The following is a 115,343-nucleotide window of genomic DNA, read 5'->3' on the forward strand; positions in this document are numbered from 1 at the left end:
CGCGCCATCGGCGGCTTGCGTTCTGAGTGCGGATGGATAGGGGCGCAGGGGTGATTGACCGTACGGACCAAGCCGATGCTGCCCAGTCGCCACAGGGCGCGTCCCTGCTGGCGCGGGTTGCCGATAGACTGAAACGGGGCAGGCGGGCGGCGGGGGACCGGCGGGCGGGTTTCCTGGCCGGTCCATGGCTGTTGCCGCTGGCGATCCTGATCCTGTGGATCCCGCTCGCCATTTGGGGCGGGGCGCGGTTGCTTGAGCAATATGCGATTGCCGATCGGCAGGCAGCCGACAGGGCCAGTCGCCCGGCAATGCTGTCCCGTGCCGTTGAGCGGGCCGAGCATCGCACCATGGCGGCACTGATCGCGCGCCCGGGGGTGGCCGCGATGGTCGAACAGCTCGCACGGGTGCTGCCCGCCGATGATCGGATCGTGTCGGCAGCGATGGCTGCGGACGGGGGGCTGACCATCGAGATCATGTCGCTGGACCCCGCACGGCTGAGGGCGGCATTGCGGACGTCGCCCCGTACCGAGGCATTGCGGACGCGGGCGGAACGGCGGGAGGATGGCGCCATTCGGGTCACGTTGTCGGGGCGCGCGCCATGATCCGCCGGGAACTGACCATCGCGGCGGTGGCGTTGACGGGCGCTGCCCTGCTTGCCTGGCCGGCGATGGACGCATGGTTCGATCTGGGCGATGCCCGCACGGCCCGTGCGGCGGCGGCGACAGCGGGCCAGCGGGCGCGGAAACCCGTCCCGTTGCTGCGCGATGACGCCATGATGCGGGCGGGCGATGCCATGGCCGCCCGCCGGGCAATGGCCGGGGCAGTGATCGGGCGGGGTCGTGCGGGCGGCCTGTTGATCGAACGTGTTGTGCCCGCACGCGGCACGCCACGGCTGGCGGCGGTGATCGTGGAGCTTTCAGGGCCGGAGGCGGGCGTCATCGCACTGGTCGATCATGTCGAACGCCAGCGCCCGGTGATGCGATTTGCCCGGTGGCGGATGGAAGCGGCACCGGGCGGTGCTGTCCGGTTCAGCGGCGTGCTGGTGGCGCCATGGCGGCCATGAGGCGGCATCTGCCCGTTCTGGTCGCGGTGACGGCCGGCCTGATCGTGCCGCCGTTGGTGCTTGCCATGGCCGATGGCGACGCGCCCGTTGCCGATGCCGCGCGGGTGGAGCCGATCGACCCGCCGGCCGTGCCCGACTTGTCCGTCATCTATGGCCGGGCCCTGTTCGGCGCCCCTGCGGCCGATGCCGGACCGGCGATGGACGGACCGGACCTGGTCGGCATCTTTGGCCGGATCGGCAGCGACGCGGTGGCCATCGTGCGGCTGGGCGATGGCACCACCCGGACGCTTGGCCTTGGCGACAGTGTCGATGGCTGGCGTCTGGAGGCACTGTCCGCCGATGCCGCCGCATTCCGTCGCGGCAACCGGCAGGCACGCGTGCCGGTGCCGGGATCAGCCGAACCCCTGACCGATCAGTAGATCCCGTCCAGTTCCAGCGACAGGCGGGGCGGGGGGCGGTCGATCAGCAGGCTTTTGTACTTGCCGAGCCGTTCCTCTTCCTGCCGCAACCGGTCCATCTTTTCGCGGGTCAGCGCGGCCGCATCGGCAGTGTCGCGGATGATCGTCGGCTTCAGAAAGATGAACAGCGTCCGTTTCTGCTGCGTCTCCCGGCGGCTGCGGAACAATTCGCCCAGTACCGGAATGTCGCCCAGCACCGGCACTTTCTGCCGCGTTTCCGACCGGTCGTCGGTGATCAGTCCGCCCAGCACGATCACCTCGCCATCATCGGCCAGCACCGTCGTCGAAATCTGACGCCGATTGGTGATGAGATCGGCGGCCGACGCCGGAATGCCGCTGGGCAGGGACGATGCCTCCTGCACGATTTCAAGCCGCACCGTTTCACCCGCATTGACGCGGGGCAGGACGCGCAGCGTGATGCCGACATCCTTGCGTTCGATGGTCGTGAACGGGTTGGCGGTGCCGTTGCCGGTCAGGATCGATCCGGTAATGAAGGGCACTTCCTGCCCGGCGATGAACTCCGCCGGGCTGTTGTCCAGAACGGTCACCTGCGGTTTCGACAGCAGATTCGCGCGGGTCGATTGGCCCAGCGCCTGCACAAGGATGGAAAACGTGTCACCGATCGACACATTGCCATTAAACCCGCCCAGTGACCCGAACAGGGCGGCCGCCGGCACGTCCAGCGCGCTGAGGATCTGGCCAAGCGATGGCCCGGCGGTGTTGAACGATGTGCCCGCGCCCTCCACCTGATTGAGGACGGCGGCACTGGTGCCAAGCTGCACGCCCAGCGCCTCTGCATCGTCGCCCGTGATCTCGGCAATCGCGGCCTCGATCATCACCTGTGGCCGGCGGACATCCAGTTCGCGGATCACGGTTTCGATGGATGCGATCATCGTCGGGGTGGCGCGCACGACCAGGGCGTTGATTTCCGGCGCAGGCTGGACGGTGATGTCCGGCGTCGAAAAGCCCTGCGGCGTCTCCGCGCGGCCGCCGGTCGTTTCCGATGGCAGCTGCAGCGGCGTTCCCGACTGGCCAGAGCCGCCACTGGCCTGAGCCTGTTGGTTGGCGGCGATCAGGCCGGCGACAGCGGCGGACGGGCTAGTGCTGCTGGCACCGGCACGGCTGCGCGACTGAAGGCTGCGGGCCACGGGATTGGTCGCGCCCGCCTCGATCCCCAGCGTGCCGCGCAGCACTTCGGTCACGGATTCGGCGTCGGCATAATTCAGGCGGAACACGCGGGTCTGCGGCGTGGCCCCGCCCGGTGCGTCCAGCGCGACCACCATCCGGCGCGCCTCGTCCACTGCCGATGGCGTGCCCCGCACGATGACGGTGTTGCTGCGCGCATCGGCGGCGACACGGGTGGTGCCAGCGCCCTGACCCTCGCCCATCACGCGCTGGATGGATTCGGCCACCGCCTCCGCGCTGGAGTTGCGCAGCGGGATCGCGGCAAAGGTCTGGCCGCCGCCGCCGTCCAGCGACCGCACGATCTGTTCCACCCGGCGGACATTGTCGGCATAGTCCGTGACGACGATCGCATTGGGGCTGTCCAGCGGTTCGACCGATCCGAACACGGCGATCAACGGTCGGACGATGCGCGCTGCCTCTGCCGCCGGCACGTTGGACAGGCGGACCATGCGGGTCACCAGCTGCTCCCCGCTGGCAGAACGGGTGGGCACGCCGCCGTCGCGCACGGCGTTGGCGGCGGGCACCACGCGCCAGCCCCGGCCAGAGCGGACCGCCGCAAAGCCGTTGGCGCGCAGCACGGACAGAAACAGGTCCCACACCCCTGCCGGCGACAGGGGACTGGCGGAGGTGACCGTCACATTGCCCTTGACCTGCGGGTCAAGGATCAGCGTGCGGCCCGTGATCCGCGATACCTGATCGGCGACGGTGGTGATGTCCACATCGCGCATATTGACGACGACATCCGCCGTCTCGGCCGATTGGGCCAGGATCGGCTGGACCGTGAATGCCGTCATCGCCGTGGCAAGCAGCAGGGTTCGGATCGGATGGCGCACTGGCAACACTCTATTGAAGGGGGACGGTGACGGTAACGGTCTGCCCGTCACGCTGGATTTCGACATCGGCGCTGCCCCGCTGCAGGGCGGACGCCATGGCTTCGCGGGCGGCACCGGCATCGCCCAGGGGGCGGCGATTGATGCTGCGGATCACGTCGCCGGGCTTCAGGCCGGGCAGGCCGGGCGCCCCGACGGCATAGCCGCCCTGCACCGGGCTGGCCTGCAGTTTCGACAGGATCGCCTGCACGCGCGCGGCATCGGGCGCACCGGCGGTCGCTGCCGGTGACGGGGTGCCCATGGGCGATTGACCGGCGGGCGGCGGAGCGGAAGCGGCGGGGGCCGCCGAACCGGGCGACGGCGCAAAGGGATCGGGCAGGGCCAGATACTCGGCCCGGCCGCCATTGTTCAGGATCGCCCGGTCGCGCAGGATCGCCGTGATCTGCGCCCCCGCAATCGACTGACCCACGGCATATTCGCGGGGCTTTTCCTCGCCGACCTGAATGATGACGCGGGACATCGATTCCGGGCGGGCAAAAAATACGCCCTTCAGCGTGGCTGCGATCTGCGTCGGCTGTGCTGCGTCGGCTGGGTTCGCCTGACCGAACGGAGCCAGCGCCAGGGCAGGGGCAATGTCCACCGCCGGGGTGGCGGGGCGGGGACCGCCGCCGGGGACTGTGATCGCGCCGGTTGCGGCATGGCCCGCGATGCGCCAGGTCAGCCCGGCCAGCGCGACAGCGACCGACAGGATCACGGCAGCCGTCAGGATGTCGAGCAGGGTCCGTTTGCGCGCGTCGGATAGGGGCGGAAAAAGCGTCATGGCGCAGCCTTCATGACGAAGCCGTCCAGCGATGCAAGCGATCCGCGCTCACCCGCGGGGGAAACTGCGATCCGCACCTTGTCCAGTGCAGGATCGCTGGTCGGCGTGCGGGTGGCGTCGACGGTCCATTGCTGCCCCAGCAGCTCGACCGGCGCATCGCCGGCGGGCGCCACGCCCAGCGACAGTTCGGCCAGCCGGTTTTCCGCCACCCACATCGCTGCCGACCGGCGCTCCATCGCCCGGGTCGAATCGATATGGGTTTCCACCGTCCGCACCATGCCGACCGTGGCAATGGCCAGCACGGCCAGCGCGACCAGCGCCTCGATCAGGGAAAATCCCTGTTGCTGCGGGCCAATGGTCATGTTGCCGGGGCCGCATTGTCGGGCAATGCCACGGCGATCAGGCCGTCATAGACGATCCGCCACCGCTGATCCCCGCTGGTGACGATGGCCGTCACCGGCTTGCCCATGGTGCTGCCGTTGAGGACGATGGGCGGCGCGGTGTCCAGTTCGATCGCCATGCCGCCCGGCACGCGGTGAAAGGCAAGCGCGTCGTCGGTCCGCTCTTTCCACGCCGCCCCCTCCAGCGTCGAAAACGCATAGCCGTCGTCGCGGATGGTCAGCGCGACGATCCGGTCGCCCAGCATCGCGTCGTCAGACGCCGCCTGAATGCGCCCGGCCAGCCGCCGTGCCTCCGTCTCCACATTGGGCGTTCGGCTGGCCGCGCCGATGCCGAACGTCACGGCCCCCGCTGCCACCGCGATGATGGCCAGCACGATCAGCATTTCGATCAGCGTCATGCCCGTTTCGCCCGGCGATGGCCGGTTGCCCGGTTGGGCGCTGGTTTCGGCGCTGGCGCAAAAGGATGTCCCCCCGGTCATCCGATCAGTTGCGCTTGCCGCCGATGTCCGCGTCCAGCCCCTCGCCACCCGGCTTGCCGTCGCGGCCCAGCGATTTCAGCTCATATCCGCTGCCATCCGCCTGATAGACATAGGGATTGCCCCACGGATCGACCGGCGTCTGCGACAGGTAACCCCCTTCAGGATAATTGGTCGCCAGCGGCGGCGCGCTTGGCCGTTCGACCAGCGCCTTCAGCCCCTGGGCCGAAGTGGGGTATCCGCCATTATCCAGCCGGTACAGTTTCAGGGCGCCGGATATGCTGGCGATATCGGTCGTGGCGGTCGTCACCCGCGCCTGATCCGGACGACCGATGACATTGGGCACGATCAGCGCCGCGACCAGCGCGATGATCGCCAGCACCACGATCATTTCAACCAGCGTCAGGCCGGTTTCGCCGGGTGCCGGTTGCCGGTTCGGCTTGCGGGCGATGCGCCGCTTTGCCACGCTGTCATGGAACTGTTTCAAAACTATGTGCATCCCCGCTCCATGCGTTCGATCCGTGAAAGCAATGTTACAGCCATGGCCGCTGACCCTCTGACTTCCACTCCGGCCTCCGGACCGACGCAAAAGCGTGCGGATGGCGTGTGGCGGCTGGCTGCCGATGGCGCGATCATAGCCGTTTGCGATGGCCCTGCAACGCTGCTGGTGCCGACCGAATCGGTCCGGGTCCTTGCCGTCGAACTGCCGCTCAAGTCCGCGGCAAAGCGGTTGGAGGCGTTGCCCTATGCCGTGGAGGACCGGATTGCGGACCCGCTGGACGCGGTTCACCTCGCCCTCGGCCCCTCTGTCGGGCCCGATCTGTACCGGGTGGGAATCGTCCGGACGGCGGTGATGGCCGATTGGGTGGCACGCGCCGAGGCGGCCGGGCTTGGCCATGCGCCGATGGTCCCCGACGCGCTTGCCTTGCCCGAGCCGCCGGACCGGCAATGGGTCGTCGGGATCGACGGCAGCCGCGCATTGGTGCGCGATGGCATCGGCGGCGGTTTTGCCATGCCGCTGGCGGCGCTGCCCGCCGCGTGGCAGGCGGCCGGGCGGCCTGCCCTGCTGGCCGATGGTGACGGATTGCTGCCGGAACTGGCAGCGGTGGCGACGCCGGTGCAGCCGTTCGACGCTGCGGCCAGCCTGGCCGTGCCCGCGCTCGACCTGCGTCAGGGGGCGTGGCAGCGCCAATCGTCCGGCGATCCGCTGCTCCGGCGGCTGGCCTGGATCGTGGGGCTGGGGATCGCTGCCCATGTCGGCATTGCCGCGGCCGATATGGCGATGACCGGCGTGATTGCGGATCGGCGTGCCAATGACACGCGCGCGCTGGTTCAGCAGTTCGCGCCCGGCACGCCGATGGACGGTGATCTGGCGGATCGGGTGACGGCGATGCTGCCCGCCGCTGGAATGGGCGGGGCGACCGACCGGTTCCTGCCGCGTTTGACCCGTGTGGCGGGGGTTATTCAGCCGCTGGTGCCCGCCGGAACCGTGCGGTCGGTGCGGTTCGATGGGGACCGGATGATCCTGACGATCGATGGCGATGCGGCGCTGGCCGGGCGGCTCCAGTCGGCGCTGGCCGGTGCGGGTGTACCCGGGACGGCGACCGGCGATGCCTCCGGCGTCGTCACTGTGACGGCGGGGGCGTGATGCGACAGGTGATCGCCCGGCAGATGCCGACGCTGGACCGCGGCCTTGCGGCATTCGACCGATGGTGGGACCGCCTTTCCATCCGTGAGCGGCGTATGATTTCGGCGCTGGTCCTTATGTTGGCGCTGATCGCGCTGGTCTTTCTGGTCGTGCGCCCGCTTCAGGCAGCGCGGGCAGAGGCGCTGGCCGATATCCGCCTGCATGAAACATTGAATGCCCGCATCCTGGCGGCCGGGCGGCTGGATGCAGCGCAGGCGGCGCCCGCCGGTTCGCCGGACCAGCTTGTCCAGCAGGCGGCGGGTCAAATGGGCGCGGCATTGACGGTGCAGGACAACGGATATCTCCTGACGCTGACCGATGCGGATTACGCGTTGGTGGTCGGACAGCTGGGACAGGTGACGCGCGGTGCGGGCCTTGCCGTCGCGCGCGCCGATCTGGTGCGGGGCAATGCCCCCGGCCGGGTCAGCGGAACGGTGGAGCTGGCACGATGAACGACATGGCCGCCGCCCCCGCCATTCCGCCCCGCCGGGTGGGGTCCGCCATGATCCCCTATGGCTTTGCCCGGCGCAACGGGGTGATCCTGCGCATGGGCGAACAGGGCGCGGAATGCCTGTACCGGGCCAGTGCACCGTTGGACGCGCTGATCGAGGCGCAGCGGATTGCGCCGGGCGTCGCCATGCAGCCACTGGACGATCCGGCGTTCGACGCCGCGCTGAGTGCGACGTTCGGCGAGGGAAGCGCGGCAACCGCCGCCGATCTGGACATGGACGGCATGGACCTGGCTGCCCTGGCCGACAGCGTGGCGGCGGTCGACGACCTGCTGGATACGCGCGACGATTCCCCGGTCATCCGTCTGATCAACGCCATCCTGCTGGAAGCGGTAAAGGAAGGCGCGTCCGACGTTCATGTCGAAACGCAGGAAAAGCGGCTGTTCGTCCGGTTCCGCATCGACGGCGTGCTGCGCGACGTGGTGGAGCCGCAGCGCGCGCTCGCACCCCTGCTGGTCAGCCGGATCAAGGTGATGGCGCGGCTCGACATCGCCGAAAAGCGGGTGCCGCAGGACGGCCGCGTCACGCTGCGCATCGGCGGGCACGATGTCGATGCGCGTGTGTCCACCATTCCAACCCAGCATGGCGAACGGGTGGTCATGCGATTGCTGGAAAAGGGCAATTTGCGGCTCGACATGGCGGCGCTGGGGATGAGCGAGCGGGACCGGGCGGTGTTCGAGCGGCTGCTGGAAAAGCCCAATGGCATGGTGCTGGTGACCGGCCCGACCGGATCGGGCAAGACGACGACGCTCTATTCCGCGCTCAACCGCCTGAACGACCGCAAGCGCAACATCATGACGGTGGAAGATCCCATCGAATATGAATTGCCCGGCATCGGCCAGACGCAGGTGAACCCGCGCACGGACCTGACCTTTGCCCGCGGCCTGCGCGCGATCCTGCGTCAGGACCCCGATGTCATCATGGTCGGCGAAATCCGGGATCAGGAAACCGCCAGCGTTGCAGTGCGATCCGCGATGACGGGGCATTTCGTGCTGTCCACGCTGCACACCAATTCGGCGATCGGTTCTGTCACCCGGTTGATCGACATGGGCGTGGAACGCTATCTGTTGGCCCCGATGCTCGTCGGGCTGGTCGCGCAGCGGCTGGTGCGGCGGCTGTGCCCGGATTGCCGGCAGGAAGACCGGGCGACGGACGCCGATGCCGCCCTGCTCGGCGGGATGCTGAAGGCGGGGAAGAAGGTCTGGCGGCCGGTCGGCTGCCCGGCCTGTCATGGCGAGGGCTATCGGGGCCGCGCCGGCCTGTACGAAGTCATTGCTGTTGACGATCAGTTCCAGGCGCTGGTGCATGAAGGCGCGTCGGAGGCGCAGCTGGAGCGGGTGGCCCGTAAATATGGCCCCAGCCTGTTGGAGGATGGGGCGCGCAAGGTACGCGACGGCCTGACCACCGTCGAGGAAGTCGCCCGCGTGGTGCGGGACGAGGCCTGATCCATGCCTGCCTTTGCCTATCGCGCGGCTGACCGGGCGGGAGCAACCCGAAAGGGGGTGGTGGAGGCATCCAGCCCCGCCGCCGCCCGCGCCCAGCTGCGCGATCAGGGCCTGTTGCCGCTGGCCGTCGATCTGGCGGCGGACCGGGGTGGCAGGACCGGAACCGGGTTCCGGCTGCCGTCGCTGCGCCGGCGCGGGGTTTCCGCGCGCCAGCTGGCCACCATGACGCGCCAGATCGCGACGCTGGTCGGATCGGACATCCCGGTGGAAGAAGCCGTGCGGCTGGTCGCTCAGCAGTCCGAGGCGCCGGCGGCGAGCGCCGTGCTGCTCGATGTGCGGGCCGCGATCCTGGACGGACGGGGCTTTGCCAGCGCGCTGGGGCGGCATCCGCGCGTCTTTCCCGAATTCTACCGCGCATCGGTTGCGGCGGGCGAACAGTCGGGCACGCTGTCGCAGGTGCTGGCCCATTTGGCCGAATTCGTCGAACGCCGCCATGCCAATGGCCAGAAGATCCAGCTCGCGCTGCTCTATCCCGCACTGCTCGCCGCCGTGTCGTTCGGCATGATGGTGCTGCTGATGGTCTATGTCGTGCCCGACATTGTGCGGGTGTTCGTCAGTCGCGGGGCCGAACTGCCGTTCCTGACCCGCGCGCTGATTGCGATCAGTGCGTTTCTGCAGGGATATGGCCTGTATCTGCTGATTGGCGCGGCTGTCGTAGCGCTGGGCTATGCGCGATGGGCGCGGGTGCCGGAAAACCGGCTGCGCGTGCACCGGGCGTTCAACCGGCGGCCGCCCTTTGCCCGGTTCAGCCGGCAGTTCAACGCCGCCCGCTTTGCCGGGTCACTGGCGACGCTGGTGGAAAGCGCGGTCCCGCTGTTGGAGGCGCTGCAGGCGGCGGCCGCAGTCACGCCCAATCTGTACGTCCGTCAGGCCGCGCTGGGCGTCGCGGCGCGGGTGCGCGAGGGGGCCAGCCTGCGCGCCGCGATGCAGGAGGCCGGGGTCTTTCCGTCCATGCTAATCGCGATCGTCGCATCGGGCGAAACCAGCGGCAAGCTTGGCCCGGCCCTTGGGCGGGCGGCGGATGAACTGGACCGCGAACTGGATGCGCTGACCGCGACGCTGGTGTCGCTGGTCGAGCCGCTGGTGCTGCTGGTGATGGGCGGGCTGGTGCTGCTGATGGTGCTTGCCATCCTGTTGCCGATCATCAACCTGAACAATCTGGTCGCGCTATAATTGCTTCTGGATCGTCACCCCGGCAGGAATGCCCAGAAAGGGGAGGTCGGCGGCGCCATCGGGCGTCATGGTGATGGCCAGGCGGCCATCCCCGGCGAGCTTCGCCTCGATCAGCGTGCGGCGCTGCTGCGCCTGCGGGGCAACGAGGATCACGCTTTGCCCGCCGACCTGTTCGGCCGTGATGCGCAGCGCCGGGACGGCCGTGCTCGCGCCCGGTGTCGCCTTGGCCCAGCACTGGCCAGGTTCAGTGACGATCAGGCCGCTGGCCGCCGCCGAACCGCCCGTGGACAACCGGTCCCAATCGATGCGTATGACCATGTCACACTGAAAGGGCAGGGCCTGCATCGCCGCCGCGATCAGGCCGAACCGTGCCGTGCCGCTGACCTGATCGACCGTCCATCCGCCAGCCGAGAGCAGCGCCCGACCGCCCAGATCGGTGTCGGTCCCGCTTGCCCGCCAGTCCGCCGCAAAGCCCAGATTGGCCAGCGACCGCAGCGGCGCCCAATGCCATGCCGCGCGGGTGCCCCCGGCAATGCCCACTTCGCCGTTCCAGATCGTGCCCGCGATGCCGGTGCGCCACGGCCGGTTTTTCAGGACAACGCTGGCCGGCACCGTCGCGACCATGGCAACGACGTAGCAGGCTGTTCCCCAAAGGGCGAACCGGATAAGGGTGCGCCGCGCCACCATGCGCGGTGCGGAAGGAGTCGAGCGTGAATCGCCGTCAGTTGCTGCACCTGTCATCGGGACTGATGCTGTCGTCACTGCCATGGCTGGTCGATCCCCTGTTGGCCCAAAAGGCAAAGGCAAAGGGGGACAAGCGCCCCATCGCCCTGTTGCTGCCACTGACCGGCGAAAATGCCGCACTGGGCACTAGCATGAAGCAGGCGGCGATGCTCGCCCAAATCAATCAGCAGGCGGATGCCGCTGCGCTGATCACGCTGGATACCGGCAGCACGGGCAAGGGCGCGAGTGAGCAGACAACGGCCGCCATCCGGCGCGGCGTAGCCATGCTGATCGGCCCGCTGACCGCGGCAGAGACGGGCGCAGCCGGAGCCGCCAATGCGGGGCGCGTGCCGATGATCGCGCTGACCAACGATCCGGCCTGCCGGGCTGCGGGGACACAGATATTCGGGATCACGCCGGGCCAGTTGACCAGCGCGGTGCTACGCTATGCCCGCCAGCGCGGCGTTCGCCGGGTGCTGGTGATCGGCGATGGCGGCGCATGGTCCGTGGCATCGGCGGCGTCGGCCACTGCGCTGCGTGCCGAACTGGGCATCGAATTGAGCGCCATCGACGTCATGGCCGGCCAGCCGCTGCCCGCCGCGGGGGAAATGCCCGATGCGGTGTTGCTGCCCAGCAGCGATGACCGGGCGCTGGCCGCTGCCCGCCAGTTACAGGCAAGCGGCGTGCAATTGCTGACCACGATGCAGGGGCTGGATTACCGGCCAGAGGCACTGGCCGCGCTGAAGGGTGCATGGCTGGCTAGCATCGACCCGGAAACGTTCAGCGGCTTTGCCAGCGCCTATGAGGCACGCAATGGCGGCAATCCCGGCGCGCTGGCCGCGCTGACCTATGACGCCACGACCATCGCCCTTCGCCTGCGGGCGACTGGCCCGATCGGTGCCAGCGCGTTGTTCGATCCCACCGGGTTCGATTGCATCACCGGTCCGGTCCGGTTCCGTACCGATGGCAGCTGCGCGCGCCAGTTCGCGATCCTGGTCGGCACGGGCGATGGCTATGACAAGGCGGCGGTGAGCCAGGGAACATGATCGCCCCGCGGCCGTCCGAACATGGATTTACCCTGATCGAGCTGATGATTTCTCTTGGCCTGTTCGCACTGATTGCGGTCGCCGGGCTGGCGATGGTGGACGGCATTCTGGGTGTTCAGGCACGGACCGAGGTCCGGCTGGACCGGTTGTCCGATCTGCAACGGGCAATGCTGGTGATCGACGGCGATCTGGATGCGGTGGCCAATGGGGATGTGAACGGCACGGCCGACGCCCTGTCCTTTGTGCGCAGCGCGCCCGGCATGGGCGGCCCGGCGCTGCCGATCCGCTATTCGCTGACCGATGGCGTCCTGATGCGGATGGCGGGGCCGCAGCCGCAGATGCTGCTGCGCGGGGTTACCGCCGTCCGCTTTCGCTATCTGGGCGAGGGATGGACCGACCGCTGGCCGGTCGAGGCGGGACAGGCGCCGCCCTGGCCGCGGGCGGTGGAGGTGGTGATGACACTGGCCCCCGGTTCCGGCCCTCAGGGAAGCCTGCGCCGGCTGGTCGAGCTGCCGGAACGGCCGCCAGTGACCGAGACGAGGCAGCCATGACGCCATCATCGCCGCCCCCCGCCGAACAGGGCATGATCCTGGTCAACGTCCTGATGTTCGTGGCGATCGCGTCCGGACTGGTCCTGCTGATGATCAACCGTGAGGAACTGGCGCTGGACCGGGCACTTCGGGTGAGCGAGGCGGCGCGGGCAATGGCCGTGGTGCGCGGCGGGGAGGGGTCGGCGATTTCGGCGCTGCAACGCGATCTGGCGGCGGGGCCGGACGTCGATCATCGCGGCGAACCCTGGGCGGCGATTGCCGAAACCGGCGTATCGATCGACGGCGGGACGTTCGATCTGGCGGTCGCCGATGCGGAGGGGCGCTTCAACCTCAACAACCTGATGTCCGGCGATGTGATCGAAACGATCCGGTTTCAGGATATCGGCAAGGCAGCGGGCCTGACCGAGGATCAGATCGTGCAAGCGATCGGGCTGGTCCGCACATACGGCCCCATCACCGATGTCCGCCCGTTGCGACAGGCGCAGATCGACCCGGCGACGCTGACCCGGCTGGAGGCGATGGTGACGGCGCTGCCCGGCCGGACGACGATCAACGCCAATGCAGTGTCCCCGGAATTGCTGAGCGTGCTGCTGAACAATCCCGACATTGCTGCGCGGATGATTGCCCTTCGCGAACGGGACGACCAGTTGTCGGTCGACGATGTAGCGGCCGCCGGCGCATCGCTGCCAACGGGCGTCGGCCTCAATTCCTCGACCTTCTGGGTGCGCACGCGCGTCCGGATCGGGGATACGATGCAACAGGGCGCGACCCTGCTGAAACGCCGGCGTGACGGGCCGGAACAAACGCCCGTCGTCCGCGCCGTGGCGCGCTGGCGCGGGGCCAGCCTGCCGCCCGGCGTGCCGGACTTTCCCCCGCCGCGCTGATCCGGCGGCTTGCCGGTTTCCCCCGTGCGGCGCACCGGCTAAACTGGGGCATGATCGAAGAACCCATGACCTATGGGCGCTATCTCGCCCTTGATGCCATCCTGTCGGCCCAGCATCCGCTGTCCGACCGGCATGACGAGCTGTTGTTCGTCATCATCCATCAGACCAAGGAATTGTGGCTGAAGCAGATCATTGCCGAACTGACCGCCGCCATTCCGTTGATCGATCAGGACCAGTTGACCCAGGCGTATAAGTCGCTGGCCCGCATCTCGCGCATTCAGGCCGTGATGACGCTGAGCTGGGATGTGCTGGCGACCATGACGCCCAGCGATTATTCCCGGTTCCGGCACGTCCTGGGCGGCAGTTCCGGGTTTCAGTCGGATCAGTTCCGCACGGTGGAAGTCATGCTGGGCATCCGCGACGGCGTTCGGCATGGCCCGATGACGGCAGAGGCGGCGATCCGGCCCAGCGTGTGGGATGCGGCCAATGCCGCGCTGGGCCGGGCCGGGTTCGACATGCCGCCACCCCGTGCCGACTGGTCGGCGGCCTATCGCCCCGATCCGCTGGTCGAGGCAGGCTGGGCCGCGGTCTATCGGGATCCGGAACGGTACTGGAATCTCTATCAGCTCGCGGAAAAGCTGGTCGATGTCGACGATGCCATGGCAAGCTGGCGGCACAAGCATGTGATGACCGTCAGCCGGGTGATCGGCGGCAAGCGCGGGACGGGCGGCACGGCGGGGGTCCCCTATCTGGAATCCACGCTGACCAAACGTGCCTTTCCCGAACTCTGGACGCTGAGGACCGGCCTGTGACCGATTACAAACGACTGTTCCAGCGCAGCATCGCGGCCGCCCCGGACCGGCTGCATTTCGCCGCGCACAGTCATCATCTGTGGCCGGATGCCAGTTATGTGGGACAGCTTGCCTGTTGGCAGGACGCTGCACGGTTGGCCGATCGCAAATGGGGCAGGGTGATGGACGAGCTGTGGCCCGCCGCGCAGCGCCATGTGGCGGATGAATTGCACTTGCCCGACCCGTCTACGGTGATGTTTGCCGGCAACACGCATGATTTCCTGATCCGCATCCGCTCGGCGTTGCCGGCTCGGCCGCTGCGCATCCTGACGACTGAAGGGGAATTTCACAGCTTTCGCCGCCAGGCGGCACGCTGGGCGGAATCGGGCGATGTCACGCTGCACCGCGAACCCGTCGGCCCCGATCTGATCGATCGGCTGATCGCCCGCGCCCGCGCCGAACCGTTCGATCTCATCTGGGTCAGCCAGGTGATGTTCGGCACCGGTTTCGTGGTGCCCGGGTGGGAAAGGCTGGCCGACATTGCTGACCCGGACGGGCCATGGGTGGTGATCGACGGGTATCATGGCTTCATGGCGATGCCGACCGATCTGTCCGGCGTGGCCGACCGCCTGTTCTACCTGTCGGGCGGGTACAAATATGCGATGTCGGGCGAGGGTGTGGCCCTGATGCACGCCCCCCACGGCTTTGGCGCGCGCCCGGTGCTGACGGGATGGTATGCGGAGTTCGAGGATCTCAGCCTGCCGCCGGGCAGTATCGGCTATGCCCCGGATGCGCGGCGGTTCATGGGGGCGACGTTCGATCCGTCGGGCATTTACCGGTTTGTGGCGGTGCGCGACATGCTGAGGGACGCGGCGCTCGATACCGCGGCGATTTCCGCCCATGCGGCGGGGTTGCGCGATGCGTTTCTGACCGGGCGGGACCGGACTGTGCTGGCCGATGCCGAATTGCTCAATCCGCCGTCGGCTGGCGCGTCGGCCCGGTTCCTTGCCCTTCGCACGGCCAATGCCGCCCGGATCCAGGCCGGTCTGGCCGAACGGGATGTGATTACCGACGTTCGCGGTGACGTGCTGCGCATCGGATTTGGCCTGTACCAGTCCGATCGCGATGTCGGATCGGTGCTGGATCACCTCGCCGCCTGAGCCGTCATGGCATCGCCCCATCATCTTTTGGATTGCATCAACCATTTTGTCTGATTTATGGGCTGACCCAACCAAAAAGAGCGGAGACGACATGACGGATACACCAGCAGCGGGGCCGCGACGGCTGCGTTCACGCGCATGGTTCGACGATCCCGACAATGTCGACATGACCGCGCTGTATCTCGAGCGGTACATGAATTTCGGGCTGTCGCTGGAAGAGCTTCAGTCCGGCCGTCCGATCATCGGCATCGCCCAGACGGGCAGCGACCTGTCGCCGTGTAACCGCCACCACCTCGTCCTGGCCGAACGGGTGCGGGAAGGGGTGCGTGAGGCAGGCGGGATCGTGATCGAATTTCCTGTCCATCCCATTCAGGAAACCGGCAAGCGGCCCACGGCGGGCTTGGACCGCAATCTGGCCTATCTCGGGCTGGTCGAGGTGCTGTTCGGCTATCCCATCGACGGCGTGGTGCTGACCACCGGCTGCGACAAGACGACGCCCGCGCTGCTGATGGCGGCCGCGACGGTGAACATCCCGGCCATCGCCCTGCCCGTCGGCCCGATGCTGAACGGCTGGCACAAGGGCGAACGGACGGGATCGGGCACCATCGTGTGGAAGGCGCGGCAGATGCTGGCGGCTGGCGAGATCGACCGCACGGGCTTTATCAAGCTGGTTGCCAGCTCCGCTCCCTCGACCGGCTGGTGCAACACCATGGGCACCGCCACGACGATGAACTCGCTGGCAGAGGCGCTGGGCATGACCCTGCCCGGTGCGGCGGCGATCCCCGCGCCCTATCGTGACCGGCAGGAATGTGCCTATCGCACCGGCATCCAGATCGTCGAGATGGTGCACGCCGATCGCAAGCCGTCCGACATCCTGACCAAGGCCGCGTTCCTGAACGCCATCCGCGTCAATTCGGCCATCGGCGGATCGACCAATGCGCCCATTCATATCAATGCCATCGCCCGGCATATCGGCGTCGAACTGGGCATCGACGAATGGCAGAGCGAGGGGCGCGACGTGCCGCTGCTGGTCAACCTGCAACCGGCGGGCGAATTTCTGGGCGAGGATTATTACCGGGCCGGGGGCGTTCCGGCGGTCATTGGCGAACTGATGCGGCATGGCCTGATCGAAACGGATGCGCTGACCGCCAATGGCAAGTCGATGGGCGAGAATTGCCGGGAAGCCGTGATCGAAGACGATCGCGTCATCCGGACGATGGATCAGGCGCTCAATCCCAAGGGCGGGTTCGTCGTGCTGCGCGGCAACCTGTTCGACAGCGCGATCATGAAGCTGTCGGTGATCTCCGACGATTTCCGCAAGCGGTACCTGTCCAATCCGGACGATCCCGACGCGTTCGAGGGGCCGGTAGTCGTGTTCGACGGGCCGGAGGATTACCACCACCGCATCGACGATCCGTCGCTGGGCATTACGGAGGAAACGCTGCTCGTCATTCGGGGCACCGGGCCGATCGGCTACCCGGGCGCGGCAGAGGTGGTGAACATGCGGCCGCCGGCTGACCTGATCAAGCGCGGCATTCAGGCGCTGCCGTGCATCGGCGATGGTCGCCAGTCGGGGACCAGCGGCAGCCCGTCGATCCTGAACGCATCGCCCGAGGCGGCGGCGGGCGGGGGCCTTGCCCTGCTGCGTACCGGCGACCGGGTGCGGGTCGATATCGGCCGGGGCACCGCCGATATGCTGATTTCTGCGGAGGAACTGGCCGAGCGTCGGGCGGCATTCGATGCAGCGGGCGGATACCAATATCCGCCGCATCAGACGCCCTGGCAACAGATTCAGCGCGCCCTTGTCGGTCAGATGGAGACGGGCGCGGTGCTGGAGTCGGCCGTCGATTATCAGAAGCTGGCCCAGACGATCGGCGTGCCGCGTCACAACCACTGATCGGTTCTGCACTGGATCGGCCTGCCCGGACGGTTTCCCGCCCGGGCAGGACCGGCGATCATTCGACGGCGACGACCGCAACCGCCTTTGCCGGCAATTCGAACACCAGCTTGCCGCCTTCCGTCTTGCCCGAGTAGGGCGCGGGCTTCAGCGTGTCCGGCTTGTCGAACGTATTGTGGGTGTCCATCGCCGGTGCGGTCAGGATGCGGCCCGTCGCCCGGCCGGTCAGGGCGGTGCGAACCTTTACCGGGCGGTTCGGGTCAAGGTTGACCAGCGAGACATAGAGCTTGCCATCCGTGCCGCGCGCCACCGAACTGTCCACCATCGGCAGATCGATGCTGCCCAGCACATAGCGGGGACCATCCACCTTTGCCTCGATCGGCGTCGCGCCCTGGAACGGCTTGTACAGGTCAAAGGCATGATAGGTCGGGGTCAGGAGCATCTTCTCCTTGTCCGTCAGGATCATTGCCTGAAGCACGTTCACCATCTGCGCGATCGCGGCCAGCTTTACGCGGCGCGTGTGCCGGTGAAAGATGTTGAGCGTGAGCGCCGCGACGTGGACGTCGCGCAGTGAGTTCTGCTGATACAGAAAGCCCGGATTGGTGCCGGGTTCCGGATCGTACCATGTGCCCCATTCATCGGGGTACAGCGCCACGCGACCCTTCGGATCATGTTTGTCCATGATGGCGGTATGCCGGGTCAAAATATCGTCCATGTGCATCGCGTTGCGCAGCGTCGATGCCCATTCGCTTTCCGGGAACCCCGTCGCCTGACCCTTTTTGGTCCAGTTGCCGGTGGGCAGGGTGTAATAATGGATGCTCAGCGCCTGAACCTCGTTCGTCGCGTCGCGCATCAGCGCCTCGGTGAACTTTTCATCATCGCCGTTCGCGCCGGTTGCGACTTCGATCGTCGGTTCAACGCCGGGCGGTGACTTGACGAAAGTCTGATACCGGCGGTGGAGCACGGCGGACTGTTCGCCGGTCATGCTGCCGCCACAGCCCCAGCTTTCGTTGCCGATGCCGAAATACTTGACCTTCCACGGCTTGTCCCGGCCATTGGCCTTGCGCTGCTCGACCAGCGTCGAGGGCACGCTGCCGGTCATATATTCCATCCACCGGGCCATCTCGATCGGCGGCATCGACCCCATGTTGCCGGCGACATAGGCTTCGGACCCGATCATCTCGGCAAAGTTCAGAAATTCGTGGGTGCCGAAACTATTGTCTTCGGTGACCCAGCCCCAATGGGTGTTGATCCGCTTTGGCCGCTTGTCGCGCGGCCCGATCCCGTCCTTCCAGTCATATTCGTCGGCGAAACAGCCGCCTGGCCAGCGCACGACGGGAACTTTCAGTGCCTTCAGCGCGGCAAGGACGTCGTTGCGATATCCGTGGGTGTTGGGGATGGGGCTGTTTTCCCCAACCCAGATCCCTTCATAGACGCTGCGCCCCAAATGCTCGGCAAACTGGCCCTGAATGGCCGGTTCGATGCGTGGCCCCTGTTTGGCCATATCGATGGTCAGCACGGCTTCCGCCATTCGCTGAGCCTGAGCCGGTGCGGCGATTGCCAGGCTGGCAACCCCCGCCAACGCGATGCGGGTTGTCCATTTCATGCAAGCTCTCCCTGTTTATCGTTACAGCGCGCTGACGGTTACGCTCACGGCATCCGCAACGGTCATCGTGTTGCGAAGGGGCAGCGTGAACGGCGCCGCCTCGATCTCGAACTGATCGCCGGGCTGGACGGCAAAGCCATCGGAAAAGCTGAGCGTGGCCGTGCCGAAAAAATGGACATGGACATCGCCGGGCCGCCGGAACTGCGCATATTTGAAGTGGTGATGTTCCAGATTGGCGATCGAATGGGACATGTTCGCCTCTCCCGACAGGAACGGTTTTTCCCAGACAGTTTGTCCGTGGCGGACGATGCGGCTGCTGCCCCGAACATCGGCGGGCAATGGGCCGGTCAGTAACTCCGCCCCAAGCGCTGCGTGCCGCAGCTTGGAATGGGCGAGCCACAGGTAATTGCCCCGCTCCGTCACATGATCCGAAAACTCGTTCGCAAGGCAAAAGCCCAGCCGATGCGGCGTGCCGTCCGGGCCGATCAGATAGATGCCGGCAATCTCCGGCTCCTCACCGCCATCCAGCGCGAATGCGGGGGAGGGGATGGGCTGGCCCGTCGGCACGATGGAATCGCCATCGCCCTTGTAGAACCATTCCGGCTGAACGCCGACATCGCCCGCCGCCGGCTTTCCGCCATCCACGCCCATCAGGAACATGCGCATCGAATCGGTCAGGTCGCCGCTCGCCGCCGCCTTGTGCATCTTGTCGCGCCCCTCTGCCGAGCCGAGATGGGTGAGGCCGGTGCCGGTCAGGTGGCAATGCGCGGGATCGGCATGGTCGATCGGAGCGAGCAGCCGTCCGTCCGCCGAAAGCCGATCCAGGTCCGCGTCCGCGCCCATCCGCTGACTGGCCAGATCGGCGAGCGAACGGCCCGCCGCAATGGCATCGCTGGCCAGCGCGTACACCGACGATGTGCCGGTCAGCCAGTTTGCCCCACCGTTCGACACGGCGATCACGCCCCGTGTCCCGTCATCGCCCACAGCCTGAATCAGTCGCATGAAACTCTCCCTTGCAACCTATTAGTCAGACATAAGGACGGTTCGCAAATGGTAATCGTGCGATTGCCAGCGTTCGCGCCAATGGGTCGAACGCTGCGATCTGGGATCTCGGACGAAATAGTCTTGCCGGCTTCCGCGCCGACCGTTCAGCCGGGCGGCAGGACGGATGTCGTGTCAAGAAACGCCAGGTCGACCAGTTCGGTCATCGCCTGATGCGCCTGTGCCGCATCGCCCGCGGCGACCGCATCGAACACCGCCCAGTGTTCGGGCATCGGATCGCGGCGCAGGGGTGTCTTGCGCTGCTTGTAAACGGTGGTCCACGCCACGGCGGCACCTACGCCGCTGGTCAGGGTGATCAGGAACGGATTGGCCGATGCGTTCAGCAATGCAGCGTGAAACCGCTGATCGGCCAGGCGGCCTTCCGGCGACGTCAGGCTGTGGCGCGCCATATCCTCCAGCGCCGTTTTCATTTCCCGGATCTGGTCGGGCGTGCGGCGCTTCGCGGCCAGCGATGCAGCCTCCGGCTCGACTATCCGGCGCAGTTCGAACAGGCTGACCAGCAGCGATTCGTCCGGCTCCTCGGCAAAGATCCATGACAGGATATCGGGGTCCAGCATCTGCCAGCGTTGCCGGTCGCTGACCCGCGTGCCTGTTTTCGGACGCGATTCGACCAGACCCTTGGCTGCCAGCATGCGCAATGCTTCGCGATAGGCGGTGCGGGAGACGTTGAGCTGGTCACTGGCCACCACCTCGCCGCTCAGCACATCGCCGGGCGCATAGCCGCCATTGACGATCTTCATGCCCAGATCGCGGGCGATCGTGCCGTGAATGCGCAGCGCGCGATGATCCGGATCGACCTTGGCCATGCCGCTCTGTGTAGCGCGAAACAACGGGGCCGCAACAATCTGCGGCAACGGAAAAATCGCGATGTTAGGAAATTGGTCGGGGAAAGAGGATTCGAACCTCCGGCCCCTGCCTCCCGAAGGCAGTGCTCTACCAGGCTGAGCTATTCCCCGACCATGGGGTCCGCCGGGGCCAGCCCCGGTGGAGAGCGGCGCATATATCAGCGCGCGTGAGGGATTCAAGCGCTAGTTGTTGGCGTTGTTCCGGTCCTGCTCATTCCAGGGTGTCCATTTCGACGCAGGCGGTGACTTTTCCGGCGTCGCACAGCGGCTTCAGCTTCGCGCGCTTCGCGTCAATCTCCGCCTTTCGCTCTGCTGCGGCCGCGGCAGCGACACGCTTGTCGGCCGCCGCCCGGGCGTTGCGATCGGCGACATCGACGAACTTCGTCGCAGCGGCGCTGAAATTGCCGTTCAGGCTCAACCGGTAATTGTCCGTGCCCGAAATCACGCCCGAAAATTCGCTGCTGGTGCACTTGCCCTCAAACACCACCGCTCCGCGCGCATCGGCCAGCCGGCAAACGCCGTTTGCGATCAGACCCGACAGGTTGTGCTGCGCAATTCCGCCCGTTCCGTTGACCTGAGCAGTCACCGACTGGCCGTCAAAGGTCGCCTTGATAGTCAGCGCGCCTTGATACTCCGTGCCTTTTGGCGTCGCGGGGGCCGACATGGCCGCATTGAGCAGCGAGTTCAAGTTCAGCCGATTGGGCACGCGGGTCGCACGAGCGGGGCGCGGCTTGGGGCCTTCGACAAACCGATAGGTACCGGCATAGGTGATTTCGGCCTGGGCCGGGATCCCGGTGGAGGCGGGCGTTGCCGCCGGTTCGGCCGCGACCGAACGCCAGGTTCCGTCGGAATTCCGGCACATCCGCGCCGAAGATCCGTCCGGCATGGCCACGGCGCGGCATGGGTCACCAGTCTGGGCATCCGCGATGCCAGCCATGCCGCCCAAGGTCAGGATGGCAATCAAGCGCGTCCAGTCCATCCATCGTCCTTTCATCAGCACACCTGCCCGAAACAGCCATACAAACCGCCCCATCCGCCAATCGGGGTCACCGGCGGTGGCGGGGGCGGGGGTGGCGCGGAATAGCTGCCACGCAGCTCGAAGTCGTCGGGATAGTCGTTGCGCCCACCCCCGTAACTGCCGCTGTCATAGCCAGAGGCCGCATATCGAACCGGCGGGCGATCCAGCATGTCCCTGCTATCGCATCCCGGTTGATGGCCCATGGTACAGGCCCGGACATAATATGCCCTTGCCTTCACCCGGCTCTTTTCGACGCCAATGCCATCAAGATGGCTTGTCCCCAGGTTGACGCATGCAACAGGCTCTTTCAGGTCGCAGGCGAGACGATAATAGGCGACGGCCCGCGTCGGGTTGGCGGCAACATCCTGTCCATTCTCGTACATGACGCCCAGGTTGTTGCAGGATGCAGCGTCCTTGCGCGCGCAATTTTCGACATAGAGTTTCCGCGCAACCGGATAGTTGACCGGCAGCCCGTCTCCGTTCTGGTACATGTATCCCAGCTGGTAGCAGGCGTCCTTGCTGTTGCGATCGCAGAACATGGCAAAGATGCGTGCGGCCGATTTTTTCTCGCCCATGTCGAACAGGATGCTGCCGGCATTGTAACAGGCGGCCATCAATCCCCTGTCACATGCGTTGGCGTACAGGGCGGCGGCACGTTTTCGGTCCTGACGCACGCCTTCGCCCTTGTCGTACATCTGGGCGAGGTCAGCGCAGGAATCGCGTGATCCCGCCTCGCACGCTGCGGCCAACGTCATCGCGTCCCTTGGCGGCGTGCCGCCAATCGAAAGCGCAAGCACCACCATGAGAATCACAAGGCACCCCATTTCAGCCCGAAAGCGATCCTGCCGATAAGGTTGCGTTGGCGAAATAGAATTCTTGTGCGGGACAACTCCGGCAACACCGCCTTTTGTCCCGCTTCCCCGGCGGGCGGGTCCCTGCTATCGCGCGCTTGTTATGGCTACTGACCTGTCCAAAATCCGCAATTTCTCGATCATCGCGCACATCGATCACGGCAAGTCCACGCTTGCCGACCGGCTTATCCAACGGACCGGCGGCCTGACGGAGCGCGAGATGAGCGCGCAGGTGCTCGACAATATGGAGATCGAGAAGGAACGCGGCATCACCATCAAGGCGCAGACCGTGCGCCTCGAATGGAAGGGCCATGTCCTGAACCTGATGGACACGCCGGGCCATGTCGATTTCGCCTATGAGGTGAGCCGCAGCCTGGCGGCATGCGAGGGCGCGTTGCTGGTCGTCGATGCGGCGCAGGGCGTCGAGGCGCAGACGCTGGCCAATGTCTATCAGTCGATCGAGCATGACCATGAGATCGTGCCTGTCATCAACAAGATCGATCTGCCCGCCGCCGAGCCGGACAAGGTCAAGGCGGAGATCGAGGATATCATCGGCCTTGATGCCTCCAACGCGATCCTGGCCAGCGCGAAGTCGGGCATTGGCATCGACGAGATCCTGGATGCGATCGTCGAGCGGATTCCGGCACCGAAGGGCGACCCCGATGCGCCGCTGAAGGCGATGCTGGTCGACAGCTGGTATGACCCCTATTTGGGCGTCGTTATCTTGGTCCGCGTGATGCAGGGCACGCTGAAAAAGGGTCAGCAGGTCAAGTTCATGCAGGCCGGGACAACGCACCTGATCGACCGGGTCGGCTGTTTCCGGCCCAAGATCGAGCAGCTGACGGACCTTGGCCCCGGCGAGATCGGCTTCATCACCGCACAGATCAAGGAAGTGGCGCAGACCATGGTCGGCGACACGATCACCGATGCCAAGAAGCCCGCTGCCGAGGCGCTGCCTGGGTTCAAGGAAGTCCAGTCGGTCGTGTTCTGCGGCCTGTTCCCGGTCGATGCCAACGACTTTGAAAAGCTGCGCGAAAGCATCTCGAAACTGCGCCTGAATGACGCCAGCTTTACGTTCGAGATGGAAACGAGCGCCGCGCTGGGCTTCGGCTATCGCTGCGGCTTCCTGGGGCTGCTGCATCTTGAGATCATTCAGGAGCGGCTGACCCGCGAATATGACCTGGACCTCATCACCACCGCGCCGTCGGTGGTCTACAAGCTGACGCTGACCCATGGCGGCGGCGAGATCGAGCTGCACAATCCCGCCGACATGCCCGATCCCAACAAGATCGAGGAAATCAGCGAGCCGTGGATCAACGCGGTCATCTATGTCCCCGACGAATATCTGGGCAGCGTTCTGAAGCTGTGTCAGGATCGGCGCGGCATTCAGAAGAACCTGACCTATGTCGGCGGCCGGGCGCAGATGACCTATGAACTGCCGCTCAACGAGGTGGTGTTCGATTTCTATGACCGGCTGAAATCGATCAGCCGCGGCTATGCCAGCTTCGACTATGAACAGATCGGGCACCGGCCGGGCGATCTCGTCAAGATGAATATCCTGGTGAACAACGAGCCGGTCGATGCGCTGAGCATGATCGTTCACCGCGATGCCGCGGAATCGCGCGGGCGGCATATGTGCGAGCGGCTGAAGGACCTGATCCCGCGCCACATGTTCAAGATTCCGATTCAGGCGGCGATCGGCGGCAAGGTGATCGCGCGCGAGACGATCGCCGCGCTGCGCAAGGACGTGACCGCCAAATGCTATGGCGGCGACGCGACACGAAAGCGGAAACTTCTGGAAAAGCAGAAGGAAGGCAAGAAGCGGATGCGCGAATATGGTTCGGTCAGCATCCCGCAAGAGGCTTTCATCGCTGCCCTGCGCATGGGCGACGACAAGTAAGCCGGTGCCCCTCCCCGAAGGGGGAGGGGCAAGCCCAAATCAGAACTCGACGCTGGCCGATGCCTTGACCGTGCGCGGCTGACCCTGAAGCAGCTGCGGGGCAAAGCTGTCAAAGGCGGATGCCCAATAGCGTTCGTTGGCGACGTTATCGACCTGAACCCGCAGGGTCAGCGCCTGCTGTCCCACCCGCGCGACATATCGCGCGCCAAGGTCGAACCGAGTCCAGTCCGGCAGCTCAAGCGTGTTGGCGACATTCACCGCCTGGGGTCCGGTATGCACCACCCGCCCGGTCAGGGTCAGCGCGGGCAGGAACGGCACGTCCCATTCGACATTGGCATTGGCGGTATAGTCGGGCACGCCCGCCGCCTTGTTCCCCTCGTTCACACCGCCCTGGGTTTCGCGAAGGACCGCATCGGTGATGGCAACGCCCGAAATGATCCGCAGACCCGGCGTCACTTCCCCGTCCAGCGACAGTTCGATGCCCCGGTTGCGCTGCGTTCCGTACACGCCAAAGCGGTTCAGGCCCGAACCCTGCGGGTCGGGAATCGCATAGGCGCTGGGCAATTCGATCTGATACAGCGCGGCGCTGGCATTGACCGGGCCGAGCGACAGTTTCGCGCCCACCTCATACTGGGTCGATACGAACGGCGCGAACACCTCGCCCGAATTGACCAGCGTCACGTCGATGGGCGCGGTCGGCCCCTGACGCAGCCCCTCGATCCGGTTGGCATAGAGAGACAATCCCTCGACCGGCTTGAGGACCAGGCCGACGACCGGCGTCACTGCATCCTCGGAATAGGTGCCCGCCGGTGAGCCGTCGGCATAGCTGTAGCTCTTGACCGTGATCGACTGGAGCCGCAGCCCGCCGGTCAGCAGCACGCGGCCGTCGAACAGGCCGATCGTGTCGCTGGCAAAGGCGCTGCCCTGCCGGACGCGCGTGATCGGATAGGGATTGTTGAGGTCGCCGCCGACAAAGCCGGTGCCGGGCAGGGCGACGTCCTGCGGCGCGTACAGGTTGGTCGCAAACCCTGCAAAGCCGCCCAGGAAATCGAACGCATTGCGGTTCACCTGCCACAGATGGTCGCCGCCGACGTTGATCTCGTGCGTTACCGTCTCGCCCAGCCGGACGCGAAGGCCGGCCTGCACGGCCTCGTTATTGTCGGTGCGCGGAATGAAGCTGGCCCCGCCCAGCGCCGCGCCGGTCGTGGCATCGGTCAGGGTGATCGAATTGTAGATGCCGGTTTCCGAACCATCGCGTGCCCCGAAACGGGCATAAAGCATCGCATTGTCCGACAGGTCATATTCCAGCTTGGCGATGCCGAACACGTCCTCCAGCGTCGTGGTCGCCCAATCCTGCGCATAATTGGCATCGGCGCGCGGCACGGCGGGCAGGCGGGTCAGCCCGGCGCCCAGCTGAACCTTGGGACGCAGGCGGTCCACCTGAACCCGCTGATAGGCAAGGTCCAGCGAGGCGCGAAATGCGCCGGTGTCCACATCGAATGCAGCGCCGATCACGCGGGTATCGCGGTCCTCGCCATTCACGGCCAGCTCGCCCGATCGCCACGCCCCGTTGATCCGGACGCCGAAGGTGCCGTTGGAAAAGCGGCGGGCGGCATCGAATGCGCCGCCGAAATGGCCGGATTCGGTATAGTTGGCCGTGACGCGGAAGAGGTCGCCGCTCGCCCGCTTGGGCAGCACGTTGACACTGCCGCCGATGCCGGAACCGCCGGGCGCCGCCCCGTTCAGGAACGCGCTGGCGCCGTTCAGGACCTGTACCTGGTCATATAGCTCGGGCGCGACGATCTGGCGCGGGGCGATGCCATACAGGCCGTCAATGCCCACATCGTCGCCGAACAGCGGGAAACCGCGAATGACAAACAGCTCGGCCGCGTTGCCAAAGGCATAGGTGGTGCGCACCGCCGGATCGTTTTCCAGCACCTGACCCAGCGACTGGGGCTGCTGATTGCGGATCAGCGCCTCGTTATAGCTGCGGATGCTGAAGGGCACGTCCTCGGCAGGCTTGTCGCCCAGCACGCCCAGGCTGCCGCTGCGGCTGACCTGTGTTTCATTCGCCTTTTGCGCGGTGACGACAATGTCCTCGCCCTCCGCTTCCTGAGCGATGGCGGTGCCCGCGCTGACAAGGGCAAGGGTTGATACGGCAAGGCGAACAGCGGCCCGAACGGCGGTCATGACAGGAACTCCCACGGAATGATGGTGTCGTTGTGAAAAAATCAGCGTTGGCGGCTGCGCACGGCCATGGCGGCGGCGGCAACCGGCGTGGCAAGCGCCGCCGCGGCAATCAGGTCCGACACGCCGTCCCCGGCCAGCGCCAGCACCAGCCCGCCCAGGCTCAGCACGCCGATCAGGACGGGCAGGGCAAAGGTGGAGCGGATCATTCCGCCGGCTCCGGCATCATGGCCGTGGCCGGGACGATCCCGCCCGTCTCCACCTCTCGCACCGGCGCATCGGCTCCGCGCCGACGCCCAAGCCAGAGATACAGGCCCGAACCCAGCACCACGATCGTGAACACGTCCAGAATGGCCCACAGGATCTTGAGCGGCAGACCGCCATAATCCCCGAAATGCAGCGGCTGCGAATAGAGCAGCGCCTGCACATACCAGGGCAGCGGGCGCGCATCGGTCAGCGTGCCGGTTTCGCCGTCGATCAGGGCGGGGGTTAGCAACCGCTGGGTCAGCGGGCTGTTCCCCTGCATGAACACCGCCATGTGATGCGCCGAACTGTACGACCCGCCGGGAAAGGCAATGAATTGTGGATTGGTGCCCGGCAATGCGGCGCGCGCGGCGGCCATCGCCTTGTCGATCGATCCATATCGCGCGGGAGGCAGCGGCGCTCGCCCAGCATAGGCGGCGGTCATGTCAGCAAGCTCGCTTTGCTGCCAACCCTGAATGATCGGCGTGGCAAGCGTGTGGATGATGCCCGTGACGCCGACGACGCTGGCCCATACCAGCGCCGTGATGCCGAGCAGGTTGTGGGTATCCAGCCACTTGACCCGGCGGCTGCGCCGGGTGCGAAGCGTGCCGAAATCCAGCTTTCGCATGAAGGGCGCGTACAGGACTACGCCGGAAACCAGCGCGATGACGAACAACAGGCCCATGGCGCCTAGGAACAGCATCCCGGGCAGGCCAAGGAACATGTCGGTATGCAGCTGCAGGATGAAGTGCATTACGCCATCCTCGCCGGCCGCCCCGGCTGGCTCGCCGGTCGTGCGGTTGAACAGCAGGACGGTCATGTCGCTGGCTGGCGAATCCGGGCGCGGTGCCGTGGTGACGGTCAGCACCGGGCTGGCATTGTCGAACGCCACGAAAACCGGAACTTCGCCGGGGCGCTGCGCCAACCCCTTTGCAAGCATGTCGTCCAGCGATCGCTGGCCCGGCGCGTCGCTGGATGACGGCACGCCCTGCATCGCCGAAATGGGGTCATGGCCCGTCAGCGCATCGATTTCGTCGTGAAAGATCAGGGGCAGGCCGGTGACGCACAGCATCAGCAAAAATGCCGTGCAGATGATGCTCGACCATTTGTGGACGAGAAACCAGACCCGGATCGACTCGCGCGTCATTCCGCCTGCCCGAAGGTACTAATGCAAACCATTATCATTCGCGCCTAGCGAATGGTTCGCAGCTAGGCAATAGGCTGAAGCGATCTGTTCAACGGACGGAATGTGGGAAAAGGCGGACGTCACGAAAGCTGGGCTTTGGACAAGGAGAATGGGCGGGATCGGAGGAGGGGATGCCGATCTGCGCCCGGATGCTTCCGTAACGTCCTGTACTCTAGGTACCGGAATATGTGGATAGCGCCGATACGGTCCTTCGCCTGTACCGCCTTACAGCCCTGCTTCGACCGCCACCCGGATCATGTCCGCCGTCGTCGGCGTGCCCAACCGGTCCATCAGGATCGCGCGGTGCATCTTCACGGTTTTCTCGGAAAGACCGAGGACATTGGCGATCTGTTTGTTGAGCAGTCCATCCGATGCCAGCTTGAGCACCTGGCGCTGTCGTTCGGACAGGCGCTTCACCCGCTCCGCCGCATAAATGCGCCGGGCCGTTGACGGGCCACGGCTGTCGTCCGGCAATTCGACCTGCGACCCCAGAAAATAGGCTAGCGCACCATCATCGTCATAAATGGGCGCGACCAGCACTGCGTTGCGGAACGGAGTGCCGTCCCGCTTGTAGTTCAGGATCTCGACCAGCACCGGCCGCCGCTCGCGCACGCCCTCGCGAATCGATTCGGACAGCCAGGGTTCGGTGCCGGGGCCTGACAGAAAGCGGCAGTTGCGGCCGACCACCATCTCCTCCGGATACAGGGTCAGCTCGCAAAAAGCGCGGTTACACGCCACGATCGGGTTGTCGGGCATCCGTGGGTTGCTGATGACGGACGCGACCGGGCTGTCGGCAATCAGCCCCAGCATCTTCGGATCAATCGGTAAAAGTGTCTCGATCACTTGACGGTCCATCATGTCAAGCAAGCTATAACGCTGTGCAAACAATATCCAGCAAAAGCGTGGATGGCGGTTCCAAAACACGATGAGGGGTCAGACTTCAATGCACCGACTCGCAACCGGGAAGCGCCCCGTGACGGTCCGGGACCGCTCAGGCGCATCCTGTCGGCCGCGGCGAGGATGCGCCCTTGCCTTTTCGCGGCGATGCGCCAACCTTAGCGGGGCGGGCAGGGGACGTGACCGATGGAGAATAGGTGAAGCCTGACCGAGCCTATTTGAACGCCATCGCCACTGCGACGCCGGATCACGATATTCATGCGGCCTTTGTTCGCTGGGCATCCGGCCGGCTGGAGGGTCGGGACCGAAAGCTGTTCGACCGGATGGCCGCGCGATCGGGCATCGATCATCGCTGGTCCGTCCTTCCCGCAACGCGGCCGCAGGACGGATCGCCGATCGACCCCGATGGCTTTTATGCGCATGGCCACATGCCCGGCACCGGCGACCGCATGACCATTTATGCCGAGGCCGCACCGGCGCTGGCATTGAGCGCCATACGCCGCCTGCCGGTCGCGGTGGACACGGCAACGCATATTGTTGTGGCAAGCTGTACCGGGTTCGTCGCGCCGGGCATCGATCAGATCCTAGCTCGCCGCCTGGGCCTCTCGCCGCGGGTGGAGCGCACGCTGATCGGGTTCATGGGCTGTTATGCCGCGGTGGTCGCCCTTCGCACAGCGCGCCAGATCGTCCGGTCGGAACCGGAGGCGCGCGTGCTGGTGGTGACGGTCGAGCTGTCGACCCTGCATCTGCAACCGGATAGCGAGATCGAGCCGCTGCTGGCCATGCTGCAGTTCGGTGATGGAGCAGCCGCCGCCTGGGTGACGGGCGAGCCAGCAGGATTGAGCCTTGGCGCGCCGTTTGCCCTGACGCTGCCGGACAGCGAGCATCTGATCCAGTGGCATGTCGGGGATACCGGATTTGCCATGCACCTGTCGGGAGAAGTGCCGGGCCGCATCGCCGCGGCGCTGGCGGACCCGGCCGTGCGGGCCGATATCCTGGGCAATGATGCTGCCGATGCCCTGGTCTGGGCCGTTCATGCAGGCGGCCGATCCATTCTGGACGGCGTTGTCGCTGGACTTGAGCTGCCAGAGGATGCGCTCGACCGGTCACGTGCGGTCCTTGCCCGGTCCGGCAACATGTCGTCCGCCACGCTGATGTTCGTGCTGGCCGATGTGCTGGCGGCGCGGGAACAGCGTCCGGGCATTGCCATTGCCTTTGGCCCCGGTCTTGCGGCCGAGGGGTTTCGGTTCGGACCCGCGGCATGACCCTGGCGAAGCGAAGCCTTGCCGCCGAGCAGATGGACGATCCGGCCATGCCGCCGGAACTGTTCAAGGCGGTGCTGACCGATCTGGCCCGGATCAATCGCTGGACGATGACCGTGCGGCCGATCCTCGCGTTCCTGAACCGGCATATTCCGCCCGGTCAGCCATTTTCGCTTCTGGACGTCGGCTATGGGCACGGCGATGCCCTGCGCGTCATCGCCGCCTGGGCGGATAAGCGCGGCAGCGCGGCGCGGCTGACGGGCATCGACCTTGATCCGCGCAGCGATCCCGTTGCCCGCGCAGCGACACCCGACGGCACCGCCATCGACTATCGCACCGGCGATGCAGCAGCGGTGGCCGAACCGCACGACTTCTGGATCGCGTCACAGGTGACGCACCATATGACCGATCCAGAGGTGGTTACGTTCCTTCAGCTGTGCGAGCGGCGGGCCACCCGTGGGTGGATGATCGGAGACCTGCATCGCCATGCCGTCGCCTATCGCGGATATCCCCTGCTGGCCCGGCTGCTGCGCGTCCATCCCGTGGTGCGGCAGGACGGGACGCTTTCCATCGCCCGGTCATTTCGGCCGGACGAGTGGCGCATCCTGCTGAACGATGCGGGGATCCCTTCAGAAGGCGCGAAGATCCGTTGGTATCTTCCGTTCCGGCTATGCGTCGAACGGGCGCGCTGATCCTGGGGGGCGGGCCGGCCGGATGCGCGGCCGCGATCCGGCTGGGGACGGCTGGCCATGCCGTCACGGTCGTCGAGCGACGCCGGATGATGGATGAGGGGGTGTGTGGCGGCTTTCTGGGGCCGGACGGCATGGCCGCGCTCGCAGAGCTGGGCATTGCACCGGCGGCTATCGATGCACGTCCGATCCGGGCGGTGCGCGTGTCGGATGGCCGCCACAGCCGGGCCATCGCGCTGCCCTTCACCGCGCACGGGATTTCGCGGGCGGTGATGGACACCGTCCTGATGGACCGGGCACAGCTCGCCGGGGCGGATGTCAGGACAGGTGTTGTCCGCTCACTGGATGCGTCGGGCGCACGGCTGGCCAGTGGTGAGCAACTGGCCGCCGATGCGATCATGCTGGCCACCGGCAAGCATGGCCTGCGCGGATCGCCCCGGCGGGCGGATGCAACGGGCAGGGGTGCGGTCGGGCTTCGCTGGACGATCCGGCCGGACCGCACCCTTCTGGACGCGCTGGATGGCATGGTCGACCTGATCCCGTTTCGCCATGGCTATGCCGGGGTGCTGCTGCGCGGCGACGGTACGGCGAATGTCTGTCTGTCCGTGGCCCAGGACCGGCTGCGCGATGCCGGCGGGACGGACGCGCTGCTGAGCGAACTGGCATCGGAACAGCCCGGCTTTGCGGCACTGCTTGACCGGGAACGGCTGGGGCCGGTGAACAGCGTGGCCGACGTGCCCTATGGTTGGCGTGCCCGCCGCCCGGCGCATGGGGCCTATCGTCTGGGCGATCAGGCCGCGGTGATCGCATCGATTGTGGGCGACGGCATGGCGATTGCCCTCAACAGCGGGGTGATGGCCGCCAATGCGCTGATTGGGGGCGGGGATAGCGCGACATTCCAGTCCGGCTTTGCCCGAACGGCGCAGCGTCCGCTGGCCATCGCCCAGGCCCTGCGCTGGGGGACGGAGCGGCCCATGGCCCGGCGCGCCCTGTTCGCGCTGGCCGGGATTGCGCCCGGATGGGTTGCGCGTGCGGCCGCAGCAACGCGGATCGTTGCCACACCGGGTTCGAACGACTAGGCTGCGCGTCGTGGCAAGCATGAGCGACCCTGACGATGCGCGGAGCGCCCTTGCCATGGCATTGTCGCGCGTGGGGGCGGGGGACCGTGCTGCGCTGCGCGAAGTCTATGACCGGACCGTTTCGAAACTATTCGGCATCTGCCTGCGTATCTGCGGAGAGCGGGAAGCGGCCGAGGATGTTGTGCAGGACGTTTTTGTAAAGGTGTGGCACTCGGCCGGGCGGTTCGATCCGTCGCGGGCAAGCCCGATTACCTGGCTGGCGACCATCGCCCGCAACACGGCGATCGATCGGGTCCGCTCGACGCGCACGCGCGTCCTGTTGCCCGAAACAGCCGCAGCGAACATTGCCGATGCCGCACCGCTTGCCCCCGACCGGATTGTCGAGGCGCAGATGTCGAGCCGCATTCATGCCTGTCTGGACGAACTGGACGAACGATCGCGCGACCTGATCCGCACGGCCTATTTCGATGGTGTCACCTATGCCGCGTTGGCTGAACGGACCGATACACCGCTGGGCACCGTCAAAAGCCTGGTCCGACGCGGGCTGATGCGGCTGAGGGGCTGTGTCGGCGATGACTGAGGAACTGGACCTGCTGGCCGGGGAACTGGCGCTCGGTGTCTTGGACGGGGCAGAGCGGGCCGAGGCGCAGCGCCTGCGCCTGTCCGACCCCGCATTTGCGTCGGCCGTGGAACGCTGGGAGGCTCTGCTGGCGCCGCTGAGCGAAGGGGCGAGTGCCGTCGATCCGGCCGATCTGTGGCAACGGGTCGAACCGCGCCTGACCGACCGCAGCGCATCGGCAACGGTCAGCGACCTGTCGCTGCGTCGGTCCGTTGCGCGCTGGCGGGCGGGTACGGTTGCAGCGGCCAGCGTCGCTGCCGCCCTTGCCCTGGTCATGGTTACGCGGCCTGCGCCGGCGCCGGTCGGGCCGCCTCAGGTTGCGACCGAAACCGCTCGTGCCATTGCCGTGGCCCAGTTGAGCGGCGAGGAAGAAGGGCCAGTGCTGACCGTCCGCTATGAACCCGGCGACGGTGCGCTGGCTATCCGTGCCGAAAATGTTCAGGCGGGCGCCGCGCTTGCACCGGAACTCTGGGTCATCCCGGATGGCGGGGCGCCGCAGTCGCTGGGCCAGATTGCGGCCGACGGCACGTCGCGGATCGTCGTTCCCATCGACTTGCGGCGCCTGATGCAGGATGGGGCCGTGCTGGCCATCACGATCGAAAAACAATCGGCGACCCCGCATCCGGCACCCAGCAGCAGCCCCGTCGCGGTTGGGCGAATGGCAACCATCTGATTTTCGGTCCTGAACGCCGAAAAAATTCTGCATCCGTTTCGACGGTCGTTTCGTAGCTGGTCCGCACCCAAATTCCCCCCACTTTATCGGGTGCGTTTCAGGAAGGATGACCAATGCCGAATGCACGTATGCGTTTGATGCTTCCCGTTGCCGCCACGCTGATGGCGGTTGCCGGAACGGCTGCCGTGGCCAACCATCACCAGTCGAACCCGACCGTCGGCGGCGCCGCCATGTACGCCACCAAGACGATTGCGGAAAATGCCTCGGCCGCGCCGAACCTGACCACCCTGGTTGCCGCCGTGAAGGCCGCCGGTCTGGTCGAAACGCTCGCCAGCCCTGGCCCGTTCACCGTGTTCGCGCCGACCAACGACGCCTTTGCCAAGCTGCCCGCCGGCACCGTCGAAACGCTGGTGAAGCCGGAGAACAAGGGCACGCTGACCACTGTCCTGACCTATCATGTGGTGCCGGGCACCTATACCGCTGACAAGATCGTTGCGGCGATCAAGGCTGGCGGTGGCAAGGCCGAGCTGACCACCGTTCAGGGTGGCAAGCTGACCGCGTCGCTCAAGGGCAAGTCGGTCATCCTGACCGATGCCAAGGGTGGAACGTCGACTGTGACGACCGCCGACGTGCTTCAGTCGAACGGCGTTGTGCACGTCATCGACACGGTTGTGATGCCGTAATCCGTTCAGGCCGGGCGTCGTCCATCCCATTGCCTGACGCCCGGTCGGCACGCCTGCCGGCTTTATCCCCCCTCTTGGCCGGCAGGCGTGTTCGGCAGCGGGCTCAGAATCGCCGCTGGCCTGCGCTCCAGTTGCCGATATCACACTGGCCTTCAAAATTGGTGATCGCCTGAATGGTGATGCGGCCGCTGCGCCGATCAACCGTCAGGCGGGGTTTGTTCATGCCGTTCAGCCTGTAGCTGGCGCTGATCCGGTCGCCGCTGACCACCAGATTATCGAGATCCCACCAGCCATTGGCACCGCCCGAATGGATCGGCGGGACCAGATTGGGACCAAGATGGATGCGGCCGTGATCGCCATACAGTTCGATCTGAACGTCGGATCCGAACCCTTGCGTCGTCCCGACGACATCGTTGCTCCATTCCCATTTGTGCTTGCTGCTGTTCCACGAATAGCGTGGCTGGGTGGTGACACTGGGTTTCGTTCCCGCACCATAACAAACCAGGACCAGGGATCCGGCATCCGATCTGGGTTCAGGATAGGTTGGCCGCGCCACCTGGCTTTGCGCTGGTGAAGCATCACAGTTGCCCGGCGGAATACGCTGGATCGACGCATAGCGCCCATCGACCGTCGAGACAGACACGCATTCCTGCTTGCGATCGTTCCACCAGAAGGTGAAGCGCTGATCCCGCACGGTGTTGCCGCCAGTGACGCGGTATCCGCGTGCCTCCATCTGGGTTTCGCCGCCAGCGGCGCGCGCGCCGACAAGGTCGCTGAGATCGGAAACTTGCTGGGCCAGCACGACGCCGCCGCACACCGAGCCTCCCAGCGCGGTCAGTAAAATCCTATGAGCCGAATACATGATGATTCTCCCGCGAATTATTGGCTCGGTCTGCAAGGCTATCATGAAAAGCACCAAGCGCGAATGATGGATGGCATGTTATCCCTTTTTTCTGGAATAGATTGAGCTTTGGGTCAGAACCTGCTGTTCTTGGCCTGTGGTCTTTCTTCAATTCCTGAAGTCGCTCGACGACCTGCTTTATGAATTGATGAGCTGGCTTGTGTTTTACCCGGTCACGCTGTGGCGGGCGATGACCCGTCCGTTGGGCACCATGGCCTATGCCGACCGGGAGCTGGGCGAGACCGTCGAGCGGCAGTATAATGACGCGCTCAGCCCGCCGCAGTTCCTGCTGGTCACGCTGCTGATTTCCCATTCGATCGAACTGATGGTCGTGGGGCAGAGCGATATCGTGACGCGCACGACGGGGCTTGCCGGACTGGTGAGCGACAACACGACGCTGTTGCTGCTGCGCCTGCTGCTGTTCAGCCTGTGTCCCCTGATCCTCGCGGTCCATGCCATCAATCGGCAGCACATCCGGCTGACGCGCGACACGTTGCGCGTTCCCTTTTACGCCCAATGCTATCCGGCGGGCCTGCTGGCGCTTGGCCTTGGCGTTGGCACCCTCTTGCCGGATGCACCGGGCCGGCCATGGCTGGCCGCGCTGGGCTATGCTCTGATCTGCGCGACCTTGCTGTGGTTCGCGGCGGTGCAGTGGCGCTGGTATCGCCAGCGATTGAAGATCGGCCCTGTTCGGGCGGCGCTGGTCACCATGGTGGGCCTGCTTGGCTGCCTGATCGCGATCACCGTCGTCGCTGTTCTGCTCTCTGGCATCTGAAGCACAAAAAAACCGCCGCCCGGATCGCTCCGGACGGCGGCATTTCCTGATCCGTTATCGGGATCAATCGTTCAGATAGTCACCGGCATCCGCATCGGTGCCATGGCCGCTGGCCACGACCGCTGCCAGCGGATCGTCACCGGTGCCGGCCGAGTCCCGCGGGCTGCGGGCCAGTTCCGCGGCGTGCTCTTCGGCGGCCGATGCCGGCGCGATCAGCGATGCTTCCTGCATTCGCCGCTGCGCCACGCGCAGTGCCGCGTCACGCGACGTGGCTGCGATGCGCATCCGGTTCATGCCCGCACCGGTACCCGCCGGGATCAGACGGCCGACGATGACGTTTTCCTTCAGGCCGATCAGCGTGTCCTGCTTACCCTGAACCGCCGCTTCCGTCAGAACGCGGGTGGTTTCCTGGAACGAGGCGGCCGAGATGAAGCTGCGGGTCTGCAGCGACGCCTTGGTGATGCCCAGCAGGATCGGCTTGCCCTGAGCGGGCTGCTGACCCGGTTCGAGCTTGGCGTTGATCGCGTCCATCTCGTCCCGGTCGACCTGTTCGCCGGCCAGCAGCGTGGTGTCGCCGCCATCGGTGATCTCAACCTTCTGCAGCATCTGGCGAACGATCACCTCGATGTGCTTGTCGTTGATCTTCACGCCCTGCAAGCGATACACTTCCTGGATTTCGCTGACCAGATATTCGGCCAGCGGCTCGATGCCGAGCACTTCCAGAATGTCGTGCGGATCGGGGCTGCCGCCGATCAGGTTGTCGCCACGCTTGACGTAGTCGCCTTCCTGAACGTCGATCACCTTCGACTTCGGCACCAGATATTCCACGACCTCGCCGCCATCCTCGGGCTGAATGCCGATCTTGCGCTTGGCCTTGTAATCCTTGCCGAACACGACACGGCCCGACACCTTTGCGATGATCGCGTTTTCCTTGGGCTTGCGTGCTTCGAACAGCTCGGCGACGCGCGGCAGACCGCCGGTGATGTCGCGGGTCTTGGCCGATTCACGGCTGGCACGGGCCAGAACGTCACCGCCCTGAACCTGAGCACCATCCTCCACCGACAGCACCGTACCCGGTGCCAGCATGTAGCGGCCGGCTTCACCCGAGGCATCGTCGTGCAGCGTCAGGCGCGGGCGAAGGTCTTCCTTGGACCGCGAAGCGGCGCGATATTCGATCACCACGCGCTGCGCGATGCCAGTCGCTTCGTCCACCTGTTCGGTCAGCGTCTTGCCGTCGATCAGGTCCTGATACTTCACGATACCCGGGTTTTCCGTGATCACCGGCATGGTGAACGGATCCCATTCGGCCAGTCGGTCGCCCTTGCTGACGATAGCGCCGTCGTCATGCATGACATAGGCACCATAGGGGATGCGGTGGACCGCCAGATCGCGGCCTTCCATGTCCACGATCGCCAGTTCGCCCGACCGCGACAGGACGACGCGGCGGCCGCGCTGATCGGTGATCAGACGCAGGTCGCGATGCTGGATCGTGCCGTCAACCGGCGCTTCCAGGTTCGACTGTTCGTTCAGCTGGGCCGCGCCGCCGATGTGGAACGTTCGCATCGTCAGCTGGGTACCCGGCTCACCGATCGACTGGGCGGCGATAACGCCAACCGCTTCACCGATGTTTACCGGCGTACCACGGGCCAGATCACGGCCATAGCACTTGGCGCAGACACCGATCTTGGCTTCGCAGACCAGCGGCGAGCGGATCTTCATCCCCTGAATGCCGATGGCTTCGATCTGCGCGATCATGGCCTCGTCCAGCAGCGTGCCGGTCGGGATCACGACTTCGCCCGTCTTGGCATCCACGACGTCCTCGGCCGTGGTGCGGCCCAGGATACGCTCGCCCAGCGATGCGATGACGCTGCCGCCCTGAACGATCGCCCGCATTTCCAGCGCGCGCTCGGTGCCGCAGTCGATCTCCATCACGACGCAATCCTGCGACACGTCGACCAGACGGCGGGTCAGGTAACCCGAGTTCGCCGTCTTGAGCGCGGTGTCGGCCAGACCCTTGCGGGCGCCGTGGGTGGAGTTGAAGTATTCAAGAACGGTCAGACCTTCCTTGAAGTTCGAGATGATCGGCGTTTCGATGATCTCGCCCGACGGCTTGGCCATCAGGCCGCGCATCCCGGCAAGCTGCTTGATCTGCGCCTGCGAACCGCGAGCACCGGAATGGGCCATCATGTAGATCGAGTTGATCGGCAGTTCGCGGCCCGTTTCCGGGTCCTTCTTCACCGCCTTGATCTCGTCCATCATGGCCGCCGCCACCTGATCGCCGCAACGGCTCCAGGCATCGATCACCTTGTTGTACTTTTCCTGCTGCGTGATCAGGCCGTCCTGATACTGCTGCTCGAAATCCTTCACCAGGGCGCGGGTCTCATCGACCAGGGCGACCTTGGAATCCGGAATGATCATGTCGTCCTTGCCGAACGAGATGCCGGCCTTGAACGCGTGGCGGAAGCCCAGCGTCATGATGCCGTCGGCGAACAGCACCGTCTCCTTCTGGCCGGTGTGGCGATAGACGGTGTCGATGACGTCACCGACTTCCTTCTTGGTCAGCAGCCGGTTGATCGTTTCGAACGGCACGCGATGCGACTGGGGCAGCTTTTCACCAATCAGCAGGCGACCCGGCGTCGTTTCGACGCGCTTCATGTAGACATTGCCGTCTTCATCGGTCTGCGCCACGCGGGTGATGATCTTGGTGTGCAGCGTGACTGCGCCGGTATCCAGCGCGTGATGCACCTCGGCCATGTCGGACAGCATCATGCCTTCGCCCGGCTCGGCTTCCTTCATCATCGACAGATAATAAAGGCCCAGCACCATGTCCTGCGACGGAACGATGATCGGCTTGCCGTTGGCGGGCGACAGGATGTTGTTGGTCGACATCATCAGGACGCGCGCTTCCAGCTGCGCCTCAAGGCTCAGCGGGACGTGCACGGCCATCTGGTCGCCGTCGAAGTCGGCGTTGAACGCAGAGCAGACCAGCGGGTGCAGCTGGATCGCCTTGCCCTCGATCAGCACCGGCTCGAACGCCTGGATGCCCAGACGGTGGAGCGTCGGCGCGCGGTTCAGCAGCACGGGATGCTCGCGGATCACCTCGTCCAGGATGTCCCAGACTTCCTTGCGCTCCTTCTCGACCCACTTCTTCGCCTGCTTCAGGGTCATCGACAGACCCTTGGCGTCGAGGCGCGCGTAGATGAACGGCTTGAACAGCTCGAGCGCCATCTTCTTCGGCAGGCCGCACTGGTGCAGCTTCAGCTCCGGCCCGGTCACGATGACCGAACGGCCCGAATAGTCGACACGCTTGCCCAGCAGGTTCTGACGGAACCGGCCCTGCTTGCCCTTCAGCATGTCGGACAGCGACTTCAGCGGACGCTTGTTGGCGCCCGTGATCGTGCGGCCGCGGCGGCCATTGTCGAACAGGGCGTCGACGGCTTCCTGCAACATGCGCTTTTCGTTGCGCACGATGATGTCCGGCGCGCGCAGTTCCATCAGCCGCTTCAGGCGGTTGTTGCGGTTGATGACGCGGCGATACAGGTCGTTGAGGTCCGACGTCGCAAAGCGGCCGCCGTCCAGCGGCACCAGCGGGCGCAGTTCCGGCGGAATGACCGGCACGACGTCCAGGATCATCCATTCCGGGCGGTTGCCGGAATCGATGAAGCTTTCGACGACCTTCAGCCGCTTGATGATCTTCTTGGGCTTCAGCTCGGACTTGGTGACGGCCAGTTCCTCGAGCAGGTCGCGGCGCTCGCCCTCAAGGTCCAGGTCCATCAGCATCTGCTTGACCGCCTCGGCGCCGATGCCGGCAGAGAACGCATCCTCGCCATACTGGTCCTGCGCGTCGAGCAGTTCGTCCTCGGTCAGCAGCTGATACTTGTCGAGCGGGGTCAGGCCCGGCTCGATCACGATATAGCTTTCGAAATAAAGGACGCGCTCAAGCTGCTTGAGCTGCATGTCGAGGAGAAGGCCGATCCGGCTCGGCAGCGACTTCAGGAACCAGATATGGGCAACCGGCGCGGCCAGTTCGATATGGCCCATGCGCTCACGGCGGACCTTGGAAACGGTCACTTCCACGCCGCACTTTTCGCAGACGATGCCCTTGTACTTCATGCGCTTGTACTTGCCGCACAGGCACTCGTAATCCTTGATCGGGCCAAAGATGCGCGCGCAGAACAGGCCGTCACGCTCCGGCTTGAACGTGCGATAGTTGATCGTTTCCGGCTTCTTGATCTCGCCGAACGACCACGACCGGATGCGGTCGGGTGATGCGATGCCGATCTGGATCTGGTCGAAAGTCTCCGGCTTGGCCACCGGGTTCGCGAAGTTGGTCAGTTCGTTCATTTTTCAGTCCCTCAGGAGGGTCAAATTCTTCGGTCGGCAGGGGAGGAAGGGGACCACGACCGATGTGCCGTGGTCCCTTCGATTACTCCGCCGCTTCGGCCAGTCCGCCATCCTCTGCGTCCAGCTCGTTCTTGAGCTCGACGTTGAGGCCCAGCGACCGCATTTCCTTGACGAGCACGTTGAAGCTCTCGGGAATGCCGGCCTCGAACGTGTCGTCGCCCTTGACGATCGCCTCATAGACCTTGGTGCGGCCGACCACGTCGTCGGACTTCACCGTCAGCATTTCCTGCAGCGTATAGGCAGCGCCATACGCCTGCAGTGCCCAGACCTCCATTTCCCCGAAACGCTGGCCGCCGAACTGCGCCTTGCCGCCCAGCGGCTGCTGGGTGACGAGCGAGTAGGGGCCGATCGACCGGGCGTGGATCTTGTCATCGACCAGGTGGTGCAGCTTGAGCATGTAGATGATGCCCACCGTCACCTTGCGGTCGAACGCCTCGCCGGTGCGACCGTCGAACAGCGTCGACTGACCCGAAGCGTCCAGTCCGGCCAGGTCGAGCATCGCGGACACGTCCGCCTCGACCGCGCCGTCGAACACCGGGGTTGCCATCGGCACGCCCGACTTCAGGTTGCCGGCCAGCTCGATGATCTGGTCCGGCGTCCGCGCCTCGATCTCGTCGAGATAATGCTCGCCATAGACTTCCTTCAGCCGATCCTTGACCGCTTCCGGCATCGCGCCGCCCTTGGCGTCGGGATTGGCTTCGCGCCATTCCTCCAGCTTGTGGGCGATGCTCTGTCCCAGGCCGCGCGCGGCCCAGCCCAGATGCGTCTCAAAGATCTGACCGACGTTCATGCGCGACGGCACGCCCAGCGGGTTGAGCACCAGGTCGACCGGCGTCCCGTCCTCCAGGAACGGCATGTCTTCCTGCGGCAGGATGCGGCTGATGACGCCCTTGTTGCCGTGACGGCCGGCCATCTTGTCGCCCGGCTGCAGCTTGCGCTTCACCGCGACGAACACCTTGACCATCTTCAGCACGCCCGGCGGCAGCTCGTCACCGCGCTCCAGCTTTTCGCGGCGGTCGTCGAACTTGTCCTTGATGCGCTTTACGGCCTCATCATACTGCGTCTTGACCGCTTCCAGGTTCGACTGGACGGCATCGTCCGCAACCGCGAACTTCCACCATTCGTGCTTTTCGACTTCCTCGAGCACCGCTTCGGTGATCTCGACGCCCTTCTTCAGGCCCTTGGGTACCGACGTGGCAGTCTGGCCGACCAGCATTTCGCGCAGGCGCGACCAGGTGGCACGGTTCAGGATGCTGCGCTCGTCGTCCGAGTCCTTCTTCAGGCGCTCGATCTCCTCGCGCTCGATCGCCATCGCGCGCTCGTCCTTGTCGATGCCGTGGCGGTTGAACACGCGCACATCGACGATCGTGCCCGACACGCCCGGCGGCAGGCGGAGCGAGGTGTCGCGCACGTCGCTTGCCTTTTCGCCAAAGATGGCGCGCAGCAGCTTTTCTTCCGGCGTCATCGGGCTTTCGCCCTTGGGCGTGATCTTGCCGACCAGGATGTCGCCCGGCTCGACCTCTGCACCGATATAGACGATGCCCGCTTCGTCGAGGTTGCGCAGCGCTTCCTCACCGACATTCGGAATGTCGCGGGTGATGTCTTCCGGCCCCAGCTTGGTATCGCGGGCCATCACTTCGAACTCGTCGATATGGATCGACGTGAACACGTCGTCCTTCACGATCCGCTCGGAGATCAGGATCGAATCCTCGTAGTTATAGCCGTTCCAGGGCATGAACGCGACAAGCGCGTTGCGGCCCAGCGCCAGTTCGCCAAACTCGGTCGACGGGCCGTCGGCGATGATGTCACCGGCCTTCACCACATCGCCCACCTTCACCAGCGGACGCTGGTTGATGCAGGTCGACTGGTTCGAACGCTGGAACTTCATCAGGGTATAGATGTCGACGCCGCTTTCCGTGGCATCCACATCGCCCGTAGCGCGCACGACGATACGGGTCGCGTCAACCTGATCGACGATGCCGTCGCGCTTGGCGCCGATGGCTGCGCCGGAATCCCGGGCAACCGTCTCTTCCATGCCGGTGCCGACGAACGGCGCCTCGGCCCGCACGAGCGGCACGGCCTGACGCTGCATGTTCGAACCCATCAGTGCGCGGTTGGCGTCGTCGTTTTCCAGGAACGGAATGAGCGAGGCGGCAACCGACACCAGCTGCTTCGGAGACACGTCCATCAGCGTGATCTGATCGCGCAGCGCCATCAGGAACTCGCCGCCCTGACGCGCGGAAACCAGTTCTTCGGCAAAGCTGCCATCGGGGTTCAGCTCGGCCGAGGCCTGCGCGACGGTATGCTTCTGCTCCTCCATGGCCGACAGATAGACGACCTCGTTGGTCACCTTGCCGTCGATGATCTTGCGGTACGGCGTTTCGATAAAGCCATATTTGTTCACGCGGCTGAACGTCGCCAGCGAGTTGATCAGACCGATGTTCGGGCCTTCCGGCGTTTCAATCGGGCAGATACGGCCATAATGGGTCGGGTGAACGTCGCGGACTTCGAACCCGGCGCGCTCACGCGTCAGACCGCCCGGCCCAAGTGCCGACACGCGGCGCTTGTGCGTCACTTCCGACAGCGGGTTGGTCTGGTCCATGAACTGCGACAGCTGCGACGAGCCGAAGAACTCGCGGACGGCCGCAACGGCGGGCTTGGCGTTGATCAGGTCGTTCGGCATCACCGTCGACACATCGACCGAGCTCATCCGCTCCTTCACGGCGCGCTCCATGCGGAGCAGGCCGACGCGATACTGGTTTTCCAGCAGCTCGCCCACCGAACGGACGCGGCGGTTGCCCAGGTTGTCGATATCGTCAACCTCGCCCTTGCCGTCCTTGAGGTTCACCAGCGTCTTGACGACTTCCAGGATATCCTCGGTGCGCAGCGTGGTCACCGTGTCCGGGCAGTCGAGATCGAGGCGCATGTTCAGCTTGACGCGGCCGACCGCCGACAGGTCGTAGCGGTCCGGATCGAAGAACAGGCCGGCGAACAGCGATTCCGCCGTCTCCAGCGTCGGCGGCTCGCCAGGGCGCATCACGCGATAAATGTCGGACAGCGCCTGCTCGCGCTCTTCAGCCTTGTCGGCCTTCAGCGTGTTGCGGATCCACGCACCCGTCGACACATGGTCGATGTCGAGCAGCTCGATCCGGTCAATGCCGGCCTTGTCCAGCTTTTCCAGATTCTCGGCGCCGATCTCGTCGCCCGCCTCGACATAGATTTCGCCCGACGTTTCGTTGATCAGGTCGAACGCCGAATAGCGGCCATAGATTTCTTCGGTCGGGATCAGCAGCGTCTCAAGCCCGTCCTTCGCCGCCTTGTTGGCTGCGCGGGGGCTGATCTTCTGACCCGCCGGGAAGATGACTTCACCCGACTTGGCATCGATGATGTCGAACATCGGCTTCTGGCCGCGCCAGTTTTCGGCCGCGAACGGGATCTGCCAGCCACCCTGGCCGCGCACAAAGGTCACGCGGTTGTAGAAGTGGTTGAGGATTTCCTCGCTGTTCAGTCCCAGCGCATAGAGCAGGCTGGTGACCGGCAGCTTGCGCTTGCGGTCGATGCGGACGTTGACGATGTCCTTGGCGTCGAATTCGAAATCCAGCCACGACCCGCGATAGGGGATGACGCGGGCGGCGAACAGATACTTGCCCGACGCGTGCGTCTTGCCGCGGTCATGGTCGAACAGCACGCCCGGCGAACGGTGCATCTGGCTGACGATCACGCGCTCGGTGCCGTTGACGATGAACGTGCCGTTCTCCGTCATCAGCGGCATGTCGCCCATGTAAACGTCCTGCTCCTTGATATCGAGCACGGAGCGGGCTTCGGTATCCGGATCCACTTCGAACACGATGAGGCGCAGGGTGACGCGCATCGGCGCGGCATAGGTGATGCCCCGCTGGCGGCATTCTTCCTGATCGAACTTGGGCGGCTCCAGCTCGTAGTTCACGAAGTCGAGTTCGGCCGTCCCGGCAAAGTCGCGGATCGGGAACACGCTGCGCAGCGTCTTTTCCAGGCCCGAAACATAGCCGATGGACGGATCGGACCGCAGGAACTGTTCGTAGGATTCGCGCTGAACCTCGATCAGGTTCGGCATCTGCACCACTTCATGGATGTCGCCGAACACCTTGCGGATGCGGCGCTTCATCGTGCCGCTCTCGATCGCCTTGGTTGCCATAGCTGAGGATTGCCCTTGTTCTATCAAAAGGTAGTTCAATCAGAATTCGTACCCGGTGACCCACCGGATCGGGCACGCAAAAGACGCCAAAAAAGCCGCGCGTCCATCGCCCTGTGGCGAGGATGGCGGCTTTGCGGCGTCATGAGCCCGGCTGATCCATTCATTGGCACGCTGCGCGACGGCGAACCTTTCCCGATCGGACGGTGATTGCGATATAGGCGCGGCACCGGGTCATGTCAAACGGCATGGCGGAGCCCCCGAGGATGGCCGCCGCCACATGAACGCGGGATAAATGCCTGATGAACCTCACCTAAACGGCATCGTCCCGTCGTCCTGCGCTGTCATCCCGTCGCTGATTCCGGGTTCGCAATGAAACCGGATGGGCGGGTAGGAGCGTTTGCGTCCTGCTATGAAGAAAAATCGCCTCATCGCTCGCACGGCCACCTTGGCGCTGATTGCCACGCTGGCTGCCCCCGCAATCGCTCAGGACATCGCACCAGTGCCCGCGCCGGTCCAGGCCCCGTCCGCACCGACGGCGACCCCGCCGGTCATCGTTCGTCAGGCCGCGCCCGCGCCGACCCAGACGACTGTCGCCCCGTCCATTCCCGCCGCGACCCCCCAATCCGCGCCGAACGCCACGGTCGCGCCGGAAGCACTCGCTCAGGTCGAACAGGAACAGGCAGCAACGCGTGAGGCTGCACAGCGCAACCGGGAGGCTCAGGTCCGCCGGTCTGCGGCAAACACCGCATCGCGCGCCGAGCCTGCACGGACAGAAGCGGCTCCGGCAGCCGAGGTTGCCCCGCCAGCCGCGGTCAATGAGACCCCGGCTGCCGATCCCACCATCCAGTCGTCCCCGCCCGTGGCGGCAACGCCTGCACCAGACGCTGCACCGCCCGCCGATAGCGGCTTCGATGCGGCGGCAACGGCGGGGGGTTCCACCGACTGGACACCGTGGGTTGTCGGCGTGGCTGGAATTGGTGCCGCCTTTGCGCTGCTTGCATGGGCCGCGACCCGTCGCCGCCGCGCTGCTCCGGATCCGGTCGTGGCCAATCGGGAGGTCAATCGCCCGCTCGAACCGAAGCCGCGCCCGATCGAGTCCCGCCCGATGACGGTCGCCACGCCGCAGGCTGCAACGGTCGAGCCGGTTCAGCACGCGCCGGCGATGGCGGCGACCGCCGCTCCGCTGGTCGCGCACGGCGCTTCGACTGCCGTGCATCATGAGCGTTCGGCGGCGCTGGAGCCGGGTCATGAGGGCATGGGTCGCCACGAGCGCGCTGCACTTGCCGGTCCTACGGCGGACAATCCGTTCCTGACGCGTCGGGCCCGGCTGAAGCGCGCGCGCTTCTATGACGAGCGTGAGCGGATGGGCCTGGTGGATGCGGCGGTGGCTGCGCCTGCCCGGACCCCGGTTGCCCCGGCAGCTCAGCCGGTCGGTGCCGCGCCGCGACAGGAGGTCGAACGGCCGCGGACGATCAAGCAGGTCGGCTGGCCCGGCAGCTTCAAGCCGGCCTTTGGTCAGAGCTGATCCGACCGACCGGTAAACGAAAAAAAGGCGGCGTTCCCGATGGGGAGCGCCGCCCTTTTTCTTGCACGTGCAAGGGTCGGGAACCGGCCGAACCGGTTCCCGCGCCGATTACTTGACCTCGACGGTCGCGCCAGCTTCTTCGAGCTGCTTCTTGATCTTCTCGGCCTCGTCCTTGTTGACGCCTTCCTTGACCGGCTTCGGAGCGCCTTCGACCAGCGCCTTGGCTTCGGTCAGGCCCAGGCCGGTGATGGCGCGGACTTCCTTGATGACGTTGATCTTCTTGCCACCGTCGCCGGTCAGGATCACGTCGAATTCGGTCTTTTCTTCAACCGCAGCAGCGGCAGCGCCACCGCCGGCGGGGCCAGCAGCAACGGCGACGGCAGCGGCGGCCGAAACGCCCCACTTTTCTTCGAGCAGCTTCGACAGCTCAGCCGCTTCCAGGACGGTCAGTTCGGACAGCTGGTCAACCAGCGCGTTCAGGTCAGCCATGATAAACTCCAATCAATCGGGTTAAAGTCGGTATATTCCGGTATCGAAGGCCGCGTGGATTACGCGGCTTCCTTCTCGCTATAGGCCTTGAAGACACGGGCGAGCTGCCCGGCCGGCGCCTGGGTGATGCTTGCGAGCTTCTGTGCCGGGGCCTGGATCAGGCCGATCAGCTTGGCGCGCAGTTCATCCAGCGACGGCATCGAGGCAAGCGCCTTGATGCCTTCCGCGTCGAGCACCGTGCTGCCCATCGCGCCGCCGACGATCTCGAGCTTGTCGTTCGTCTTGGCGAAATCCACGGCCACCTTGGCGGCGGCAACGGGATCGGTCGATGTGGCCAGCGCGGTCGGGCCGGTGAGCAGGTCGGCAATGCCGGCATACTCGGTGCCCTCGAGCGCGATCTTGGCGAGACGGTTCTTCGAGACCTTGTAGCTCGCGCCGGCGTCGCGCATCTTGTTGCGAAGGTTCGTCGACTGCGCGACGGTCATGCCCAGATTGCGGGTGACCACCACGACGCCGACCTCCGAAAAGGTGCGGTTCAGCTCGGCAACGGCATCGGCCTTCTGCGAACGATCCATGCCATTCTCCTCAAAACTGCGCCATGGCAACGGGGCCATGACGCGGGGAAATCCCGGTTCCGCACAGCGGGCCGGGGGTGTTCGTCCAAAGGGGGCAGGGGGTTCGCGGCCAGCACAACCGACTGGCTGCACCCGACGCGCCGCATTGGCGGGCCGAGCGGTAATGTCTGTCCCCGTCTTGGCGGGAGATTAAGGTGGGCAAATCCCACCACCCGCTGTCTCGGACGGTTTCCGGTCCGGGCAAGCCCGTGCCGGAGCGTCAGGCCCATAGCGAAACCGGACGATCTGTCAAGCAAGCATGGCCGGACATCCCGTGTCCGAACGCGGCTGCCTGGTCCCGTTAACCCTGTTCATCGTTAACGCCGCGGCTTTTGTCCCGGCGCGGAACACGCCGAAATCCGGGCTTTTCCTGATGGCCAAAGCGTAAGATATAGCGCCCATGGCACAGCAACTGATCACCCGCATTAACCAATTGCCCCGGGGCACATTCGTGCGTTGGCTCCTGCTGGCGCTCAGTGTCGCGCTGCTGACCGCACCCGTGCTGGCCCGGGCCAGCGAGCCTGTGTCGCTGGTGATGGAGCTGGACGCCCCGCTCAATCCGGGTGAGTTCGCGTGGGACGAAACCGGCGCGGATGCCGCTGCCGCCCGCTGGGTCGTGGTCGATATCTCGGCCCAGATGCTGTATGTCTATCAGGGCGGGGTCGAAATCGGCCGCTCGACCCTGGTTTATGGCTCGGATGAAAAGCCGACCCCGCTGGGCACGTTTCCCGTGCTGGCAAAGGTCGCGAACAAGCATTCGATCAAATATGACGCGCCGATGCCCTGGTCGCTGCAGCTGACGCGCAGCTGGGTTGCGATCCACAGCAGCGATGTCGATCCGCGCTATGCGACCCATGGTTGCATCGGCGTGCCGGACGAGTTCGCCCAGACGCTGTTCAACAAGATGCGCGTGGGCGACCGGGTAACGGTGACGCGCAACTGGATGCGGCAGGTTTATGCCGCGCAGGAACATGGCGCCGACCTGCCGCCGCCGCCCAGCGACGAAACGCTGACCATTGACAGGTCGGACGTCGCCGCCCTGACACGCTGATCCTTATTTGGTGGCGCGCAGAATCGACCGCGCCATGCCGGAGCAATCGACCGCGCCGGTCCCGTTGACCACCGGGCCTTCCTTCTTGCGCAGGCCAAGCGCACCGCCGATCGACCCCACGACCGCGCCGATCACGTCGCCCGTGTTCGGCGGATTGTTGAACCCCGCCACGCTGACCGACGGCCGGCTCATGGTGCCGTTGATCCGGATCGGCTCCATGATGCGCAGCCCGCCCTTGCGCTTTGATGCGCCGCCGATGGTCAACGCGATCCGCTCGCTATCCAGGTCGATGATGCCGACGCCGCGACTGCGACTGATGTCGGTGTCGATGACAAAGGGCGTGGCGGTCAGGCGGCCCTTGTCCGCCTCGAACCCCACCGCGATACAGCGCAGCGGCACCTGTGCATCCGGGTCGCTGACCGCCGCCTTGACCGTCCGGCCCAGATCCTGGCCAAGCACAGCGGCGACGACCCGGTCCACCTTGCCGTTGACCGCGACGATCCCGGCATGGCCATCGGCACGGGACAGCGCCTCGCGGATGGTATCGCCGCGCCCGCCCAGCACGATCCGCGCGCGATAGGGCGCATCGAACCGGTCGGCGGCATTGACCAGCGGCCCCAGCCGGCCGCCCTGAACCATCAGGTCGATGTTCAGCATCGGCTTTGCCCCGGTTCGATGATCGACGGTCATCCGCCCGGTCATCACCCCCTGCACCAGTTCCGACCGGATATCGCTGATCGTCAGCTTCTTGCCCTCCAGCGTGATGGTACCTGCAAGGGTCCGGAACGTGGTGGTCTGACCGAACAGCAGCCGCTGCGCCTTGACGCGCAGCGTGCCGTCGGTGGGGCCGATCTTGGCAAGGTTGATCCGGGTGTCGGGCAGGACGCGCTCGCCGATCACCGCCTCGCGCGCGGCGGCACGCGCCTTGCCCTTGGCATCGGACAGGTCGTCGAAATCGAACTGCGAAAACTGCATGTCGCCATCGATCTTGGTCCGGCCATCGCGCTTCAGCACGTCCATCCGCCCGACCAGCTGCGACCGGCCGATCGAACCGGACATCCGCTCGATAAACCAGTCGCGGCCATCGCGGCGCACTTCTGCCTTCAGGTCGATGGGCGCTGTCCCGAACAGGCCTGCCTGGATAAGGTCATCCAGCCGGGCAAGCGACGGAGCCTTGGCCGCCATTGCCAGCCGCATGTCCCGCACGTTCAGCGCCCCGCGCATCGCGCCCTTTGCCGTCATGGTCAGCAGCGGCGAGGCAAAATCAAGCGTGAAGGGGTAGGGCGCGTCGCCGCCCGTGCTGGTCACCGGCGCGCCGTTCAGCTGCAGCCGGGCAGGCGATCCGTCGAACGTCCCCGTGCCGCCGATCCGCACCCCCTGGCGCGCATCAGCCGACATCGCACCGGCCAGCACCAGCTTGCGCTTGGCTTCCTTCAGCGTGAAGCGGCTATCCTCGATCGTCAGCCCGGCAATGCCCATCCCGCGATCATTGTCCTGCCCCTCGTCCGGCGCCTTGGTTTCGCGGCGCCAGTTCCACCGGCCCTCGGCTGTCCGCACCAGATTGGCGGTCATGCCGCGGATCACGATGCCGCCCGGCTCGATCGATTGCCGGAAGATTGCGGGCAGAACCGGCACCCGCATCCGCACCTCGCGCACGGTCAGCAGATCGCCGGGCCCGGCCCAGTCCGGCTGAGCCATGCGCAGGTCACGCAGCACGATGGTGGGGGAGTATGAAAAGACCTCCACCCGCTCCACGCTGCCAAGGTTCACGGGCGCGCCGACGCGCTCGCTCAGTGCAGCCTCGATCCGCTCGCGCGCCCAGCTGACCGGCATCATCGCCGCAGCCACAGCCAGCATGGCGAGCAGGACGATCAGCACAGCCGCAAGGATGACGGCAATGCGCAGCGCCCGTCCCGGCCGCCGAACGGCGGGGACGGTGGCGGTGGAAGTATCGGCGTTCATGTCCCTTGAACGTTGCGCTGCCGTTCCGGTTCCTGAATGGCAGCGAGGATGGCGTTACTGATCCTTGGGCTCGGCATCGTCGACGACCGGCGGTTCTCCCTCGCCCGCGGGCGGCGCGGACCGGTCGATCCGGCTGGTCATCCCCGTCGCCTCGGCATCTTCCTGCACCTGCTGGGAATCGCGGAAATCCGATTCCGGCGCAACGGGCGGTGGCGCTGGCTCGGCCGTCGGTGCCGGCGCAGGCGCCTCAACCGGCGGCGGTGCAGGCTCGTTGATCAATTCCATGTCATAGTCATTGGCCGGTTCCGGCGGCGGCGGCTCATCCCCGCCGGAGCAGCCGACGATCAGCGCCAGCGGTGCGACCAGCGCAAGCATCCGGCTGCGCATCATCATTGCCTTCATGTCCCTCATCCCCGCTCAACGCGCTGCAAACTGGGCCTTGTCGGCCCGTGTCTCGATCTTTTCCGCCAGCTGCTTGTCCCAGCCATAGGGATCTCCGCGAAAGCTGACACTGCCGTCGCTCGACGCAAAAGCGGTCCAGTACAGCAGATAGACCGCCACCGGCTCGGGCAGGGCGGCGCGCACCGTCTTGCCGCTGGCCAGCGTTTCGTCGATCTTTTCCTGCGTCCATTCCGGGCTGGTGGCCAGCAACAGGTCGGCCAGCTCGCGCGGTTTGGCCAACCGGACGCAGCCATGGCTGGCCAGCCGGTCAAACCGGGTAAAGGTCGACTGGCTGGGCGTATCGTGCAGATACACCGCATATTGATTGTCGAAATCGAACTTAAACCGGCCAAGCGCGCTTTGCGGACCCGCGGCCTGTTGCAGCCGCTTGCCGCCGCCTTCCGTCTCGATCACCCTGAACCCGTTGCGCCGCAGATAGCCAGGGCTGGACCGTTCCTTGGGCCATAATTCGCCGTTCGCGATGCTGGACGGCACGTTCCATGGCGGATTGAGCACGATCGAATGTATGGTCGATGACAACATCGGCGTCGCCGTGGTCGGCGCGCCCGTGACGACCTTCATAGACGCGACGGGGCTGTCCCCTTCGAACACGGTCAGCTGAGCCGTCGCCACATTCACCTGAATGCGCTTGGGCGGCAGCTGTGCGGGCAGCCAGCGCCACCGCTCCATGTTCGCCATGATCTGGCGGATGCGCTCGCGCACGGGCACGTTCAGCGCCGCCAGCGTCTGCGTCGACACCAGCCCGCTCTGGTTCAAGCCATAGCGTTTCTGCGCCCGCTTGACCGCGACCTCCAGCTCTGCGTCGAACTTGTTGCCCTCCAGCTTGACCAGCATGTCCTCTGCCGCCAGCCGCTTGCGAAGCGCCACGACGCGCGGACCGCTGGCACCGATGCCCATGTCCGGTCCCGCCGCCAGCGTGGCCCAGCCGCCCAGCGCCTCGATCTGCCGATATTTTTCCAATCCCTCGCGCAGGGATTCATACCCCGTCCATGGCGGCGGCAGCGTCGCGATCCACGCGCTCAGGCGATTGTCGGCTACCGCCTTCTTGAACGCGGGGAAGGGGTCATAGGCCGGGGGCCGCATCCCCCAGTCGCCGGCGAAATCCTCTTCCGCCAGCCGGCCATTGTTCACCGCACGGGCGTAATCCAGCGCGGCACGCACCAGCCCGTCATTGTCCGTAGGCAGCGGCATTTCGCTGTCGATACGGCGAAGGCCCTGTGCCGACGATGCCTGACGCAGCAACTGGCCCAACTGCTTTTTCTGCGCATCGGACAGCACAGGCAACGGCTCGTTGATCTGACCGGGCAATGGCTGCACGACGGGCGCGGGCACTGGTGTGGTGCGGACAACGGGTGGGGGCGTTACCTGCGCCATGGCGGGCGCGGCAATGCCGGTCGCGGCAATGCAGAAGATCAGTCGTTCAATCGAGGTCATGCCAATACGCTTCACCAGCTTCCACCCTTCCAAGCCGCAGTTATAACGGCGCAATGCCTGCCGCTAAAGAGGCAGACGCCGTGTATCCGCAATTAACGCACAGGCAAGGGTAGTGCTCCGGGAATAATCCGGATCACGCGTTTATATCTGGAGGGTGCAGCGGGTCAGCGGGCGACTGTTGTCCCGCCGATCCGGTCGATCAACGCCTTCGCCTTTGGCTGTTCGGGCGTGACATAGGCGCCGTTCGCCACGGGTTGCAGCATCAGCCGCGCGGCATCGCCCTGACCCCGGTTGGCCAGCGCCTCGCCCAGCATCAGCTTGATTTCCGGCGATTGCGGCACGCGGCTGTTCGCCTTGACCAGGCCAAGCAGCGCGATTTCCGGGGCTTCGACGCCCAGTTCGGCATAGCTGCGATAATAGCCCAGCAGTGGCAGGGTATCTTCGGTCGATGCCTTGTTGGCGCGAACGATGGTGCGGCGCGCTTCTTCGGCCAGCTGTTCGCGCCGCCCGGCGGGGGCTATGCTTGCCTGACCGTTCAGGGCCATGCCCTTCCACCCCAGCGCGTGAGCGTTGTTGGGCGCAATGGCCAGCGCGCGGTCCGCGGCCGCGGTGCAGCCGGGGGCGGATGCGTCAATCCGGCATTCCCCCTCCGCCAGCAACAGCTGCGCGACCAGCTGCTTGGGATACCGTTCGGCGGTTGCGCGTGCATCCATCAGCCAAGCACTGCGCCGGGCCATCGCCTGCTCCCGCGCCCGGGTCATGTCGGCTGCGGTTTCCGGGTCCAGGCCGGGGCTGGGCGGCGGGGGCAGGGTGATGTCCGCCCCCATTTTGAGGCGACCAAGGATGGATGCGGCCTCATCCTCGGTCAGCCGCCATGCCTTTGCCGGCTGAAACTGTCCGGCGGGGACGGATACCTTTTCATAAGGGACCTTGGATCCCCTGTATTCGGCCAGTGCCTTGCGCAGCGCGTCTTCATCGCCCAGCGCGCGTGCCGCCTCGGCATGATCCTGTCCGCGCTGATAGGCGGCCAGGTAATTGAGCAGCGGTGCCTTCCACTGTTCGTTGAAAAACAGCATGTGCGACAGCGCCCAGGCCCGGTACGGCGACCAGCGCGTCTTTCGGTCGGTCAGATAGCTTCCGTCCAGCACCTTGCCGAGCGGATAGGGGCCAAGCTCTTCGATCACCTCCCGATAATTTGGCGGGCGCTGGCCATAAACCAGCGCGCCATCGGCGGCGACGTGAAAGTCGGCGAAAATCTCGCCGAACCCGTCCAGATACCATCGCGGATAGGCGACCGGAAAATAGGTCATCAGGAAGTGGCGGGCATAGGCGGCATAGACGCGGCCTTCGACCGTCATCGCGCTCGATACCTCGCCGACACTGGTCTGCGTCGCTGCGCCGCCCTGATCAGCGAACCGGTTGCCGACCTGTGCCTGCTGGCCGGGGGCCGTCGGCTCCGATGCCGCCAGGCCGCCCAGCGATTGAAGCTGCACGCCGGGCCGAACCATCACGACCTGATTGGCACCGGTCGTGGCCAGCACCGCGCCATCATCGCGCGGGTCATAGTAAAGGGCAGACGGGAATGCCCGGGCATAGGGCCCCTGCTGCCAACGGTGACTGACCAGATCGAGGTTTTTGAAATCCGCCTCGTCCCCGTACAGCGTGATGGCCAGCGGGACGGGTTCCTGATCGGTGTCGAACCGGTTGAACGTCAGCGAGAGCAGGAAATGCAGGCGCTCCAGGTTTTCGGCCAGACCCTTCAACTTGGCCTCCTCGACCCTTGAAAAGATCGCGAAATGCCGGCTGCGGGCGACCCGCCAGTCGCTCATTTGAACCTCGGCACGGCGCTTGGCCTGCCCGCTGACGCCCTCGACCACAATGTCATCGGGATGCGGGACGGTATCGGGTATCCCGGCCTGGGCAAAGGCAACGCTGGGAAGCGCAAGCGCGGAAAGGCCAAGCAGCAGGCGAAGGGACAGGCGCATCACGGGCTCTCCACGCTTTATCGTTGTTAGCGATATCGTATCACTGCATTTGCGCCCGGCAAATAGCCATGGCCTATCCGGTCAATAGCTGCGGCACGGATCCGGGCCAGCGGGGCAGCGCGCAACAAAAAAGGCCGGGCGTTGACCCGGCCTTTCCTGAATTGTTGATCGCTGAACGATCAGGCGGTGGCGACTTCGGCCACGTCGACCTTCACGCCCGGGCCCATCGACGACGACAGCGCGATCTTGCGGACATACTTGCCCTTCGCGCCCGACGGCTTCGACTTGACCAGCGCATCGACCAGCGCATCGAAATTGGCGCGCAGGTCTTCCGCGGGGAAGCTCGCCTTGCCGATGCCGCTGTGGATGATGCCGGCCTTTTCGACGCGATATTCGACCTGACCCGACTTGGCGTCGGTCACCGCCTTGGTCACGTCCATGGTCACGGTGCCCAGCTTGGGGTTCGGCATCAGGCCCTTGGGGCCCAGCACCTTGCCCAGGCGACCGACGATGCCCATCATGTCGGGCGTCGCGATGCAGCGGTCGAACTCGATCGTGCCGCCCTGAACCAGCTCCATCAGGTCTTCGGCACCGACGACGTCGGCACCGGCGGCCTTGGCTTCCTCGGCCTTCGCGCCGCGGGCGAACACGCCGACGCGAACGGTCTTGCCGGTACCCTTGGGCAGGTTCACGACGCCGCGGACCATCTGGTCGGCGTGGCGCGGATCGACACCCAGGTTGATGGCGACTTCGATGGTTTCGTCGAACTTGGCGGTCGCGTTGGACTTCACCAGCGCGATTGCCTCGTCCACGCCGTGCAGCTTTTCAGCGTCGATCGACAGCGCCTTCTGCTTCTTGCTCAGCTTTGCCATCGGATCAGCCCTCCACCACTTCGACGCCCATCGCGCGGGCACTGCCTTCGATGATGCGGGTCGCCGCATCGATATCGTTGGCGTTCAGATCCTTCATCTTCACCTGGGCGATCTCGCTCAGCTGGCTGCGCTTGATCGTGCCGGCGCGGACCTTGCCGGGTTCCTTGGAACCGGACTTCAGGTTCAGCGCCTTCTTGATGAGGAAGGTCGCGGGCGGGGTCTTGGTTTCAAAGCTGAACGACCGGTCGGCATAGACGGTGATGATCGTCGGGATCGGCATACCCTTTTCCAGGTCGCCGGTCGCCGCGTTGAACGCCTTGCAGAATTCCATGATGTTCACGCCGCGCTGACCCAGCGCAGGGCCGATCGGCGGCGACGGGTTGGCGGCACCGGCCGCCACCTGCAGCTTGATATAGCCAGTAATCTTCTTGGCCATTCTCTCTCACTCTGTTGCGGGGCACGCCGCGAACGGCCGCGCCCGGTTCAAGTTTAGCGGTATTCGCGGCCCCGGTTGCCCGGATGCCTCCCGCACGGATTTCCAGCGGGGTTGCCCCAGTGGAAGGGCGCGCGCCTAGCGCAAATGCCCCCGGCGCGCAAGGGGACGGGCGGAAATCAGGCGATGGACAGCCGCGGATTGCCGCGTTCGACGGTGATGCTGGTCCGCACCCGCGCCGCGCCGCCGGCCACGCTCACCTTGTCCAGCACCATGTAATCGGTGCGCCACGTGTCGGGCGTCACGTCGCAGAGCAGGAACCCGCGCTGATCGTTGTGGAATTTCAGTTGCGGGTCGGCGGCTTGGATGGCGGCGGTTTCCGCACGCTGATCCTGACCGTCGCCGCCGCTGGTGATGGACGTCGCGACGAATTCGACCGCCACGGGATCGTTTGCTGGCCGTTTTCCGTCGACCTGAACCTCTCCGGCATAATTCTGATGCTCGTCGCCGGTCAGGATCACCGTGTTCCGGCGGCCCAGCGCCTTGATGCCCGACAACAGCCGTTCGCGCGGCACGCGATATCCGGCCCAGGTGTCGAGGTTATAGACGGTGTCCGCCCCCGGATTGCGATCCAGGTCCATCACCATCACCTGCTGCGCCAGCACCTGCCACCGGGCATCGGACCCGCGCATATTGGCCATCAGCCAGTCGTGCTGCCGCTTGCCCAGCACCTCTGCATCGCGCAGGTTCACCTGATCGCACGGCGTGTTCCAGCGATCATTGCACGGCTGGTCGCTGCGGAACTGGCGGGTGTCGAGCAGGTTGAGGTCGAGCAGGTTGCCATAAGTCGCACGACGGAAAATCTGCATCTGCACCCCCACCGGCAGCGACGCGGCACGCAGCGGCATATGCTCGTAATAGGCCTGAGCCGCGGCCTGACGGCGCAGGGCAAAGATGCGCGGATCGGTCCCGTCCTGCTCCATCTCGGCGACCCAGTTATTGTCGATCTCATGATCGTCCCAGGTGACGAACCACGGCGCGGCGGCGTGGGCCGTCTGCAGATCGGAGTCCATCTTGTACTGGGCGTACCGCCGGCGATAATCCTCCAGCGTATAGATTTCCTGCCCGAAATGCTGACGGACATTTTCGTAAACGCCGTCCGGCCCGTTGCGCAACCGGTTGCCGCGCCCTTCATAGATATAGTCGCCATAGCAGAAGACGAAATCGGGGCTCGTCTCCGCCATGCGGCGATGGGCGGTGAAATATCCTGCCTCATAGCTTTGGCACCCCACCACGGCGAACCGGGCGCGAGCCAGCGGCGCGCCTGCCGCCGGGGTGGTCCGCGCCATGCCCGTGCCGCTGCGTTCCCGCCCGGCGGCGAAGCGGTACCAATAGGGACGGTCTGGCTTCAGCCCGGTCAGTTCGACATGCACCGAATGGCCAAGTTCCGGCCGGGCAACGGCCGTGCCCTTTTGCGCGACGGTGGCAAAGCCGCGATCTTCGGCCACTTCCCACGTCACCTCGACCGGCGCGCCGGGCATGCCATGGCCGATTTCCATCGGCTCCGGCGCAAGCCGGGTCCAGATGACGAACCCATCCGCCGCAGGATCGCCGGACGCAACGCCAAGCTGGAACGGGTTTGTGGCGAACACCGCCTGCGCCAGGGCAGGGCGCGTCGCGGGCAGGAACCCCGCGGCGATGGCGGCACCGCCAAACCCGCGCAGGATATGGCGACGGGACAGGTCCAGGCGATGGCTGCGGATACGATCGGACATGGGTACAGGCTCCGGAAAGCGGGGAATCACTGCGGAACGGGCTAGCCCGGCTGTGCGACGGATTGAAGACGGTTTGGGCGGCGTTAATCCAATGGGCGCTGATTCACGCAGGCCCTGAAAGGTCAGGGACTCCGACGCCAAAGCTGATCGTTGAACCTACGCAGCGGTCCAGACATCATAAAGCTGCGCAGCGTTTTCATCATCTCGTCCGATAATTCAAACCCCAAGCCGTTCGACATCATTCATCGCGTCAAGGGCCTCTCCCAGATTTTGCCATTGTCCGGGATATGGTCCGCCGATTGGTGAGCTTGATCCCTGGCTGCCACCCGAATTATTATTCGCGGAGCACCAGATTGGATGTTCTACGCACACCGCTACGATTGCAACCGGTATGGCAAGAATCAATTCCAGAAAGCCCGGCTTTGTAGGGGTGGCAATAGGCGCACCGCCCAATTCAGTATAGATCCGGAGTGCTCTTTTACCTTCGCGGGACGTTTTTTCGTCTTGAGCTATTTCACGAAGCTCGTTCAGCGCAGTGCTGTGTTGTCCCATATTCGCCTTGATGAGAGCCGCGTCGATCCTGTCATCTGGCATGTTACTCATTTGATAGACGGCCAGCGCCTTTGCCGGCGAGCGTGGCGTTCCGATTCCGAAGGTATGAAACGTTGCCACCCATTTGGGTGCATAGGGGCGACCCATCTGGACAGCCCACATCATGACCGGGTCCGTTGCATAGCGAAATGCGGTCGGATTATCGCCGCGAGACAGAGCGATACGCGTTGCCAAATAGTTCAAGTTGACAAGCGTTTTGGGATAGTAGGTCGTGAATCCATCCCGCTGCCAAGCGGCGACGGCCCGCGCATAACGATTTTCGACGTCGGCATCGCCCAGGCCATATGCTGCGCCCAAAAACGCGTTGATGCATTCCCGCCGGATCGTTGCTGTGGCGATGACGTTCTTGAAACGGCTCTGGCCTCTGTCCGGCGTCGGAACAGCGTTCAGGCGGTCAAGCAGTGATCGAAGCACCCTGACATCCGGCAGCGGATCTGCAGCTATCGCGCTAATATTATTCGCCCAAAAGTTTATTCGTCTTTCAAAGGGTAACGCAATGTCCGGTTCCTGCTCGGCGTAGGCTGCGATCGAACGTTCCATAACAGTTGAACCTCGATCAATCGAATTGGGGTTTAGCGAATAGCGATATTCAGGATCGCGTACTTTATACCTCCCCGCACCCTTGGTGCCCAAAAAGTCCATGCATTCCATACGCGGCGAAAGCGGCGTCCAATCGTTGACGATTTCGGCAAAGGACGTCTGTTCTGCCGGTGTGGCGGCTATGCCAGGGGCCGAACAGAATAAAAGCGTCGTCCAGAGCGCGCACCCAGCTACTGTCCATCGCATTCGGCAGCACCTTTCATTGCATGATATGCAGTTATCATTCCTGACCCGACGTTGAAAGGACGGTTTCCAAGTCACGCCGAGGAAACCGCAGGCCATATTCCAGTGTTCGATGGCAGTTGCCTTGTTCCCCTCACCGCACGATGGTCGCCCGTAACCCAGTCAATCCTGATCAACTGCTGCACAGCAAAGCACGCGCGAGATCGGGTTGCAATGTAGGATTTCCCGGATCAAACCGGGAACATGGCCAGGCCGCTGACCCGTGAGCAAATCCATGAGAACCGGGCGTTCCTGAGGCTGCTTGCCGATGGCGGGAATGCGCGGGCGGCGGCGCGGGGGATCGGGCGGGCTTTTTCGACGATGATGACCCGGCGGGGCGCGCATCCGGACTTTGCGCGGAGCTGGGATGCGGCGGTGGCGGCTGCGGATGCGCGCTTTCATCGCGAGGGCGGGCGGAAAAGGCCGGTGGCTCCGGCGGGCAAGGGCGATGATTGTGCCGCGCGGGCGGACGAACGACGTACGCGGGGCGGCGAGCCGATCGTGGTGATGACCCGGAACGGCCGGTTGCAGGTACGCGGCGCGCATCCCAACAAGCTGACGGCGCAGGCGGAGCAGGCGTTCCTGCTGGCGCTGTCGGCTACTGCCAATGTGACCTTGTCGGCAAGGGCGGCGGGGGCAAGCCCGGCGGCATTTTATCGCCGCCGCCAGCGCGATCCGGCCTTTGCCCGCGAATATGCCCAGGCGCTGGCCAGGGGATATGAGCGGCTGGAGATGGCATTGCTGGGTAGTTGCGATCCCGCGGCCCATGCCCATGACGGATGGCGGCACAATGATGCCCCGCCGGTTCCGGCGATGACGGCGGCGCAGGCATTGCAGCTCATGTACCTGCATCAGAAGGAGGCGCGGTTTCTGGACGAGCGGCCCGATCTGAGCTGGCGGCGGGGCGAGACGGCGGAACGCAGCCGGGCACGCATTGCAATCGTGCGGGCCATCGATGCCGCGCGCGCCGCCGAAGTACAGGCGGATAACCTTGCGCAGTGCCGGTCGGGCGAGGGCCTGGCCCCGCACGAGCCACCGGTGATGCTCCCCGCGCTGGAGCAAGTGAACGGGTGGAGCCGGGCGGGTTCGGGCAAGGGCGGGCCGGATGCTCGCCATGGCGATGCCGCCCTGTTCGGCGGATGGCGGATGGCGAATCTGGCGCGCCACATGGACATGATCGAGGCAGAGGAGTGGCGCAGGAGCGACCGGCCCTATCGCACCATTGACGGGCGGCGCTGCTATGCTCCGCGCAGACGATCGGAAAACCATGGCGATGGCGGGGGCGGCTGACCGGTCGGACACCGTCGGGGCCGGTGATTTTTCGCTTTCATCCGGGCAGCTGGCCATTAGGCTGCATCGGCATGGCCATCCATTCATCGCATGGGAGTTTTACATGAACAGCATTGCCACGCTGCTGCGCACCGGCAGCCTGACGGTCCTTGCCCTGACAGGGACCGGGGCAGCGATGGCGCAGGATGCGCGGATCGTTCAACCCGGCGCGCCCGGCAAGCCGACCCGTGCGCTGACCGCCAGTGAGGCGACGAAGATCGCGGCCACCACCTTTTCCCCGGCCGATGTCGCGTTCATGCAGGGCATGATCCCGCATCATCAGCAGGCGGGGGAGATGGCTGCGCTGGTCGAAGGGCGGACCAACAATCCCGATGTGCGCAAGGCCGCCGACCGCATCCGCGCGTCGCAGGCGGACGAGATCAGCTTCATGCGCGATTGGCTGAAGGCGCGGGGCGTCGACGCGGCAGCAGGCGGCGGGATGGATCACAGCGCGCACGCCGGACACAACATGGCCGGCCACACCATGGGCAACCACAGCATGGCCGGGCATGGGGCCATGAAGGGGATGGCCACGCCGGAACAGATGAGGGCGCTGGCCGCGGCAAAGGGGACGGAGTTCGACCGCCAGTTCCTGACGCTGATGATCGCGCATCATGAAGGCGCGGTGGCGATGGTCCGCGATCTTCTGGACCAGCCCGGCTCTGCCTATGATCCGGCCTTGTTCGAGTTCATCAATGATGTGCGCGGCGAACAGCAGAGCGAGATCAACCGGATGGGCGGGATGCTGGCCAAGCTGTCCGACGATCCGCGTGCGACGCTCAGCGCCGGGCTGACCGATGCCGGGGTGGCGGCAAAGAACATCCGGCTGGTGGCGTCGCTGCCCAAGCCTGCTGGATTTTTCGATCCCGCCAATCCTGCGGCGCTTGCCCCGCCCGTGCCATCGGCCAAGCCGAAGGACGCCAAGCCGGGCGAGGACGAGGAAGGACAGGAGGGGACGCAGTTCGGATCGCGCTCCTCGCTGCTCAGCTTCTGGAACACCGATATCGCCTTTTCCGGCGACCTGATGGTGACCGGCAATTATCACGGCTTCAACGTCTATCGCCTGGCCAAGGACGGCAAGCCGGCGCTGTTGAGTTCGGTGGTATGTCCGGGCGGACAGGGGGACATTTCCATCGTCGGCAAACTGCTGGTCATGTCGGTCGAACAGACCCGCGGCCGCGTGGATTGCGGGCTTCAGGGGGTGGAGGGCGATGCCAGCCCGGAACGGTTCCGGGGCCTGCGCATCTTCGATATCGCGAACCCGGCCCAGCCGGTTCAGGTGGGACAGGTGCAAACCTGTCGCGGCAGCCACACTCACTCCATCGTTTCGGCCGATGACAAGCGGATCGTTGTGTATAACAGCGGCACGGCATCGGTGCGTGACGAACGCGAACTGGCCGGGTGCATCGGCGATGTGCCGGGGGACAACCGCACTGCATTGTTCAGCATCGACGTCGTCGAAATCCCGGTCGCCAATCCGGCGGCAGCGCGGATCGTCGACCGGCCCCGCGTCTTCGCCGATGAGGGCACCGGCCAGATTGCGGGCCTGTGGCGCGGCGGCGACCATGGCGACGGGACACAGGATACCAGTCGCACCGACCAGTGCCACGACATTACGGTGTTTCCGTCACGCAAGATCGCGGCAGGTGCCTGTTCGGGCAACGGCATCCTCCTCGACATCTCCGATCCGATGAAGCCCAAGCGGATCGACGCGGTGACCGATCCGGGCTTTGCATATTGGCATTCCGCGACGTTCAACAATGACGGGACAAAGGTAATCTTTACCGACGAATGGGGCGGGGGCGCACGGCCGCGCTGCCGCACCTATGATCCGGTCAATTACGGTGCCGACGCGATCTACGACATTATCGACAACAAGCTGGTCCGGCGGGGCACGTTCAAGCTGCCCGCGCCGCAGGGCGAAAAGGAAAATTGCGTCGCCCATAACGGATCAATCGTGCCGGTGCCGGGCCGCGATATCTTTGTCCAGGCATGGTATCAGGGCGGGATTTCGGTGATCGATTTCACCGACAGCACCGCGCCAAGGGAAATCGCGTATTTCGACCGGGGCGCGATCGACAAGCAGCAGCTGGTGCTGGGCGGCTTCTGGTCCGCCTACTGGTATAACGGCCACATCTACGGAACCGAGATCACGCGCGGTCTGGACGTGCTGGAGCTGCAGCCGAGCGAGGCGCTGACCGCGGCGGAAATTGCTGCGGCCAAGGCGGCGCAGTATCCGGGCGGAGTGTTCAACCCGCAGACGCAGCAGCCGGTGACCTGGCCTAGCGCGGCGGTAAAGGCAGCAACGGCATCGCGCGGGGCGCGCTGAACCCGCGTGCTGACCGGTCGGCCCGTCCGGGTCGGCCGGTCAGCGCAGCTGCCGCTTTTCCAGTTTCCGGGCGAGCGTCCGCCGGTGCATCCCCAGCCGCCGGGCCGCCTCGGAAATGTTGAAGTCCGTTTCGACCAGGGTCTGGTGGATATGTTCCCATTCCACCGTCTTGATTGAGGATTGCCGACCATCGACCGGTGCATCGGCATCCCCGGATGTGCGGGCAAACGCCGCCTCGATATCGTCGGTATTCGACGGCTTGGCGAGGTAATGATCGGCCCCCAGCTTGATTGCCTCCACCGCCGTGGCGATGCTGGCAAAGCCGGTCAGGACAACGATCCGCGCATCGGGCAGGGCCGAGCGCAGCGTCTGGACACAGGCCAGGCCAGATGCGCCGCCCGCCAGCTTCAGATCGACGACCGCATGGCTGGGCCGCTCCCCGCCATCCAGCAGCGCGGCCAGCGCGTCATGCCCGTCGGCGGACAGCACGCGATAGCCGCGCCGCTCGAACGACCGGCGCAGCGTGCGGGCGAAATCGGGATCGTCCTCGACAATCAACAGCGTGCGTTCGGCGCTCATCCGCGCGCCCCCCGATCCGGCAGGGCAAGCGCCGACAGCGGCAAGCGCACCGTTACCTGCGCACCCCCACCGGGCGGATTGTCGCCCATCGCCTCTCCGCCCAGCTTGCGCACCACATTGACCAGCAGGAACAGGCCAAGCCCCGCGCCGGGCCGTTCCTTGGTCGAACGATACGGCCGCCCGAACCCCTGGATCATGTCGGCGGGAAAGCCGGGGCCACGGTCCCGGACGGTCAGGACCAGCGTGTCGCCATCGCGGTCCGCCCGGACGCCGACCCAGTGCGGCGATACCTCCGCTGCGTTGTCGATGACCGTGCCGATCACCTGACGCAGCGCCGGATCGGCCAGGATCGCCATGTCCGGCCCGAAGCGATTGTCGAAATCCAGCTGTTCAAGGCCGCGCGTCCCCTGCCAATCATGGACGATCCCGGCCAGGAATGCGTGGACCGTCGTCCGCTCGATGGTCTCGCCACGCGCCTCGCCCGCCGACATCAGGATGCCGCTGACGATCGCCTTGCACCGCTGAACCGCCGATTCCATGTCGTCCAGATCGTCCCGGATCTCATGCTCGTCATTCAATCGCGGCATGGACTTCAGATCGCCGAGCAGGACCGACAGGGTCGCCAGCGGGGTGCCGAGTTCATGCGCCGCGCCAGAGGCAAGCAGGCCCATCCGGACGATATGATCCTCCTCTGCCGCGCGCTGGCGGATTGCTGCCAGCGCGGCATCCCGCTGGCGCAGGTTGCGGGCGATGCGAGTCACGAACGCGGTCAGCAGGACAGCGATCAGCACGAAGCAGACGAAGCTGCCCGCCAGATACAGGGTCAGCGGATCGCTGGCATAGGGCGCAGGCAGGGCGAGCGGGACCGCATCGATGGTCAGCAAACCAAGCGCGATCAGCGTGGCGGCCACCAGCGCCCATGAGGATGCCGGGCGAAGGATCATCGCACCGATCACCACCTGAAGCAGGAACAGCGAGGCAAAGGGGTTCGCCAGCCCGCCAGTGAATTGCAGTTGCCAGGTCAGCGCCGTGACATCGAAGAGAAGGACGCCGAACAATTCCGGCTGCGACACGGTCTGGCGTCGTCGAAGCACCGCCATCGTCACAAGGTTGATAGCGACCAGCCAGCCAAGCGCAGCGATCAGCGGGACGAGCGGCAGGGGAACGCCCATACCCGAATGTACCGCGATGATCGTCGCAAGCTGTCCCCCGACGGCCAGCCAGCGCAACTGTACCAGCAGTACCATGTTGCGCCGCCCGGCATCCGCTGCCGGCGGGACCCCGACATCCGGCCCCTCATCCATCAAGGTCGCAAGCGTGTTCACCACCCCATAGTGGGGATCGCCGCCCCATCTGGAAATAGCAGAACTGCCGACCGGTCAGTCGATCAGCGCCGACCGCGCGCCAAGCAGGTGCCAGACGCCGCCGCCAGCGCTGAACGAACCGCGCACGCCCTCCACCCGGTCAAAGGCAGGCTGTGCGGTGGGATTGGCTAGGACGAGGCGCAACCGCCCAGCAACCATCTGCGCATCGCGGATCGCATCGGTGCCGCCCGCCGCGGTGACGATGCCGGGCCGGGGCGAAATAGCCAAAGCTGGCTCGGCTGGCGCTGCGCTGACCGGCCGGGTCGCGGCTTGCGCCGGTCCAGCCTCCAGCCGGGCGTTGATCTCGACGGCGATCAGATCGGCGACCGGACCCATCACGACCTGTAGCGCGGTTTCAGACGGGCGAACCAGTCCCAGGGCGCCAAGCTGTCGCAGCGCCGTTTCGTCCACGGCGCCGCCATCGACCAGCACGATGCGCAGCCGGGTGGTACAGGCCCCGATGCGGGTGATGTTCCCCGCACCGCCAAGGGCGAGGATGAAGCCATCCGCGCGATCAGCCGCGGCGGCCGTCGGGGCAGCGCCCTTCGCCCCGGTCGTACCCCTGTCCCGTCCCGGCGTCGGCAGGTTGAACCGCCGGATCGCAACGTCGAACACCAGGAAGTAGACAACGAAGAACGCAGCGCCGACCGGCAACAGCATCAGCGGCCGGGTGGCCGCGCCGTAATTCAGGACATAATCGAACAGGCCAGCCGAAAAACCGAAGCCCATTCGTACGTTGAGCAGGTCCATGACCACCATCGCAACGCCGGTCAGCAGCGCATGGATGACATAGAGCAGCGGCGCGACGAACATGAAGGTGAATTCGATCGGCTCGGTCACGCCGGTCAGGAACGAGGTGGCGGCGAGGCTGGCGAGCAGGCCGCCGACTTCGCGGCGACGCTCAGGCAAAGCGTTGCGGTACATCGCCAGACATGCGGCGGGCAGGCCGAACATCATGATCGGAAAGAACCCGGCCATGAACGCCCCCGCCGTCGGGTCCCCTGCAAAGAAGCGGCGCAGATCGCCAGTTGTTCCCGCAAAATCCCCCAGCATGAACCAGGCGACGTTGTTGAGGATATGATGCAGGCCGGTGACCAGCAGCAGCCGGTTGAACACGCCGAACAGGAACAGGCCAACCGGCCCTGCGGTCGTCATCGCATTGCCCGCAACGTCAAGGCCGTGGTCCAGCCCCATATAGCCAAGGCCCGTAGCGCCGCCCATGGCAAGGCCCGCAAAGCCGGAGATGATCGGCACGAACCGGCGGCCGCCGAAAAACGACAGATAGGCAGGCAGGGTGAAGCCCGAATAGCGATTGTAAAGGAACCCGGCGATCACGCCGGACAGGATGCCGAGCGGCACGTCCAGCCGCCCGATCGCCTTTGCCCGGTAGGCATCGCTGACCGTTGCGACTAGCGCCTCCGGCACGCCAGCGATTACGTCGGGTGGAATGGTCAGGAGGACGCGCCCGCCATGCACGGCCACCAGATATGCCGTCACCCCGGCCAACGCCGCCGCGCCGTTGCCGTCTCGCGCAAGGCCGGTGGCGACGCCGATGGCGAACAACAACCCCAGGCTGGAGAACAGCGCATTGCCCCCCGCCGCCAGCAACGGCACGTCGAGCAGATCGGGTTGCCCCAGCCGCAACAGCAATCCCGCCACCGGCAGGACGGCGATGGGCAGCATCAGCGCCCGGCCGATCGGTTGCAATGCCCCGACGATCTGCTTCATTCGCCCAGTTCCTTGTGAAAAGCAGTGGCCAGCGCGCGGACCTCGGCCGGGGAGGCGGCGGCAAGCGCGGCATCGGCCAGCGTGCGGCATCCCGCCACGCTGAGCCGCCGGATCAGCGCCTTGACCTCTGGCACCAGGCGCGGCGAACAGGACAGTTCATCGACGCCAAGGCCGATCAGGATGGGGACCGCCATCGGATCCCCGGCCAGACCGCCGCACAGGCCGACAAAGCGTCCGTGATGCGCCGCACCGCGCACGGTGGCGGCAATCAGCGCAAGCACGGCGGGGTGCAGACCGTCGATCCTGCCGGCAATCGCCGGATTGCCGCGATCCATCGCCAGCGTGTACTGCGTCAGGTCGTTGGTACCGATCGAGAAGAAATCGGCCGCCGTGCCAAGCTGTGCCGCCGTCATCGCCGCCGCCGGCGTTTCGACCATGATGCCGACAGGAATGGTCCGGCCGATCCCCTGTACGCGCCGCTGTGCGTCGACCAGTTCACGGACGGCCATCAGCTCATCCAGATGGGCCACCATCGGCACCATGATGCGCAAGTCATGATCCGCCGTCGCCGCGACAATGCCCGCAATCTGTTCGCTCAAAAGTTCGGGATGAGCCAGACCCACCCGGATGCCGCGCAGGCCAAGGGCAGGGTTTTCCTCCACTGGCAGGTCGACATAGCTGGCGGGCTTGTCTCCGCCAATATCGAGCAAGCGGACGATGACCGGGCGGCCCGGCATGGCGGCGGCGATGGCGCGGTACAGGGCTGCCTGTTCGTGTCGGTCGGGCGGCGATGCCCGGTCGAGGAACAGAAATTCGGTGCGCAGCAGTCCGCAACCCTCAGCTCCCGCATCCGTTGCCGCGCGCGCATCGTCCACCGATCCCAGATTGGCGAAAACCTCGACATGTTGGCCATCGCGGGTGACGGCGAGGGCGCGGCCCTGTTGCGCGGCGGCTGCACGCAAGGAAGCCCGCCGCTCGGCATCGGCGGATGCTTCGGCCCAGCGGGCACCGTGCGGGCGATGCTCGATCGCGCCATTGCCGGCATCCAGGATCAAGCGATCGCCATCCCCGATCGCGTCAATCCCGTCACCGATCGCAACCAACGCAGGCAGACCGCGATTGGCCGCAATGACCGCGATGTGTGCGGTCGGGCCACTGCCGCGCACCGCAAGGCCGACCACGGCATCGTCCAGCGCAGCGACCTGGGACGGCAGCAGATCGTCCGCGATCAGGATGGTATTGGGCGGAAAGGTGTGGCTTTCCGGCTCCGTCCCCATCAGCAGCGCAATCATCTGCCGCTCCAGGTCCAGATAGTCGTCGGCGCGTTCGGCCATGCGGCGGTCGCCCATCGCCCGCAGGCGCGTCGCCATCACCCGGCACGCCGTTCGCCAGCCATGTTCGGCGGACCCACCGGCGGCAATCACCGGTTCTGCCGCCGCCATCAGGGCGGGGTCGCCCAGCATTTCCCGGTGCGCGGCGGCAACGGGATTGCTGGCCGTCGCTGCGATCAGCCGATCGCCCAGAGCGGCCAGGCCGGTTGCCAGGCGCTGCCGCTCGATCGCCTCGCCTGCACCCGCTTCATGGATCATGGCGTCGCGGACGCGCAGCCATTGCGCGGTGCCGATGCACAGACCGGGGGCGGCCGGCACGCCGGGAATGACGCCATCGCGGGCTGCAACCGGCAGGGCAGGGGCAGGTTCGCTGACCACCGGATGGGAGGCGCCATCGGTAGCCGTCTCGCCCATCCCCCCGCCGATCAGATCGGTCAGCGCGCGGACCGCCGCATCGGCATCCGGCCCGGATGCGCGCACGCGAACGGGATCGCCCATGCGGACGCCCAGGCCCATCAGTTCGATGACGCTGCGACAACTGGCGCGCAGATCGTCCTTTTCCAACCAGCATTCGGACAGAAAGGCGCGTGCAGCCTCTCCGATGCGCGCCGACGGGCGGGCGTGAAGACCATGGACCATCGGCAGGGGAAATGGATCGGAGACGAGTTCGCCGCCATCATCCGCTGCGATCCGCAGCGGTTCCGCCTTTGCCTTCAGGAACAGGACCGCCTCGCCCATGCCCAGCATCCGTCCGGTTTCGGTGCGGACCACCGCGAAACGATCGGCATTGGTCACGATCATCGGCGTGACAGCTGATGCGGCGCCAAGGGCGATGCGATCAAGGTCGAACCCGATCAGCGGCTGACCCCGCTCAACCACGTCGCCCGGCTGCACCAGCGGGGTGAAGGGCGTGCCGCCGAGCGCAACCGTCTCGATCCCGATATGGATGAGCAGCTCTATCCCGCCTTCGCCCCGCATGGTCAGGGCGTGGCGGCTGTCATGGATGGTCAGCACGACACCGTCGCACGGCGCGTGCAGACAGTCGCCGACCGGATCCAGCGCAACCCCGTCCCCCATCATCCGCTGGGCAAACACGGCATCCGGCACCTCGTCCAGGGGCGTGGCCCATCCGGGAAAGGGTGCCGTCAGGATGATGGTATCGCTCATGGTCATTCCTGCACGGGAGCAATTACAAGGGGGCGGTCCGGCGCGGCGGATGGCGGCACCGGACCGAAAACGGGCTCAGTTGACCTGACGGCCACCGATCCAGGTGCCGCGGATCTTGAGGTCCCGACCCAGCCATACCAGGTCGGCCCGCTTGCCAACCGCGATGGCCCCATAAAGGTCGCCGATTCCCAGGAACGCGGCGGGATTGGCGCTCGCCATGGCGGCGGCAACATCGATCGGCACGCCGATATCCACGGTGTTCGCTACGGCCGTTGCCATGTCGAGATCGCATCCGGCCAGCGTACCATCGGCGCTGAAGCACGCCCCGTTTTCGACGCGGATCAACTCGCCATTCAGCATGAAGCTCTGGCAACCATTGCCGACGCTGGGCATCGCATCGGTGACCAGCATCATTCGGTCGGCCGGTCGCGTTTTCAGCGCCATGCGAATTGCGGCGGGATGGACATGGATCTTGTCGACGATCAGCCCGCAATAGACGGTTTCGTCCTCCAGCGCCGCACCGACCATGCCGGGCGCGCGGTGGAGCAGCGGCGACATGGCGTTGAATAGGTGGGTAACGCCGCGCGCGCCCGCCTCGATCGCCTGACGCGCCTGTTCATAGGTGGCATCGCTATGGCCCAACGAAACGATGACGCCGGCATCGACCAGCGCCCGAATGGCGTCCAGATCATTCTGTTCCGGTGCCACCGTGACCATCACCTTGCCGCGCGAAGGACGGGTGAGAAGGCGGATCGCCCGGTCATCCAGCGCGCGGAAATGCTGTTTGTCGTGGATGCCCCTGCGCACGGGATTCAGGAACGGCCCCTCCACATGAACGCCGATGCATCCGTCCACGCCCGCATCGATGGCGGCATCGGTGGCGTCGAGCGCGGCCTCGATCACGTCGAGGGTATCGCTGATCAATGTCGGCAGGAACGCGGTGGTGCCAAAGCGGCGATGCGCCTCTCCAATCCGCGCGATGGTGGCGACATCGGGCGTATCATTGAACAGCACGCCGCCGCCGCCATTCACCTGTGTGTCGATGAATCCCGGCAACAGGAAACCGCCATCAAGGTCGATGGCGTCCGGCGCAGTGGCATCGCTCGCGATGGCACCGATGGTCCCGTCGGCATTCACCGACAGCGCAGCATCCGTGGACCGGCCATCGGCTGCCAGGACGGTGCCGTTGCGAAAGGACAGGCCGCTCATCGCGTTTCCGTCACCTTGCGCAGGAACGGGGGCTCATCGGGATTGAAACCGCGCCGCCGCGACAGCGCCTCTGCCGCGGCATAAAAGCTTTGCACCATGAGCAGGGGTTCGATGGCCGGATGCGCGCGCAGCGTCGGGAGCTGACCCGACAGGCCGGCACGTCCGTCGGCAAGGATCATCCGCGCATCGCGCGCGTCGAACTCGCTCGCCACCTGGCGTACATCGTCACCGTCGCTGGCCGATCCGGCAAAGGCGATGACCGGAAAGCCGTGGCCAACGATCGCCATCGGGCCGTGGCGGACCTCTGCGCTGCTGAACGCTTCGGCATGAAGGCCGCAGGTTTCCTTGAGCTTCAGCGCCGCTTCCTGCGCGATGCCCAGGCCATAGCCCCGACTGAGCACGAACAGATTGGTTGCATCGGCCAGCAGATCGACCATTTCCGACCAGTCGAGGTCATGGGCGCCCCGCAGCAGGACGGGCAGATGCCGCACCCCGTCCTTCAACGCGGCATCGTCGCTCCATTCCGAGACGATGAAGGCGAGCATCGCCAGCGACAGGATAAAGGATTTGGTCGCCGCCACCGACTTTTCCGGGCCTGCGTTCAGGGGGATCAGCCAGTCGGCGATTTCAGCCAACGGCGATTGTTCGTCGTTGACCAGTGCGACGACCGTTGCCCCGGCCGCGGCATAACGCCGCACCGTTGCCAGCAGGTCCGGACTGCGCCCCGACTGGGAAATGGCGATCAGCAGCATCCCCTCGGCAGCGATGTCAGCGCCATAGACGGAGGAGACCGACGGTGCCGCAGAGGAAACCGGGGTCCCGATCAGCGTCTCGATCAGATATTTGGCATAGGTTGCGGCATGATCGGACGATCCGCGCGCGCAGGTGATGACCATGCGTGGCGGGGACTGACGCAGATGACGGCTGAGCCGTGATACTGCGCCGGCATTGATCTTCAGCGCGTGGGCCAGCCGGTCGGCAGCCTCGCCCGCTTCGGTGGACATCAAGGTGGGGGAGGGCGACGATGCGGCTCCCATTTGTTCAACTTCGACCATTTTCCCCCAGTTCGACTGCTCCAGATGCTAGACGACGCTCAATTCCGCGACCACGTCGTAGGCATCCCCACGATAATAGGACTGTGTGAATTCGATGGTTTCGCCGTCGGCCGAATAACCGCGACGTTCGATGAACAGGCCCGCATGGCCGGTTTCGACCCCCAGTCGCTTGGCCTGTTCAGCCGGAAAGTGAATGGCCCGCAGCCGCTGCAGCGCGCGCACGGGACGGCAACCGGCGGCATCCAGTGCAGCATACAGCGAATCGCTGACCGCATCTGCGCCCGGCAGGCAATGGCCGGCGATGGTCGCATATTCCATCGCCATCGGGACATTGTCGGCATAACGCACGCGCTGGAACCGATAGACCTTGGTGCCCGGTGACAGGCCGAGCGACAGCGCCTCTTCAGGGGTTACCAATCCCTCCGCGCGCAGCACGACGTCGCTGCTGGGCGAACGGCCACGCGAGATCATGTCCTCGGAAAAGGAGGACAGCTTCGAAAAGCTTTTCTCGACGCGCGCCGCAACAAAGGTGCCTGCACCGCGGCGGCGGACCAGCAACCCTTCCTCGACCAGACCCTCGATCGCCTTGCGCACCGTGATGCGGGAGACGCCGAACTCCTCGGCCAGGTCGCGCTCCGGCGGGATCGCATCGTCCTGGCTCAGCAATTTTGACTCGATGGCGCCGCGAACGATCTGCTGCAGTTGCAGGTATAGCGGCGAATGGCTGGCTGGGTCGAAGCGACCCACCCGATCGGAAAACCTCATCAAACGACCTCGCGCACGGGGGGAGGTGAGAGAGTAAAGAGGCGATGTTTCCTGCACAACCTGTCGATAGGTTATATACTGGTATGGTTCAAGCGCGATTTTTGCTGCTGATGGACGGATCAGTCGGCTTCCCATCGGTGCTGGCTGCTCGCCAATGATCCTTTTGGTCAGTCAGTGCCGACCGCTATCCACGCAACCCTGCCGATTCGGCCGCCCTGCAATGCCCGCCCTGCTTGGTCTGAGCTATGGGAAATGGGCTTACCCAAGACCTTATTGCGCGGCTTCAGCGACACGCAACCGTATCATTTTTCACCAAAATGTTACATTGCTGCGCCGCAGCGAACGATTTTGATGGATTTGACGAAATAAATTGGTCACTGTTAGGTAGGCTTTTGACGGGACCAATATAACTCCAACAAGAGCCCGATAGTGATGAGTAGGGGGGTCGTCCGCTCTGGCCGGCCAGTGAAAAGATGGGGAGCATCCATGCTTGTTCGTAATTTTCTGATGGCTTCGACCGCGATCGTGTCGATGGGCGGCATTGCGCACGCCCAGGACGCGCAGGCAGTCGATCCCGGTCAGGATGACATTGTCGTCACCGGCATCCGCAAGTCCATCGCCGATTCGATCGAGCGCAAGCGCGAAGCCAATTCCATCGTCGATGTGATCAGCGCCGAAGACGTGGGTCGTTTCCCGGATTCGAACGTCGCCGACTCGCTGGCCCGCCTGCCCGGTGTCACGGTCGATCGCCAGTTCGGCGAGGGCGAGCAGCTGTCGATCGCCGGCGTCGAACCTGCGCTGAACCGCCTGACCATCAACGGTCACTCCGTCGCGTCAGCCGACTGGGGCGGCAACCCGTCCGACCGGTCTAGCCGCTCGTTCAACTATTCGCTGCTGTCGCCCACGATCATCAGCCAGGCCGTTGTCTACAAGACGCCCGAAGCCCGGCTTCAGGAAGGCGCGATCGGCGCCAGCGTCGATGTGGTGACGCGCAAGCCGCTCGACCTTGATTCCGGCACGATCGCGGTCACCGCTGGCGGCGAATATAACGATCGCGCCGATCGCGGCAGCTTTCGTGGGTCTGCGCTCTATAGCTGGAAGAATGCGGATGACACGATCGGCATCCTGGCGTCCGTCAACTATGACAAGGAGCAGCTGAGCCGCGCGGGTGTCGCCGTCTACTGGTATCGTACCGGACAGGCGCTGCTCGATAATGCCCCGGCCACGGCGACCTTCAACGGCAAGACCGCCGCCAACCTGACCGCCGCCGAGCGCACCGAACTTTCCAGTTCGCGCTTTGCATCGTTCCTGGCGCGGGAATTCTTCAAGCAGGAGCGTGAGCGCGTCGGCTTCAATGGGTCGATCCAGGTCCGCCCGAGCGACACGCTGACCTTGACTGCAAATGCTCTGATCATCCGCGGCAATTACGACAACGTCTCCAACTCGATGTACACCTATGGGTTCGAGGGATCGCGGCTGGTCAGCGCGCAGTTCGGTGATGGCCTGGTGACGAGCGCGACATTCACCGGCATTCCGGCCGGACAGACTGGCGCGACGGGCCAGCTCGATACCCTGTATCGCCGCACCCGCGTCAAGAACGACACCTACTCCCTGCTGTTCGACTGGCAGCCGGCCGAAGGCTGGGCGGTGACCGGCAATGCGGGTTACACCAAGGCCAGCGGCGGCAAGGACCCCGAATATCTGCTCGATTTCCGCACGCAGATGGGCTTCACCTCGGGTGCCAATGGCCGCAACACGACGGTCGACTGGACGTCGCCCGCGACCGATCCGACCAAGTGGCTGAGCAATTTCACTGCCGGGGGCGGCGAAAACATCACCGCCAGCGATGGTCGCACCTTCTTTGGCCGGCAGATCGGCGGCATTCCGCGCCAGTCGGGCTTTACCGAGGACAAGGAAGCGTTCGGCGAGTTCAACGTGAAGCGGGACGTGTCGTTCGGCCCGTTCAGCGAGCTGTTGTTCGGTGCGCGCTACGTCGCCCATGAAAACAGCAACACCAGCTTCAGCAACGCGGTGTTCACCAACCAGAACTTCACGCTGGCCGACCTGGATTTCAACGTGCTGCCCAGCGGCCTGTACAATGGCCTCGGCACGTCCGGGAACGGCGCGCCCTATGTCGGCATGGATAAGGACGGCATCATCGATGGGCTGGAACGGTTCGGCAATTTCACCGACGAACGCGGTTTCGTGCGCAACGAATACTGGCTGGTGAAGGAAAACATCGCTGCCGGCTATGTGCAGGCCAATTTCAGCTCCGGCAAGTTCCGCGGCAACGTGGGCGGCCGATTGGTCAACACGGACACGGAATCGAACTTCTATGTCCAGTCGAACGGCACGTTCGCCCTCACGCAGGTCAACAATTCCGAAACGCGGTTCCTGCCTTCGGCCAACGTGATCTATGATGCTGGCGAGGATGTGACGCTGCGCGCATCGGCGGCAAAGGTGATTGCCCGTGCGCGCTATTCGGACCTTGCAGGTTCGTTGTCGCTGGATGATGCCACCCGCAGCGGCGGTGGCGGCAACCCGGATCTGAAGCCCTATGCGGCGACCAATTTCGGCCTGTCCGCCGAATGGTACTTCGCGCCGGGCAGCTTCCTGGCGGCGGAAGTCTTCTATCGCGACATTTCGAATTATGTCGGCAACCAGGTCGAGGACGGGGTTGAGTTCACCAACCCGATCACCGGCCAGACGCTGGAATATTCGATCTCGCGGCCGATCAACGGTGGCAAGGCGCAGGTGACCGGCTTCTCGCTGTCGGGCAATACCAACCTGTTCGCAGGGTTCGGTATCCAGGGCGCCTATACCTTTGCCGATGCCGAAACGCCCAGCTTCAACACCGGCCTGCCGTTCCTGTCGCGGCACACGCTGCAGATCTCGCCTTATTACGAGAGCGGGCCGTTCCAGGCGCGTCTGAGCTACAACCGCCGGTCGAAGTATTTCTATCGCTTCGGTCGCCAGCAGTCGCAGGATTATACCGACAGCTATCAGCAGGTGGACGCCCAGATCAGCTATGCGCTGAGCGAAAACTTCCAGGTCGTGGCTACCGCCGCCAACCTGCTGGACGAAACCTATTACCAGTACAGCTCGACGCCGAACGCACCGACGTCGATCTACAAGAATGGCCGGGTCTTCTCGCTCAGCGCGCAGTTCCGGATGTAAGGCGTAGCATCGTACCCTCCCCTCGGCCGGGAACAGCAACCCTGTTCCCGGCCTCTTTCCGGGGAGCGGGGACGGTCGGTTGCGGTGTAGCCGCGGCCATGTTTCAGTCGCCCGGGGCACCGCCCAGCCATTCCGGGCACCGCGTAACAATGACGGACAGGGGTTAGCAGATGATGGTCAGAACCGCGTGGATGGTCTCGTTCCTCGCTCTGGGCATCGCCAGCGACCCCGCCTTTTCCCAAACCCTCCCGGTCATTCCGATACCGGCCGATGTCGCACCGGCCGCCGGACGCTATTGGGTGACCGCAGCAACCGGTGTTGCGGTCGATCCGGCAGATGCTGGCGCGGCGCGCGCGGCCGAGTTGCTGATTGCCCAGGTGCGCACCGACCGCGGTCTGACGCTGAGCCGCAAGGACGGCGGCGGCATCCGCATCGTGCGCGATGACGCAGTGACGGGCGAGGAAGCCTATCGCCTGACCGTCACGCGCAGCGGCGTGACGATTGCCGCCAGCAGCGACCGGGGCATGATCTGGGGCGCGATGACGCTGGCCCAGCTGCTCAGCCCCGATGCAAAGGTTGGCCAGCCGGTTTCCCTTGCCGCCATGACGATCAGCGATGCGCCGCGCTTTTCCTGGCGCGGGCTGATGATGGACGTCAGCCGCCATTTTCAGCCGGTTGAAACGCTGTACCCTATCGTCGACGCGATGATGGCGCAAAAGCTGAATACGCTGCACCTGCACCTGTCGGACGATCAGGGATGGCGGTTGGAGATCAAGCGCTATCCCGACCTGACGCGGATCGGCGGATTTCGCACACCGCCATCGGCCGGGGAGCCGCCGCGCGAGAAGGTGGGCGGATTTTACACCCAGGACGAGCTGAAAAAGCTGGTCGCCTATGCTGCCGAGCGCGGCATCGTGATCGTCCCGGAAATCGACCTGCCGGGCCATGCGCAGGCGGCCGTTGCCGCCTATCCCCAGGAAATCGGCGTGCTGGGCGACCGGCCGGACGTCGGCAACGAATGGGGCGTCAATCCGTGGCTGTTCGCGCCGAACGAGCGCAGCATGGCGTTCATCAAGAATGTGCTGGACGAACTGGTCGAGATTTTCCCGTCACCGATCATCCATGTCGGCGGGGACGAGGCGGTGAAGGATCAGTGGAAGCGATCGCCCGCGGTGCAGGCGCAGATGAAGGCGCTGGGCCTGACGACCGAGAACCAGTTGCAGGGATGGATGATCGCCGAACTGGGCAAGCATCTGGCGAGCAAGGGCCGCCGCCTGATCGGATGGGACGAGATCCTGGAGGGCGATGTGCCGACCAGTGCGTCGGTGATGTCGTGGCGCGGGGACAAGGGCGCGGTCGAGGCGGCGAACAAGGGGCATGACGTCGTGCTGTCGCCCGCGCCCAACCTCTATTTCGACAATCTGCAATCGGACCGGTCGGACGAGCCGCCGGGGCGGTTGGGCATCCAGACGCTGGAACAGGTCTATGGCTATGACCCGCAGCCGCCGGGGATCGATCCGGCAAAGTTGAAGCACGTATTGGGCGCACAGGCCAATGCATGGTCCGAATATCTGGTCACGCCCGAGCAGAAACAGCACGCAATTTTCCCGCGCCTGTCCGCGCTGGCTGAACTGACCTGGTCGCCAAAGGAAAAGCGTGACTGGCGCGGGTTCGTCATCCGGCTGGAACCGCAGATGATCCGGTATCGGCGCGAGGGCGTGGGTGCTGCCGATAGCGCCTTTGCCGTCAATTTCCGGCCATCGGGCGGGCGGGGCGATGCCCTGCGTCAGGGCGTGGTCACGCTGGGCATGGACAATCAGGTGCAGCGCGGCTCCATCCGCTATACCCTGAACGGCAGCGAGCCGACCGCCCGGTCGCCGGTGTTCAAGGCGCCAATCCAGGTAAAGGTGGGCGCAGTGGTGACGGCGGCGCCGTTTGCAGCAGACGGCCATGTCATGGCCGCACCGCGTCAGTATTCGGCAACGCGTTCGGCATGGCTTTCGGCGGGGCCAAGCGATCTTGCCGCCTGTCCGCAGGGCGCGCTAGGCCTTCGCGTCCCGCTGGCCGGGATGCAGACGGCGAACACCCCCGCGTTCAACGTCAACATCTTTGACACCTGCACCCAATGGCTGAACGCCCCGCTGGGCGAGGCAAAGGGTTTTGCCATCGATGTTGCCCGGCTGCCCCGCCATTATGGGCTGGCACATGAGGCATCGGCGCTGCGCGAACATTATGCCGTCACCCGCTTTGGCGAGTTGGTCGTCACGGCGGGGGGGTGCAAGGGCCGGGTGGTCGGCACCTATCCGCTGCCCGATCCGGCGAGTGCGCCTAACCGGTTCCGCTTTACCGGCACGCTGTCGGGTGAAGCCGGGGACGCCGATCTGTGTTTCCAGTTCACATCGCCCCTGTCGCATCCCTTTTACGCAGTGGAGGGCGTGACGCTGGAGGACGCCCGATGAGGCGGGCTCGTGCAGCATGGCTGATGCTGGCAGCGGCCCCCGCCGTGCTGGGCGCCGGGCCACGTGAGACGGTGGCGCTGGACAAGGGTTGGGAAGTGCGATTGTCCCCGGGCCAGGCGACGGTGGAGCGCGAGCATCCGGCAGGCGCCCGGTGGCGGCCGGCAAAGGTTCCCGGTTATGTCCAGTCCGACCTGATCGAGCAAAAGCTTGTCCGGGATCCATTCATTGGCACGAACGAGGCGGCGATCCAGTGGGTCGGGCGCAGCGACTGGGATTATCGCGGGACCATTGAGGCCAGCGGCGCCATGCTGGCGCGCGATCATGTGGATCTGGTGCTGGAGGGCCTGGATACCTTTGCCGAGGTCTGGGTGAATGGTCGGATGATCCTGACGGCCAACAACGCCCATCGCCGCTGGCGGGCGGATATCCGGCCGCAGCTGAAGCCGGGCAGGAACGCCGTGCTGATCCGGTTCCGGTCGCCGCTGGGCGTCCTGAAACCGGTGGTCGAGAAGATCCAGTATCCGCTGCCGGGCGAATATGATTCCATGTTCGGCGACGAGCCACCCGCGCGCCAGACATCCCCCTATATCCGCAAGCCCAAATATCATTACGGATGGGACTGGGGTCCCCGTATCCTCAATATCGGGCCGAATGGTCCGGTGCGCCTCGACCTTTGGGACGAAGCCCGCATCGACGTCATGCGGGTGCAGCAGGAGGCGATTGGCCCCGCCGAAGCGCGCATCGCCGCCGAGCTTGAGCTTGTCGCCGACCGGGACGGGGCAGCGACGGTCGACCTGACCGTCACCGGGCCGGACGGCGCGTCAGTCCGGGTGAGCCGCACCGTGCAGCTGACCGCCGGGCGCAACCGCGTGGCTGTCCCCGTCGCCATCCCCAATCCCCGACTGTGGTACCCCGCCGGCTATGGCGAGCAGCCATTGTACCGCGTGGATGCCCGCGTGACGCTGAACGGACAGCAGGTCGATCAGGCGGCCCGATCCACGGGTCTGCGGACCGTCGAACTGGTGCGAGAAGGTGATGCGGTCGGACGCGGCTTCGCGCTGAAGATCAACGGTCTGCCCATCTTCATGAAGGGCGCGAACCTCATCCCGTTCGACAGTTTTGGCCCGCGCGTGCCGGATGCGCGCATGACGTCGATCCTGTCCGATGCGAGGGCGGCCAACATGAATATGGTCCGCATCTGGGGCGGGGGAATGTACCTGCCCGACAGTTTCTTTGATGCCGCCGATCGGCTCGGCATCATGGTGTGGTCCGATTTCATGTTCGGCGGTGCCATCACCCCCTATGACCGGGATTTCCGGGAGAATGTGCGGATCGAGGCGGAGGAGCAGGTCGACCGGGTACAGGCGCATCCGTCCATCGTGATCTGGGCCGGGAATAACGAAGTGCTGTCGGGCTGGGAAAACTGGAGCGACCGGGTGGCGTTCAAGAAGAATGTCGGGCCGGACGAGCAGGAGCGGGTCGGCACCGGCATGGCGATCCTGTTCAATCAGGTGCTGCGCAACGCGGCCGAACGCCGGGATGCCGATGTCCCATACTGGCCGGGATCGCCCAGTACGAATTACGAGGGCAAGCCCGATGTGGATGGCGATGGCGATCGCCATTACTGGGACGTGTGGGGCGGCAAGAAACCGGCCAGCGCCTATCTGGAAAGCTGTCCCCGCTTCATGTCGGAATACGGGCTGCAGGCGATGCCGGGGATGCCGACCATTGCCAGCTATGCCAGGCCGGGCGATATGAGCGTGACGTCGCCGGTGATGCGCGCCCACCAGAAGTTCCTGAAGGGCGAGGGGCAGGAGCGGCTGCTCTATTATATCGGCCTTCGCTATCGTGAGCCGACGAGTTTCGCCGATTTCGTCTATCTGAGCCAGGCGATGCAGGCCGATGGCATTGCGCTGGGCGCGCTGCATCATCGCGCCTGCCGCCCGGTGACGATGGGATCGCTGTACTGGCAGCTCAACGATGTGTGGCCGGGCGCTAGCTGGTCCAGCGTCGACTATTATGGACGGTGGAAGGCGCTGCATTACGCTGCCCGTCGGGCCTTTGCGTTGCTGGCCGTCAGTGCGGGCCGACGTGAGAATGGCGAGACGAACGTCGTGTTGATTTCCGACCTGACCCGCGCAGTCGATGCGCAATGGTCGGTCCGGCTGGTCGATGTGGACGGGCGCGAAACGCCGATCGCGTCGGGCACTGCACGGCTGGACCCGCTGTCCGCGACGCCGGTTGCGACCTATGACGATGCTGCCCTGTTCGGTACGACGGATCGCAGCCGGACAATGGCCGTCATCGACATGACGGTCGATGGCCAGCGCGTGTCGCGGGCCATGGTTGCGGCCGTGCTGGAAAAGGCGATGGCGCTGCCCGACCCTGGGCTGAAGCCCACATGGTCCACTGGCCCGGACGGCAAGCCCCGGCTGACGATCCGTGCAGAGCGGCTGACGCGCGGCCTGTGGATCGGGTTCGGCACACTGGATGCGTCGGCATCGGACAATTTCATCGACCTGTTGCCCGGCGAGACGGTGACGGTCGGCATTACCGGCACGGCCAGAATGGCAAAGCTGCGCCGCACGCTGGAACTGCACCATCTGGGTTCGGGAGGAGGACGATGATTGCGCTCGCCCTGGCGCTTGCCGCCGCACAGGAAACGCCGGTGGATGCCGATGTTGCCGCGCGCATCGCGGCAATGACCCCGGCCGAAAAGGCAGCGCAGCTCCAGTCCAAGGTGACGCAATCCTCGCCCGATCTGCCCGCCTATGATTACTGGAACGAGGCGCTGCATGGCCTGTCCCGCAACGGTATGGCGACGGTGTTTCCGCAGGCCATCGGCCTTGCCGCGACCTGGGACGCGCCGTTGATGGAGCGGATCGGCACCGCGGTGTCGACCGAGGCCAGGGCGAAGTACAATGCACTCAGCGGCGTTGACCGCAAGCGGTATCAGGGGCTGACCATCTGGTCCCCCAACATCAACATCTTTCGCGATCCGCGTTGGGGCCGGGGTCAGGAAACCTATGGCGAGGATCCGGTGCTGACCGGGACGCTGGCCGTCGGTTATGTCCGCGGATTGCAGGGCCCGGACCCGGAACAGCCGCGCGTGATTGCCACGCCAAAGCATCTGACGGCACATAGCGGGCCGGAGGCGGGGCGCGACAGTTTCAGCGTGCAGACCAGCCCGCATGACGTGGAGGCGACCTATCTGCCCGCGTTCCGGCAGGCGCTGACCGAGGGCAAGGCGCAGTCGGTGATGTGCGCCTATAACGGCATTCACGGCGTGCCGGTTTGTGCCGCCGACTGGTTGCTCAACGACCGGGTGCGGCGCGACTGGGGCTTTACCGGCTTCGTGGTGTCGGATTGCGATGCCATCGGCAATATCGCGCATTATCAGCGTTATGCCCGCAACAATGCCGAAGGGTCGGCGCTGGCCATCGGTGCGGGCATGGACCTGAATTGCGGAACGGGCTTTGCCGGTCTCGACAAGGCGCTGGCCGAGGGGCTGACCGATCAGGCGACGGTGGACCGGGCGCTGGGCCGGGTGCTGATGGCGCGCAAGCGGCTTGGCGATGCCTTTGGCACCAAAAGCCGATGGGACAGCATCCGCCCCGATCAGGTGGGAACGCCGCAGCACCGGGCGCTGGCGCTGGAGGCGGCGCGCAAGTCGATCGTCCTGTTGGAGAACCGGGGCGTCCTGCCGCTGAAGGCCGGGGCGCGGATTGCGGTGATCGGACCCAATGCGGACAGCGTGGACGTGCTTCAGGCAAATTATCACGGCACCGCCGTCCGCCCGGTGACGCCGCTGGCTGGCCTTACCGCACGGTTCGACGTTCGCTATGCGCAGGGTTCCACCCTGGCCGATGGGGTGCCGGTGGTGGTGCCGGCGACGGCATTTGGCGATGGCCTGAACGCGCAATTCTTTGCGGACCCCGATCTTGCCGGGGCGCCGATGGGGACGGCAAAGCATCGGACGGTCGATTTCGACTGGAACCGCGCGCCGCCGCTGCCCACGCTGCCCGACAATCGCTACGGCGTTCGCTGGACCGGGACGATCGCGGCTGAGGGGCCGGGCGAGCATGTGCTGCGGGTGGACATTCCCCGATGCTGGGATGCATGCACCGGGCGCGACGCCGCTCGGCTGTGGATCGACGATCAGCCGGTGATCGCGGATAGCGGCGATGGCAAGGGGATCGAGGTCCGGTACACTTTCGCCGATACGAAACCGCACCGGTTTCGCATGGAGCTGGCGCATCGCAGCGAGGATGAGGGCATCCGCCTGACCTGGGTTGCGCCGGCGGCGGCGCAGCGCGAGCGGGCGGTGGCAGCGGCGCAGGACGCCGATGCCGTCGTGGCGTTCGTTGGCCTGTCTCCGGCTGTGGAGGGTGAGGCCCTGCAGATCGAGGTGCCGGGCTTTTCGGGCGGCGACCGCACGGACATCGGCCTGCCTGCTGCGCAGCAATCGCTGCTGGAGGCGGTGAAGGCGAGCGGCAAGCCGCTGGTCGTCGTGCTCCTTTCCGGTAGCGCGGTGGCGATGGAATGGGCCAAGGCCAATGCGGATGCGGTGCTGGCCGCCTGGTATCCGGGCGAGGCGGGGGGCACGGCAATCGCCGATGTGCTGGATGGAACCGCCAACCCGTCAGGTCGCCTGCCCGTTACCTTTTATGCGCGCACCCGAGACCTGCCGGCCTTTGTCGACTATAATATGCGCGAGCGGACCTATCGCTATTTCAGCGGGACGCCGCTTTGGGGATTTGGCCATGGCCTGAGCTATGCCAGCTTTGGCTATTCAGCGCCGTCGGGTCCGGCGAGCGTGCAGGCGGGCGAGACGATCACGGTCACGGCGCGTCTGACCAATCGGGGCAAGCGGGCGGGCGAGGAGGTGGCGCAGGCCTATCTGATCGCGCCGGATGCGCTCAATCGCATCGGCAGTTTCAACGATCCGGTGCTGCGGCACAGTCTGGTGGGGTTTCAGCGGATCACGCTGAAACCGGGTGAACGCGGAACGGTGCGGTTCACGCTGGACCCGCGCCGTTTGAGCACGGTCGATGTGGCGGGCAACCGCGCGGTGCGGCCGGGCGAGTACCGGCTGTTCATCGGCGGCGGACAGCCGGGGCAGGCGGCAGGAAGCGAACTGCGCTTCACCATCACCGGCGAACAGGCGTTGCCGAAATGACGGTCACGCGGCGCACGGTAATGGCCGCTGGCCTTGGCACGATGGCAGCGGCGGCGATGCCCGCGGTGGCTCGCCCAGCGGCTTTTGCTAGCAAGCGGCCGGCCCCTGCCGACCGGCGGTTCACCAGTCGGGCCGTCGAGCGGCAGATTGCGCGGGTGAACGCGCGGATCGCCGATCCCGAACTGCGCTGGCTGTTCCAGAATTGCTATCCGAACACGCTGGATACCACCGTGTTCATGGACCATGTGGACGGCCGGCCGGATGCGTTCGTGATCACTGGCGATATCCAGTGCCTGTGGCTGCGGGACAGCGCGGCACAGCTCAATCCCTATCTGCATCTGGCGCGAAGTGATACGGCGCTGCGTGAGCTGTTCCGCGGGCTGATCGCGCGTCATGCCCGGTCGATCCTGATCGATCCCTATGCCAATGCCTTTATGCGTGATCCGTCTGCACGCACGACCCTGCCCTGGGCGCTGGCCGACGATACCGAGATGAAACCGGGCGTCGCCGAACGGAAATGGGAGGTGGATTCGCTCTGCTATCCTATCCGCATGGCGCATGATTACTGGCGCGCGACGGGCGATACGGAACCGTTCGATGCGCTGTGGCACGATGCAGCTCGTGCGACGGTGCGGACGTTCCGGGAACAGCAGCGAAAGGACGGGCCGGGGCCATACCGCTTCCTCCGCCGCGACCGGCTGGCCAGCGAAACACTGACCCTCAACGGCTATGGCGCGCCGACGCGAAAGGTCGGGTTGATCCATTCGATGTTCCGTCCGTCCGATGACAGCTGCCTGTTCCCATTCCTGATCCCGGCCAACTGGTTTGCCGTATCCGCGCTGCGCAAGCTGGCGACGATGGTCAGCGCGCTGCGCGACGATGCGGCGCTGGCCAGCGATGCCAGCGCGCTGGCGGATGAAGTGGCCGCAGCATTGGTGCAGCATGGCATGATGATCGACCCGGCCAACGGCGAGCGGCTGATGGCCTATGAGGTCGATGGCTATGGCAATGCCCATTTCATGGACGATGCCAATGTGCCCAGCCTGTCCGGCCTGGCCTATCTGGGCGCGATCGGCCGGGAAGATCCGCTCTGGCAGCGCAGCGCCGCCGCAGCATGGAGCCCGCGCAACCCCTATTTCCAGTCCGGCAGGGCGGCCCAGGGCATTGGCAGCCCCCATTCCGGGGAGGGCACGATCTGGCCGATGGCGATCGTCCTGCGCGCGATGAACAGCAGCGACGATGCCGAAATCCTGCGTTGCCTGAGCCATCTGAAGCAGACCCATGCCGATACCGGGTTCATGCACGAGGCCTTCGACAAGGACGATGCGGCCAAGTTCACGCGCGAATGGTTCGCCTGGGCCAATGGCCTGTTCGGTGAACTGATCCTCGACCTTGCGAAGCGCAAGCCGCATTTGCTGGGGCGAACGCTATGAACGTCACTCGCCGGAACCTGATGGCCGGAGCGGGCGGACTGGCGCTGGCGGGGGCCGCACCGTTCACCATAGCCGATGCCGCAACAACGCCCGCCGTTGCTGCGCCGGACCTGTTCATCGGCACGGGCGGCACCGGCCATACCTTTCCGGGTGCATCCATGCCGTTCGGGATGGTGCAGCTGTCGCCCGACACGGGCGTCGAACGGTGGGAGAATTGTTCGGGATACCATGTCGATGACGGGTCGATCATGGGATTTTCCCATACCCATCTGTCGGGCACCGGGATCGGCGACATGCTGGACGTGCTGGTGGTGCCCGCCACCGGTCCGGTTCAGCTGAATCCGGGGCCGCGCGAAAACCCCGATGCAGGATATCGCCAGCGTTATTCGGACGAGCGGGCGGAGCCCGGCTATTATGCGGTCAGCCTGGAAAACGGCGTCCGCGCCGAACTGACCGTGACCGAGCGGACGGGCATCCATCGGTATCGCTTTCCGGCGGGGCCGGGCCATCTGCTGATCGACCTGTCGCACCTGATCGCGGATCAGCCGCAATTTCCCGCGTTCATCGACGAGGCGGCGCTGACGCTGGAGGCGGACGGCACGCTGACGGGCACGCGGCGGATGTTCCGATGGGCCAAGGGGCGGCGCATCTTTTTTGCCATGCAGCTGTCGCGCTCGCCCGACCGGGTGCAGTTTCATGGCGATGGCGACACGATGGTCACGGGTCGCGGTGTCACCGGCAAGCGGCTGAAGGTCGCGCTGCATTTCGACGATGCCGGGGCCGATCCGATCGTGATCCGGTGCGGCATTTCGGCCGTGGACCTGATCGGAGCGCGGGCCAATTTGAAGGCGGAGGCGAAGCACTGGTCGTTCGACCGGTATCGCGCGGCCGCCGCAAAAGCCTGGTCGCGCGAGCGTTCGGTGCTGAAGGTTGCGGGCGGAACGGCGGACCAGCGGACGATTGCTGCCACTGCGCTTTATCACGCCAGCCTTGGCCCCACGCTGTTTTCCGATGTCGACGGCCGCACCATCGGGCTGGACCGCAAGGTGCATCAGCTGAAACCCGGCGAGCGGGCCTATAGCGCCTATTCGCTGTGGGATACCTATCGCGCTTTTCACCCATTGCAGACGCTGATCGGGGGCGAGCGGACCCGACGGATGATCGAGGACCTGATCCGCCAGACGCAGCAAAGCCCGTTCGGCCCTCCGGTCTGGCCGCTGCAGGGGGTCGAAACCGGCTGCATGATCGGCTGGCACGGCGTATCTGCAATGGCCGAGGCGCGGGCCAAGGGGATCAGGGCGGATTATGCCGCGGCCTGGCCCAACACCGCGCGGCGCAGTTTTGACTGGACCATGCCCGATCTGGACAACAGCCACGGCATCCAGGCCTATGACGAACTGGGCTATGTGCCCGCCGACCGGATATTCGAAAGCGTGTCACGCACGCTGGAATATGCCTATGACGATTATGCCGCCGCCCATCTGGCCGATGCCGCCGGGGACCGGGCGGGGGCGGAACGGCTGCGGCGGCGATCGGGCAACTGGGCCAATGTCTTTGATCGCAGCATCGGTTTCGCCCGCGGCCGCATGGCCGATGGCCGCTGGGCCGAACCCTATGATCCCATCGGTTTCGGCCATTCCAAGCGGTGGCGGGACTTTACCGAAAGCAACGGCTGGCAGGCGACGTTCCTCAACCAGCATGACGTACCCGGCCTGATCGCGGCAATGGGCGGCGATGAGGCATTCGAAGCGAAACTGGACGCCCTGTTCAACGGCCCATCGACCCTGCCCGCCGATGCGCCGCCAGATATTTCGGGACTGGTCGGGCAATATGCCCATGGCAATGAGCCCAGCCACCATGTCGCCTATCTCTATGCCTATTGCGGGGCGGCATGGAAAACGCAGGCGATGGTTCGCCGGCTGTTGACCGAGATGTATGCGGCCAAGCCCGACGGAATCATCGGCAATGACGATTGCGGCCAGATGAGCGCATGGTTCATCCTGTCCGCGCTTGGCATTTATCCGGTCGATCCGGTCAGCACCCAATATGTGCTGGGCAGCCCGTTGTTCGATCGGGCGGAATTGCGGCTGGGCAACGGAAAGCGGCTGATCGTCGAGGCGGCGGGCAATGCGCCGGATGCGCCCTATGTCCAGTCGGTGCGCTGGCGGGGCCAGCCCTGGACACGCGGCTGGATCGACCATGCCACGGTCATGCAGGGCGGCACGCTGCGCTTCGAGATGGGGCGGACGCCGAACCGCGCCTTTGCCGCCGCGCCGCAGGATCGCCCGGGCAAGCGGGCGTGATTGCCGGGTTGCTGATCGCCGGGCTGGTGGTTGCTGCGCCGGCATTGCCGGTCGATCTGTCCCGCCCCTGTATTGAGGCAAAAGGGGATGCCGCAGTTGCGGGCGCGCTGCTGCAACGGCGGCTGATCGAGCGCGGGGCCACGGCGGGGCGCGCGGGAGCGTGTAGCGCCACCATCCGGTTCCAGCAAAAGGCCGGGACGGGCGATGGCTTTCGCATCGAACGGACAGGCGCCACGGCATTGACGGTCAGCGCAGCGCAGCGCCGGGGGCATGTCTATGCCGCCGGGTGGCTACTGCGGCGCTCGGACGGCCTGACCTTGGCGATGACCGCCGCCATCTGCGAGGCACCGGTCCAGCCGGTGCGGGGCACGCAGATCGGGTACCGGTTCAAGAACAATAGCTATGATGCCTGGACGCCCGCCATGCTGGACCGGCGGATCGAGGATTTCGCCCTGTGGGGCGCGAACCGCATCCAGATTGTTGCCCCGGTTAGCGACGATGCCGCAACATCGCCTCTGTTCCCGGTGCCACCGGAACAGGCGGTGCGCGCCATGGCGGCGGCCAGCGACAGGCTGGGCCTGGATGCCGCGATCTTCTATCCGCTGCTCGGCGACTATGATGGCGGGGCGGCGGACGATGCCGAAGTGGCGCGGTTCAATGCACTGATCGCATCGCTGCCCGCGCTTCATGCCGTCTATCTGCCCGGCGGCGATCCTGGTCATACCAGCGCGGAGCGGTTGTTTCCGTTAGCCAAGCGGCTGGCGGTTGCGATGCGGCGGCGCTTTCCCGGTGCCGAACTGCTGATTTCGACACAGGGGTTCGATGCCGCGCGGCTGGACGCGTTCTTTCGGCAGACGGATGCCCGTCCCGACTGGCTGAGCGCGGTGTTCGTCGGGCCGCAGACGCGGATAAGCGCCGCTGAACATATTCGCAGGCTGGAAGGGCGGTTCCCGGTGGAGCTGTATCCTGACACCGCCCATGCCATGCACGCGCAATTGCCGGTACTGAACTGGCACCCCGCCTTTGCCCTGACGCAGGGGCGGGAGCCGGTAAACCCTCGGCCAGCAGCCATGGCCGCGGCCTTTGCCGTCATGACGCCGGGCACGCGCGGGGCGGTGACGTATTCCGAAGGGGTGAATGACGACTGGAACGTCCATCACTGGCTGGCCATGGGATGGAACCCGGCAATCGATGGCGCGACGGTGGCGGCGGATTATGCCCGGATGTTTGTCGGCGATGCGGCCTTTGCCGATATCCCGGCGCGGTTGGAGGCAAACTGGCGCGGCGATCCGGCGGGCAATACGGGTATCGACGAGACACTGACCCGGATGGATGCGGTGCAACGCGCGCAATGGGCGGACTGGCGCATCGACCTGTATCGCTATCGCGCGGTCTATGATGCGCTGGTCCGGCACCGTCTGAGCGCGGCTGAGGCGCGGCAGGCCGAGGCGCTCTATTCGCTGCGTCAGGTGCGGGCGATGGGCGCGGAGGCTGCGGTTGCAGCGGCCCGCGCCGCCTATGCCCGGCCGGAACCCGACAGGGTCGCCCCGCTGCGTGCCAGGCTGGACCAACTGGCCGTGGCGTTGTGGCAGGGGGCGCGGATGCAGTTGTCGGTGGCGCGATATGGCGCGTCCAACTGGGAGCGGGGGGCCAATCTGGACCGGGCGGACATCGACCTGAATGACCGTCAGGCTGTGGAGGCTGATCTGGAGGCTGCAATGCAGATGCCGGAACCGAAGCGGAGTGCGGCGATCCTGAAGATCGGCGACCGCTGGGGCATGGGGCAACTGGCGCTGTATGACGATCTGGGCGATCCCGATGCCGAGCCGCATCTGGTGCGCGGGCCAGGCTATCCGACGGATCCGCAGGGATTTGCCAGCGCGATCGACGGCGTGGCCGATGCTGTGCCCGGCCCGGAATGGCGAATGGCGCAGCTGAGCTATGCCGAGGCACTGTTCGAGCATCCGCTGACCCTGCGCTATGCCGGGCTGGAACGCGACCGGCGATATCGTCTGCGCTATAGCTGGGCGGGAGAGGATTATGCGCTGCCGTTGCGGCTGATGGCCGATGGCAAGGAACTGATCCCGTTCACGGCGCGCAGGACCAATCCCCAGCTGGTCGACATCGACCTGCCCCATGCCGTCACCGCTGACGGCGAACTGACCCTGGAATGGCATCGTCCGCCCGGCATTGGCGGCGGCGGACGCGGGCGTCAGATCGCCGAGGTGTGGCTGATCCCCCTTTCCCGAAATCCCGATCAAGGAGCCAAGCCATGAACCCTAGCCTATCCCGCCGCGCATTGCTGGCCAGCAGCATGGCCATGGGCGGTGCCGCCGCATGCAGCCCCGGCGGCCTTGCCAGTGCAGGCGGCGCGGCGTCCGTCCCGGCACCATGGGGTGCGGTGCCGTCCGCCCGCCAGCTGAAATGGCATGATCGCCGCTTTTACGGCTTTGTCCATTTTTCGATCAACACCTTCACCGACAAGGAATGGGGGTTCGGCGACGAGGATCCGGCGCTGTTCAACCCGACCGATTTCGACCCCGATCAGATTGCAGGCGTGGCCAAGGCGGCGGGCATGACCGGGCTGATCCTGACGGCCAAGCATCATGACGGGTTCTGCCTGTGGCCGACAATGCTGACCGAACATTGCATCCGCAATGCGCCCTACAAGGGCGGCAAGGGCGATATCGTCGGCGAACTGGGCGAGGCGTGCCGCCGGGCGGGGCTGAACTATGGCCTGTATCTGTCCCCCTGGGACCGGAATTATGCCGAATATGGCCGCCCGGCCTATATCGATTATTACCGCGCGACATTGACCGAATTGTGCACCCGCTATGGCAAGCTGTTCGAGGTGTGGTTCGACGGGGCGAACGGCGGCGATGGCTATTATGGCGGCGCGCGGGAAACGCGGCGGATCGATGCGCCGCGCTATTATGACTGGCCGTCGATCGTGAAGCTGGTGCATGAGCTCCAGCCCGAAGCCTGCACCTTTGATCCGCTGGGCGCGGACATCCGCTGGGTCGGCAATGAGGAGGGCCATGCGGGGGACCCCTGCTGGCCGACCATGCCGAACATCCCCTATACCCAGGAAAATGGCTATCCCGGCGTCCGGGGCGGCGAATTGTGGTGGCCGGCGGAAACCAACGTTTCGATCCGCCCTGGCTGGTTCTATCACGCGGACGAGGATGCGCAGGTCAAGACGCCCGCGACGCTGATGGAGATGTTCGACCGGTCGGTCGGCCACGGCACAACGTTTCACCTGAACATTCCGCCGGATCGGCGCGGCCGCATCCCCGACCGGGATGTCGCCAGCCTGACTGCGTTCGGCGATGTCCTTCGCGCTACTTTTGCCACGGACCTTGCCCAGGGGGCGGTGGTGACCGCCAGCGCCGATATCGGATCCACGGCCGGCAATGTCGTGGACGGCAATCCCGACAGTTTCTGGTGCGCGCCCGCCGATGCGAAGGACGCGACGCTGACGCTGGACCTGCCACCGGGGCGTGCATTCGACCTAATCGAGCTGAAGGAATGGTTGCCGTTGGGTCTGCGCGTCACGCGCTTTGCCATCGATGTGTCGGACGATGGCAGCACGTGGCGGACCATTGCCGAAAAGGAGATGGTCGGGCCGCAGCGCCATGTTCGACTGACCGCGCCGATCGCGCCGCGCCGCGTCCGCTTTCGCACTGTGGAGGCGGAGGCTGGGCCTGCGCTGCGCAGCATCGGGCTGTACCGGTCGGTTGCGCCCGCCGAGCTGCCGCCGGCGGTATCGAGCGATCTCAACCTGATCCCGAGCCGGGGATGGAAGGTCGTTGCGGCGAGCGCAGCGGGGACCGACGCGCTGATGGATGATAATGCGAAGACCGCATGGCAATCCGCCGCTCCCGCCGAAGTCACGTTCGACCTGCAGCGTGAGGAAATGCTGCGCGGATTCACGCTGACGCCAACGCGGCATATCGACCCGGAAGCAGCGCCGCCGTCGCGCTGGGTCGCGGAGACGAGCGTGGACGGCAAAGCATGGACCGCGGCGGGCGAGGGCGAGTTTTCGAACATCAACTACGCCCGCGCCACGCAGCGGCCGGCCTTTGGGCAGCCGCGCAAGGCCCGGTATCTGCGGTTGCGTTTTCCGGCTCCGGCGGTTGCGGCGCCCCGGATCGCCATTGCTGGGATCAATGGGTTCCGCTGATCCCCCGGATCATTCTGCGGAAAGGGATACCCGTCCGGTAATGCCGGACGGGGTACCGGGGACTGACTGGACCAGCACCGACAGGAACCGGGCGCCCGGCGGAATGGTCAATTCGGCCGGCCCGTCCGCCCGGCCAGTTCGTTCAGCCACCAGCACGCCATCGGCATAAAAGCGTGCGTTGCCCTCAACAGCGGCGATGCGGACGACCCCGCCCCGCTCCCTGATCCGGCGGCGAAACGGCAGCTCTGCCCGGTAGACGCGCCATTGCGGGGTGGGGTCGGGCGGGGAGGGTGTGCCGCTGTTCACGAACGCCCACAGATTGTTGTCACCATCCGCCGGGCGCGATGCGGGGTCCGGCATCGCGTCTGTTGCCGGCGACCGTCGCCAGTTGCGGATGCTGATCACGGACGGCTGCACGGGGACGAATGGGCGCGGTTCGCTGGCGATGCGGGGCAGGGTAAGGGTTGCCGGACGCAGCCCGTCTGCGCTTGCCTTCAGGACGATGCGGCCTGCGCCCTCGTCTGCCAGCAGTATTGCCTGAGCCAGGCCGTTGAACAGGGACCGTCGATTGCCCTTTTCCGGCTCATGCGAATTGGGGTCGCCATTGCCAAGGCCGATGATCGACGCGCCATTCAGCGACAGGTCGACCATCCGGTTTTCGGTGAGCACATGGTTGCCATCGACATCCACGGCATCAATGGTGACGGGCATTGCGTCCTCACCATCCCCGCGCACCCGCGTCCGTGCAGGGGTCAGGCGCAGGGCAACCGCCGGTCCGGCGGTGCGGTGGACGGACCGCGCCACCACGCGGCCGCCGCGTAGCCCCTGAACCTCCAGCGTGCCGGGGGCATAGGGCACCGTAAAACTGTTCCCCATGATCCGGTCGCACGCAGCCTCTCCCACGATCCGGCGGTTCACGATGACGCGGACGCGATCCGCATTGCTGGTGACCAGCAGGTCGACGGGCTTTCCCTCTCGCCCGGGCCAGGTCCAGTGCGGGGCGACGGCGACGACCGGCTGATCGTCGATCCAGTGCGCGCGGTGAATGTCATAGGCGGTCTTGGCAAAACCGCACAGGTCGAGAATGCCGAAAAAGCTGGATATCGTCGGCCATTCGAATGGCGTCGGTTCGCCGTGATAATCGAACCCGGTCCACACAAAGCCGCCCGCCACGAAGGGGCGGGCCGCAATGGCCGCCCACGCCTTGCGATGCGTGGCGCCCCAGTCCGCGGCCTCGTCATCCATCGATGACATGACGTGTGCCGCGCGATCGGTGGCATAGGCGCCGCGCGTCATGAAGGCGCTGGTATCTTCTGAACTCGTGACCGGCAGGCGCGGATTGGCGGCGTGAAAGCCGTCATAATCGCCCTGATAATAGTTGAAGCCCATGACATCGACGACCTGGGACACGTTCACCGGATCATAAAAGGATCCGTTCATCGCCGCCGTGACGGGCCGGCTGTCGTCCAGTGCGCGCACCGCTGCCTGCATCCGGCGCACCATGGCAACGCCAGAGGCAGTGCCCTGCATCGGTTCCTCGTTGAACACCGACCACAGGATGATGCTGGGGTGATTGCGGTGCGCGCGGACCAGCCAGGTCAGCTGAGCGAGATTTTCGGGCGCGGGGTTGAACACCCGGTTTTCGTCCATCACGACAAAGCCCATGCGGTCGCACAGATGGTAGAACGCCTCTGCCTGCGCATTGTGCGAACAGCGGATGGCGTTGACGCCCATGTCCTTCATCCGCCGAAGCCGCCATTCCAGCAGCGTGTCGGGCACGGCTACCCCGGTGCCGGCATGATCCTGATGCAGGCACACGCCCTTCAGCTTGACCGGCCGGTCGTTCAGCAGAAAGCCCCGGTCGGCATCGAAACGGATGGTGCGGAACCCGATCGGGATCACGCGCCGATCCTCTCCGGCGATAATGGTGACCGTGTACAGCGTTGGCTGTTCGATCGACCAGGGCCGGATGGTGCCGGGGTTCAGGGTCAGCCGCGCTTCGGCCGTGCCAAGCGCCGGGACCTGAGCCGAGACGCTGTCGCTGACGATCAGGCCGCCATCCGGATCGCGCAATTCCACCGTCACCGTCTGACCGCCCGGCGCATCCGCCACGCTTTCCAGCGTCACGGCAACCGGCACCCGCCATTGCCCGTCGATCAGGCGGGGGTCGCAATGGACGCCGTTGGTAGCGATTGAAACGCGCGGCCGGACGGCCAGCCAGACATCGCGATAGATGCCGGCCCCTTCGTACCACCACCCCTCCATGGGCACGGCATCCGCCTTGACTACGACCTGGTTCAGGTCGTCGCCGAACCGCGCATAGGGGGTAAGGTCGACCGTAAAGCCATTATAGCCGGAAAAATTGCGGGCCGCCCGGCTGCCGTTGATCCACACCGTCGCCTCGGTCGCGACGGCACCGAACTGCAGCTCCAGCTTCTTCCCGCGCTGTGCCGGATCAAGGCGCAGCGTCCGGCGGTACCAGCCGATGCCGCGCGGGCGATATCCCTGCGACACATTAGCGGTCTGAACGAACAGCTGATGCGATGCCCAGTCATGGGGCAGCGTGACCGGCTGCCAGTCGCTGTCATCGAAGTTGATGGCCGCGGGGCCGCGCGCATTGCCAGCCTTGGCATTGCCATAGGTGTCGTTGTGACTGACGGGCGGCTGAGTGTCGATGTCCCCTTCATGAAACAGCCAGCCGCGATTGAGCAGACGGCGACCCGGATCCGTCACCGGCAGGGGCTGGGGCAGGGCATCGACCGGGGCCAGTCCGTGGAGCAGCGGTTCATCCGCAAACTTCGATCCTGATGCCCCAGAATTGCGGGCCAGGGCGGGAAGCGGCAGGCCAAGCGCGCCGGTTGAGAGCAGCAAGGTGCGGCGGCTGAGCATCGTCATCCGTCGATCGCCTTTCGAAGGTTGCGGACCGCATCCACGCTGGTGATCCGGGGCGGCCCACTGGCAAAACCAAGGGCGAGGACGCGCGGCTCCGGTGCATCGCCTTCCATGCTGGCAGAGGCATGAAGCTGCGTTGCGCCGGTTTCGGTAAGGATCCTGCGCGCATTGTCCCCCCGGATGCCGGAACCGGGCAGGATGCCGATGCGGTCGCCCGCCCGCATCACCATGCCGCGCAGCACGGGAAGGGCGTCGATCGCCCGTTCCGACCCACCCGACGTCAGGATATGATCGAAGCCCAGCCGAACAGCCACATCGACCGCCTCGACCGGATCGGGCAGCAGGTCGACCGCGCGATGCAGGGTCAGCGTCAGATCGGGCCGGACCGCGCGCGCCGTGGCAACGAAATCGGCCAGCAGACCATCGTCTAGCTTAGCACCGTCCATTGCCCCGAAAACCAAGCCATCGACCCCGGCGGCAACCAGCCCGGCGGCCTCTACCATCAAGGTCCGGCGTTCGGCGGGGGAATAGGCGAAATCGCCGCCGCGCGGGCGAACCATGGCTTGAACGCGGACCCCCTCCGCCTGCGCCAGCGGAACGACCAGCGAAGCCAGGCCGATGCTGGGCGTCAGGCCGCCAAGCGTGAGCGCACTGCACAACTCGATCCGGTCGGCACCGCCGTCAATCGCGGCCTGCGCGCCATCCAGCCCATCGACACAGATTTCCAGTTGGATCCGCGACACCATTACCCCCGATAGCGGAGTCATGCCCGCTCATTTGTCTGATCATTAATCAGCGGAGGCCGGACCGGCAACCCTTCGCAGGACCAGCCAGGCACCCCAGGTGCATCCTAGCGCAAGGGCGAACCAAGTCAGGGCGTAAACAAGGTGATTGTCGGAAAATCGAACGACCGTCAGCCCGCCGACCGGATAGCCCCCGATATTGGGACGGGCGTCGGCATCGATGAAATAAGGGGCGACATTGGCAAGTCCGCGCGCACGGGCGATTGCGGCGACGTCGCGGGAGAACCATCGGTTGGCAGCGGGATCATTGCTGCGCAGGAAGCCGCCGCCCGGCTCGGTCAGACGCAGCAGGCCGGTAATCGTGACCCGTTCATCAGGATTGCCCCTCTGCCGGGTCGTCGGGTCGCGCCGGTCGGACGGCACAAAGCCGCGATTGACGATCAGGGTAAAGCGCCCGGTTTCCAGCGGGGTCAGCACCCAATAGCCGGCACCGCGATCGGTCACGGCCTGGACCAGCGTTTCCCGCTCGTGGCGATAACGACCGGTGGCGGTCACCCGGCGATAGGCGTCGGCTGATTGGCTTAGATTGCGCCAAGTGTCCGGCCCCGGCGCGGCGACCGGTGTGGCGGCGATGCGCGCATTGACCGATGCGATTAGGGCCGCTTTCCACTGCATCCGCTGAATCTGCCATACGCCCAGCGCAACCCCGGCAATGGCGAGCAGGATCAAAAGGCCTGCCAGCCCGAAACGGGCAGTGGCGGGCCGGGCAGTCACGGCGCGGGATCCGTCGTGTCGGGCGTCATTTCCATCCCCTGCGGCATCGGCATCATGTTGCTGTTCAGATGGCTCATCACCCACAGCGACCCGGCCAGCATGATGAACACCACGATGATGGTGAACACGAGCGAGGTCAGGCTCCACCCGCCCTCTGCCTTGGGCGTCATGTGCAGGAAATAGATCATGTGAACGATGATCTGCGCCACCGCAAACAGCATGATCGTAACGGCAGTAACCGCCGGTGACAGCGCGCCGGTCATCACCAGACCAAAGGGGACAGCGGTCAGGATGACGGACAGGACAAATCCGGTCACATAATCGCGCATCGTTGCGTGCGGGATTTCGATGCCATGATGCTCGTTCGCATCATCGCCATGGACGGCAACAGGTTCAGCGCTCATCGCAGCATTCCCATCAGATAGACAAAGGTGAAGACGCCGATCCAGATCACGTCCAGAAAGTGCCAGAACAGGCTGAGGCACGCTACGCGGCGCTGATTGGCAGGATTAAGGCCGTGAACGCCCAGCTGGACGATCAGGGTCACCAGCCAGATCAGGCCAAAGGTCACGTGTAGGCCATGCGTTCCGACCAACGTGAAAAAGGCGGAAAGGAACGCGCTGCGCTGAGGCGTCGCGCCGATATGGATCAGGTGTGCGAACTCGTACAGCTCGATCGCCAGAAATGCGGCACCGAACAGGCCGGTAATCGCCAGCCAGGTCTGTGTCCCGCGCACGCGGCCAGCCTGCATCTGGATCATGGCAAAGCCATAGGTGATCGACGAAAACAGCAGCATCGCGGTGTTGAGCGCGACCAGCGGCAGATCGAACAGATCGCGGGGGGCTGGCCCGGCGGCGAAATTGCCGCCGAGGACTGCGTAGCAGGCGAACAGGATCGCAAAGATGAGGCAGTCGCTCATCAGATAGATCCAGAAGCCCAGCATCGTGCTGTGCCCTTCGGGATGCGGATGTTCGTCCAGCTCGAAATACTCGGTCCGCTCGCCGCCCGCCGGGATCGTGGTGGTGCTCATCGCCCTCAAGCCTCCAAAGCGGCAAGCTGACGGGTACGATCGCCCTCGGTCGCCGCTACTTCGCTGGCGGGGATGTGATAATCCCGCCGATAGTTGAAGGTGCGGACGATGGCCGCCCCGATGATCCCCACAAAACTGACGGCGGCAAGCCACCAGATGTGCCAGACCAGGGCAAAGCCGCACACCGCGCTGATCCCGGCGATGACGACGCCTGCACCGGTATTGGCGGGCATATGGATATCCTTGTACCCGTCGACCGGCCGTTCGACGCCAGCGGCCTTCATGTCGTACCACGCGTCCAGCCTGTGGATGCGGGGCGTGAACGCGAAGTTATAGGCCGGCGGGGGCGAGCTGGTTGCCCATTCCAGCGTCCGCCCGTTCCACGGATCGCCAGTTTCCTCGCGCAGTTCCTCACGCTTCCAGATGCTGACCGCGAACTGGATCAGCATGGCACCGATGCCGGCCGCGATCATCGCCGCGCCAATGCCGGCAATGACGAACCAGATCTGGTAGGACGGATCGTCGAACACGCGCATCCGGCGGGTGACGCCCATCAGGCCAAGGACGTAGAGCGGGGCAAAGGCAACCCAGAAACCCGGGACCCAGCACCAGAAGCTGACCTTGCCCCAGAACTGGTTCAGTTTGAAGCCGAACGCCTTGGGCCACCAGTAATTGATCGCCGCAAAGATGCCGAACAGCACGCCGCCGATGATCACATTGTGGAAGTGCGCGATCAGGAACAGCGAGTTGTGCAGCACGAAGTCGGCAGGCGGCACCGCGAGCAACACGCCGGTCATCCCGCCGACGGTGAACGTCAGCATGAAGGCGACGGTCCACATCATCGGCAGTTCGAACCGGATGCGGCCGCGGTACATGGTGAACAGCCAGTTGAAGAGCTTGGCACCCGTCGGGATCGAGATCACCATGGTGGTGATGCCGAAGAAGCTGTTGACGCTGGCGCCCGATCCCATGGTGAAGAAGTGGTGGAGCCAGACGACATAGGACAGGATCGTGATGACGACCGTCGCATAGACCATCGAGGTGTAGCCAAAGAGCTTCTTGCCCGAAAAGGTCGAGACGACTTCGCTGAACACGCCGAACAGCGGCAGGATCAGGATGTACACCTCCGGATGGCCCCAGATCCAGATGAGGTTGACATACATCATCGACGACCCGCCAAAGTCGTTCGTGAAGAAGTTGGTGCCGGCATAGCGATCCAGACCCAGCAGGGCGAGCACCGCAGTCAGCACCGGGAAGCTGGCGACGATCAGGATGTTGGCGCACAGCGAGGTCCAGGTGAACACGGGCATCTTCATCAGGCCCATGCCGGGCGCCCGCATCTTCAGGATCGTGACGATCAGGTTGATCCCGGACAATGTCGTGCCGACGCCCGCGATCTGCAGCGCCCAGATATAATAGTCGACGCCGACGCTGGGGCTGTACGAAATGCCCGACAGCGGGGGATAGGCGAGCCAGCCGGTCGCGGCGAACTCACCCACGAACAGCGACGCCATGGTCAGGCCAGCGCCCGCAGCCGTCATCCAGAAGCTGAAATTGTTCAGGAACGGAAAGCTCACGTCCCGCGCGCCGATCTGCAGCGGCACGACATAGTTCATCAGACCGGTGATGAACGGCATCGCTACGAAGAAGATCATGATGACGCCGTGCGCCGTGAAGATCTGGTCGTAATGGTGCGCGTCCAGATAGCCTTCCGATCCGTTAAAGGCCATCGCCTGTTGCAGCCGCATCATGATCGCGTCGGCAAAGCCGCGCAGGAACATGACCAGGCCGAGGATCATGTACATGATCCCGATCTTCTTGTGATCGACGGTGGTGAACCACTCCTTCCAGAGATAGCCCCACAGGCGATAGCGGGTAATCAGACCGAGCAGGCCGACGCCGCCGATGATGACGACCACCATGGTGGTCAACACGATCGGGTCGTGCGGCAGCGCATTCCATGACAGCTTGCCAAGGAGGAAGGTCGGTTCTGCGGCGGAGGTCGAAATGGTCATCTCAGCACCGTTGTTCAGGAAAGCGGAACAGGATTGATCTGGGCGGTGGCAGGACCATCGGCGGCCCCAGCGCCCGGGCGCGGCAGCCCGGCACCAATCAGCGGGGTCAGGTCGACCCGGCGGACCATTGCGGCGGCAACGCCCTTGCCCAGCATGTCGGGGTTCGTGCAAAGCTCGGCGACATAGGATTTGGTCTCCGTAGCGGCGGTGCGCTGGTCACTCGTTCCCCGCGCACGCGCCTTGTCATATTCGAGCTGGCGGACATTATAGAGGCCGGCGCGGCCCATGCCGCCCTTGGCATCGATCGCCATCATGTCGTGCATGCACATCTTGCCTGGCTCGACGCACAGGTTAACGATCCGGTCGAACAAACCGCGCTCGACCGAGGCGAACCGCATCACCGGGGCTTTCACGCTCGGCTGTTCAAGCTTCAGATATGCCGCACGGTCGAGCGACAGGCTGCTGCCGCGCGCGCCGGCGGCCCAGGCGTCGAACCCGGCCTGGTCCAGGCTCTTCACGGCAAAGCGCATGTTCGAAAAGCCTGCACCGGAATAGTTGGCGGAAAATCCGGTAAAGTTGCCGCGTTCGTTCAGGACGCCGTGCAGCTTCGTTTCCATGCCGGGCATCGCATAGATCTGACCCGCCATCGCAGGCACGTAGAAGCTGTTCATCACGGACGAGGAAGAAATGCGGAACTGCACCGGCCGATCGACCGGCAGCGCCAGTTCGTTCACGCTGGCAACGCCCAGTTCGGGATAGATGAACAGCCATTTCCAGTTGAGTGCCACCACCTGCACCTCCATCGGCGCGGTCGTCGCGGCAACGATCTTGCCCGGCGCAGTGCGGGCAAGCGGGCGATAGGGGTCGAGCAGATGGGTGCCGACCCAGGTCAGCGCGCCAAGGCAGATGATAATCATCAGCGGCGCAGCCCAGATCAGCAACTCCAGCTGCGTCGAATGGTCCCAATCGGGCTTGTACGTCGCGGCCTTGTTGCCCGCGCGATACCGCCACGCAAAGACAGCCGTCGCAGCCATGACCGGCACAATGATCAACAGCATCAGCGCCGTCGAAATCATCACCAGATTGCCCTGCTGCCTGGCGACATCGCCCGCCGGATCAAGGACGATCAGATTGCAGCCGCCGAGCAGTGGCAGGGCGAGGAGCGGAAGGATCGCGCGGGTGGAGCGCTGCAATGACGGATTCAGGGTCATGACGGTCCATCTATGCTGGTCCGGCGAACAGCGACATTGGACATTTTGTCCAATACCGCGCACGCCGATAAATCGGCAAAGCACCAAAACGGTCGTGATGCGTTATGGTTCGCAGCACCCCGGAATATTGCCAGTCAGCCCGTGGAAACCCGCTTATGACCGCCACTGCCGCCCAGACCACCGAAGCAGAGCGCGACGCCCGCGAAGTCAATACGGGCGGCCATGGCATTGCGCCCGGCGAAATCGCCATTGGCGTCATCATTGGCCGGACATCGGAGTTTTTCGACTTCTTCGTCTATGCCATCGCATCGGTGCTGGTGTTTCCGAAACTGGTGTTCCCCTATCTCGACCCGCTGTCCGGCACCTTGTGGTCGTTCGCCGTCTTTGCGCTGGCATTCATGGCGCGGCCGGTCGGCACGGCTTTCTTTACCTGGGTGGATACCGCCTATGGTCGCGGCGCCAAGCTGACCGTCGCCTTGTTCCTGCTGGGCGGATCGACTGCGGCAATCGCGTTTCTGCCGGGTCACGCGAGCATTGGCGTTGGATCGGCGCTGTTGCTGGCGCTGTTCCGCATGGGTCAGGGCGTGGCGCTGGGCGGTTCCTGGGACGGGCTCGCATCGCTGCTCGCGATCAACGCACCCGAGGATCGGCGCGGCTGGTATGCCATGATCCCGCAGCTTGGCGCGCCGCTTGGCCTGATCGTTGCCAGCCTGTTGTTCGCGTTCCTGATCGCCGCCCTGCCGGCGGAGGATTTCGTCGCCTGGGGCTGGCGCTATCCCTTCTTCGTCGCCTTTGCGATCAACGTGGTGGCGCTGTTCGCCCGGCTGCGGATCGTGGTGACGCCCGAATATGGCGAATTGTTCGAAAAGCGCACGCTTCAGCCCGCGCCGGTGATCCAGACGATCCGCACCGAATGGCGGGTGATCGTGCTAGGCGCGTTTGCGCCGCTGGCCAGCTTTGCCATGTTCCACATGGTAACCGTCTATCCGCTGAGCTGGGTGTTCCTGTTCACCAACGAATCCCCCGTCCGGTTCCTGCTGATCGAAGCGGCTGCGGCTGCGGTAGGGGTGCTGGCGATCCTGGCGTCGGGCAAGCTGGCCGACCGATATGGTCGTCGCAACGTGCTGGCCGCAACAGCCGTTGCGATCGCGGCGTTCAGCGGCTTTGCCCCGCAGCTGCTGGATGCCGGCGGCATTGGCGAGGCGGTGTTCATGTTTGCGGGGTTCATCCTGCTCGGCCTAGCATTCGGCCAGTCGTCGGGCGCCTTGTCGGCCAGCTTTACGCAAAAGCGCCGCTACACGGGGTCTGCCCTGACGTCCGATCTTGCCTGGTTGTTCGGGGCTGGTTTCGCGCCGCTGGCGGCGCTGTGGCTGTCGGCCAATTACGGGCTGATCGCGTCCGGTACGTATCTGCTGTCCGGCTCTGTCGCCACGCTGGCCGCGTTGTGGCTCAATCGCGAACTCGGCAAGCAGCAGTAAGGGGTCGGGATGTTCGTCAGCTTCGACCCCGACTGGCCTCCGCCTTACGATCCGCCGCCGCCTCCGCGCCGCCGGCCGTTGCGCCGGATCGACCGGCGACAGGAAAAGCGCCTGTTTCAGGCGGTTGCCTTCAACATTGTCCTGCTGCTGGTCGCGCCGATCGGCGGTGCGACCCTGTTTCTGGCGTTCAGCCGCCTGTTCGGCTGACTGCTGCAGGCCGCGTCAGAACAGTCATTTTACGACAAGCAGACGGACAGCGGTCGAGGCCCCGTAATGCCGACTGCGCTGCGGCAAGCCAAGGGTTCTGCCTTCGTTGCAGTATGCCCAATCGCCGGGGAGAATGGTGGACGCACTAGGGCTCGAACCTAGGACCCGCTGATTAAGAGTTGAACCAGATGGGTTCCTCAACGTCCCACGACATATTGATTTCCGAAACTTGTGTGTCATGTCGTTCCAATCAGTTTCAGGTTATTTCTGGTTAAGTGCTACCTAAGGTAGCACCCAGGGAACCTACATTTGAGAGTAAATCTGATGGTCGGGCGACCCGCGAAGCCGTCAGCCAGCGAACCGAAGAAGAGCAGCCTGCTGCTCACCGAAGCCAAAATTCGGGCGCTGCGACCGCCCAAGGCGGGGCAGGTGGAATATTGCGATACGCTGGTGCCAGGCTTGCGCGTGCGGATTGGCGTGTCGGGCGCCAAGAGCTTCGTGTTGCGCAAACGTGTCGCCGGCAAATATCGCACCATCACGCTTGGTCGCTACTCCGAACGCCTGCCGCTTGCCGAGGCGCGCAAGAAGTCGCGACAGATTTTGTCTGACGTGGAGTACAAGGCCGACCCGGTTGCAGCCTTGCCAAAGCCGCGCGTGCGCCGCGTGGACGGTTATACCGTGCGCGAGCTTTGGCCGAATTACCGCAAGGCCAAAGCGCACCTGCGAAAGATCGATGAGATCGAGCGTGTCTTTAACCGCCATATCCTGCCCGAATTTGGCGACCGCGCTGCCGACGCGATTGCGCGCAGCGAGATCACCCGGTTCATCGACAAGATCGCCGAAAAGACGCCAGTGATGGCGCGCAACGTGCTGTCCTACTTCTCAGCCTTTTACACCTGGGCACTGCCGCGTCTCGACCGACTGCCGGGCAATCCGTGCCGCGATGCTGGGCGACCGCCAAAGCCCAAGGCACGCGAGCGCGTCTTGTCCGACGGTGAGATTGGTGCGCTGTGGCATGTGCTCGATGACCAGGCCGCCCCGTTCGGCCCAGCGATCAAGCTGCTGCTGCTGACGGGGCAACGCCGCAATGAGGTGTTCGAGGCCGACCGCGCTGAGTTCGATTTCGAGCGGCGGCTGTGGACCATCCCAGCTGACCGCGCCAAGAACGGCGTTGCGCATCTGGTGCCGCTATCACCTCAGGTGTTGGATACGATTAGTGCGCTCGTGCATGACGCGCGAAGCGATAAGCTCATCCCAGCCCGCGGGAACCCGGAAGTAGGGCCGAGCGGCTTCAGCAAGGCAATGCGCCGCATTCGTGAAGCCCTGGAGGAATGGGTCGGGGAACCCGTGCCACATTGGACGCTCCATGATCTGCGCCGAACGATGGCAACCGGCCTTCAGCGGCTTGGTGTCCGGCTTGAGGTGACCGAGGCAGTATTGAACCATGTGTCCGGTTCGCGTTCCGGCATCGTCGGCGTATACCAGCGGCACAACTATTTTGAAGAGAAGCGAATAGCATTGACTGCCTGGTCGAAGGAGGTCCAACGTATCGCGCGCAAAGCGTCACCAAATTCCAACCGCCGACAGACTTCGCGATAGCGGGTTCGGTCCTGTTGTGGCTTAAGGGTAGAGCCTCAGGAGGCGGGTTCTAGGCCGATTGCGGACTGGCCGTTTTCGGCCCGCCCGCAGCGAAAACGGACATTGTTGCGCGAAGCGATCTGCAGGGTAGCAGACTATCCGCCGGCCATCTCAAGGAAACGGCAGAATGCGTTCGCGAGCTGCATCTGGCGAGGGTTCCGACACTCTGCCTCGAAGACCGCCGGGCTGCACACCAGATACGAAAGACACCTCGCTCGCGAGGTCGCTACGTTCAGCCGGTTTAAGCTGTATAGAAACTCCATGCCTCTCGGAGCGTCGGCATGACTCGACGTCGCGAGAGAGTAGATCGCAACCGGTGCTTCCTGCCCTTGGAACTTGTCCACCGTGCCGACCCGCGCGCCTGGGAGACGCTGCTGAATCTCATAGACCTGTGCATTGTACGGCGTGATGATCAGGATGTCGTTCATCCCAATCGGGTGCACGTTCCCGTCCTTGTCAGTCCACGTGGCACCGGCGTCAACGATCCCCCGTACCAGTTTCGCGACCACATCCGCCTCTTCGGGCGAGCAGTTGTGATTCCCAATGTGGCTAACTGGAACGTAGCGGAGCCCGCTCCCCGTGGCCGGCCCGCCGTCCACTGCTTGGAGATTGAGTCCCTCACGCGATCGGAGCTTTGATTCGTAGAACAACTCCGAAGTGAACGCGCAAATCGCAGGGTGAAGGCGCCACGTCTCCTGTAGGAAAAGACCCTGGTCGACACCTATAGTCTGGGCGCCGGCAAGAATGTGATCCAAGGCCGACGTGTCGGTTCCTTCCGGATGGCTGCCCTGCATCGGCTGGTCGAGCTGGCGCGGATCTCCCAGTAGAACCACCGCCCGGGCCGCTTGCGACACCGCCAATACGTTGGCGAGAGACATCTGCGCCGCCTCGTCAACGAACAGCACATCGACGCTTTCGAACGCTTCCGGGGAGGACCACAGCCACGCTGTCCCACCGGCGACACTGCATCCGGCGCCCAGCATTGCTATGAGGTCACCGTTCCTGGCTGCGATTCGAAGCCGGTGCCCATCGGGCTCCTTCTCGCTCGGCTTCTGGACGCATGTAAGGTCGAGAGCCTGTTCGTCTGCGCGCTCGATGATGGCGTCGATCAGATTGCGAACGACTGCATGGCTGTTCGCGACGATTCCTACGCGCTTCTGCCGGCGAACCAGCTCAGCAATCATGCGAGAGCCCGTGTACGTCTTTCCCGCTCCCGGAGGACCCTGCACAGGCAATACGCCCTCCTCGAGGATGCCAGCGATCCGAAGGGCGGCGTCGAGTGCATCCTCACCGTCAATTCGGAGCGGACTTCCCCCAGTCCAGCGCGGCGGCACTCGCAGCAGCAAATCGCGGGCGGCTTGGTATGCTCCCTCACCCTCGATGCCGTTCGCGACGACATGCTCGGCGAGCCTTACGAGGGATTCCATCATCGGCTCGGATCCGACGTGATCGTGGAGGAATACCGCTGGCGGATGCACATCTGCGCAAGCCTGCGTCTTCTTGATGTCGACGGTTCGCCCTTCGATGCTGATCGCCTCCACCGATCCCAGACTATCGCCACCGACCTTCTTCAGCTTCTTGCCTGGCCGCACGTCCGTCTCCTGCGGCGGAAAAGCGTACCGATGGATTGGACACTTTGCAGTGCCGCCGACGGTAGCTTGGAGCGTCAGACCACTAAGGCCCGCCTTCTCCTCGACCAATTCCTCAGCGTCGAGGTCGCGAAGGCGAAAGAACTCCCACCAGTTAGCCTTGTCCTCACGCCTATGGAAATCGAGCATGTTCCCGAGCAGCCAACGTCCCTGCTGCTCAGCCGTCCGCTCTGCTGCATCCGCGGGGACATTTGCCGTCAGCGCTTCGACCAGAGGCGTAATCTTAGCGAGCCACGCCGCAACTTTCTCGCTGGGGGACCCGTCGCCGGGAACCGGCCGTTCGATCTGCGCCCCACGCGCGATCGCATCTGCGCGAAGCCGCTCTAGCCAGAGGTGAAGATGACGCGTGGAGAGACAATCGTCGCGGTTATAGCTCTCGACCGTGTCCCGCTCGTCGGCGCTGATATCGGCAAGGTCGTCGAGCTCGAGCGCCGTATGAAGGCGGGTGAGCGCCAGGTTGGCATCCGGCAGGCCCGTTCGGCGCTCGAAGCCGTAGAGCGGCTCCAGTCGCTTGATCGAATAGCTTTCGACGCCCACCCGGATGGCGTGGCGAACCACATTCAGCAGGTCCACCATCAGAAGACCGCGCAAGATGCGATCGAGCTCATCCTCCCTTGTCGCATATCGGCCCATGAGTCGCTTCAGCGCACCAACCTCGTAAGCACCGTAATGGTAGATATGGAGATCGGGATGCGCCGCCCAACGCTCCACCACGAAGTCGATGAAGGCTTCGAACGCGCGCTTTTCGTCCTCCCGCGTCAGCCCCCAGAGCGCGACGTAATTAAGCTCACCGTCATCACCGACATGGTAGTAACCAAGTAGATATTCCTGCCCATGTTCACCGACGAAGCTATCGCCTTCAAAGTCGAGGTAGATATCGGCGATCGAAGGTTGCGGGAGGCGCGCCAGGCCGAAGCCGGCCTCGATCGGGAGAGTTTCGAACCGAAGCTCTCCCGCGTCTCGAGTTTCCACCTGGAGGCGGGCTTGCTCTCGCACTCGTTCGAAGGCTTGCCGGGAGCCGCGTTGCGGCTGCCACGGCATTGGCAGGGGCATCTCGGCCAGGGCAGCGACGGTCCGTATTTCGTGTTGGTTCAGCTCGGCGATCTGGAGCGAAGAGATGCCTGCGACCAGAGACAGGTGATCGTCCGCTCTTCGCCGAGAATCGCACTCCGCCCTCCAAGAGCAGATGTCACAATGCGCGGTCGGATGCGGGTATGTGGATGGAGCGGGCAGCGTGGCGATCGTCGTCGCCAGACTGTCCTTCACCCGACGATAGTAGGCCGCGAATTCCGCCACTCGATAGGATTGCGGCACGAAGTCGGTCCACGGCGCGACCACATGCATGTGGTCGGGCGTCCAGCCCTGCATCTGCGCGAGCAGCTCCGAGTAAAGGCATAGCTGCAGGATAGTGTTCGCCTTCGTGTCGCGCGAGAGCTTCGTATCATAGATCTCGTACGACCAATGCCCTAGGCCGCTCAACACCTCGACGCGTCGCAACACGTCAGCGCGGCCGATCCAATCACCGTCACGGAGCGCGGCCTGTACGATCACGTCCGCGCCGTCCTTCATCGCGGCGAGCGTTCTCTCGACGGCGCCATCGTCGACGTCGACACCGTCGATCAGAGCTATGCGCAAACCTTGGTCCGCGAGCACCTGAATGAACTCGCGCTCGTGCCGTATACCGCGTTCCCAGAGAGCTTCCAGCGAGGAATCCCACGGCTTGGGCCGCTTCGCACCCCCTCTCGCCACCTGCAGTTCAAGTTGCGTCAAATGCGAACAGTTCACGTGACCCGTTAGGTCATGCGAACTCAAGCGGATGCTGTCAGCGAACAGCTTCATATTATGATTCCCCTCGTCGCGAGGTTGCAGCATTAAGAGGGGTCTTGGCTAGGCTGATGATGATCATACCGCTCCAAAATCGTGAACACGCGGAGTTTCGCATTCACAGTTATTTTCCGTGACGGTATACTCCCGAGACGGGAGGAGCGAAGATGTTTGATGCTAATAAGTCGTTAGACGACAACCTCGCGGCATTTCGCGCGGAATGCGAGAAGCTGGATGCCGATTGCGCTAAAATCCTTTTCGATAACATCGACGTCTTGAGGCTGAAGGGCGCCGACCGTGACGCTCGCAGCGCTTTCAATGCCAAAGTGAAAGCGGCCTTGGAAGCACTCCCCGATCCGGCGACCAAAGCATGACCCGTCATTTCATCCGCTCCATTTCCGTCGAGGGGTTTCGGGGCATAAATAACAGCGGCGACCCGCTGGTGTTGAAGTTCAAGCCCGATTGCGTGAACTCGGTTCACGCTCAGAATGGCGTCGGCAAAACCTCAATCTTCGAGGCGCTGCAATTTGCCATCCGTGGCGAAATTCCGCGACTGCAAGAGCTCCAAGAGGCGGAAAAAGGCGACACCTACATCGTCAATAAATTTCATCCCGGCAAAATCGCTACGATTGAACTGACCTTCGCACCCGACGATGGTGGACCCGATGCCGTGATCTTGGTGCAGCGAACCGCTGCCGGGGCACGCACCGTCAGTTCGCCATCAGGCCATGCCAATCCTGAAGCCTTTCTGCGTTCGCTCAACGAAGACTTCGTGTTGGTGGACTATCACACCTTCGCCGGTTTCATCGACGCCACGGCCCTAAACCGGGGCCGATCCTTCGCCGCATTGATTGGCCTGAACAGCTATTCGACACTGCGCCAGGCACTTGAGGGTGCCGACAACACTCGCACCATCAATTCCGACTTGGGTATCACCGTCCTCGAAACAAAGATTACTGCGGAACGCGGCAAGGCCAATGACGCAAAGGTCAAGGTGATAGAAGCTTACCGCGATTTGACGACGCAGGAGATCGCGCAGCTCACTGATCGCGCCGAGCTAGAGGCCGCGGCTACTAATATCCTCGCGGGTATCGGCACGCTCCAATCTGTCATGGCCGGTAAGACAGTTGCAGATTTTGACCACAAAGCCGCCGTGGCGGCAATCGAAGCGGAAGAAGACAGCGTTAGTCGCCGCAAGCTTGCGAAGATGCGGGAGGATCGAGACGCAATTCGAGCCTTGTCCTTCTCTGCCGACCACGCCTCGCAGATCAACGTGCTGCTCGCAGCGGCGAAAGAGCGCGATGAAGCGGTCGAGAAGGTTGGCAGCGCGGAAATCCGTGAACTCTTAAAGAAGGCGGCGTCTGTTATGGGGACGGCGGCATGGCCGACAGACCAGACCTGTCCTGTTTGCGAACTGCCCCAATCTCAGCCGCTGAAGGCTAGGTTGGAAGAAAAAATCGCGCTGTACGATACGGCCAAAGATTTGGACGCCGCGCTGTGCACGTTATGCAATGAGTGCCCTGCGATCGACCTGCTTGCAAAACTCGAAACGGCCGTGCCGCTGGGGATTCCAGCTAGTGCCCAGATTGCCCCGGGTCTTGTGCGCGCTGCTAAACAAGGCTCGGTTTCAACCGCGAACCTGATCGGCCTGCATAAGCGACTAGAGGAATTGATTGCAGCTCGTGACAACAAGGTCGCGGACTTTGAGGCCGAGATAAAGAAGCTCGAAGACACTCTTCCGCCGTCGGTGGTTGCGTCATCGCGAGCCGTGGAGAACGCAAAGAAATTCAGGGACGAGTTTGCCAACTACGCCAAGGCCCTAGCGACCGCCGAAAGCGACAAGCGCAAGCTCGCGAAGCTGCAACGCTGGCGAGCTTTCATTCATCAAGCAGCAGAGGTGTTCTCGAACGCAGAGACTGCGCTGTCTAATAACCGCCTGAAGGAAATCGAAGGGTCATACAAAGCGCTATTCCCGCTTCTGATGCGCGGCGCTCCCGATCTGAAGCCGCAGCTCTCACGCGCCGCTAACAGCCAGAACATCGATTTACGCCTGTCCGACTTTTACGGTGAGTCAAATATCAGTGCGCGCGCAGTTTTGTCCGAAAGTTACCGCAACGCCGTCGCAGCCTCGATCTTCCTGTCCGCGGCCACGAAAAACTCCCGGCCTCCCAGGTTTATGGTGCTGGACGACATCACGTCGAGCTTCGATGGCGGACACCAGTTTTTCTTGATGGACGCGCTTTTGACAAAGCTGCGCTACGGCGTCGCCGCCGAGGGCATTCAATTCATTATCTTAAGTCACGACAGCGCTCTCGAAAAATACTTCGATAAACTCGGTAATACGCCTGAGTGGCACCATCAAAAGCTCCAAGGACTTCCCCCTAAGGGGAACATCCTATCTAGTGCTCAAGGAGCCGATCGGCTCAAAAAACAAGCCACAGATTTGCTCAACATCGGCAACGTCGATTTGGGCGGTCCGTTGGTGCGGCAGTACATGGAGTATAAACTGGGTTACATAATCTCGAAACTCCAAATTCCGGTGCCTGCCGACTACGCGACAAGGCCGGACAAGCGAACGCTCTCCACCTATCTTGACGCAATCAATAATGCCGTGTCGCTCTACGATAAGGCGGGAACCTGCGTCATGGATGCGGCGCAGATTGCATCGGTGGGTCAGACCGCCGTCGCCTCGCTCATGAGCAATATGGTTTCGCACTACGAAACCGGCGCGGGCCAACCCTTGAACGCTTATGCAATGCTCGGCGTCGTCAATGAAATAGACGCTTACGTCGAAAACTTTCGTCGAACTGATCCGAACAATCCAGGGCAGCGGATTTTCTACAAGGCATTGAACAAGTCCTAAGGTTGCGCCGCCGTAGTCTGAACTTTGTGACCTGAGCCTTGTGCCAAGGACAGTCCGCTTTTGCGCGATGTCGCGCTCCCGATGAACGACCGAGATTGGGGCGCAAAGCTGCCAAGCATCATCACAATTTTGCTCACACTTATTTCCCGTCTTCGACAGAGGCTTTCTTCCTAACCTCGATCAGCCGCGCCCCGGCCTCCGCCTCATCCATGCCCATCATCCGAGCAGCCATCCATTCCGGCACATGCCAGCTTTCGGGGAGCGCTCGGGCAACGGTTCCTGGCAGGAACGACCAGAGCAGGATGCCGGCCAGGAACGCACCGCCGCCGATCCGTACCTCGCGCTGCCGCTGAACCTCGGTCGAACGCGCGCGGATCGCGATGCCATCGACCCGGCCCAACGCTTCCTTAAGCGCGCCATGCGCCTCGACGATGATGCGTCGGTCCTCGGCGCGGACGTCGGTGGCTGCACGGGTGATGTGATGCCCCATGTCTGCCGGGGTAAGCTGTACCGCAGGACTATCCTCGATGCGACCGAGGGCCTCGCTGGTTGCCGCCAGCTCTTTCTGGATGTTGCCCAGTGTAGTGCTGTAATCCGGGGTTCGTTCGCGCGCAGCACTGAGCCCCTCAATGGCACTGTGGAGCAACGACACTTCGCGCCGAAGCGCCTCGAACGCTTCGGCGGCATCATTGCGGGCGGGCGGGGCAGGGACGGTTCTGGTCATGAGCCCTGCCTACAAGCCGAGCCCACGACCCCGCGAGTGGCCGATCCATTGCTGGAGCCCCTGAGACAAGGATTGTCCGGGGGCGAGGGCGATGCCGAGCTCTTTGGTCCGTCCGCGCAGCAGCGACTCGAGCTGCGGGTCGCGGTGGAGGCTGTTGGCGAGCGCAGACATCCGGTCCTTGACTCCGGTTGCCGCTGCATAGTCGGTCTGCCGCTCGAACTGCATCACTTCCTGCCGGGCATGCCGCCAGTCAGCCACGAACCGGTTGGCCCGCTCGCCAAGCTCGACCCGCAACTCGCCTTCGATCAGCATCGCCCGGATCGTGCGCCGGGTTTGCCCGCCCGCTGCCTCATCGACCAGCCCAGGGGTCCTGTTTATCGCCGATCGCAGATCCTCGGCCCCGCCGGGCTGCACCTGCTCGAGCGCATCCCAGGCGCGGGTGAACGCCCGGCGCTGCTCGACCAGCGGCTCCAGCCCCTGGCGTTGCATCCCGATCATCGCCTTGGCGGCCTCAGCATAGCGCTGCACCGCGCGCTCGAGCGGCGGCACCACGGTCCGCTGCACGAGCGGCCCGGCATTGAGCCCAAGCCCCTCGAACGGTCCGCTCGGCTGAGCGGACGGCACAACTTCCGGCTGCGTCCGCTGCACCTTAGGCGCAGACCCGAGCCACAACCCGTCGAACAGCCCGCGCTTGGGTTCTGCGACCGGTGCAGCCTCCGGCGCCCGCCCATAGTCGCTGGCCATGTCTTTGCTGCGCTCGCGCGACAGGGTGCGGACCAGTCGACCCTGATCGGCAAAGTCATCCTGGCCATAATGGAGGCTCACCCCCTCGCGGTGCCGGGTCATCGCGACATAGGCGCCGTGCCGATCCATGCCCGGTGTTGCGAGCACATGCACCCGGTCAACGGTTATGCCCTGTGCCTTGTGAATGGTGGCAGCATAGCCATGATCAAGATGGGCATAGTCCTTGAGGTCGATCCGAACCGAGCGGCCATCATCGGTGCGCACCTGCACCGCCACCGGGGTCACCTGCTCGACCGTGCCAAGCGTGCCGTTTTTCACCTCGAGGCTGCGCTCGTTTTTCAGGAACATGACCCGGTCCCCGGTGGCGAACGACCGGCTGCCGCGCTCGACTTGAACCTCCACATCAACGCCCAGCCCGCCAGTGTCGCGCAGCCGTTCGCGCGCGGCCTCGTTGAGCAACCGCACCTCGTCATTGGTGTGCGTCAGGATGATCCGGCTGGCAGTAGGTGCGGCCTGTCGATCTCGCTCCCATCGCTCGATCAGCTGGTCCCGTGCCTGCTCGCGCGTCTCCGCGGCATGGACATGCCCAGCTTCGGCATAGGCATCGATCGCCTCACCGGTGCGACCGGTCGCCAGCTGCCGGGTGGCATCGCGCTGCCAGTCCTCGACCTGGCGGCGAACGCCGGTGATCTCGACCGCGCCATGCCGTTCGGCGACCGAGCGAAACGCCGCCCCGGCTTCGATCGCCTGTAGCTGCTCCGGATCACCGACCAGCACGAGCTTCGCTCCGCGCTTCTGCACTTCGCTCACCACGCGCTCCATCTGACGCGTGCCGATCATGCCAGCTTCGTCGACCACCAGCACCGAGCGATCGGTCAGCAGTTCGCGGCCCTGACCCCATTGATGCTCGAGACTGGCAATCGTGCGCGACGCGATGCCTGACCCGCCCACGAGGTTCGCGGCGGCAATGCCCGACAGGGCAGCCCCGCGCACCTCAAAGCCAGCACGTTCCCAAGCTTCGCGCGCAACACCGAGCATCGCGCTCTTGCCGGTCCCGGCATAGCCGACCACCGATGACAACCCGCAATCCCCGGTCACATGCTCGAGCGCCCCGCGCTGCTCGACCGACAGGTCCAGACCGCGCTGCTCGGCAGCTGCCAAGGCGCGATCCCGATGGCGCGGTGCCAGGCGGTGCGCCCGCTGCCGGTCGAGCGATGCGGTCGCCCGCTCAAGCCGCTGCTCGGTCTCCAGTATCGAGCGAGAGGTGAACCGCTCATCGCCCCGTCCGTCGGTCCCTAGCTTCACGATCTCCGGCGATGCGCGCACCGCTGCCATCACCTGGTCGAACTGGTCCTTCCCCTCGCTATGCCGATGCACGAACATCGCAAGCTCACGGGTCGTGAACGTCGATTGCTGATGGGTGATCGCATCCAGCGCGATCCGCGGATCGGCGAGGATCTTGTCGCCATTGGACCGGGCAATTGCATGATGCTCGACCAGCCGCTCGCAGTCCCTGCCTTCGACCGCCATGCGGGCGGCGGCAGGACCGATCTTATTCTGCGGCTCGAGCTCGATGCCTTGCGCTTCCAGCGACCGGTGATCGATGCGTGCATCGATATCGAGTGCGGCGAGCCGTTCGTTGACATGGCCCGCCCAGCGTTCCCGCCAGCCCTCCAGAACATCGGTCCGGTTCCACTCGCGGCACTTTTTGCCAAATCCGTCCTCATCGACCTCGCGCATGGTCAGCATGACATGCGCATGCGGCTTGGGCTGGCCATCGACGCCGACATCCCAATGGACATTGAGGTCGGCCACCATGCCCTCACTGACAAACTCCCGCTGCACGAAGTCGCGGGCAAGCTCGATCACTTGGGCGACGGTCATTTCCCGGGGGATTGCGAACTCGACCTCCCGGGCAAGCTGAGCATCCTTGCGCAACTCGGCGGCCTCGACTGCGTTCCACAGCTGCTCGCGGTCCGACCAGGCCTCCGGTGCCCCTTCGGGCAGCATCACCTCGGAATGCATGACGCCGGTTTTGTTGGTGAAGTCATGGCTGCGATCGAGCCGATCGTCGCGCAGCCGCCCGGCAGAACGATAGGCAGCCGCGGCGACCGCCGACGAACCAACCGCCCGCGAGATGACCTTTGCAGAGAAATGGTAGATCGCCATGACGGCCATCCATCTACACCGCAAAACGCACGTCGGCACGACGTATAAGCGCGCCCTCAAAAGAATTCATCTTTCTCGGGACGCCGGAATCTCACCAAAGATCAACGCATTGCTGCTGATCGAGCCGGCCGATAACTGGTTGGTCCCCAAGCCAAATGAGAGGGACAACCCATGCGCAAACCACGAGACTTCGATGCCGAACTGAAGGCACTGACCGAGCGCGCCAAACAGCTTCGGACCAGAAAGCAAAGCCAGCTGGGTGAGCTGGTCATTGCCACCGGCGCTGACAGCCTCAGCCCCGACGAACTTGCCGGCGCGCTGCTCGCGCTTGCCCAGACCACCGACCGCACGAAGCGGGAGGCGTGGCGGCGGCGGGGCGAGGCGTTCTTTCAGGGTAAGCGCGACCAGTCTCGGGCAAGCGCTGCGGACCAGCAACACAGCGAGCCGCAGGATCAAGTCGCAGATCGCGCGGACACAGGCCAGCCAGGCGCGGCATGATCACCGGGACTGGCAGGTGAAGCGGCGTGTACGCACCCGCCAGCTGATCGAGCTGGGCGGCCTCATCGCCAAGGCGGGGCTCATCGAGCTGACGGACGATGATCGGGCGGTGATCCTTGGGTTGCTGGTCGAGGCTGCGGCGCGGCTGCAGAGCGACGAGCGGGGGAGCGTGCTCGCGCTCTGGCGGCGACGGGGGACGCGAAGCTTTGCGGACGGCGCAGAGCAATTCCAGCAAAGCGGCGATATGGGCAATGGAACGAACTGAGCGATGTGCAACAAGGCACACTATGACGGCCGTTATCGTGCGCTTGGAGGAACACTGAGAACCCACCGCATACTATGGTCGATGCGCCAATGCCTCAGTTGACGGATTTGCACCGATCCATATTGGAAGACGAGGATGTATGAGCCACCTCGACCAAGATGGTAATCGCGTGGCTTGGAAATAGCGGGCGAACGCCCGAGAAAGCTTACAAAGGCCGATCGGTTTCCTGCAGCTATGCGCCATAATCTTCGTCGTTCGGCAACCTATTCGACGATCCTGAAAGCGGACTTTCCCTGGCGGAATGGCGGCCGGCAAAAGGAGGGCGAAGAAGATCAGTTTAAGTGCATGTCGGCTTCTCTTTGCACGACATAGAGTTGGGCGTTGAACTCCCGAAGCCCAATGTCAGCAAGACGGCGCAGCTGCTCCATCTCCGGGTCGCTGGCGGGCGGCGTCGTAGCCGGCGGCAAGGCCGCCATCTGTCGCCTGACGAAGGCCTCAACTCCGGAGACGCCATCGCGCGCCTCGACGACGGGAGCCGAGAAGTAATCGAACTCGCCGCGCGCACGAGCGATCTGGCGTGTCCGCTCCCGGGCGCCCTCGGCACAGACGATCGCGGCGTCAACCACTTCCCGGAGTGGCCGCTTGTCGAACTGGAGCCGCTCGAGAAGCAGCGACTCCAGCTCACTCGCGCCTAGGGAGGGCACAATCTTGGGCTCGGACATGACAACGCAAGTTGTGCCGTCGAACGAGAGATGATGTGCGCCCTCGTCGGGGAACGCGCCGATAGCCGCTGGACTCACGAAGAACGAGCGCGCGCGTACCTCGCCATTGAGGAATGCATCGTCGAACTCTTCCTTCTGATGAAACATCGGGGCCGCGTACAAGACGACATTCGGCGCTTGGTCGAGCTCGATCAGCATGTCGTGCTGATCGGAATCACGACGCGCAGTCAGAGCAATCCGATGATACGGCAACGTCAGAGCCGCCCCAGCCTTGATCTCGCGCGCGGTTCCACGCGTAAGCCTGTCTGACCGCTTGAACTGAAGGAAGAGCGGCAGTCCCGGCGCCTCGAGCTTCACGTCATACCCCCCGCCGGCTTTTCCCTCCTCGATGAGAGAGGGGAAGACCGGCGCTGCCACCAGTGAACCGAGTGAGAGGACCAACTCGTGCGTCAGGGCGAAGCCATACGAGAATTCAGAGATTAAAGATCGGACCATCCGGCTCGTGTCAGTCGACGAACATCGCGGCGGCCGCTTCAACACGCTTGCGGATCGCTTCTGAGCCCGAGGTCGTCTTGAAGTCGTCCGGCAATGCGGCAAGAGACTTGGTGACCTTAAGAAGCCAGAACTGCAGAGCGGTCCGCTCGCCAGCCGCGAGATCGCCTCGGCGCGCCGCCACAAACGGCTGAACGTGATCCAGCACCTTGACCGCATAGGATCGATGGCTCCCGTCGCCGAGCATCGCGTCAATCCGCTCGACTCCTTCGAGAATCTTGTCGATATTGAAGATCGTCTGCCCCGCTTTTTGCTTCGCCGCGCGCAAAAGCGCGATACGGAAAGCTTGGGTATCAATCTGATAGGTCTGGAACCCAGGAAGATCCCTGGCCTTTCGATAAGCGGTCCCAATGTATTCGTCGGCCGTGTCGAGCCGAGGCATCTCGGCCATCGCTATCGCGTACTGAAGCCAGAAGAGCGGCTCCCCATTTACGCGCTCGTCGTAGCGAAGTCGTTCGTAGATGCCGACTATGATTGCGTCCGGATCGCCTTTCCCACGCAGCGTTCGCCGCAGGCTCGAATAAGCTATCATCGTCGACATGAGGATACGGTACGGACGCTCGCTCCGTCGCTGGGCCGCAGCCAGCGTCATGTCGACGACGGCGTCGGCGATCTCCTCAGGGTCAATGAAAGCGGCGATAACGAACGAAGAGAACACCGCTGATCGGGCCTTGAAGCTGTCAGCCGACGTCTCGAAGATCTCATGGGAGAGATCCTCCAGCGGCTTGAGCACCGCGAACGGATCCTCACCGACCACGGATCGCACGAAGGCCGCCCCGACCGCGCCCTGATGGGTAGCGATCAGCATCGTCATCGTCAGGATTCGCCGCGTGGCGCGCTTCTCGAAAAGCGGCGCCAACGATGATTGGACGCGGTCGCGGATAGCTTTGTTTTCGAACAGGTCGAGCAGGAGGTCGCGCAGATCGCTGCGGCGATCATCGGCGGGCGCGCGAAGGCCGCAGCGCTCGCACAATTGGCCGAAGGCCAACACCTCGGAGCGCGCCAGCGTGTTCAGGCTGATCCGATCGAACGGCTTGGGCAGAAGCTGGACAAGCTCGTGAAACCGGACCTCGAACGTGCCCGTGCGAACCTCCACCACGAGCTTGGCATTCGGGAGCGCCTCGCGAAGGCCACGCAGATTATCCTGCGCGGCTGAATACTGATCGACGAAGACGACCACGCCATCGATGCCAGCTAGCGCCGCCACTTCCCGCTTGAGATCAGGATGCCCGGGTCGATGCAACAGACAAGTCCACCCTCGCGAGACAAGTTCGAACGCCAAAAGGTGAAGGAAGATCGACTTTCCGTTTCCGAGCCGCCCATCGACTACGAGCGACGCCTTGGCCTCCACCGCGTCGGCAGCTATTCGCACAGCCTCAGATCGAGCGATCGCGTAGTCCTCGCTGGGTTGCGAACGGGCGAGACGACCTGCATCGAAATCGCCGTAGACAAGCAGATCGAAAACCTCGGCGGCGGTCGGACGAGCGCCCGCCTTCCTGTCGCGCG

At 64.8% G+C, this 115,343-nt stretch carries 87 protein-coding genes and 1 tRNA gene (1 of these 88 only partly in view); 40 read left to right on the forward strand and 48 right to left on the reverse strand.

The features are described 5' to 3' along the window. The first annotated feature begins 50 nt into the window (after positions 1-50). Genes ACNI3Q_RS02380 through ACNI3Q_RS02390 form a run of 3 tightly spaced genes read left to right on the forward strand, consistent with a single transcriptional unit; the run spans position 51 to position 1,482 of the window. Positions 51-602: a hypothetical protein gene (locus ACNI3Q_RS02380; RefSeq protein ID WP_426273836.1), complete on the forward strand. Its 552-nt coding sequence runs from the start codon at positions 51-53 to the stop codon at positions 600-602. Beyond that, positions 599-1,063 (forward strand): hypothetical protein, encoded by a 465-nt coding sequence (locus tag ACNI3Q_RS02385; RefSeq protein ID WP_426273837.1) that lies wholly within the window; start codon positions 599-601, stop codon positions 1,061-1,063. The genes ACNI3Q_RS02380 and ACNI3Q_RS02385 overlap by 4 nt, the downstream gene beginning before the upstream one ends. Next, complete coding sequence (locus tag ACNI3Q_RS02390; RefSeq protein ID WP_426273838.1) at positions 1,051-1,482, forward strand: hypothetical protein; 432 nt, start codon at positions 1,051-1,053, stop codon at positions 1,480-1,482. The genes ACNI3Q_RS02385 and ACNI3Q_RS02390 overlap by 13 nt, the downstream gene beginning before the upstream one ends. Here the strand turns inward: ACNI3Q_RS02390 and gspD are convergent. The 5 genes from gspD to gspG are packed head-to-tail and all read right to left on the reverse strand — an operon-like array spanning position 1,476 to position 5,732. Next, positions 1,476-3,539, reverse strand: coding sequence for a type II secretion system secretin GspD (gene gspD, locus ACNI3Q_RS02395; RefSeq protein ID WP_426273839.1), 2,064 nt, complete (start codon positions 3,537-3,539; stop codon positions 1,476-1,478). The genes ACNI3Q_RS02390 and gspD overlap by 7 nt on opposite strands. Before the next feature lie 10 nt (positions 3,540-3,549). Further along, positions 3,550-4,356: a type II secretion system protein N gene (locus ACNI3Q_RS02400; protein WP_426273840.1), complete on the reverse strand. Its 807-nt coding sequence runs from the start codon at positions 4,354-4,356 to the stop codon at positions 3,550-3,552. Continuing rightward, positions 4,353-4,718: a type II secretion system minor pseudopilin GspI gene (gspI, locus tag ACNI3Q_RS02405; protein ID WP_426273841.1), complete on the reverse strand. Its 366-nt coding sequence runs from the start codon at positions 4,716-4,718 to the stop codon at positions 4,353-4,355. Before gspI ends, ACNI3Q_RS02400 begins: the two co-directional genes overlap by 4 nt. Then, the gene (locus ACNI3Q_RS02410; protein ID WP_426273842.1) at positions 4,715-5,236 is read right to left on the reverse strand and encodes a prepilin-type N-terminal cleavage/methylation domain-containing protein; all 522 of its coding nucleotides are present in this window, start codon (positions 5,234-5,236) and stop codon (positions 4,715-4,717) included. The genes gspI and ACNI3Q_RS02410 overlap by 4 nt, the downstream gene beginning before the upstream one ends. 4 nt (positions 5,237-5,240) lie before the next feature. Continuing rightward, entirely contained in the window at positions 5,241-5,732 is a 492-nt protein-coding gene (gspG, locus tag ACNI3Q_RS02415) for a type II secretion system major pseudopilin GspG (RefSeq protein ID WP_260019375.1), read from the reverse strand. Between the two features lie 42 nt (positions 5,733-5,774). Between gspG and gspL the strand changes: the two genes are divergently transcribed. Genes gspL through gspF form a run of 4 tightly spaced genes read left to right on the forward strand, consistent with a single transcriptional unit; the run spans position 5,775 to position 10,107 of the window. Beyond that, entirely contained in the window at positions 5,775-6,881 is a 1,107-nt protein-coding gene (gspL, locus tag ACNI3Q_RS02420) for a type II secretion system protein GspL (protein WP_426273843.1), read from the forward strand. Next, positions 6,881-7,372, forward strand: a complete 492-nt coding sequence (gene gspM, locus ACNI3Q_RS02425) for a type II secretion system protein GspM (RefSeq protein ID WP_426273844.1) — start codon at positions 6,881-6,883, stop codon at positions 7,370-7,372. Before gspL ends, gspM begins: the two co-directional genes overlap by 1 nt. Then, positions 7,369-8,874: a type II secretion system ATPase GspE gene (gspE, locus tag ACNI3Q_RS02430; protein WP_426273845.1), complete on the forward strand. Its 1,506-nt coding sequence runs from the start codon at positions 7,369-7,371 to the stop codon at positions 8,872-8,874. The genes gspM and gspE overlap by 4 nt, the downstream gene beginning before the upstream one ends. A gap of 3 nt (positions 8,875-8,877) precedes the next feature. Beyond that, entirely contained in the window at positions 8,878-10,107 is a 1,230-nt protein-coding gene (gene gspF / locus ACNI3Q_RS02435; RefSeq protein ID WP_426273846.1) for a type II secretion system inner membrane protein GspF, read from the forward strand. Here gspF and ACNI3Q_RS02440 read toward each other — a convergent pair. Next, complete coding sequence (locus ACNI3Q_RS02440; RefSeq protein WP_426273847.1) at positions 10,102-10,731, reverse strand: hypothetical protein; 630 nt, start codon at positions 10,729-10,731, stop codon at positions 10,102-10,104. The two genes, gspF and ACNI3Q_RS02440, sit on opposite strands and share 6 nt — an antisense overlap. Positions 10,732-10,817: 86 nt before the next feature. On the opposite strand from ACNI3Q_RS02440, the gene ACNI3Q_RS02445 reads away from it, so the two are divergent. The 6 genes from ACNI3Q_RS02445 (at position 10,818) to ACNI3Q_RS02470 (ending at position 17,159) form a co-directional block, all read left to right on the forward strand. Next, entirely contained in the window at positions 10,818-11,876 is a 1,059-nt protein-coding gene (locus tag ACNI3Q_RS02445) for an ABC transporter substrate-binding protein (protein WP_426273848.1), read from the forward strand. Then, positions 11,873-12,427 carry a type II secretion system protein GspJ gene (locus tag ACNI3Q_RS02450; protein WP_426273849.1) on the forward strand — a complete coding sequence of 185 codons (555 nt, stop codon included), beginning with the start codon at positions 11,873-11,875 and terminating at the stop codon, positions 12,425-12,427. The genes ACNI3Q_RS02445 and ACNI3Q_RS02450 overlap by 4 nt, the downstream gene beginning before the upstream one ends. After that, the gene (locus ACNI3Q_RS02455) at positions 12,424-13,311 is read left to right on the forward strand and encodes a type II secretion system minor pseudopilin (RefSeq protein WP_426273850.1); all 888 of its coding nucleotides are present in this window, start codon (positions 12,424-12,426) and stop codon (positions 13,309-13,311) included. Before ACNI3Q_RS02450 ends, ACNI3Q_RS02455 begins: the two co-directional genes overlap by 4 nt. A gap of 53 nt (positions 13,312-13,364) precedes the next feature. After that, on the forward strand, positions 13,365-14,123 hold the full coding sequence (locus ACNI3Q_RS02460; RefSeq protein WP_426274181.1) for a tryptophan 2,3-dioxygenase: 759 nt from the start codon (positions 13,365-13,367) through the stop codon (positions 14,121-14,123). Beyond that, positions 14,120-15,262 (forward strand): aminotransferase class V-fold PLP-dependent enzyme, encoded by a 1,143-nt coding sequence (locus ACNI3Q_RS02465; protein WP_426273851.1) that lies wholly within the window; start codon positions 14,120-14,122, stop codon positions 15,260-15,262. The genes ACNI3Q_RS02460 and ACNI3Q_RS02465 overlap by 4 nt, the downstream gene beginning before the upstream one ends. 91 nt (positions 15,263-15,353) lie before the next feature. Then, positions 15,354-17,159, forward strand: a complete 1,806-nt coding sequence (locus ACNI3Q_RS02470; protein ID WP_426273852.1) for an IlvD/Edd family dehydratase — start codon at positions 15,354-15,356, stop codon at positions 17,157-17,159. Between the two features lie 58 nt (positions 17,160-17,217). On the opposite strand, the gene ACNI3Q_RS02475 is transcribed toward ACNI3Q_RS02470, so the two are convergent. From ACNI3Q_RS02475 to ACNI3Q_RS02500, 6 genes are all read right to left on the reverse strand, one after another. Beyond that, entirely contained in the window at positions 17,218-18,765 is a 1,548-nt protein-coding gene (locus tag ACNI3Q_RS02475; protein WP_426273853.1) for an alpha-N-arabinofuranosidase, read from the reverse strand. A gap of 21 nt (positions 18,766-18,786) precedes the next feature. Further along, positions 18,787-19,767: an AraD1 family protein gene (gene araD1, locus ACNI3Q_RS02480; protein ID WP_426273854.1), complete on the reverse strand. Its 981-nt coding sequence runs from the start codon at positions 19,765-19,767 to the stop codon at positions 18,787-18,789. 146 nt (positions 19,768-19,913) lie between these two features. Next, positions 19,914-20,633, reverse strand: a complete 720-nt coding sequence (locus tag ACNI3Q_RS02485) for a FadR/GntR family transcriptional regulator (RefSeq protein WP_426273855.1) — start codon at positions 20,631-20,633, stop codon at positions 19,914-19,916. A gap of 73 nt (positions 20,634-20,706) precedes the next feature. Next, positions 20,707-20,783, reverse strand: a tRNA-Pro gene (locus tag ACNI3Q_RS02490). A gap of 100 nt (positions 20,784-20,883) precedes the next feature. Beyond that, on the reverse strand, positions 20,884-21,651 hold the full coding sequence (locus ACNI3Q_RS02495; RefSeq protein ID WP_426273856.1) for a hypothetical protein: 768 nt from the start codon (positions 21,649-21,651) through the stop codon (positions 20,884-20,886). 14 nt (positions 21,652-21,665) lie between these two features. Continuing rightward, positions 21,666-22,493 carry a tetratricopeptide repeat protein gene (locus tag ACNI3Q_RS02500; protein WP_426274183.1) on the reverse strand — a complete coding sequence of 276 codons (828 nt, stop codon included), beginning with the start codon at positions 22,491-22,493 and terminating at the stop codon, positions 21,666-21,668. Between the two features lie 151 nt (positions 22,494-22,644). Here ACNI3Q_RS02500 and lepA point away from each other — a divergent pair, with 151 nt between their 5' ends. Next, positions 22,645-24,441 carry a translation elongation factor 4 gene (gene lepA, locus ACNI3Q_RS02505; RefSeq protein ID WP_260019392.1) on the forward strand — a complete coding sequence of 599 codons (1,797 nt, stop codon included), beginning with the start codon at positions 22,645-22,647 and terminating at the stop codon, positions 24,439-24,441. 39 nt (positions 24,442-24,480) lie between these two features. Here the strand turns inward: lepA and ACNI3Q_RS02510 are convergent, their stop codons facing one another. The 4 genes from ACNI3Q_RS02510 to ACNI3Q_RS02525 all read right to left on the reverse strand — a co-directional run bounded on the left by ACNI3Q_RS02510 (position 24,481) and on the right by ACNI3Q_RS02525 (position 28,915). Next, the gene (locus tag ACNI3Q_RS02510; protein WP_426273857.1) at positions 24,481-26,631 is read right to left on the reverse strand and encodes a TonB-dependent receptor; all 2,151 of its coding nucleotides are present in this window, start codon (positions 26,629-26,631) and stop codon (positions 24,481-24,483) included. 41 nt (positions 26,632-26,672) lie between these two features. Next, the gene (locus ACNI3Q_RS02515; RefSeq protein ID WP_260019394.1) at positions 26,673-26,837 is read right to left on the reverse strand and encodes a hypothetical protein; all 165 of its coding nucleotides are present in this window, start codon (positions 26,835-26,837) and stop codon (positions 26,673-26,675) included. Beyond that, complete coding sequence (locus tag ACNI3Q_RS02520; protein ID WP_426273858.1) at positions 26,834-28,018, reverse strand: PepSY-associated TM helix domain-containing protein; 1,185 nt, start codon at positions 28,016-28,018, stop codon at positions 26,834-26,836. The genes ACNI3Q_RS02515 and ACNI3Q_RS02520 overlap by 4 nt, the downstream gene beginning before the upstream one ends. A gap of 264 nt (positions 28,019-28,282) precedes the next feature. Further along, entirely contained in the window at positions 28,283-28,915 is a 633-nt protein-coding gene (locus tag ACNI3Q_RS02525) for a LuxR C-terminal-related transcriptional regulator (RefSeq protein ID WP_426273859.1), read from the reverse strand. 236 nt (positions 28,916-29,151) lie between these two features. On the opposite strand from ACNI3Q_RS02525, the gene ACNI3Q_RS02530 reads away from it, so the two are divergent. The 6 genes from ACNI3Q_RS02530 (at position 29,152) to ACNI3Q_RS02555 (ending at position 33,959) form a co-directional block, all read left to right on the forward strand. Further along, positions 29,152-30,219, forward strand: a complete 1,068-nt coding sequence (locus tag ACNI3Q_RS02530) for a type III polyketide synthase (protein WP_426273860.1) — start codon at positions 29,152-29,154, stop codon at positions 30,217-30,219. Then, complete coding sequence (locus tag ACNI3Q_RS02535; RefSeq protein ID WP_426273861.1) at positions 30,216-30,908, forward strand: methyltransferase domain-containing protein; 693 nt, start codon at positions 30,216-30,218, stop codon at positions 30,906-30,908. Before ACNI3Q_RS02530 ends, ACNI3Q_RS02535 begins: the two co-directional genes overlap by 4 nt. After that, positions 30,887-31,984, forward strand: a complete 1,098-nt coding sequence (locus tag ACNI3Q_RS02540) for an NAD(P)/FAD-dependent oxidoreductase (protein WP_426273862.1) — start codon at positions 30,887-30,889, stop codon at positions 31,982-31,984. Before ACNI3Q_RS02535 ends, ACNI3Q_RS02540 begins: the two co-directional genes overlap by 22 nt. A gap of 19 nt (positions 31,985-32,003) precedes the next feature. Next, positions 32,004-32,564 (forward strand): sigma-70 family RNA polymerase sigma factor, encoded by a 561-nt coding sequence (locus tag ACNI3Q_RS02545; protein ID WP_260019399.1) that lies wholly within the window; start codon positions 32,004-32,006, stop codon positions 32,562-32,564. Next, complete coding sequence (locus ACNI3Q_RS02550) at positions 32,557-33,276, forward strand: anti-sigma factor (RefSeq protein WP_426273863.1); 720 nt, start codon at positions 32,557-32,559, stop codon at positions 33,274-33,276. The genes ACNI3Q_RS02545 and ACNI3Q_RS02550 overlap by 8 nt, the downstream gene beginning before the upstream one ends. A 128-nt stretch (positions 33,277-33,404) precedes the next feature. After that, complete coding sequence (locus ACNI3Q_RS02555; RefSeq protein ID WP_426273864.1) at positions 33,405-33,959, forward strand: fasciclin domain-containing protein; 555 nt, start codon at positions 33,405-33,407, stop codon at positions 33,957-33,959. Positions 33,960-34,062: 103 nt separating this feature from the next. Here ACNI3Q_RS02555 and ACNI3Q_RS02560 read toward each other — a convergent pair whose 3' ends face one another. After that, complete coding sequence (locus ACNI3Q_RS02560; RefSeq protein ID WP_426273865.1) at positions 34,063-34,821, reverse strand: hypothetical protein; 759 nt, start codon at positions 34,819-34,821, stop codon at positions 34,063-34,065. Positions 34,822-35,008: 187 nt separating this feature from the next. Between ACNI3Q_RS02560 and ACNI3Q_RS02565 the strand changes: the two genes are divergently transcribed. Continuing rightward, positions 35,009-35,635, forward strand: coding sequence for a hypothetical protein (locus ACNI3Q_RS02565; RefSeq protein ID WP_426273866.1), 627 nt, complete (start codon positions 35,009-35,011; stop codon positions 35,633-35,635). 63 nt (positions 35,636-35,698) lie between these two features. Here ACNI3Q_RS02565 and rpoC read toward each other — a convergent pair whose 3' ends face one another. After that, complete coding sequence (rpoC, locus tag ACNI3Q_RS02570) at positions 35,699-39,979, reverse strand: DNA-directed RNA polymerase subunit beta' (RefSeq protein ID WP_260019403.1); 4,281 nt, start codon at positions 39,977-39,979, stop codon at positions 35,699-35,701. An 82-nt stretch (positions 39,980-40,061) separates the two neighbouring features. Next, positions 40,062-44,213 carry a DNA-directed RNA polymerase subunit beta gene (rpoB, locus tag ACNI3Q_RS02575; protein ID WP_426273867.1) on the reverse strand — a complete coding sequence of 1,384 codons (4,152 nt, stop codon included), beginning with the start codon at positions 44,211-44,213 and terminating at the stop codon, positions 40,062-40,064. A 409-nt stretch (positions 44,214-44,622) separates the two neighbouring features. Here rpoB and ACNI3Q_RS02580 point away from each other — a divergent pair, with 409 nt between their 5' ends. Further along, positions 44,623-45,738 (forward strand): hypothetical protein, encoded by a 1,116-nt coding sequence (locus ACNI3Q_RS02580; RefSeq protein ID WP_426273868.1) that lies wholly within the window; start codon positions 44,623-44,625, stop codon positions 45,736-45,738. Between the two features lie 108 nt (positions 45,739-45,846). Here ACNI3Q_RS02580 and rplL read toward each other — a convergent pair whose 3' ends face one another. Together rplL and rplJ are read right to left on the reverse strand one after the other, a co-directional pair. Then, a complete protein-coding gene (gene rplL, locus ACNI3Q_RS02585; RefSeq protein ID WP_260019406.1) occupies positions 45,847-46,227 on the reverse strand; it encodes a 50S ribosomal protein L7/L12 in 381 nt (126 codons plus the stop codon). Positions 46,228-46,286: 59 nt separating this feature from the next. Then, on the reverse strand, positions 46,287-46,802 hold the full coding sequence (rplJ, locus tag ACNI3Q_RS02590) for a 50S ribosomal protein L10 (RefSeq protein WP_260019407.1): 516 nt from the start codon (positions 46,800-46,802) through the stop codon (positions 46,287-46,289). 490 nt (positions 46,803-47,292) lie between these two features. Between rplJ and ACNI3Q_RS02595 the strand changes: the two genes are divergently transcribed. Further along, complete coding sequence (locus ACNI3Q_RS02595; RefSeq protein ID WP_426273869.1) at positions 47,293-47,892, forward strand: L,D-transpeptidase; 600 nt, start codon at positions 47,293-47,295, stop codon at positions 47,890-47,892. 3 nt (positions 47,893-47,895) lie between these two features. Here ACNI3Q_RS02595 and ACNI3Q_RS02600 read toward each other — a convergent pair whose 3' ends face one another. The 8 genes from ACNI3Q_RS02600 to ACNI3Q_RS02635 all read right to left on the reverse strand — a co-directional run bounded on the left by ACNI3Q_RS02600 (position 47,896) and on the right by ACNI3Q_RS02635 (position 58,069). Beyond that, entirely contained in the window at positions 47,896-49,854 is a 1,959-nt protein-coding gene (locus ACNI3Q_RS02600) for an AsmA family protein (RefSeq protein ID WP_426273870.1), read from the reverse strand. A 54-nt stretch (positions 49,855-49,908) separates the two neighbouring features. Beyond that, on the reverse strand, positions 49,909-50,256 hold the full coding sequence (locus ACNI3Q_RS02605) for a hypothetical protein (RefSeq protein ID WP_426273871.1): 348 nt from the start codon (positions 50,254-50,256) through the stop codon (positions 49,909-49,911). 15 nt (positions 50,257-50,271) lie between these two features. Further along, positions 50,272-51,750 carry a L,D-transpeptidase family protein gene (locus ACNI3Q_RS02610; RefSeq protein WP_426273872.1) on the reverse strand — a complete coding sequence of 493 codons (1,479 nt, stop codon included), beginning with the start codon at positions 51,748-51,750 and terminating at the stop codon, positions 50,272-50,274. 164 nt (positions 51,751-51,914) lie between these two features. After that, positions 51,915-53,735: a hypothetical protein gene (locus ACNI3Q_RS02615; protein WP_426273873.1), complete on the reverse strand. Its 1,821-nt coding sequence runs from the start codon at positions 53,733-53,735 to the stop codon at positions 51,915-51,917. Positions 53,736-53,914: 179 nt separating this feature from the next. Further along, positions 53,915-54,607, reverse strand: coding sequence for a 50S ribosomal protein L1 (rplA, locus tag ACNI3Q_RS02620; protein ID WP_260019412.1), 693 nt, complete (start codon positions 54,605-54,607; stop codon positions 53,915-53,917). A gap of 4 nt (positions 54,608-54,611) precedes the next feature. Next, a complete protein-coding gene (gene rplK, locus ACNI3Q_RS02625) occupies positions 54,612-55,043 on the reverse strand; it encodes a 50S ribosomal protein L11 (protein ID WP_260019413.1) in 432 nt (143 codons plus the stop codon). A gap of 176 nt (positions 55,044-55,219) precedes the next feature. After that, positions 55,220-56,815: an alkaline phosphatase D family protein gene (locus ACNI3Q_RS02630; protein WP_426273874.1), complete on the reverse strand. Its 1,596-nt coding sequence runs from the start codon at positions 56,813-56,815 to the stop codon at positions 55,220-55,222. 216 nt (positions 56,816-57,031) lie between these two features. Beyond that, a complete protein-coding gene (locus ACNI3Q_RS02635; protein WP_426273875.1) occupies positions 57,032-58,069 on the reverse strand; it encodes a hypothetical protein in 1,038 nt (345 codons plus the stop codon). Between the two features lie 384 nt (positions 58,070-58,453). On the opposite strand from ACNI3Q_RS02635, the gene ACNI3Q_RS02640 reads away from it, so the two are divergent. Continuing rightward, complete coding sequence (locus ACNI3Q_RS02640) at positions 58,454-59,539, forward strand: hypothetical protein (RefSeq protein WP_426273876.1); 1,086 nt, start codon at positions 58,454-58,456, stop codon at positions 59,537-59,539. Positions 59,540-59,642: 103 nt separating this feature from the next. Continuing rightward, the gene (locus ACNI3Q_RS02645) at positions 59,643-61,907 is read left to right on the forward strand and encodes a DUF305 domain-containing protein (protein ID WP_426273877.1); all 2,265 of its coding nucleotides are present in this window, start codon (positions 59,643-59,645) and stop codon (positions 61,905-61,907) included. Positions 61,908-61,946: 39 nt separating this feature from the next. Here ACNI3Q_RS02645 and ACNI3Q_RS02650 read toward each other — a convergent pair whose 3' ends face one another. The 7 genes from ACNI3Q_RS02650 to ACNI3Q_RS02680 form a co-directional block, all read right to left on the reverse strand. Then, on the reverse strand, positions 61,947-62,486 hold the full coding sequence (locus ACNI3Q_RS02650) for a response regulator transcription factor (protein WP_426273878.1): 540 nt from the start codon (positions 62,484-62,486) through the stop codon (positions 61,947-61,949). Further along, positions 62,483-63,790, reverse strand: coding sequence for an ATP-binding protein (locus ACNI3Q_RS02655; protein ID WP_426274185.1), 1,308 nt, complete (start codon positions 63,788-63,790; stop codon positions 62,483-62,485). The genes ACNI3Q_RS02650 and ACNI3Q_RS02655 overlap by 4 nt, the downstream gene beginning before the upstream one ends. A 75-nt stretch (positions 63,791-63,865) precedes the next feature. Continuing rightward, positions 63,866-65,578 (reverse strand): N-acetylglucosamine-specific PTS transporter subunit IIBC, encoded by a 1,713-nt coding sequence (gene nagE / locus ACNI3Q_RS02660; protein ID WP_426273879.1) that lies wholly within the window; start codon positions 65,576-65,578, stop codon positions 63,866-63,868. Further along, positions 65,575-68,076, reverse strand: a complete 2,502-nt coding sequence (gene ptsP, locus ACNI3Q_RS02665) for a phosphoenolpyruvate--protein phosphotransferase (RefSeq protein WP_426273880.1) — start codon at positions 68,074-68,076, stop codon at positions 65,575-65,577. The genes nagE and ptsP overlap by 4 nt, the downstream gene beginning before the upstream one ends. 75 nt (positions 68,077-68,151) lie before the next feature. Next, positions 68,152-69,285 carry an N-acetylglucosamine-6-phosphate deacetylase gene (nagA, locus tag ACNI3Q_RS02670; protein ID WP_426273881.1) on the reverse strand — a complete coding sequence of 378 codons (1,134 nt, stop codon included), beginning with the start codon at positions 69,283-69,285 and terminating at the stop codon, positions 68,152-68,154. Beyond that, complete coding sequence (locus ACNI3Q_RS02675) at positions 69,282-70,322, reverse strand: SIS domain-containing protein (RefSeq protein ID WP_426273882.1); 1,041 nt, start codon at positions 70,320-70,322, stop codon at positions 69,282-69,284. Before ACNI3Q_RS02675 ends, nagA begins: the two co-directional genes overlap by 4 nt. A 45-nt stretch (positions 70,323-70,367) precedes the next feature. Beyond that, complete coding sequence (locus tag ACNI3Q_RS02680) at positions 70,368-71,105, reverse strand: GntR family transcriptional regulator (RefSeq protein WP_260019422.1); 738 nt, start codon at positions 71,103-71,105, stop codon at positions 70,368-70,370. A gap of 486 nt (positions 71,106-71,591) precedes the next feature. Between ACNI3Q_RS02680 and ACNI3Q_RS02685 the strand changes: the two genes are divergently transcribed. The 8 genes from ACNI3Q_RS02685 (at position 71,592) to ACNI3Q_RS02720 (ending at position 89,839) form a co-directional block, all read left to right on the forward strand. Beyond that, positions 71,592-74,282 carry a TonB-dependent receptor gene (locus tag ACNI3Q_RS02685; RefSeq protein WP_426273883.1) on the forward strand — a complete coding sequence of 897 codons (2,691 nt, stop codon included), beginning with the start codon at positions 71,592-71,594 and terminating at the stop codon, positions 74,280-74,282. Between the two features lie 170 nt (positions 74,283-74,452). After that, on the forward strand, positions 74,453-76,741 hold the full coding sequence (locus ACNI3Q_RS02690; protein ID WP_426273884.1) for a beta-N-acetylhexosaminidase: 2,289 nt from the start codon (positions 74,453-74,455) through the stop codon (positions 76,739-76,741). Beyond that, positions 76,738-79,368: a beta-mannosidase gene (locus ACNI3Q_RS02695; RefSeq protein ID WP_426273885.1), complete on the forward strand. Its 2,631-nt coding sequence runs from the start codon at positions 76,738-76,740 to the stop codon at positions 79,366-79,368. The genes ACNI3Q_RS02690 and ACNI3Q_RS02695 overlap by 4 nt, the downstream gene beginning before the upstream one ends. Continuing rightward, positions 79,365-81,920 (forward strand): glycoside hydrolase family 3 C-terminal domain-containing protein, encoded by a 2,556-nt coding sequence (locus tag ACNI3Q_RS02700; RefSeq protein ID WP_426273886.1) that lies wholly within the window; start codon positions 79,365-79,367, stop codon positions 81,918-81,920. The genes ACNI3Q_RS02695 and ACNI3Q_RS02700 overlap by 4 nt, the downstream gene beginning before the upstream one ends. After that, a complete protein-coding gene (locus ACNI3Q_RS02705; RefSeq protein ID WP_426273887.1) occupies positions 81,917-83,353 on the forward strand; it encodes a glycoside hydrolase family 125 protein in 1,437 nt (478 codons plus the stop codon). The genes ACNI3Q_RS02700 and ACNI3Q_RS02705 overlap by 4 nt, the downstream gene beginning before the upstream one ends. After that, positions 83,350-85,656, forward strand: a complete 2,307-nt coding sequence (locus ACNI3Q_RS02710; protein WP_426273888.1) for a GH92 family glycosyl hydrolase — start codon at positions 83,350-83,352, stop codon at positions 85,654-85,656. Before ACNI3Q_RS02705 ends, ACNI3Q_RS02710 begins: the two co-directional genes overlap by 4 nt. Beyond that, the gene (locus tag ACNI3Q_RS02715; protein WP_426273889.1) at positions 85,653-87,932 is read left to right on the forward strand and encodes a hypothetical protein; all 2,280 of its coding nucleotides are present in this window, start codon (positions 85,653-85,655) and stop codon (positions 87,930-87,932) included. The genes ACNI3Q_RS02710 and ACNI3Q_RS02715 overlap by 4 nt, the downstream gene beginning before the upstream one ends. Continuing rightward, on the forward strand, positions 87,929-89,839 hold the full coding sequence (locus tag ACNI3Q_RS02720) for an alpha-L-fucosidase (protein ID WP_426273890.1): 1,911 nt from the start codon (positions 87,929-87,931) through the stop codon (positions 89,837-89,839). Before ACNI3Q_RS02715 ends, ACNI3Q_RS02720 begins: the two co-directional genes overlap by 4 nt. 9 nt (positions 89,840-89,848) lie before the next feature. Here ACNI3Q_RS02720 and galA read toward each other — a convergent pair whose 3' ends face one another. From galA to cyoA, 7 genes are read right to left on the reverse strand one after another with little or no spacing between them, the layout of a single operon-like run. Continuing rightward, positions 89,849-92,734 carry a beta-galactosidase GalA gene (gene galA / locus ACNI3Q_RS02725; protein WP_426273891.1) on the reverse strand — a complete coding sequence of 962 codons (2,886 nt, stop codon included), beginning with the start codon at positions 92,732-92,734 and terminating at the stop codon, positions 89,849-89,851. After that, complete coding sequence (locus ACNI3Q_RS02730) at positions 92,731-93,498, reverse strand: copper homeostasis protein CutC (protein WP_426273892.1); 768 nt, start codon at positions 93,496-93,498, stop codon at positions 92,731-92,733. Before ACNI3Q_RS02730 ends, galA begins: the two co-directional genes overlap by 4 nt. Before the next feature lie 21 nt (positions 93,499-93,519). After that, a complete protein-coding gene (locus ACNI3Q_RS02735; RefSeq protein ID WP_426273893.1) occupies positions 93,520-94,248 on the reverse strand; it encodes an SURF1 family protein in 729 nt (242 codons plus the stop codon). After that, the gene (gene cyoD / locus ACNI3Q_RS02740) at positions 94,245-94,652 is read right to left on the reverse strand and encodes a cytochrome o ubiquinol oxidase subunit IV (RefSeq protein ID WP_426273894.1); all 408 of its coding nucleotides are present in this window, start codon (positions 94,650-94,652) and stop codon (positions 94,245-94,247) included. The genes ACNI3Q_RS02735 and cyoD overlap by 4 nt, the downstream gene beginning before the upstream one ends. Beyond that, on the reverse strand, positions 94,649-95,278 hold the full coding sequence (gene cyoC, locus ACNI3Q_RS02745; RefSeq protein WP_260019433.1) for a cytochrome o ubiquinol oxidase subunit III: 630 nt from the start codon (positions 95,276-95,278) through the stop codon (positions 94,649-94,651). Before cyoC ends, cyoD begins: the two co-directional genes overlap by 4 nt. A 5-nt stretch (positions 95,279-95,283) precedes the next feature. Then, positions 95,284-97,293 carry a cytochrome o ubiquinol oxidase subunit I gene (gene cyoB, locus ACNI3Q_RS02750; RefSeq protein ID WP_426273895.1) on the reverse strand — a complete coding sequence of 670 codons (2,010 nt, stop codon included), beginning with the start codon at positions 97,291-97,293 and terminating at the stop codon, positions 95,284-95,286. Positions 97,294-97,307: 14 nt separating this feature from the next. Beyond that, positions 97,308-98,504, reverse strand: a complete 1,197-nt coding sequence (cyoA, locus tag ACNI3Q_RS02755; protein ID WP_426273896.1) for a ubiquinol oxidase subunit II — start codon at positions 98,502-98,504, stop codon at positions 97,308-97,310. A 155-nt stretch (positions 98,505-98,659) separates the two neighbouring features. Here cyoA and ACNI3Q_RS02760 point away from each other — a divergent pair, with 155 nt between their 5' ends. The 3 genes from ACNI3Q_RS02760 (at position 98,660) to ACNI3Q_RS02770 (ending at position 101,788) form a co-directional block, all read left to right on the forward strand. Then, positions 98,660-99,982 (forward strand): MFS transporter, encoded by a 1,323-nt coding sequence (locus ACNI3Q_RS02760; RefSeq protein WP_260019436.1) that lies wholly within the window; start codon positions 98,660-98,662, stop codon positions 99,980-99,982. A 9-nt stretch (positions 99,983-99,991) separates the two neighbouring features. Next, the gene (locus tag ACNI3Q_RS02765) at positions 99,992-100,189 is read left to right on the forward strand and encodes a hypothetical protein (RefSeq protein WP_426273897.1); all 198 of its coding nucleotides are present in this window, start codon (positions 99,992-99,994) and stop codon (positions 100,187-100,189) included. 324 nt (positions 100,190-100,513) lie between these two features. Next, on the forward strand, positions 100,514-101,788 hold the full coding sequence (locus tag ACNI3Q_RS02770) for a tyrosine-type recombinase/integrase (RefSeq protein WP_426273898.1): 1,275 nt from the start codon (positions 100,514-100,516) through the stop codon (positions 101,786-101,788). Positions 101,789-101,922: 134 nt separating this feature from the next. Here the strand turns inward: ACNI3Q_RS02770 and ACNI3Q_RS02775 are convergent, their stop codons facing one another. After that, entirely contained in the window at positions 101,923-105,315 is a 3,393-nt protein-coding gene (locus tag ACNI3Q_RS02775) for a TM0106 family RecB-like putative nuclease (RefSeq protein ID WP_426273899.1), read from the reverse strand. A gap of 152 nt (positions 105,316-105,467) precedes the next feature. Here ACNI3Q_RS02775 and ACNI3Q_RS02780 point away from each other — a divergent pair, with 152 nt between their 5' ends. Then, on the forward strand, positions 105,468-105,674 hold the full coding sequence (locus ACNI3Q_RS02780; protein ID WP_426273900.1) for a hypothetical protein: 207 nt from the start codon (positions 105,468-105,470) through the stop codon (positions 105,672-105,674). After that, the gene (locus ACNI3Q_RS02785; RefSeq protein WP_426273901.1) at positions 105,671-108,163 is read left to right on the forward strand and encodes an ATP-binding protein; all 2,493 of its coding nucleotides are present in this window, start codon (positions 105,671-105,673) and stop codon (positions 108,161-108,163) included. The genes ACNI3Q_RS02780 and ACNI3Q_RS02785 overlap by 4 nt, the downstream gene beginning before the upstream one ends. A gap of 139 nt (positions 108,164-108,302) precedes the next feature. Here ACNI3Q_RS02785 and ACNI3Q_RS02790 read toward each other — a convergent pair whose 3' ends face one another. After that, complete coding sequence (locus tag ACNI3Q_RS02790) at positions 108,303-108,887, reverse strand: hypothetical protein (RefSeq protein WP_426273902.1); 585 nt, start codon at positions 108,885-108,887, stop codon at positions 108,303-108,305. Positions 108,888-108,896: 9 nt separating this feature from the next. Continuing rightward, entirely contained in the window at positions 108,897-111,800 is a 2,904-nt protein-coding gene (gene traA / locus ACNI3Q_RS02795) for a Ti-type conjugative transfer relaxase TraA (RefSeq protein ID WP_426273903.1), read from the reverse strand. Between the two features lie 171 nt (positions 111,801-111,971). On the opposite strand from traA, the gene ACNI3Q_RS02800 reads away from it, so the two are divergent. After that, on the forward strand, positions 111,972-112,298 hold the full coding sequence (locus tag ACNI3Q_RS02800) for a conjugal transfer protein TraD (protein WP_426273904.1): 327 nt from the start codon (positions 111,972-111,974) through the stop codon (positions 112,296-112,298). A gap of 16 nt (positions 112,299-112,314) precedes the next feature. Further along, the gene (locus ACNI3Q_RS02805; protein ID WP_426273905.1) at positions 112,315-112,563 is read left to right on the forward strand and encodes a conjugal transfer protein TraD; all 249 of its coding nucleotides are present in this window, start codon (positions 112,315-112,317) and stop codon (positions 112,561-112,563) included. Positions 112,564-112,895: 332 nt separating this feature from the next. Here ACNI3Q_RS02805 and ACNI3Q_RS02810 read toward each other — a convergent pair whose 3' ends face one another. Continuing rightward, a complete protein-coding gene (locus ACNI3Q_RS02810) occupies positions 112,896-113,642 on the reverse strand; it encodes a hypothetical protein (RefSeq protein ID WP_426273906.1) in 747 nt (248 codons plus the stop codon). A 148-nt stretch (positions 113,643-113,790) separates the two neighbouring features. Next, positions 113,791-115,343, reverse strand: partial view of an SIR2 family protein gene (locus tag ACNI3Q_RS02815; RefSeq protein WP_426273907.1) — the 3' portion only. 820 nt of this gene lie beyond the right edge of the window; the window shows 1,553 of its 2,373 coding nt (coding positions 821-2,373); its start codon lies beyond the right edge, outside the window — the gene reads right to left on this strand; its stop codon occupies positions 113,791-113,793.

The sequence above is a fragment of the Sphingomonas eleionomae genome, assembly GCF_049889035.1.
Classification (GTDB): domain Bacteria; phylum Pseudomonadota; class Alphaproteobacteria; order Sphingomonadales; family Sphingomonadaceae; genus Sphingomonas.

Excerpts from the sequence above, each read along its gene's own strand:
- ACNI3Q_RS02385 (WP_426273837.1), top strand. The coding sequence starts at position 599 with ATGATCCGCCGGGAACTGACCATCGCGGCGGTGGCGTTGACGGGCGCT.
- ACNI3Q_RS02390 (WP_426273838.1), top strand. The coding sequence starts at position 1,051 with ATGGCGGCCATGAGGCGGCATCTGCCCGTTCTGGTCGCGGTGACGGCC.
- ACNI3Q_RS02400 (WP_426273840.1), bottom strand. The coding sequence starts at position 4,356 with ATGACGCTTTTTCCGCCCCTATCCGACGCGCGCAAACGGACCCTGCTC.
- gspI (WP_426273841.1), bottom strand. The coding sequence starts at position 4,718 with ATGACCATTGGCCCGCAGCAACAGGGATTTTCCCTGATCGAGGCGCTG.
- ACNI3Q_RS02410 (WP_426273842.1), bottom strand. The coding sequence starts at position 5,236 with ATGACCGGGGGGACATCCTTTTGCGCCAGCGCCGAAACCAGCGCCCAA.
- gspG (WP_260019375.1), bottom strand. The coding sequence starts at position 5,732 with ATGCACATAGTTTTGAAACAGTTCCATGACAGCGTGGCAAAGCGGCGC.
- gspL (WP_426273843.1), top strand. The coding sequence starts at position 5,775 with ATGGCCGCTGACCCTCTGACTTCCACTCCGGCCTCCGGACCGACGCAA.
- gspM (WP_426273844.1), top strand. The coding sequence starts at position 6,881 with ATGCGACAGGTGATCGCCCGGCAGATGCCGACGCTGGACCGCGGCCTT.
- gspE (WP_426273845.1), top strand. The coding sequence starts at position 7,369 with ATGAACGACATGGCCGCCGCCCCCGCCATTCCGCCCCGCCGGGTGGGG.
- gspF (WP_426273846.1), top strand. The coding sequence starts at position 8,878 with ATGCCTGCCTTTGCCTATCGCGCGGCTGACCGGGCGGGAGCAACCCGA.
- ACNI3Q_RS02440 (WP_426273847.1), bottom strand. The coding sequence starts at position 10,731 with ATGGTCGCGACGGTGCCGGCCAGCGTTGTCCTGAAAAACCGGCCGTGG.
- ACNI3Q_RS02450 (WP_426273849.1), top strand. The coding sequence starts at position 11,873 with ATGATCGCCCCGCGGCCGTCCGAACATGGATTTACCCTGATCGAGCTG.
- ACNI3Q_RS02455 (WP_426273850.1), top strand. The coding sequence starts at position 12,424 with ATGACGCCATCATCGCCGCCCCCCGCCGAACAGGGCATGATCCTGGTC.
- ACNI3Q_RS02470 (WP_426273852.1), top strand. The coding sequence starts at position 15,354 with ATGACGGATACACCAGCAGCGGGGCCGCGACGGCTGCGTTCACGCGCA.
- ACNI3Q_RS02475 (WP_426273853.1), bottom strand. The coding sequence starts at position 18,765 with ATGAAATGGACAACCCGCATCGCGTTGGCGGGGGTTGCCAGCCTGGCA.
- araD1 (WP_426273854.1), bottom strand. The coding sequence starts at position 19,767 with ATGCGACTGATTCAGGCTGTGGGCGATGACGGGACACGGGGCGTGATC.
- ACNI3Q_RS02485 (WP_426273855.1), bottom strand. The coding sequence starts at position 20,633 with ATGGCCAAGGTCGATCCGGATCATCGCGCGCTGCGCATTCACGGCACG.
- ACNI3Q_RS02495 (WP_426273856.1), bottom strand. The coding sequence starts at position 21,651 with ATGGACTGGACGCGCTTGATTGCCATCCTGACCTTGGGCGGCATGGCT.
- ACNI3Q_RS02500 (WP_426274183.1), bottom strand. The coding sequence starts at position 22,493 with ATGGTGGTGCTTGCGCTTTCGATTGGCGGCACGCCGCCAAGGGACGCG.
- lepA (WP_260019392.1), top strand. The coding sequence starts at position 22,645 with ATGGCTACTGACCTGTCCAAAATCCGCAATTTCTCGATCATCGCGCAC.
- ACNI3Q_RS02510 (WP_426273857.1), bottom strand. The coding sequence starts at position 26,631 with ATGACCGCCGTTCGGGCCGCTGTTCGCCTTGCCGTATCAACCCTTGCC.
- ACNI3Q_RS02515 (WP_260019394.1), bottom strand. The coding sequence starts at position 26,837 with ATGATCCGCTCCACCTTTGCCCTGCCCGTCCTGATCGGCGTGCTGAGC.
- ACNI3Q_RS02520 (WP_426273858.1), bottom strand. The coding sequence starts at position 28,018 with ATGACGCGCGAGTCGATCCGGGTCTGGTTTCTCGTCCACAAATGGTCG.
- ACNI3Q_RS02525 (WP_426273859.1), bottom strand. The coding sequence starts at position 28,915 with ATGATGGACCGTCAAGTGATCGAGACACTTTTACCGATTGATCCGAAG.
- ACNI3Q_RS02535 (WP_426273861.1), top strand. The coding sequence starts at position 30,216 with ATGACCCTGGCGAAGCGAAGCCTTGCCGCCGAGCAGATGGACGATCCG.
- ACNI3Q_RS02540 (WP_426273862.1), top strand. The coding sequence starts at position 30,887 with ATGCGTCGAACGGGCGCGCTGATCCTGGGGGGCGGGCCGGCCGGATGC.
- ACNI3Q_RS02545 (WP_260019399.1), top strand. The coding sequence starts at position 32,004 with ATGAGCGACCCTGACGATGCGCGGAGCGCCCTTGCCATGGCATTGTCG.
- ACNI3Q_RS02550 (WP_426273863.1), top strand. The coding sequence starts at position 32,557 with ATGACTGAGGAACTGGACCTGCTGGCCGGGGAACTGGCGCTCGGTGTC.
- ACNI3Q_RS02555 (WP_426273864.1), top strand. The coding sequence starts at position 33,405 with ATGCGTTTGATGCTTCCCGTTGCCGCCACGCTGATGGCGGTTGCCGGA.
- ACNI3Q_RS02560 (WP_426273865.1), bottom strand. The coding sequence starts at position 34,821 with ATGTATTCGGCTCATAGGATTTTACTGACCGCGCTGGGAGGCTCGGTG.
- ACNI3Q_RS02565 (WP_426273866.1), top strand. The coding sequence starts at position 35,009 with ATGAGCTGGCTTGTGTTTTACCCGGTCACGCTGTGGCGGGCGATGACC.
- rpoC (WP_260019403.1), bottom strand. The coding sequence starts at position 39,979 with ATGAACGAACTGACCAACTTCGCGAACCCGGTGGCCAAGCCGGAGACT.
- rpoB (WP_426273867.1), bottom strand. The coding sequence starts at position 44,213 with ATGGCAACCAAGGCGATCGAGAGCGGCACGATGAAGCGCCGCATCCGC.
- ACNI3Q_RS02580 (WP_426273868.1), top strand. The coding sequence starts at position 44,623 with ATGAAGAAAAATCGCCTCATCGCTCGCACGGCCACCTTGGCGCTGATT.
- rplL (WP_260019406.1), bottom strand. The coding sequence starts at position 46,227 with ATGGCTGACCTGAACGCGCTGGTTGACCAGCTGTCCGAACTGACCGTC.
- rplJ (WP_260019407.1), bottom strand. The coding sequence starts at position 46,802 with ATGGATCGTTCGCAGAAGGCCGATGCCGTTGCCGAGCTGAACCGCACC.
- ACNI3Q_RS02600 (WP_426273870.1), bottom strand. The coding sequence starts at position 49,854 with ATGAACGCCGATACTTCCACCGCCACCGTCCCCGCCGTTCGGCGGCCG.
- ACNI3Q_RS02605 (WP_426273871.1), bottom strand. The coding sequence starts at position 50,256 with ATGAAGGCAATGATGATGCGCAGCCGGATGCTTGCGCTGGTCGCACCG.
- ACNI3Q_RS02610 (WP_426273872.1), bottom strand. The coding sequence starts at position 51,750 with ATGACCTCGATTGAACGACTGATCTTCTGCATTGCCGCGACCGGCATT.
- ACNI3Q_RS02615 (WP_426273873.1), bottom strand. The coding sequence starts at position 53,735 with ATGCGCCTGTCCCTTCGCCTGCTGCTTGGCCTTTCCGCGCTTGCGCTT.
- rplA (WP_260019412.1), bottom strand. The coding sequence starts at position 54,607 with ATGGCAAAGCTGAGCAAGAAGCAGAAGGCGCTGTCGATCGACGCTGAA.
- rplK (WP_260019413.1), bottom strand. The coding sequence starts at position 55,043 with ATGGCCAAGAAGATTACTGGCTATATCAAGCTGCAGGTGGCGGCCGGT.
- ACNI3Q_RS02630 (WP_426273874.1), bottom strand. The coding sequence starts at position 56,815 with ATGTCCGATCGTATCCGCAGCCATCGCCTGGACCTGTCCCGTCGCCAT.
- ACNI3Q_RS02635 (WP_426273875.1), bottom strand. The coding sequence starts at position 58,069 with ATGGACTTTTTGGGCACCAAGGGTGCGGGGAGGTATAAAGTACGCGAT.
- ACNI3Q_RS02640 (WP_426273876.1), top strand. The coding sequence starts at position 58,454 with ATGGCCAGGCCGCTGACCCGTGAGCAAATCCATGAGAACCGGGCGTTC.
- ACNI3Q_RS02645 (WP_426273877.1), top strand. The coding sequence starts at position 59,643 with ATGAACAGCATTGCCACGCTGCTGCGCACCGGCAGCCTGACGGTCCTT.
- ACNI3Q_RS02650 (WP_426273878.1), bottom strand. The coding sequence starts at position 62,486 with ATGAGCGCCGAACGCACGCTGTTGATTGTCGAGGACGATCCCGATTTC.
- ACNI3Q_RS02655 (WP_426274185.1), bottom strand. The coding sequence starts at position 63,790 with ATGGATGAGGGGCCGGATGTCGGGGTCCCGCCGGCAGCGGATGCCGGG.
- nagE (WP_426273879.1), bottom strand. The coding sequence starts at position 65,578 with ATGAAGCAGATCGTCGGGGCATTGCAACCGATCGGCCGGGCGCTGATG.
- ptsP (WP_426273880.1), bottom strand. The coding sequence starts at position 68,076 with ATGAGCGATACCATCATCCTGACGGCACCCTTTCCCGGATGGGCCACG.
- nagA (WP_426273881.1), bottom strand. The coding sequence starts at position 69,285 with ATGAGCGGCCTGTCCTTTCGCAACGGCACCGTCCTGGCAGCCGATGGC.
- ACNI3Q_RS02675 (WP_426273882.1), bottom strand. The coding sequence starts at position 70,322 with ATGGGAGCCGCATCGTCGCCCTCCCCCACCTTGATGTCCACCGAAGCG.
- ACNI3Q_RS02680 (WP_260019422.1), bottom strand. The coding sequence starts at position 71,105 with ATGAGGTTTTCCGATCGGGTGGGTCGCTTCGACCCAGCCAGCCATTCG.
- ACNI3Q_RS02685 (WP_426273883.1), top strand. The coding sequence starts at position 71,592 with ATGCTTGTTCGTAATTTTCTGATGGCTTCGACCGCGATCGTGTCGATG.
- ACNI3Q_RS02690 (WP_426273884.1), top strand. The coding sequence starts at position 74,453 with ATGATGGTCAGAACCGCGTGGATGGTCTCGTTCCTCGCTCTGGGCATC.
- ACNI3Q_RS02695 (WP_426273885.1), top strand. The coding sequence starts at position 76,738 with ATGAGGCGGGCTCGTGCAGCATGGCTGATGCTGGCAGCGGCCCCCGCC.
- ACNI3Q_RS02700 (WP_426273886.1), top strand. The coding sequence starts at position 79,365 with ATGATTGCGCTCGCCCTGGCGCTTGCCGCCGCACAGGAAACGCCGGTG.
- ACNI3Q_RS02705 (WP_426273887.1), top strand. The coding sequence starts at position 81,917 with ATGACGGTCACGCGGCGCACGGTAATGGCCGCTGGCCTTGGCACGATG.
- ACNI3Q_RS02710 (WP_426273888.1), top strand. The coding sequence starts at position 83,350 with ATGAACGTCACTCGCCGGAACCTGATGGCCGGAGCGGGCGGACTGGCG.
- ACNI3Q_RS02720 (WP_426273890.1), top strand. The coding sequence starts at position 87,929 with ATGAACCCTAGCCTATCCCGCCGCGCATTGCTGGCCAGCAGCATGGCC.
- galA (WP_426273891.1), bottom strand. The coding sequence starts at position 92,734 with ATGACGATGCTCAGCCGCCGCACCTTGCTGCTCTCAACCGGCGCGCTT.
- ACNI3Q_RS02730 (WP_426273892.1), bottom strand. The coding sequence starts at position 93,498 with ATGACTCCGCTATCGGGGGTAATGGTGTCGCGGATCCAACTGGAAATC.
- cyoD (WP_426273894.1), bottom strand. The coding sequence starts at position 94,652 with ATGAGCGCTGAACCTGTTGCCGTCCATGGCGATGATGCGAACGAGCAT.
- cyoC (WP_260019433.1), bottom strand. The coding sequence starts at position 95,278 with ATGAGCACCACCACGATCCCGGCGGGCGGCGAGCGGACCGAGTATTTC.
- cyoB (WP_426273895.1), bottom strand. The coding sequence starts at position 97,293 with ATGACCATTTCGACCTCCGCCGCAGAACCGACCTTCCTCCTTGGCAAG.
- cyoA (WP_426273896.1), bottom strand. The coding sequence starts at position 98,504 with ATGACCCTGAATCCGTCATTGCAGCGCTCCACCCGCGCGATCCTTCCG.
- ACNI3Q_RS02760 (WP_260019436.1), top strand. The coding sequence starts at position 98,660 with ATGACCGCCACTGCCGCCCAGACCACCGAAGCAGAGCGCGACGCCCGC.
- ACNI3Q_RS02765 (WP_426273897.1), top strand. The coding sequence starts at position 99,992 with ATGTTCGTCAGCTTCGACCCCGACTGGCCTCCGCCTTACGATCCGCCG.
- ACNI3Q_RS02770 (WP_426273898.1), top strand. The coding sequence starts at position 100,514 with ATGGTCGGGCGACCCGCGAAGCCGTCAGCCAGCGAACCGAAGAAGAGC.
- ACNI3Q_RS02775 (WP_426273899.1), bottom strand. The coding sequence starts at position 105,315 with ATGAAGCTGTTCGCTGACAGCATCCGCTTGAGTTCGCATGACCTAACG.
- ACNI3Q_RS02780 (WP_426273900.1), top strand. The coding sequence starts at position 105,468 with ATGTTTGATGCTAATAAGTCGTTAGACGACAACCTCGCGGCATTTCGC.
- ACNI3Q_RS02785 (WP_426273901.1), top strand. The coding sequence starts at position 105,671 with ATGACCCGTCATTTCATCCGCTCCATTTCCGTCGAGGGGTTTCGGGGC.
- ACNI3Q_RS02790 (WP_426273902.1), bottom strand. The coding sequence starts at position 108,887 with ATGACCAGAACCGTCCCTGCCCCGCCCGCCCGCAATGATGCCGCCGAA.
- traA (WP_426273903.1), bottom strand. The coding sequence starts at position 111,800 with ATGGCGATCTACCATTTCTCTGCAAAGGTCATCTCGCGGGCGGTTGGT.
- ACNI3Q_RS02800 (WP_426273904.1), top strand. The coding sequence starts at position 111,972 with ATGCGCAAACCACGAGACTTCGATGCCGAACTGAAGGCACTGACCGAG.